This is a genomic window from Chryseobacterium sp. DT-167, from assembly GCF_058310155.1.
Genome location: NZ_JBZEEQ010000003.1, coordinates 230,566 through 345,908 on the forward strand (window position 1 = coordinate 230,566; position 115,343 = coordinate 345,908).

General features: G+C 34.5%; 113 protein-coding genes and 1 tRNA gene (2 of these 114 only partly in view). 62 read left to right on the forward strand and 52 right to left on the reverse strand.

Annotation, left to right across the window (positions count from 1 at the left end; translation table 11 throughout):
• The 6 genes from AC4FQ5_RS05820 to AC4FQ5_RS05845 form a co-directional block, all read left to right on the forward strand.
• A protein-coding gene (locus AC4FQ5_RS05820; RefSeq protein WP_491141545.1) for a pyridoxal phosphate-dependent aminotransferase crosses the window boundary here: on the forward strand, positions 1 to 975 show its 3' portion. 279 nt of this gene lie to the left of the window's left edge; only the last 975 of its 1,254 coding nucleotides appear in the window; its start codon lies off the left edge, out of view; it ends in the stop codon at positions 973 to 975.
• 78 nt (positions 976 to 1,053) lie between these two features.
• Entirely contained in the window at positions 1,054 to 2,379 is a 1,326-nt protein-coding gene (locus AC4FQ5_RS05825) for a S1 family peptidase (RefSeq protein WP_491141546.1), read from the forward strand.
• A 21-nt stretch (positions 2,380 to 2,400) separates the two neighbouring features.
• Positions 2,401 to 5,262: a DUF2135 domain-containing protein gene (locus AC4FQ5_RS05830; RefSeq protein WP_491141547.1), complete on the forward strand. Its 2,862-nt coding sequence runs from the start codon at positions 2,401 to 2,403 to the stop codon at positions 5,260 to 5,262.
• A gap of 222 nt (positions 5,263 to 5,484) precedes the next feature.
• Complete coding sequence (gene kdsB, locus AC4FQ5_RS05835) at positions 5,485 to 6,207, forward strand: 3-deoxy-manno-octulosonate cytidylyltransferase (RefSeq protein WP_491141548.1); 723 nt, start codon at positions 5,485 to 5,487, stop codon at positions 6,205 to 6,207.
• Between the two features lie 154 nt (positions 6,208 to 6,361).
• Positions 6,362 to 7,024, forward strand: coding sequence for a histidine kinase (locus AC4FQ5_RS05840; protein ID WP_491141549.1), 663 nt, complete (start codon positions 6,362 to 6,364; stop codon positions 7,022 to 7,024).
• Between the two features lie 56 nt (positions 7,025 to 7,080).
• A complete protein-coding gene (locus AC4FQ5_RS05845) occupies positions 7,081 to 7,659 on the forward strand; it encodes a glutathione peroxidase (RefSeq protein WP_491141550.1) in 579 nt (192 codons plus the stop codon).
• A gap of 87 nt (positions 7,660 to 7,746) precedes the next feature.
• On the opposite strand, the gene AC4FQ5_RS05850 is transcribed toward AC4FQ5_RS05845, so the two are convergent.
• A complete protein-coding gene (locus tag AC4FQ5_RS05850) occupies positions 7,747 to 8,403 on the reverse strand; it encodes an NAD(P)H-binding protein (RefSeq protein ID WP_491141551.1) in 657 nt (218 codons plus the stop codon).
• A 132-nt stretch (positions 8,404 to 8,535) separates the two neighbouring features.
• On the opposite strand from AC4FQ5_RS05850, the gene AC4FQ5_RS05855 reads away from it, so the two are divergent.
• From AC4FQ5_RS05855 to AC4FQ5_RS05865, 3 genes are all read left to right on the forward strand, one after another.
• On the forward strand, positions 8,536 to 8,889 hold the full coding sequence (locus tag AC4FQ5_RS05855) for an MmcQ/YjbR family DNA-binding protein (RefSeq protein ID WP_491141552.1): 354 nt from the start codon (positions 8,536 to 8,538) through the stop codon (positions 8,887 to 8,889).
• A gap of 223 nt (positions 8,890 to 9,112) precedes the next feature.
• Positions 9,113 to 9,313 carry a bacteriocin-like protein gene (locus AC4FQ5_RS05860; RefSeq protein WP_491141553.1) on the forward strand — a complete coding sequence of 67 codons (201 nt, stop codon included), beginning with the start codon at positions 9,113 to 9,115 and terminating at the stop codon, positions 9,311 to 9,313.
• Positions 9,314 to 9,379: 66 nt separating this feature from the next.
• Positions 9,380 to 10,243, forward strand: coding sequence for a GLPGLI family protein (locus AC4FQ5_RS05865; protein WP_491141554.1), 864 nt, complete (start codon positions 9,380 to 9,382; stop codon positions 10,241 to 10,243).
• Between the two features lie 33 nt (positions 10,244 to 10,276).
• Here AC4FQ5_RS05865 and AC4FQ5_RS05870 read toward each other — a convergent pair whose 3' ends face one another.
• Positions 10,277 to 11,197, reverse strand: coding sequence for a bifunctional riboflavin kinase/FAD synthetase (locus tag AC4FQ5_RS05870; protein WP_491141555.1), 921 nt, complete (start codon positions 11,195 to 11,197; stop codon positions 10,277 to 10,279).
• Positions 11,198 to 11,405: 208 nt separating this feature from the next.
• On the opposite strand from AC4FQ5_RS05870, the gene atpD reads away from it, so the two are divergent.
• From atpD to AC4FQ5_RS05885, 3 genes are all read left to right on the forward strand, one after another.
• Positions 11,406 to 12,914 (forward strand): F0F1 ATP synthase subunit beta, encoded by a 1,509-nt coding sequence (atpD, locus tag AC4FQ5_RS05875; protein WP_491141849.1) that lies wholly within the window; start codon positions 11,406 to 11,408, stop codon positions 12,912 to 12,914.
• An 89-nt stretch (positions 12,915 to 13,003) separates the two neighbouring features.
• Entirely contained in the window at positions 13,004 to 13,285 is a 282-nt protein-coding gene (locus AC4FQ5_RS05880; RefSeq protein WP_491141556.1) for a FoF1 ATP synthase subunit delta/epsilon, read from the forward strand.
• A gap of 79 nt (positions 13,286 to 13,364) precedes the next feature.
• Positions 13,365 to 14,195 (forward strand): hypothetical protein, encoded by an 831-nt coding sequence (locus AC4FQ5_RS05885; RefSeq protein ID WP_491141557.1) that lies wholly within the window; start codon positions 13,365 to 13,367, stop codon positions 14,193 to 14,195.
• 262 nt (positions 14,196 to 14,457) lie between these two features.
• Here the strand turns inward: AC4FQ5_RS05885 and AC4FQ5_RS05890 are convergent, their stop codons facing one another.
• The 3 genes from AC4FQ5_RS05890 to AC4FQ5_RS05900 all read right to left on the reverse strand — a co-directional run bounded on the left by AC4FQ5_RS05890 (position 14,458) and on the right by AC4FQ5_RS05900 (position 19,240).
• Complete coding sequence (locus AC4FQ5_RS05890) at positions 14,458 to 16,650, reverse strand: B12-binding domain-containing radical SAM protein (RefSeq protein ID WP_491141558.1); 2,193 nt, start codon at positions 16,648 to 16,650, stop codon at positions 14,458 to 14,460.
• Positions 16,651 to 16,866: 216 nt separating this feature from the next.
• Entirely contained in the window at positions 16,867 to 18,129 is a 1,263-nt protein-coding gene (locus AC4FQ5_RS05895; protein WP_491141559.1) for an aminotransferase class I/II-fold pyridoxal phosphate-dependent enzyme, read from the reverse strand.
• 73 nt (positions 18,130 to 18,202) lie between these two features.
• Positions 18,203 to 19,240: a PLP-dependent cysteine synthase family protein gene (locus AC4FQ5_RS05900; RefSeq protein WP_162089074.1), complete on the reverse strand. Its 1,038-nt coding sequence runs from the start codon at positions 19,238 to 19,240 to the stop codon at positions 18,203 to 18,205.
• Positions 19,241 to 19,463: 223 nt separating this feature from the next.
• Here AC4FQ5_RS05900 and AC4FQ5_RS05905 point away from each other — a divergent pair, with 223 nt between their 5' ends.
• From AC4FQ5_RS05905 to AC4FQ5_RS05930, 6 genes are all read left to right on the forward strand, one after another.
• A complete protein-coding gene (locus tag AC4FQ5_RS05905) occupies positions 19,464 to 22,949 on the forward strand; it encodes a glycosyltransferase family 117 protein (protein WP_491141560.1) in 3,486 nt (1,161 codons plus the stop codon).
• Between the two features lie 98 nt (positions 22,950 to 23,047).
• Entirely contained in the window at positions 23,048 to 24,538 is a 1,491-nt protein-coding gene (locus AC4FQ5_RS05910) for a DUF8728 domain-containing protein (protein WP_491141561.1), read from the forward strand.
• Between the two features lie 60 nt (positions 24,539 to 24,598).
• Positions 24,599 to 25,120 carry a DUF1697 domain-containing protein gene (locus AC4FQ5_RS05915; protein ID WP_491141562.1) on the forward strand — a complete coding sequence of 174 codons (522 nt, stop codon included), beginning with the start codon at positions 24,599 to 24,601 and terminating at the stop codon, positions 25,118 to 25,120.
• Positions 25,121 to 25,320: 200 nt separating this feature from the next.
• Positions 25,321 to 26,130, forward strand: a complete 810-nt coding sequence (gene kdsA, locus AC4FQ5_RS05920) for a 3-deoxy-8-phosphooctulonate synthase (RefSeq protein WP_491141563.1) — start codon at positions 25,321 to 25,323, stop codon at positions 26,128 to 26,130.
• A gap of 42 nt (positions 26,131 to 26,172) precedes the next feature.
• Positions 26,173 to 28,383 (forward strand): TonB-dependent receptor plug domain-containing protein, encoded by a 2,211-nt coding sequence (locus AC4FQ5_RS05925; protein WP_491141564.1) that lies wholly within the window; start codon positions 26,173 to 26,175, stop codon positions 28,381 to 28,383.
• A 58-nt stretch (positions 28,384 to 28,441) separates the two neighbouring features.
• Complete coding sequence (locus tag AC4FQ5_RS05930) at positions 28,442 to 28,915, forward strand: DUF3347 domain-containing protein (RefSeq protein WP_491141565.1); 474 nt, start codon at positions 28,442 to 28,444, stop codon at positions 28,913 to 28,915.
• A gap of 109 nt (positions 28,916 to 29,024) precedes the next feature.
• Here the strand turns inward: AC4FQ5_RS05930 and AC4FQ5_RS05935 are convergent, their stop codons facing one another.
• The 3 genes from AC4FQ5_RS05935 to AC4FQ5_RS05945 form a co-directional block, all read right to left on the reverse strand.
• Positions 29,025 to 29,612 (reverse strand): hypothetical protein, encoded by a 588-nt coding sequence (locus tag AC4FQ5_RS05935; protein ID WP_491141566.1) that lies wholly within the window; start codon positions 29,610 to 29,612, stop codon positions 29,025 to 29,027.
• Positions 29,613 to 29,760: 148 nt separating this feature from the next.
• On the reverse strand, positions 29,761 to 30,627 hold the full coding sequence (locus AC4FQ5_RS05940) for a sigma-70 family RNA polymerase sigma factor (RefSeq protein WP_027385416.1): 867 nt from the start codon (positions 30,625 to 30,627) through the stop codon (positions 29,761 to 29,763).
• Positions 30,628 to 30,959: 332 nt separating this feature from the next.
• A complete protein-coding gene (locus AC4FQ5_RS05945; protein ID WP_491141567.1) occupies positions 30,960 to 31,751 on the reverse strand; it encodes a S1/P1 nuclease in 792 nt (263 codons plus the stop codon).
• Between the two features lie 267 nt (positions 31,752 to 32,018).
• Between AC4FQ5_RS05945 and AC4FQ5_RS05950 the strand changes: the two genes are divergently transcribed.
• From AC4FQ5_RS05950 to AC4FQ5_RS05960, 3 genes are read left to right on the forward strand one after another with little or no spacing between them, the layout of a single operon-like run.
• Positions 32,019 to 32,960: a type VI secretion system baseplate subunit TssG gene (locus tag AC4FQ5_RS05950; protein ID WP_491141568.1), complete on the forward strand. Its 942-nt coding sequence runs from the start codon at positions 32,019 to 32,021 to the stop codon at positions 32,958 to 32,960.
• A gap of 53 nt (positions 32,961 to 33,013) precedes the next feature.
• Positions 33,014 to 33,925 (forward strand): TssN family type VI secretion system protein, encoded by a 912-nt coding sequence (locus tag AC4FQ5_RS05955; protein ID WP_491141569.1) that lies wholly within the window; start codon positions 33,014 to 33,016, stop codon positions 33,923 to 33,925.
• A gap of 12 nt (positions 33,926 to 33,937) precedes the next feature.
• Positions 33,938 to 35,083, forward strand: a complete 1,146-nt coding sequence (locus AC4FQ5_RS05960; protein WP_491141570.1) for a hypothetical protein — start codon at positions 33,938 to 33,940, stop codon at positions 35,081 to 35,083.
• A 77-nt stretch (positions 35,084 to 35,160) separates the two neighbouring features.
• Here the strand turns inward: AC4FQ5_RS05960 and AC4FQ5_RS05965 are convergent, their stop codons facing one another.
• On the reverse strand, positions 35,161 to 35,814 hold the full coding sequence (locus tag AC4FQ5_RS05965) for a metal-dependent transcriptional regulator (RefSeq protein WP_491141571.1): 654 nt from the start codon (positions 35,812 to 35,814) through the stop codon (positions 35,161 to 35,163).
• 85 nt (positions 35,815 to 35,899) lie between these two features.
• Here AC4FQ5_RS05965 and AC4FQ5_RS05970 point away from each other — a divergent pair, with 85 nt between their 5' ends.
• On the forward strand, positions 35,900 to 36,931 hold the full coding sequence (locus AC4FQ5_RS05970) for a threonine aldolase family protein (protein WP_491141572.1): 1,032 nt from the start codon (positions 35,900 to 35,902) through the stop codon (positions 36,929 to 36,931).
• 52 nt (positions 36,932 to 36,983) lie between these two features.
• On the opposite strand, the gene AC4FQ5_RS05975 is transcribed toward AC4FQ5_RS05970, so the two are convergent.
• From AC4FQ5_RS05975 to AC4FQ5_RS06000, 6 genes are all read right to left on the reverse strand, one after another.
• Positions 36,984 to 37,487: a hypothetical protein gene (locus AC4FQ5_RS05975; protein ID WP_491141573.1), complete on the reverse strand. Its 504-nt coding sequence runs from the start codon at positions 37,485 to 37,487 to the stop codon at positions 36,984 to 36,986.
• Positions 37,488 to 38,070: 583 nt separating this feature from the next.
• Positions 38,071 to 38,634, reverse strand: a complete 564-nt coding sequence (locus AC4FQ5_RS05980) for a 5'-methylthioadenosine/S-adenosylhomocysteine nucleosidase family protein (protein WP_491141574.1) — start codon at positions 38,632 to 38,634, stop codon at positions 38,071 to 38,073.
• 228 nt (positions 38,635 to 38,862) lie between these two features.
• Positions 38,863 to 39,759: a helix-turn-helix domain-containing protein gene (locus AC4FQ5_RS05985; RefSeq protein WP_491141575.1), complete on the reverse strand. Its 897-nt coding sequence runs from the start codon at positions 39,757 to 39,759 to the stop codon at positions 38,863 to 38,865.
• A 298-nt stretch (positions 39,760 to 40,057) separates the two neighbouring features.
• Positions 40,058 to 41,065, reverse strand: a complete 1,008-nt coding sequence (locus tag AC4FQ5_RS05990; RefSeq protein WP_491141576.1) for an aldo/keto reductase — start codon at positions 41,063 to 41,065, stop codon at positions 40,058 to 40,060.
• Between the two features lie 103 nt (positions 41,066 to 41,168).
• Complete coding sequence (locus AC4FQ5_RS05995; RefSeq protein WP_491141577.1) at positions 41,169 to 42,083, reverse strand: helix-turn-helix domain-containing protein; 915 nt, start codon at positions 42,081 to 42,083, stop codon at positions 41,169 to 41,171.
• A 45-nt stretch (positions 42,084 to 42,128) separates the two neighbouring features.
• A complete protein-coding gene (locus AC4FQ5_RS06000; protein WP_491141578.1) occupies positions 42,129 to 42,968 on the reverse strand; it encodes an SDR family NAD(P)-dependent oxidoreductase in 840 nt (279 codons plus the stop codon).
• 331 nt (positions 42,969 to 43,299) lie between these two features.
• On the opposite strand from AC4FQ5_RS06000, the gene AC4FQ5_RS06005 reads away from it, so the two are divergent.
• The 3 genes from AC4FQ5_RS06005 to AC4FQ5_RS06015 all read left to right on the forward strand — a co-directional run bounded on the left by AC4FQ5_RS06005 (position 43,300) and on the right by AC4FQ5_RS06015 (position 45,636).
• Positions 43,300 to 44,007: a DUF2071 domain-containing protein gene (locus AC4FQ5_RS06005; protein ID WP_491141579.1), complete on the forward strand. Its 708-nt coding sequence runs from the start codon at positions 43,300 to 43,302 to the stop codon at positions 44,005 to 44,007.
• Between the two features lie 29 nt (positions 44,008 to 44,036).
• Positions 44,037 to 44,423, forward strand: a complete 387-nt coding sequence (locus AC4FQ5_RS06010; RefSeq protein WP_491141580.1) for a 2-dehydro-3-deoxyphosphooctonate aldolase — start codon at positions 44,037 to 44,039, stop codon at positions 44,421 to 44,423.
• A gap of 214 nt (positions 44,424 to 44,637) precedes the next feature.
• Positions 44,638 to 45,636 carry an SDR family NAD(P)-dependent oxidoreductase gene (locus AC4FQ5_RS06015; protein WP_491141581.1) on the forward strand — a complete coding sequence of 333 codons (999 nt, stop codon included), beginning with the start codon at positions 44,638 to 44,640 and terminating at the stop codon, positions 45,634 to 45,636.
• A gap of 126 nt (positions 45,637 to 45,762) precedes the next feature.
• On the opposite strand, the gene AC4FQ5_RS06020 is transcribed toward AC4FQ5_RS06015, so the two are convergent.
• Positions 45,763 to 46,467 (reverse strand): DUF6261 family protein, encoded by a 705-nt coding sequence (locus AC4FQ5_RS06020; RefSeq protein ID WP_491141582.1) that lies wholly within the window; start codon positions 46,465 to 46,467, stop codon positions 45,763 to 45,765.
• A gap of 398 nt (positions 46,468 to 46,865) precedes the next feature.
• On the opposite strand from AC4FQ5_RS06020, the gene AC4FQ5_RS06025 reads away from it, so the two are divergent.
• Together AC4FQ5_RS06025 and AC4FQ5_RS06030 are read left to right on the forward strand one after the other, a co-directional pair.
• Positions 46,866 to 48,233, forward strand: a complete 1,368-nt coding sequence (locus tag AC4FQ5_RS06025; RefSeq protein WP_491141583.1) for an AAA family ATPase — start codon at positions 46,866 to 46,868, stop codon at positions 48,231 to 48,233.
• Position 48,234: 1 nt separating this feature from the next.
• Entirely contained in the window at positions 48,235 to 48,789 is a 555-nt protein-coding gene (locus tag AC4FQ5_RS06030) for a hypothetical protein (protein WP_491141584.1), read from the forward strand.
• Between the two features lie 75 nt (positions 48,790 to 48,864).
• Here the strand turns inward: AC4FQ5_RS06030 and AC4FQ5_RS06035 are convergent, their stop codons facing one another.
• Entirely contained in the window at positions 48,865 to 50,283 is a 1,419-nt protein-coding gene (locus AC4FQ5_RS06035; RefSeq protein ID WP_491141586.1) for a sugar MFS transporter, read from the reverse strand.
• A gap of 310 nt (positions 50,284 to 50,593) precedes the next feature.
• Between AC4FQ5_RS06035 and AC4FQ5_RS06040 the strand changes: the two genes are divergently transcribed.
• Positions 50,594 to 51,343, forward strand: coding sequence for an NUDIX hydrolase (locus tag AC4FQ5_RS06040; protein WP_491141588.1), 750 nt, complete (start codon positions 50,594 to 50,596; stop codon positions 51,341 to 51,343).
• 40 nt (positions 51,344 to 51,383) lie between these two features.
• Here the strand turns inward: AC4FQ5_RS06040 and AC4FQ5_RS06045 are convergent, their stop codons facing one another.
• Both AC4FQ5_RS06045 and AC4FQ5_RS06050 read right to left on the reverse strand, forming a co-directional pair.
• Entirely contained in the window at positions 51,384 to 52,010 is a 627-nt protein-coding gene (locus AC4FQ5_RS06045) for a CatA-like O-acetyltransferase (RefSeq protein ID WP_491141590.1), read from the reverse strand.
• 47 nt (positions 52,011 to 52,057) lie between these two features.
• On the reverse strand, positions 52,058 to 52,405 hold the full coding sequence (locus AC4FQ5_RS06050) for a winged helix-turn-helix transcriptional regulator (RefSeq protein ID WP_491141592.1): 348 nt from the start codon (positions 52,403 to 52,405) through the stop codon (positions 52,058 to 52,060).
• 134 nt (positions 52,406 to 52,539) lie between these two features.
• Between AC4FQ5_RS06050 and AC4FQ5_RS06055 the strand changes: the two genes are divergently transcribed.
• The 15 genes from AC4FQ5_RS06055 to pdeM all read left to right on the forward strand — a co-directional run bounded on the left by AC4FQ5_RS06055 (position 52,540) and on the right by pdeM (position 65,908).
• Positions 52,540 to 53,601 (forward strand): NADH:flavin oxidoreductase, encoded by a 1,062-nt coding sequence (locus AC4FQ5_RS06055; protein ID WP_491141593.1) that lies wholly within the window; start codon positions 52,540 to 52,542, stop codon positions 53,599 to 53,601.
• 311 nt (positions 53,602 to 53,912) lie between these two features.
• Positions 53,913 to 54,896, forward strand: coding sequence for an aldo/keto reductase (locus tag AC4FQ5_RS06060; RefSeq protein WP_491141595.1), 984 nt, complete (start codon positions 53,913 to 53,915; stop codon positions 54,894 to 54,896).
• A gap of 105 nt (positions 54,897 to 55,001) precedes the next feature.
• On the forward strand, positions 55,002 to 56,120 hold the full coding sequence (locus tag AC4FQ5_RS06065) for an aldo/keto reductase (RefSeq protein WP_491141596.1): 1,119 nt from the start codon (positions 55,002 to 55,004) through the stop codon (positions 56,118 to 56,120).
• Positions 56,121 to 56,236: 116 nt separating this feature from the next.
• Entirely contained in the window at positions 56,237 to 57,082 is an 846-nt protein-coding gene (locus tag AC4FQ5_RS06070) for an NAD(P)-dependent oxidoreductase (RefSeq protein ID WP_491141598.1), read from the forward strand.
• Positions 57,083 to 57,154: 72 nt separating this feature from the next.
• On the forward strand, positions 57,155 to 57,676 hold the full coding sequence (locus AC4FQ5_RS06075) for a cupin domain-containing protein (protein WP_491141600.1): 522 nt from the start codon (positions 57,155 to 57,157) through the stop codon (positions 57,674 to 57,676).
• A gap of 4 nt (positions 57,677 to 57,680) precedes the next feature.
• Positions 57,681 to 58,076 (forward strand): MauE/DoxX family redox-associated membrane protein, encoded by a 396-nt coding sequence (locus tag AC4FQ5_RS06080; RefSeq protein ID WP_491141601.1) that lies wholly within the window; start codon positions 57,681 to 57,683, stop codon positions 58,074 to 58,076.
• A 93-nt stretch (positions 58,077 to 58,169) separates the two neighbouring features.
• Entirely contained in the window at positions 58,170 to 58,760 is a 591-nt protein-coding gene (locus tag AC4FQ5_RS06085) for a TetR/AcrR family transcriptional regulator (protein WP_491141603.1), read from the forward strand.
• A 67-nt stretch (positions 58,761 to 58,827) separates the two neighbouring features.
• Positions 58,828 to 59,286: a hypothetical protein gene (locus AC4FQ5_RS06090; protein ID WP_491141605.1), complete on the forward strand. Its 459-nt coding sequence runs from the start codon at positions 58,828 to 58,830 to the stop codon at positions 59,284 to 59,286.
• Positions 59,287 to 59,288: 2 nt separating this feature from the next.
• The gene (locus AC4FQ5_RS06095) at positions 59,289 to 59,468 is read left to right on the forward strand and encodes a DUF3817 domain-containing protein (RefSeq protein WP_491141607.1); all 180 of its coding nucleotides are present in this window, start codon (positions 59,289 to 59,291) and stop codon (positions 59,466 to 59,468) included.
• Between the two features lie 10 nt (positions 59,469 to 59,478).
• Positions 59,479 to 59,592 (forward strand): DUF3817 domain-containing protein, encoded by a 114-nt coding sequence (locus AC4FQ5_RS06100; RefSeq protein ID WP_491141609.1) that lies wholly within the window; start codon positions 59,479 to 59,481, stop codon positions 59,590 to 59,592.
• Entirely contained in the window at positions 59,589 to 59,945 is a 357-nt protein-coding gene (locus AC4FQ5_RS06105) for a rhodanese-like domain-containing protein (RefSeq protein ID WP_491141611.1), read from the forward strand. The genes AC4FQ5_RS06100 and AC4FQ5_RS06105 overlap by 4 nt, the downstream gene beginning before the upstream one ends.
• Before the next feature lie 50 nt (positions 59,946 to 59,995).
• On the forward strand, positions 59,996 to 61,021 hold the full coding sequence (locus AC4FQ5_RS06110) for a ligase-associated DNA damage response exonuclease (RefSeq protein ID WP_491141613.1): 1,026 nt from the start codon (positions 59,996 to 59,998) through the stop codon (positions 61,019 to 61,021).
• Positions 61,018 to 62,598, forward strand: a complete 1,581-nt coding sequence (locus AC4FQ5_RS06115) for an ATP-dependent DNA ligase (protein WP_491141614.1) — start codon at positions 61,018 to 61,020, stop codon at positions 62,596 to 62,598. Before AC4FQ5_RS06110 ends, AC4FQ5_RS06115 begins: the two co-directional genes overlap by 4 nt.
• Before the next feature lie 145 nt (positions 62,599 to 62,743).
• Positions 62,744 to 65,152 carry a ligase-associated DNA damage response DEXH box helicase gene (locus AC4FQ5_RS06120; protein ID WP_491141851.1) on the forward strand — a complete coding sequence of 803 codons (2,409 nt, stop codon included), beginning with the start codon at positions 62,744 to 62,746 and terminating at the stop codon, positions 65,150 to 65,152.
• Positions 65,153 to 65,263: 111 nt separating this feature from the next.
• A complete protein-coding gene (gene pdeM / locus AC4FQ5_RS06125) occupies positions 65,264 to 65,908 on the forward strand; it encodes a ligase-associated DNA damage response endonuclease PdeM (RefSeq protein WP_491141616.1) in 645 nt (214 codons plus the stop codon).
• A 3-nt stretch (positions 65,909 to 65,911) separates the two neighbouring features.
• Here the strand turns inward: pdeM and AC4FQ5_RS06130 are convergent, their stop codons facing one another.
• The gene (locus AC4FQ5_RS06130) at positions 65,912 to 66,214 is read right to left on the reverse strand and encodes a helix-turn-helix transcriptional regulator (RefSeq protein WP_491141618.1); all 303 of its coding nucleotides are present in this window, start codon (positions 66,212 to 66,214) and stop codon (positions 65,912 to 65,914) included.
• Between the two features lie 341 nt (positions 66,215 to 66,555).
• Between AC4FQ5_RS06130 and AC4FQ5_RS06135 the strand changes: the two genes are divergently transcribed.
• A complete protein-coding gene (locus tag AC4FQ5_RS06135) occupies positions 66,556 to 67,149 on the forward strand; it encodes a Crp/Fnr family transcriptional regulator (protein ID WP_491141619.1) in 594 nt (197 codons plus the stop codon).
• A 37-nt stretch (positions 67,150 to 67,186) separates the two neighbouring features.
• Here the strand turns inward: AC4FQ5_RS06135 and AC4FQ5_RS06140 are convergent, their stop codons facing one another.
• Both AC4FQ5_RS06140 and AC4FQ5_RS06145 read right to left on the reverse strand, forming a co-directional pair.
• Positions 67,187 to 67,930, reverse strand: coding sequence for an SDR family oxidoreductase (locus tag AC4FQ5_RS06140; RefSeq protein WP_491141621.1), 744 nt, complete (start codon positions 67,928 to 67,930; stop codon positions 67,187 to 67,189).
• 48 nt (positions 67,931 to 67,978) lie between these two features.
• Positions 67,979 to 68,593 (reverse strand): Crp/Fnr family transcriptional regulator, encoded by a 615-nt coding sequence (locus AC4FQ5_RS06145; RefSeq protein WP_491141622.1) that lies wholly within the window; start codon positions 68,591 to 68,593, stop codon positions 67,979 to 67,981.
• A 356-nt stretch (positions 68,594 to 68,949) separates the two neighbouring features.
• Between AC4FQ5_RS06145 and AC4FQ5_RS06150 the strand changes: the two genes are divergently transcribed.
• Both AC4FQ5_RS06150 and AC4FQ5_RS06155 read left to right on the forward strand, forming a co-directional pair.
• Complete coding sequence (locus AC4FQ5_RS06150) at positions 68,950 to 69,456, forward strand: pyridoxamine 5'-phosphate oxidase family protein (protein WP_491141624.1); 507 nt, start codon at positions 68,950 to 68,952, stop codon at positions 69,454 to 69,456.
• A gap of 29 nt (positions 69,457 to 69,485) precedes the next feature.
• On the forward strand, positions 69,486 to 69,839 hold the full coding sequence (locus tag AC4FQ5_RS06155; protein ID WP_491141626.1) for a hypothetical protein: 354 nt from the start codon (positions 69,486 to 69,488) through the stop codon (positions 69,837 to 69,839).
• A 41-nt stretch (positions 69,840 to 69,880) separates the two neighbouring features.
• Here the strand turns inward: AC4FQ5_RS06155 and AC4FQ5_RS06160 are convergent, their stop codons facing one another.
• From AC4FQ5_RS06160 to AC4FQ5_RS06185, 6 genes are all read right to left on the reverse strand, one after another.
• Entirely contained in the window at positions 69,881 to 70,474 is a 594-nt protein-coding gene (locus AC4FQ5_RS06160) for a Crp/Fnr family transcriptional regulator (protein WP_263002013.1), read from the reverse strand.
• A complete protein-coding gene (gene ytxJ / locus AC4FQ5_RS06165; protein ID WP_491141628.1) occupies positions 70,471 to 70,854 on the reverse strand; it encodes a bacillithiol system redox-active protein YtxJ in 384 nt (127 codons plus the stop codon). The genes AC4FQ5_RS06160 and ytxJ overlap by 4 nt, the downstream gene beginning before the upstream one ends.
• Positions 70,851 to 71,312 carry a DUF1569 domain-containing protein gene (locus tag AC4FQ5_RS06170; protein ID WP_491141630.1) on the reverse strand — a complete coding sequence of 154 codons (462 nt, stop codon included), beginning with the start codon at positions 71,310 to 71,312 and terminating at the stop codon, positions 70,851 to 70,853. Before AC4FQ5_RS06170 ends, ytxJ begins: the two co-directional genes overlap by 4 nt.
• On the reverse strand, positions 71,306 to 71,842 hold the full coding sequence (locus AC4FQ5_RS06175; protein WP_491141631.1) for a YfiT family bacillithiol transferase: 537 nt from the start codon (positions 71,840 to 71,842) through the stop codon (positions 71,306 to 71,308). Before AC4FQ5_RS06175 ends, AC4FQ5_RS06170 begins: the two co-directional genes overlap by 7 nt.
• Complete coding sequence (locus AC4FQ5_RS06180; protein WP_491141633.1) at positions 71,829 to 72,422, reverse strand: hypothetical protein; 594 nt, start codon at positions 72,420 to 72,422, stop codon at positions 71,829 to 71,831. Before AC4FQ5_RS06180 ends, AC4FQ5_RS06175 begins: the two co-directional genes overlap by 14 nt.
• A gap of 145 nt (positions 72,423 to 72,567) precedes the next feature.
• Positions 72,568 to 73,710 carry a DEAD/DEAH box helicase gene (locus AC4FQ5_RS06185; RefSeq protein ID WP_491141635.1) on the reverse strand — a complete coding sequence of 381 codons (1,143 nt, stop codon included), beginning with the start codon at positions 73,708 to 73,710 and terminating at the stop codon, positions 72,568 to 72,570.
• Positions 73,711 to 74,082: 372 nt separating this feature from the next.
• Here AC4FQ5_RS06185 and pncA point away from each other — a divergent pair, with 372 nt between their 5' ends.
• Positions 74,083 to 74,688 (forward strand): bifunctional nicotinamidase/pyrazinamidase, encoded by a 606-nt coding sequence (gene pncA, locus AC4FQ5_RS06190; RefSeq protein ID WP_491141637.1) that lies wholly within the window; start codon positions 74,083 to 74,085, stop codon positions 74,686 to 74,688.
• 152 nt (positions 74,689 to 74,840) lie between these two features.
• Here the strand turns inward: pncA and AC4FQ5_RS06195 are convergent, their stop codons facing one another.
• Positions 74,841 to 75,800 carry a pseudouridine synthase gene (locus AC4FQ5_RS06195; protein WP_491141853.1) on the reverse strand — a complete coding sequence of 320 codons (960 nt, stop codon included), beginning with the start codon at positions 75,798 to 75,800 and terminating at the stop codon, positions 74,841 to 74,843.
• 397 nt (positions 75,801 to 76,197) lie between these two features.
• On the opposite strand from AC4FQ5_RS06195, the gene aroB reads away from it, so the two are divergent.
• Entirely contained in the window at positions 76,198 to 77,244 is a 1,047-nt protein-coding gene (gene aroB / locus AC4FQ5_RS06200) for a 3-dehydroquinate synthase (protein WP_491141639.1), read from the forward strand.
• Between the two features lie 254 nt (positions 77,245 to 77,498).
• Positions 77,499 to 78,140, forward strand: coding sequence for a porin family protein (locus AC4FQ5_RS06205; RefSeq protein ID WP_491141641.1), 642 nt, complete (start codon positions 77,499 to 77,501; stop codon positions 78,138 to 78,140).
• Between the two features lie 80 nt (positions 78,141 to 78,220).
• On the opposite strand, the gene purF is transcribed toward AC4FQ5_RS06205, so the two are convergent.
• The 5 genes from purF to AC4FQ5_RS06230 all read right to left on the reverse strand — a co-directional run bounded on the left by purF (position 78,221) and on the right by AC4FQ5_RS06230 (position 83,900).
• A complete protein-coding gene (purF, locus tag AC4FQ5_RS06210; protein ID WP_491141643.1) occupies positions 78,221 to 79,720 on the reverse strand; it encodes an amidophosphoribosyltransferase in 1,500 nt (499 codons plus the stop codon).
• A gap of 138 nt (positions 79,721 to 79,858) precedes the next feature.
• The gene (gene purC, locus AC4FQ5_RS06215) at positions 79,859 to 80,578 is read right to left on the reverse strand and encodes a phosphoribosylaminoimidazolesuccinocarboxamide synthase (RefSeq protein ID WP_225686466.1); all 720 of its coding nucleotides are present in this window, start codon (positions 80,576 to 80,578) and stop codon (positions 79,859 to 79,861) included.
• A 21-nt stretch (positions 80,579 to 80,599) separates the two neighbouring features.
• Positions 80,600 to 81,295 carry a DUF3307 domain-containing protein gene (locus AC4FQ5_RS06220; protein ID WP_491141645.1) on the reverse strand — a complete coding sequence of 232 codons (696 nt, stop codon included), beginning with the start codon at positions 81,293 to 81,295 and terminating at the stop codon, positions 80,600 to 80,602.
• Position 81,296: 1 nt separating this feature from the next.
• A complete protein-coding gene (locus AC4FQ5_RS06225) occupies positions 81,297 to 81,902 on the reverse strand; it encodes a SatD family protein (RefSeq protein WP_491141647.1) in 606 nt (201 codons plus the stop codon).
• Between the two features lie 135 nt (positions 81,903 to 82,037).
• Positions 82,038 to 83,900, reverse strand: a complete 1,863-nt coding sequence (locus AC4FQ5_RS06230) for an endonuclease (RefSeq protein ID WP_491141650.1) — start codon at positions 83,898 to 83,900, stop codon at positions 82,038 to 82,040.
• 190 nt (positions 83,901 to 84,090) lie between these two features.
• On the opposite strand from AC4FQ5_RS06230, the gene AC4FQ5_RS06235 reads away from it, so the two are divergent.
• From AC4FQ5_RS06235 to AC4FQ5_RS06290, 12 genes are all read left to right on the forward strand, one after another.
• Positions 84,091 to 85,230 carry an acyl-CoA dehydrogenase family protein gene (locus tag AC4FQ5_RS06235; RefSeq protein WP_047444047.1) on the forward strand — a complete coding sequence of 380 codons (1,140 nt, stop codon included), beginning with the start codon at positions 84,091 to 84,093 and terminating at the stop codon, positions 85,228 to 85,230.
• A gap of 212 nt (positions 85,231 to 85,442) precedes the next feature.
• Complete coding sequence (locus tag AC4FQ5_RS06240) at positions 85,443 to 88,373, forward strand: reprolysin-like metallopeptidase (RefSeq protein ID WP_491141652.1); 2,931 nt, start codon at positions 85,443 to 85,445, stop codon at positions 88,371 to 88,373.
• 143 nt (positions 88,374 to 88,516) lie between these two features.
• On the forward strand, positions 88,517 to 88,984 hold the full coding sequence (locus tag AC4FQ5_RS06245; RefSeq protein WP_491141654.1) for a pyrophosphohydrolase domain-containing protein: 468 nt from the start codon (positions 88,517 to 88,519) through the stop codon (positions 88,982 to 88,984).
• 9 nt (positions 88,985 to 88,993) lie between these two features.
• The gene (locus tag AC4FQ5_RS06250) at positions 88,994 to 89,566 is read left to right on the forward strand and encodes a TlpA family protein disulfide reductase (protein ID WP_491141656.1); all 573 of its coding nucleotides are present in this window, start codon (positions 88,994 to 88,996) and stop codon (positions 89,564 to 89,566) included.
• Positions 89,563 to 90,168, forward strand: a complete 606-nt coding sequence (locus tag AC4FQ5_RS06255) for a DUF4230 domain-containing protein (protein WP_491141658.1) — start codon at positions 89,563 to 89,565, stop codon at positions 90,166 to 90,168. The genes AC4FQ5_RS06250 and AC4FQ5_RS06255 overlap by 4 nt, the downstream gene beginning before the upstream one ends.
• 11 nt (positions 90,169 to 90,179) lie before the next feature.
• Positions 90,180 to 90,362, forward strand: a complete 183-nt coding sequence (locus tag AC4FQ5_RS06260) for a hypothetical protein (RefSeq protein ID WP_491141660.1) — start codon at positions 90,180 to 90,182, stop codon at positions 90,360 to 90,362.
• Positions 90,363 to 90,526: 164 nt separating this feature from the next.
• Complete coding sequence (thrS, locus tag AC4FQ5_RS06265) at positions 90,527 to 92,446, forward strand: threonine--tRNA ligase (protein ID WP_491141662.1); 1,920 nt, start codon at positions 90,527 to 90,529, stop codon at positions 92,444 to 92,446.
• Positions 92,447 to 92,623: 177 nt separating this feature from the next.
• Positions 92,624 to 93,124 carry a translation initiation factor IF-3 gene (gene infC, locus AC4FQ5_RS06270; protein WP_034676299.1) on the forward strand — a complete coding sequence of 167 codons (501 nt, stop codon included), beginning with the start codon at positions 92,624 to 92,626 and terminating at the stop codon, positions 93,122 to 93,124.
• 324 nt (positions 93,125 to 93,448) lie between these two features.
• On the forward strand, positions 93,449 to 93,646 hold the full coding sequence (gene rpmI, locus AC4FQ5_RS06275; protein ID WP_300345981.1) for a 50S ribosomal protein L35: 198 nt from the start codon (positions 93,449 to 93,451) through the stop codon (positions 93,644 to 93,646).
• 117 nt (positions 93,647 to 93,763) lie between these two features.
• The gene (gene rplT / locus AC4FQ5_RS06280; protein ID WP_491141665.1) at positions 93,764 to 94,108 is read left to right on the forward strand and encodes a 50S ribosomal protein L20; all 345 of its coding nucleotides are present in this window, start codon (positions 93,764 to 93,766) and stop codon (positions 94,106 to 94,108) included.
• 109 nt (positions 94,109 to 94,217) lie between these two features.
• The gene (locus AC4FQ5_RS06285) at positions 94,218 to 95,387 is read left to right on the forward strand and encodes a M28 family peptidase (protein WP_491141666.1); all 1,170 of its coding nucleotides are present in this window, start codon (positions 94,218 to 94,220) and stop codon (positions 95,385 to 95,387) included.
• Positions 95,388 to 95,466: 79 nt separating this feature from the next.
• Positions 95,467 to 96,648: a M28 family peptidase gene (locus tag AC4FQ5_RS06290; RefSeq protein ID WP_491141667.1), complete on the forward strand. Its 1,182-nt coding sequence runs from the start codon at positions 95,467 to 95,469 to the stop codon at positions 96,646 to 96,648.
• A 31-nt stretch (positions 96,649 to 96,679) separates the two neighbouring features.
• Here AC4FQ5_RS06290 and hisIE read toward each other — a convergent pair whose 3' ends face one another.
• The 14 genes from hisIE to AC4FQ5_RS06360 form a co-directional block, all read right to left on the reverse strand.
• Positions 96,680 to 97,264, reverse strand: a complete 585-nt coding sequence (gene hisIE, locus AC4FQ5_RS06295; RefSeq protein WP_491141670.1) for a bifunctional phosphoribosyl-AMP cyclohydrolase/phosphoribosyl-ATP diphosphatase HisIE — start codon at positions 97,262 to 97,264, stop codon at positions 96,680 to 96,682.
• Complete coding sequence (gene hisF, locus AC4FQ5_RS06300; protein ID WP_491141672.1) at positions 97,261 to 98,013, reverse strand: imidazole glycerol phosphate synthase subunit HisF; 753 nt, start codon at positions 98,011 to 98,013, stop codon at positions 97,261 to 97,263. The genes hisIE and hisF overlap by 4 nt, the downstream gene beginning before the upstream one ends.
• Positions 98,006 to 98,728: a 1-(5-phosphoribosyl)-5-[(5-phosphoribosylamino)methylideneamino]imidazole-4-carboxamide isomerase gene (hisA, locus tag AC4FQ5_RS06305; RefSeq protein ID WP_491141674.1), complete on the reverse strand. Its 723-nt coding sequence runs from the start codon at positions 98,726 to 98,728 to the stop codon at positions 98,006 to 98,008. The genes hisF and hisA overlap by 8 nt, the downstream gene beginning before the upstream one ends.
• Positions 98,729 to 98,730: 2 nt before the next feature.
• Positions 98,731 to 99,309, reverse strand: coding sequence for an imidazole glycerol phosphate synthase subunit HisH (gene hisH, locus AC4FQ5_RS06310; RefSeq protein WP_491141675.1), 579 nt, complete (start codon positions 99,307 to 99,309; stop codon positions 98,731 to 98,733).
• Entirely contained in the window at positions 99,310 to 100,404 is a 1,095-nt protein-coding gene (gene hisB / locus AC4FQ5_RS06315; protein WP_491141677.1) for a bifunctional histidinol-phosphatase/imidazoleglycerol-phosphate dehydratase HisB, read from the reverse strand. It abuts the gene before it with no gap.
• A gap of 1 nt (position 100,405) precedes the next feature.
• The gene (hisC, locus tag AC4FQ5_RS06320; protein ID WP_491141679.1) at positions 100,406 to 101,431 is read right to left on the reverse strand and encodes a histidinol-phosphate transaminase; all 1,026 of its coding nucleotides are present in this window, start codon (positions 101,429 to 101,431) and stop codon (positions 100,406 to 100,408) included.
• A 4-nt stretch (positions 101,432 to 101,435) separates the two neighbouring features.
• Positions 101,436 to 102,710 (reverse strand): histidinol dehydrogenase, encoded by a 1,275-nt coding sequence (gene hisD / locus AC4FQ5_RS06325; RefSeq protein WP_491141680.1) that lies wholly within the window; start codon positions 102,708 to 102,710, stop codon positions 101,436 to 101,438.
• Position 102,711: 1 nt separating this feature from the next.
• A complete protein-coding gene (gene hisG / locus AC4FQ5_RS06330) occupies positions 102,712 to 103,569 on the reverse strand; it encodes an ATP phosphoribosyltransferase (protein WP_491141681.1) in 858 nt (285 codons plus the stop codon).
• Between the two features lie 247 nt (positions 103,570 to 103,816).
• The gene (locus AC4FQ5_RS06335; protein WP_491141682.1) at positions 103,817 to 104,914 is read right to left on the reverse strand and encodes a glycosyltransferase family 4 protein; all 1,098 of its coding nucleotides are present in this window, start codon (positions 104,912 to 104,914) and stop codon (positions 103,817 to 103,819) included.
• Positions 104,911 to 105,687 (reverse strand): polysaccharide deacetylase family protein, encoded by a 777-nt coding sequence (locus AC4FQ5_RS06340; protein WP_491141684.1) that lies wholly within the window; start codon positions 105,685 to 105,687, stop codon positions 104,911 to 104,913. The genes AC4FQ5_RS06335 and AC4FQ5_RS06340 overlap by 4 nt, the downstream gene beginning before the upstream one ends.
• A gap of 2 nt (positions 105,688 to 105,689) precedes the next feature.
• Complete coding sequence (locus tag AC4FQ5_RS06345; RefSeq protein WP_491141685.1) at positions 105,690 to 106,619, reverse strand: glycosyltransferase family 2 protein; 930 nt, start codon at positions 106,617 to 106,619, stop codon at positions 105,690 to 105,692.
• Positions 106,620 to 106,625: 6 nt separating this feature from the next.
• Positions 106,626 to 107,792: a glycosyltransferase family 87 protein gene (locus AC4FQ5_RS06350; RefSeq protein ID WP_491141687.1), complete on the reverse strand. Its 1,167-nt coding sequence runs from the start codon at positions 107,790 to 107,792 to the stop codon at positions 106,626 to 106,628.
• 26 nt (positions 107,793 to 107,818) lie between these two features.
• A complete protein-coding gene (locus AC4FQ5_RS06355) occupies positions 107,819 to 108,631 on the reverse strand; it encodes a 2,3,4,5-tetrahydropyridine-2,6-dicarboxylate N-succinyltransferase (RefSeq protein WP_263001976.1) in 813 nt (270 codons plus the stop codon).
• Between the two features lie 133 nt (positions 108,632 to 108,764).
• Positions 108,765 to 109,334 (reverse strand): C40 family peptidase, encoded by a 570-nt coding sequence (locus tag AC4FQ5_RS06360; protein ID WP_491141689.1) that lies wholly within the window; start codon positions 109,332 to 109,334, stop codon positions 108,765 to 108,767.
• 151 nt (positions 109,335 to 109,485) lie between these two features.
• On the opposite strand from AC4FQ5_RS06360, the gene AC4FQ5_RS06365 reads away from it, so the two are divergent.
• Positions 109,486 to 110,136 (forward strand): hypothetical protein, encoded by a 651-nt coding sequence (locus AC4FQ5_RS06365; protein WP_491141691.1) that lies wholly within the window; start codon positions 109,486 to 109,488, stop codon positions 110,134 to 110,136.
• A 60-nt stretch (positions 110,137 to 110,196) separates the two neighbouring features.
• On the opposite strand, the gene AC4FQ5_RS06370 is transcribed toward AC4FQ5_RS06365, so the two are convergent.
• The 4 genes from AC4FQ5_RS06370 to AC4FQ5_RS06385 form a co-directional block, all read right to left on the reverse strand.
• A complete protein-coding gene (locus AC4FQ5_RS06370) occupies positions 110,197 to 110,568 on the reverse strand; it encodes a hypothetical protein (RefSeq protein WP_491141692.1) in 372 nt (123 codons plus the stop codon).
• A 24-nt stretch (positions 110,569 to 110,592) separates the two neighbouring features.
• Positions 110,593 to 110,666: transfer RNA gene (locus AC4FQ5_RS06375), tRNA-Ala, on the reverse strand.
• 199 nt (positions 110,667 to 110,865) lie between these two features.
• A complete protein-coding gene (locus AC4FQ5_RS06380) occupies positions 110,866 to 112,278 on the reverse strand; it encodes an efflux transporter outer membrane subunit (RefSeq protein ID WP_491141694.1) in 1,413 nt (470 codons plus the stop codon).
• A gap of 21 nt (positions 112,279 to 112,299) precedes the next feature.
• Positions 112,300 to 115,343: the 3' portion of an efflux RND transporter permease subunit gene (locus AC4FQ5_RS06385; protein ID WP_491141696.1), read on the reverse strand. Its footprint extends 103 nt past the window's final position; the window shows 3,044 of its 3,147 coding nt (coding positions 104-3,147); the start codon falls outside the window, past its right edge; it ends in the stop codon at positions 112,300 to 112,302.

A 115,343-nucleotide genomic window follows, 5' to 3' on the forward strand; every position in this document is an offset into this window, starting at 1 on the left:
AATGATATCTTGATCACAGCAGGTTCTAGACCATTGATTTACGCCGTGTACAAAGTAGTTGTTGATGAAGGTGATAAAGTAATTTACCCTACACCATCTTGGAACAACAACCATTACGCATATCTTACATCGGCAGATGCAATTGAAGTAAAAACAACTCCTGAAAATAACTTTTTGCCGACAGCAGCAGAACTTAAGCCACATCTAAGCGGAGCTGTTTTGTTAGCGCTTTGTTCTCCGTTGAATCCTACAGGAACAATGTTTACTGAAGAGCAGCTTTCAGAAATCTGTCAGCTTGTTTTAGAAGAAAACAAAAGGAGAGGAGCAGATGAAAAGCCATTGTATATAATGTATGATCAGATTTATTCAAATCTTACTTTTGGAGCAAAACATGTTGATCCCGTTTCACTTTTCCCTGAAATGAGAGAATTCACAATTTATATTGACGGTATTTCAAAATGTCTTGCTGCAACCGGAGTGCGTGTTGGGTGGGGATTTGGTCCTGCAAATATCATTGATAAAATGAAAGCACTTCTTACTCACGTTGGAGCTTGGGCACCAAAACCGGAACAGGAAGCTACTGCGAAATATTATCAAAACTCTGACAATGTGGATACTTTCGTTAATGAATTTAAAGGAAAGCTTGAAGCTAGTTTAAAAGTTCTTCACAATGGAATTCAGGATCTGAAAGGAAAAGGTCTTGCTGTAGAAAGCATTGAACCGATGGGAGCATTGTATCTGACAATTAAATTAGACTATATCGGAAAAATAAAACCAGACGGAACTGTGATTGAAAATTCTTCAGACCTGGTATTTTATTTAATCAATGAAGCAGGAGTAGCTTTAGTGCCTTTTTCAGCTTTCGGAGAGGCAAAATCTGAGCCTTGGTTCAGGGCTTCAGTGGGTGGTTTAGATATCACTGAAATTGAAGTAATGATGCCAAAATTGGAAAATGCTTTAAATAATTTGAAATAAATTAAATTTTTTTTTTTAATTTTATAAAATGTTGATTCTTTCATTAGAGTCAACATTTTTTTAACTTAATTAACACAAATGAACAACGAAAAAAATGATTCCAACAATGGGTTGGATTCTCAGCCCCACGGTGAAACCCCTCAGAATCAATATTATTTTTCCGAATCTGCACATTCTCTTGCGGAAAATTCTAAAATTGATTCTGAAGAAAAAATTCCTGTAACCGAAGGAACAAATCAGGTTTCTCAACCAATTGAAACTAAAAAGAAAAACCCCTACAAAATTGCATTTTATGCTTTAGGAAGTGTTATTATTCTCGGATCTGCATCTTTTTTTGGATATAAATATATGAAACAGAAGGAAATTCCTGTTGAAATAAACCAATGCCTCGATACAGATACCAAAGTTTATGATGCTTACAAAGATGCAGTGGTGCTGGTCAAACATCAATACGGCTATTTTGCGAAAATAAACGGAAAAGAATTTCAACTTACAGTTCCGGAAGCTATGGAAGAAACCATTTATGGAACAGGTTTTTTTATTGATAGAGAAGGTTCTCTTCTGACAAACACTCATGTTTTGCAACCATGGAGTTCCAATGACGCACAAAACGAAAAGATTCAAACCAACATTTCAAATATGAGGATGAAAATTGCATCAATCCTTACTACAGATGTTTCCGAAGACGATTACGAAAGTTTTATTCTCCGAAATTGGGAAAATGCAAGTGCAAATCAAGAAGAAGAAGGTGAGTATGTTGAAAATGACGAAGAAACAGAAAATAATTCCGGAGAAGAATTTGTAGCTTCTTCCGATTCTCAAATAGATTCTACAACTGCGGTGATGGATATTGCAGCTTCAATTCCTCAAAAAGAATATATTTCTGAAGAAAATATTGAAGTGTATATGAAAACAATTAATATTTCTGTAGCATTGCATGATTCCAATGAAGAATGGCTGAATTGTGATATTGTTAAAATCTCGGATGATGCAAATATTGATTTGGGAATATTACAGCTTCTTGACAAAAAAACTCCTGAAAGTGTTATTAATATTATTAATCTGGATAATATGATAATCGACGATAAGTCATTAAAGCCGGGTGAAAAGGCGATTATGATCGGTTATCCTCTCGGTGTAGATTTGGCGCAGACCAATTCGGGAATTAAAGTCCAGCTTTACAACGGACAAATAAGTAAAGAATCAGACGGAAATAAAATTCAGTACAGTATTACTTCCACACACGGGGCAAGCGGCGCGCCAGTTTTTAATAATTGCGGTCAATTGATTGCTGTTAATTTCAGTGGAGTAGATGAGATTCAGGGATTTAATTTCGGGATTGTTGCTAAACAAATTCACACTGTCTTTAAAACTCATGTTGCTGAAATAAAATCTAATAATTAAAATAAGAAACACATTTTTTATATGAATAAAATTTTAAACATCTGTGCATTAATGATTTTCAGTGCAGTTTTTTCACAGATTCCCACTTTGGAAATTGAAAATCAGAAAAAACATTCTGTCATTTTGCAGGAAGCAAAAATCGACACTAAAATTTTGGGAAATCTTGCAACAACAACCGCAACATACACTTTTTACAATCCAAGCAGCAGAATTTTAGAAGGGAAACTAACTTTTCCTCTTCCGGAAGGAGTTTCTGTGAGTGGATACGCTTTAGATATTAATGGAAAACTCAGAAACGCAGTTCCTGTTCCGAAAGAAAGAGCAAAAGAAGTTTTTGAAAGCGTTGAGAGACGAAATGTAGATCCCGGAATTATCGAGAAAGTGGAAGGAAATAATTTCAGAACGAGAATTTATCCGATTCCACAGAACGGAAGCAGAACAGTTCAGATTACTTATCATCAGGAACTGAAGAATTTAGTTTCTGATTATCAGTATTTTTTAAGCTTTGCCAACGCAACGACCATTCCGAAATTTAGTTTGAATGTTTTGATTCATGAGAATACTTCGGTTCCGAAAATTTTAGAAAATCCTGATGGGAATTTTTCTTTTCAGAAACAGGGAAATCAATGGATTGCAGAAATTCATAAAGACAATTTCACGCCTCATGAAAGTCTTAAAATAACAATTCCGAAGACGAACCAATCTGCGAATGTGCTATTTCAGAAAGCTTCGGATAACAAATCTTATTTTGCAGCAAGTATTGCAATGAATTTTCCTGTAAAAGAAAAACCAAAATCTCAAAAAATCGCCATTATTTGGGACAATTCTTTTAGCGGATCAAAAAGAAATCGAGATAAAGAACTTGATTTTCTAACTGCGTATTTTGCTGATAATAAAGATGTTTCGGTGTCTTTTGTTTTATTAAATAATACTTTAGAGAAGACAGAAGAATTTACAATAACATCAGGAAACTGGAGCGAACTGAAAAGAAAAATTCTGAATATAAAATACGATGGTGGAACTGATTTCGGAGCTTTAAAAGAAATTCTGAATGTTGAAGAATATCTTTTATTTTCTGACGGAATTTCAAATTTTGGAGATCTTTCAATAAAATTCAAAAGACCGATCAATAGTATTTCAAGTACACCGACTTCAGATTTCAATACTTTAAAACTTTTATCTTCACAATCTGGCGGAAATTTTATCAATTTAAATGAATTAGATATAGATTCAGCTTTAAAAACATACAAAAAACTTCCCGTAAAGTTTTTAGGATTTAAAGAAAATCTGGTGATTCAGGATGTATTTCCGACAATTGGTTCTGCGGTTAATGAGCCTGTCAATATTTTCGGAATTTCATTAGCAAATTTGGGAAAACTGACTGCTGTTTTTTCTATCGGAAATAATAAATATGAAGTTCCTGTAGATTTTAATGCAGGTTCTCAGGTTGAAAATTGGCAGATTGCTCAGTTTTGGGCTCAGAGAAAAATCAATGAACTGGAACTGAATTCTACCCAAAACAGAAATGAAATAAAAAATATCAGCGAACAATTTGGTGTAGTGAGTAAAAACACAAGTCTTATCGTCTTGGAAGATATTAATGATTATGTACGGTACAAAATCAGTCCGCCACAAGAATTGCAAGCTGAATATCAAAAAATTGTTTCTCAGAATAAAGGAAGAGTTTTAGAACAGCGAAGAAATCTATTGTCTAAAGCTTTTGACAAAACCAAAGAATTAAAAACTTGGTGGAATACAGAATTTAAACCTTCAGAAGAGAAAAAATATCCAAAAATTTCTAATCAATCGGTAAGAGATACTCAAATAGAAGATATTGTTGTTGTAGGATATAATAGTGTATCAAAAAACGCTGCTCCAATGGAAGAGGTTGCAGACGAAGCAATTGATGTTGTAAACTCTGGGAGAAAATTAGAAGCTGAATCAAAGCCAACAGGTAAAATCACCTTAGTTGATGTTGAAAGCAAGGAAGAATACATGAAAGATTTTCAAAATTTGCAATCTGCTGAAGTAATTTATCAAAAATATCTTGAAAACCGTTCAAAATACGAAAAGCAGGTTTCTTATTATTTTGATATTTCTAAATTGCTTTTCAAAAAGGGAGATAAAGCACTCTCATTGAAAGTTTTAAGTACATTGGCTGAGCTAGATTTAGAAAACGAAGAATTATATAAAACCATCTATTACCTTCTGAAACAGCGCGGTCATTATGATAAAGAACTTTGGATCACGCAGAAAATTCTGGAATGGAGACCTTTTGATTCTCAAAGTCACAGAGATTATGCCTTAGCTTTGGTTGATAATAGAAGACCACAAGAAGCTCTGAATGTTTATAAATCTTTATTGTATCAGGAATTTACTGATGAAATTTCGGTAAGAGACAACGGAATTGAAGAAATTCTGATCATGGAAATCAACAATATCTTGAAACAAAATAAAAATGTTGACGGAAGTAAGATTGATGATCGTCTGAAAGCTGATCTTCCGGTTGATATTCGTGTCGTAATCAATTGGAACAAAGACAATACAGACATTGATCTTTGGGTAACAGATCCTCGTGGAGAAGATTGTTCTTACGGTCACAAATCTACACAAATTGGCGGAAGATTGAGCAACGATTTTACACAAGGTTTTGGTCCGGAACAGTTTTTACTGAAAAAAGCAGTCAAAGGAAAGTATAAAATCAAAACCAATTTTTTTGGCGAAAGACAAAATATGCTTTCGGGACCTACAACCGTGATGGCAGAAGTTTATCTCTACTATTCAGACGGGAGACAGGAACGAAAAATTGCAGTTTTCCAGAGTCAGAAAGAAAATAAACGTGAAAGTGATAGCAAAATTCTCATAGGAGAATTTGAGTTTTAGAAAAAATCATATAAATTGCCGAAGATTTGTACTTCGGCATTTTTTATGGAAGTTTAAGGCAAAATTCATGAGCCGTTTTATTTTTATGGCAGCTTTGTCCGCCTTCCGCTCCCGCTTTTTTGCCTTCACTTCGTTACAGCAAAAAGAGCTCCGCTCAAGTCGGGCTGCAAACAATTCGTCTTTTGTACAAGTTAAGTTTTAATTAGAAAGTAAAGAAAATATATGAAAATTATTGCCGTCATTCCCGCACGTTATGAAGCAAGCCGTTTTCCCGGAAAACTGATGCAGATTCTAGGTGAAAAAACTGTGATTACGACCACTTATCAGAATGTAGTGGAAACTGGTTTGTTTGATGAAGTTTTTGTGGCAACTGATTCTGAAATTATTTTTGAAGAAATTGAAAATAATGGCGGAAAAGCAGTAATGACAGGTCAACATGAAACTGGAAGCGACCGAATCGCAGAAGCTGTTCAGAACATCGATTGCGATATCGTAATCAATGTACAGGGTGATGAACCTTTTCTTAAATTAGAACCGCTGAATCAACTGATTGAAGTTTTTAAGCAAGATGATAATCAGGAAATTTCGTTAGCATCTCTGAAAATACAACTGATTGAAAAAGAAGAGATTGAAAATCCGAATAACGTAAAAGTAATTACAGATAATAACGGTTTTGCTTTGTATTTCAGCCGTTCTGTGATTCCTTTTCACAGAGAAATTTCTTATGACATCAGTTATTTTAAACACATTGGAGTTTACGCTTTCAGAAAACATGCTTTACTTCAGTTCTCAAAACTGGAAATGAAACCTCTGGAAATTTCAGAAAAAATAGAATGCATCCGGTATCTTGAATATGGCATGAAAATCAAATTAATAGAAACCAGTTTTGTAGGAGTAGGAATCGACACTCCGGAAGATCTGGAAAAAGCAAGAAAGTTACTGTAAGAGCCAAGTGTAATGTTAAAAGTTTAATGTTTAAGGTAAAAGAATCCTGCAAAAACCAATATAGTACAAAATTGAACATTTTGTTGCACCCTTAGATTTTTACATTGTTACATTAGCAAAGAAAGGCTTATATTTGAATTTATAAATTGATTGAATGAAGAAATTACTCTTAGTACTCGTCCTGATATTTTCGCAACTTTCTTTTGCGCAGACAGCAAAAGAAATCATTGATAAAAACATAGAATTGTCCGGAGGATTAACAAGTTGGAAGCTTTTAAATTCAGTATTACTTCAAGGGAAAGTAATTTTAGGAGTGAAGGATGAATATCCTATTAAAATTTATCAACAGCGCCCGAATCTTACAAAAACGGTTCTTACAATCAATGGTAAAGAAACTGCTATTGAGGGTTATGATGGAGCAAAGGGGTATGCAATGAACTATGCAACCAATAAACTTCAGGTGTATGGAGAATATATTCCGGAAAGTTTTGATAATGATTTTATCGATTGGGAAAATAAAGGTTTTGCAGCAAAATATTTAGGAAAAGAAAAAGTAGGAGATATCTACTGTCATAAAGTAGAACTTACGAAAAATGTGAACAAAAATTTGTATTACTTCGATACCAAAACCTATATGCTTTTGAAGGAAGTGAAGAGAGAGGAAACACTGATATATTCTGATTATAAAAAGGTAGGAAATCTATTAATGCCTTTCAGAATCGAATCTTCAAGTGCTAAAAAAGACGGAGATTTTGTAATGCTTCTTAATAAAGTGGAAATTAACAAAGCTTTTCCTGCAAATGTTTTTAAGTTTTAAATCTAATTTTAGTATAATCAAATAACGCAGCAGAGCTGCAATTAAAAGTCTATAAAATGAAAAAAATCTTTTTAATACTACTTTCTTTCGTGGCATTTTTTAACAGTTGTGCTCAGAAGAAAAACAATGTATCTAAGGCTAAAAGTAAAGAACTTATGGGAAAAACAATTTACGATTACAAAGTTGACGCTTTGGAAGAAGGAAAAGAGATCAATTTTGCAGATTTCAAAGGAAAGAAAATTTTAATCGTAAACACCGCTTCAGAATGTGGTTTTACCCCTCAATATGCTGATCTTGAGAAGTTATCAAATGAGTATAAAGATAAATTGGTGGTTGTGGGTTTTCCGGCGAATAATTTTGGCGGACAGGAACCGGGAACCAACGTTGAAATCGGAGCTTTCTGTCAGAAAAATTATGGCGTTACATTTCCATTAGCAGCAAAAGTTTCTGTAAAAGGCGATGATACCGCACCAATCTTTAAATATTTAACAGAGAAAGAACTTAACGGAGTGAAAAATACAACCATTTTATGGAATTTTACAAAGTTCTTAATTGATGAAAACGGAAAATTAGTCGATACCTTTATCAGTACTACAAAACCGACTGATAAAGCGATTACTAAGTATTTGCAGTAGAAAATCTTTTGTAATAAATAAAAATCAACTCCGCTTAGAAATTTTCTGAGCGGAGTTATTTTTTCTATAAAAATTGATCATTACAAATCAGCTACTGCTTTTCTCAGCAAATCCAAAAATATTGCCCAATTTTATACTGGAGTAGCCATTGCTTTTTATTTTTGAAGAATTCACCATTGCTTTAGCCAAAACCTCTGTAGGAAGAGGTTTCTGACTTTCAAAAAGTCCGAGTTTATTAGCAAATTTTATGATTCTACTTCCTAAAACTTCCCCGGTTCGTTCAGAATCTTTTCTTTCCAACATTCCTGGTTTGAAAATAGTGATTTTATTAAAGTGGAGTTGTTTTACAGCCTCTTCTAGCTCACCTTTCATTTTAGAATAGAAAATTTTAGACTTAGGGCTGGCTCCGTAAGCTGAAACCAAAATGTAATCATCCACATTATTTTCTTTGGCAGCTTTTGCAAATTCATACTGATAATCAAAGTCGACTTTTTTCTGAGCTTCTTTACTTCCGGCGTCTTTGAGAGTTGTTCCCAGACAAGAGAAGGCAACATCACCTTTTACGAAAATTTTCCATTCTTCAGGTTTTTCAAAGTTGACAACATGCACTTTAAGTTTATCATTTTGAAGATTGAGAGGTTTTCTCACAAAAATATTTACTTCCTCAAAGTCTTTATCATTCAACAGTTGTTTTACCAAATCTTTCCCTGTAGCACCTGTAGCACCGATTACCAAAGCTTTCATAATAAATGTGATTTTTGTGTTGGTATTTTCCTTCTTAAATTTACTAAATTTGATAGAATTATGAAGATTAAAACATAAATAATTTAATCTTCTTAAAATTGATCATTACATACTACCAATTACTCATACTAAATGGATGCCAACCAAATTTTAGATTATTGCCTTTCAAAAAAAGGCGTTAAAGAAAGTTTTCCTTTTGATCAGGAAACACTTGTGATGAAAGTCGGAACAAAAATGTTTCTCTTAATGTCATTAGAAAGACAACCCCTAATCATCAATGTAAAAACCGATCCTGAATGGAGCGCCGAACTTCGGGAGCAATATCCGCAAATCAAAGGAGCTTTTCATATGAATAAAACACATTGGAATTCGGTAGCAGTCGACGGTTTAAGAAGAGAACTTATCTTAAAAATGATCGATCAGTCTTATGATCTGGTGTTTAAATCTTTAACAAAGAAAGCGAAAGAGGAAATTGAAAATTCTTAAAGTTATTTTTCATTCAATATAATCTGATTATTTTTATTCACTTGTGACTTGTATTTAAATATAACTCTCATATAATTAGTTATTTAACATAATAAATTTATCAATAAAAAGTGATAATTGCTATTGTGACTATCACTTTTATTTTTTTTCTTTGAAGCGTTAAACATGATGCGCAAAAAAGTTTAAACACAAATTTATTATTTAATTAAAAAATTTATTTACAATGAAAAATTTTAAAAAATTATCTCGAAATGAACTTAAAACAGTGAAGGCAGGAGAAAAAACAGTTTGGTTTGCAGAAACTTCTTGCGGAGTACAAGCTACTACAACACAAGATTGGGATATGGGACAAGCAAATGATTGGCTTGAAAAGCTTGAAGCATATTACTGTAAACCTGCTTCACAGAGTAATAGTCTTGCATAAATTAATCTTAATCTAAGCACTTATGGTTTAAATTAACATACTATAAGTGCTTTTATCAAACTATTTATGCATTATTATAAAAAACTATTCCAACTATTCGTTTTATTATATAGTATTTTATCTTTTGCTCAATCATATAAAAATGATACTTTGCGGGGTGAATTTACTTATCAGTTTAAAGGTAAATTCGACACAAGAACTGATAATAGGCACGAAGAACTTTTTTCATTACAAATATCTGATAATCGTGCGTTTTTTGTGAGTGCTATATCGCTGGAGGGTGATTCTGTAATGGCGAATTCTGGAACATCGACAAACAATTCCGATGGTAGTACAACTCTTGGTTGGAAAGAAGGAGTAGTAATTCCTAAAACAGATTTATCTTTTACCATAATACAATCGAATGAGAATGTACAATATTTTAGATTGGCAGGTATGTCACTACTTACCTATAAAGAGCCTACTAAGAAAAATTGGAAACTTATGGATGAAACAAAAGTAATCAATACCATCAATTGTAAAAAAGCAGAAATTACCTCTAAAGGAAGAAACTGGATTGCGTGGTATTCACCGGAAATCCCATTTCCTTATGGTCCATATAAATTTAGTGGATTACCAGGATTAATTGTAAAAATAACAGATGACAAAGGAGAATTTGATTTCGAATTGGTGAAATCTGTATCAGATTCAAAATTGAAAGGTAAATTAATTAATATTAAAAAAAACCGATTTACAGAAGCTGTAGAAACAACACAGCGGAAATTGAAACAAGCAGTCAGAAATGCTGATGCAAATGCCGCCGCCGTACTTGCAAGTTATGGAACTACAATTATACAAGGACAGGAAATGTTAAGACAAAGAGAAAAGGAGAGAGAAAAAGCAATTGAAGAAAACAAAAAATATGAAAATCCGATAGAATTAGAAGATTAAAAATAAGAAGGATTTGTAATTCTAATTTTATTTTTAAAACGCAAAATTCTCGGTTAATCTTTTATCTTCATCTAATCTTTCAACTAATTTTTCAAGACCTTCAAATTTAATTTCTTCATGAAGAAAATCTCTGAATTTCACAGTGATCTTTTTATCATAAATATCTTCGTTAAAATCAAGAATGTAAACTTCAACCGTTAATTTTTCACCGTTTACAGTCGGGTTTGTTCCGATGCTTAGCATTCCTTTATACTGTTGATCATTTACTTCAACTTCAACAATGTAAGCGCCTTTCTTAGGTAAAAGTTTGATTGATTCTGTTTCGATATTGGCAGTAGGATACCCGATAGTTCTGCCCAACTTCTTCCCATGAACAACCATTCCGGAAACAGAGTAGAAGTAACCCAGCATTTCATTGGCTTCCTTAATATTTCCATTCAAAAGAGCATTTCTCACTTTCGTAGAACTGATATTGTTTTCATGAATATTAATAGCTTCCATTTGTTCGACTTCAAAATCAAGTTCTTTTGATAATTTTTGAAGCAATTCAAAATTTCCGCTTTTATTTTTCCCGAAAGAATGGTCGTAGCCGATGATCAGATATTTTACATTTAATTGATCAATCAAAATTTGACGTACAAATTCTTCACCGGTAAGGTTTCTGAACTCATCATCAAACTCTTTTACAAATAAATTATTGATGGTATATTTTTCCATCAAAAATTTCTTTTCCTCAATTGTGTTGAGAAGTTTTAAATCTTCATTCGGATTAAAAACAAATCTCGGATGTGGCCAGAAAGTTAGAATTGCCGTTTCTAAATCGTTTTCAGAACCCACCTTTTTCAACTCGTCGATAATGTACTTATGACCAAGATGTACGCCGTCAAACATACCTAAAGACAATGCTAGAGGCTTTTCTGAGTGATAATCATTAAAATTTCTGAAGATATTCAAAACGGAAAAATTTTGACAGCAAATATAAGTATAATGTAACAATGTATCGATATGACAATTTGCCAATGTTTTTCAGCATCAAAATGACCGGTAATTTACTGCATTGGTATATTGCTAAATTGTTTAAAAAAGCATGATAAAAATCTTTTTTTTAGCAATTGCAGGTTTGTCAAGATTCATTATATTTGCACCAAGAAAAAATTTAGCAATGGCAAACCAAATTAAAGGAAAAATTTCTCAAATTATTGGTCCTGTAATCGATGTAGTTTTTAATAATGTGGAAGCAATTCCCAGTATTTATGATGCGTTGGAGATTACTAAAGGAAACGGTGAAAAAGTAGTCTTAGAAGTAGAGCAGCATATTGGTGAAGATACAGTAAGATGTATCGCAATGGATGCTACAGACGGTCTTCAAAGAGGGCAGGAAGTTATAGGATATGGTAATCCTATCATGATGCCTATCGGTGAAGCTGTAAACGGAAGACTATTCAACGTTGTTGGGGATGCTATCGACGGGCTTCAAAATATTTCTAAGGAAGGTGGTCTTCCAATTCACAGACCAGCTCCGAAATTTGATCAACTTTCAACTTCTGCAGAAGTTTTATTCACAGGTATTAAAGTAATCGACTTAGTTGAGCCTTACGCAAAGGGAGGTAAAATTGGATTGTTCGGTGGTGCCGGTGTTGGTAAAACAGTATTGATTCAGGAGTTGATTAATAATATTGCAAAAGGACACGGTGGTCTTTCTGTTTTTGCCGGAGTAGGTGAAAGAACGAGAGAAGGAAATGACCTTTTGAGAGAAATGCTGGAATCAGGTATTATTAAATACGGTGATGATTTCATGCACTCTATGGAAAACGGTGGTTGGGATCTTTCTAAAGTTGACCTTGAGGTTATGAAAGATTCAAAAGCTGCATTCGTTTTCGGACAAATGAATGAGCCACCAGGAGCAAGAGCAAGAGTAGCACTTTCTGGTCTTACATTAGCTGAGTACTACAGAGACGGTGGAGAAAGCGGACAAGGTAGAGACGTACTTTTCTTCGTAGACAACATCTTCCGTTTCACACAGGCTGGTTCTGAGGTATCTGCACTTCTTGGTCGTATGCCTTCTGCGGTAGGTTACCAACCAACATTGGCATCTGAAATGGGTGCGATGCAGGAAAGAATTACTTCAACTAAAAATGGTTCAATTACTTCAGTACAGGCGGTTTACGTACCTGCGGATGATTTAACTGACCCGGCTCCTGCTACAACGTTTGCTCACTTAGATGCAACAACTGTATTAGATAGAAAAATTGCTTCATTAGGTATTTATCCTGCTGTAGATCCATTGGCTTCAACGTCAAGAATCCTGGCTCCGGAAATCATCGGTGAAGAACATTATAACTGTGCCCAGAGAGTAAAAGAAATTCTTCAGAGATACAAAGCTCTTCAGGATATCATCGCAATCTTAGGGATGGAAGAACTTTCTGAAGAAGATAAATCAGTTGTTTACCGTGCTAGAAAAGTTCAGAGATTCTTATCTCAGCCTTTCCACGTAGCTGAACAGTTTACAGGTATTCCGGGATCATTGGTAGACATCAAAGATACCATCAAAGGATTTAACATGATTATGGATGGTGAGTTGGATCACTTACCAGAAGCTGCTTTCAACTTGAAAGGAACTATCGAAGAGGCTATCGAAGCAGGACAAAAAATGTTAGCGGACAACGCATAATAAATTAATTAGACACAAGATGTCAGATTCTAGACATGAGACTTTTATGTCTGAAATCTGAATTCTGAAATCTTCAAATCTAAATTAAAATGAATATAAAAATTTTAACACCAGAATACGTAGTTTTTGAGGGAGAAGTAAACTCTGTATTGCTGCCTGGAAAAAATGGTGAATTCCACATCATGAAAAACCACGCAGGAATCGTTTCTTCATTAGTCGGTGGTAAAGTGAAATTGTATACAAATTCTATCAACGAATCTTACGCAAAACACTTTACGAAAGAAAACGAAAAAGACTCTGTTTTTTCTTATTCTATAAAAAGCGGTGTAATAGAATTTAATCATGATAAAGGAATTATCCTTTGCGAATAATTAAATGTGAAAAGCTAAATATATTTTCAAGAAAGTGTAACTTTGTTACACTTTTTTTATGCCTTGTAAAATCCGATTCATGCAGAAAAGTTTAATTCTATTTTTTACAGTTCTGAGTTTTTTATTGAATGCCCAAATTATTAAAACAAAAAGAGGAATTATAAGTCTCGACGGAACTCATGTAGCCAAAATTTCCAATAAATCTAATGAATACACATTTATGGATTTAAAGGAAACCCCAATTTTTACTGTTGAATTTGTTGATAAAAGTGTTGTAGATTCAGTACGAGACAGTTATGTAAAAATTAACCGTGTTTACAACCGCGAGAAAACTTTAGATGTAGATTATATATCACCATCTGCATTTTCGGGTGATGAGAAATCTGCGGTATATACCTGTATAAAAGGTTTAAAAATTATTGATGAAAGAGGAATCAACATCAAAAATTTAGACGAACTTTTTAAAAATATGCCTAAACGAAAACTTGACTCTAAAACTAAGGAAGCTTACTCGACTCGGACAAAAATCGATAAATTAAATCTTGAAGTCAACAGCGTTGGTGAGATTTTAAGCAATGGAGTTCCTGTCGGATATTTTACTAATTTGCCTGTAAGTTTCGGTTCTGATGATCGTGTTACAGACAAAACTTTTATCGACATTGAAATTTATGATGCGAAAAGCAAATATATCGGAAAATATATCACGACGACAAAACAGATCAAAACTGCGGGCGGAAAAACTTTTACACTATACAGAGAAATGTCGGGAAGAGCATCGATTCTAAAATATCCAACATATAAAGCAATCGCAGAGCGCATGGCAATTTTAGATCCGAATTTTATAAAAATTCAGGAAAAAGTAATTGTGGGTGAGGTTGTGAAAGATGGAGTAGAAAAAGATAAGAAGTAAATTTTCTGAAACTGATATTGGGCTTTAGCCCATTTATCAAAAAAAAATTTAGCCAAAACATAAAAAAATCCTGAAAAATTATTTTCAGGATTTTTATTTTATATATATTTTATTAACAGTTAGTTTGTTATTCCGTAGGAATCTAAACTTATTTATTAGAAATAACTGCTGAGATTCCCACGGAATGACAAACATTATTTATAATTTTAAAAATTAAAAATTAAAAATTAAAAATTAAAAATTAAAAATTAAAACTAAAAAATCACAAATTCAAAATCACTCCATTTTCTTTAAGCTGCTGCATCGGTTTTGAAAACCAAAATAATTCAAAATCTTCAAAGCTATTTTCAAAATCTGTTTTCAATTGCTGTAAAGTAATCCGTTTCGGATTCTCAAAAGTATTTTCCTGCAAAACTTTGATTAGCCATTCTCCTTTTTCCTGTTCAAAATCTACAGAAACAATATTGGTTTTTAAATGGAACGTAATTCTCTTATACGACCAAGAGTTTTGTTTTTTTGTTTTTATGTAATTCTCAGCGATTACGTTTTTCTCCAGAAAAATAATTTTTGAATTTCCTTTGAATATGAAATTTTCCTCTTCCAAAAGTGAATCGTGAATATAATCCGGATGAATCGTCGTTTTTGGAATTTTAAAATCAAACCAGTTTTGCAACGGCAATTCAAAATTGATTCCGTGCATATAATTGAACAGAGATTTTTTTAAACCAAAACTAAATTTACTATGATCGATTCCGGTTTTGTCTGTAAAATCGATATCGTTGTTGGCGAATAAAATTTCCTGTTTGATCGGGGTGACTCCAAATTCTTCAGGATTTAATCCGACAGGTGAATGGGCAGTCATCGCAAACTGATGCCAAAAAGCACTTTGCAGAATTCCCATTTCAAAAAGCTGACGAACCATTTCCAGAGAATCCACCGTTTCCTGAATCGTCTGAGTCGGGTAGCCATACATCAGATACGCATGAATCATCACTCCGGCTTCCGTAAAATTTCTTGTTACCTGAGCAACCTGCTCTACGGAAATTCCTTTATCGATTAATTTTAACAATCGGTCACTTGCCACTTCCAATCCTCCGGAAACTGCAACACAACCGGAAAGTTTTAAGAGAAAACATAAATCTTTGGTAAAACTTTTTTCAAATCTAATATTCGTCCACCACGTTACCACGAGATTTCTACGTAAAATTTCTAAAGCAACTTGACGCATCAAAGCCGGTGGAGCCGCTTCATCCACAAAATGAAATCCTGTTTCGCCAGTTGTTACAATCAATTCTTCCATTCTATCAACCAGAACTTTGGCAGAAATAGGTTCGTAAGTTTTTATATAATCTAAAGAAATATCGCAAAAAGTACATTTTCCCCAATAGCAACCATGCGCCATAGTCAGTTTGTTCCATCTTCCGTCGCTCCATAAACTGTGCATCGGATTGGCAATTTCAATCACTGAAATATATTGATCTAACTGTAAATCAGTGTAGTCAGGTGTTCCGACTTGTGCCTGTTTGTAATCGTGTTTCGTTGAATTGTTTTTGTAAATAACTTTATCGTTTTCAAGTAAAAAAGTTCGTTTGGCTTCGACACGCTCAGCCAACGGATTAGTTATAGTTTTATACAGTAATTCAAGAGGAACTTCTCCATCATCCAAAGTAATAAAATCAAAAAATTCAAAAACTCTTTTGTCTTTCACCTCCCGCAATTCAGTATTTGGAAAACCTCCGCCCATCGCAATTTTAATATGTGGATAATTTTCCTTGATAAATTTTGCAGACCGAAAAGCAGAATATAAATTTCCGGGAAACGGAACTGAAAAACAGACCAATTTTGGCTGAACCAATTCCAGTTTTTCGTGAAGAATTTTTAAAGTGATGTCATCAATAAAGGTTTGATTTGAATTTAGTTTAGCATACAATTCGTCAAAAGAATTGGCAGATTTTCCTAATCTTTCTGCATATCTGCTAAAACCAAAATCAGAATCGACGTGTTCAACTATATAATCAGATAAATCTTCTAAATATAAAGTAGCCAGATGTTTAGCTTTATCTTGTAAACCCATATTTCCAAAAGCAAATTCCATATCATCCAGCTGATTGAAACGGGAAGCTTCGGGCAGAAAATTCATCGAACAAATTTGTCTCGCTAAAGTCGGGTTTCTATTTTGTAAAAAAAGAATAACCTGATCGATGGTTTTAATATACTCATCTCGTAAAGCAAAAATTCTCTGTGAGTTTTCAGATGTATTTTTTAAATCAATTTCTTTCGCAAAAATTTTTTGAATTCCTTCTTTTGAGAATAATTCCAAAATCACTTCAATCCCCAAATCGATCTGATAGCTTGATATATTTTTGGTATTCAGAAAACCTTTGATATAAGCTGTCGCCGGATAAGGAGTATTGAGTTGCGTGAAAGGTGGAGTAATAAGAAGAAGATCTTTCAAAAGTAATTTTTTGCAAATTTATGGGTTTAAATGGAAAAGGAAGAAAGTTTTTGAATGATTTAGAAAAAAATAAATATTGAAATTTAAATTTTAATATTTATTGCCACGAATGCACAAATTTATTTAGTGGTCGCAAAAAAGAAAATATTTGTATTCGTGGCATAAAAAAACCGCTAGAAATTCTAACGGTTCATATATATTTAATTGAAAATCAAATTACATTTGTTTGTACTCGATGTTCATTTGTTTTTCCATTTCTGCGTAAACTCCAGATTCTAATTTTTCTTTGATGCCTTCAAAAGCTGCCAAAGTTTCATTAATTTCTGAATCTGTATGTGAAGCGGTAGGAATTAATCTTAATAAAATCATTCCTTTTGGAATCACAGGATATACAACAACTGATGTGAATACTCCGTAATTTTCTCTTAAATCTTTTGCTAAAAGAGTTGCTTCAATCGTAGTTCCCTGAATAAAAACAGGTGTTACACAAGTGTTTGTATTTCCAAGATTAAATCCTCTTTCTTTTAATCCGTTTTGAAGTTTATTGACGTTTTCCCACAATTTAGCTTTAATTTCAGGACGTGTTCTTAAAAGTTCTAATCTTTTCAAACCTCCGATTACCATTGGCATTGTTAGAGATTTTGCAAAAATCTGAGAACGAAGATTGTATTTCAAGAATCTGATAATCGTTTCATCTCCTGCAAGGAATGCTCCGAAACCAGCCATTGATTTAGCAAAAGTTGAAAAATAGACATCAATCTGATCCTGACATCCTTGCTCTTCACCAGCTCCGGCTCCGGTTTTACCCAAAGTTCCGAAACCGTGTGCATCATCAACCAAAAGCCTGAAATTGAATTTAGATTTTAAATCACAGATTTCTTTCAGTTTTCCCTGCATTCCTCTCATTCCGAAAACACCTTCCGTAATCACTAAAATTCCGCCACCATTTTCTTCGGCAACTTTAGTTGCTCTTGCTAAGTTTTTTTCTAAACTCTCAATGTCATTATGTTTGAAAGTAAAACTTTTTCCCATATGAAGACGAACTCCATCAACGATACAAGCGTGAGAATCCGCATCATAAACAATCACGTCATGTCTTGTCACCAATGCATCGATACAAGAAACCATTCCCTGATAACCGAAATTCAAAAGATAGGCAGCATCTTTTTGAGTAAACTCTGCCAATTCTTTTTCCAATTGCTGGTGCTGTTGAGTTTCACCTGACATTGCTCTTGCCCCCATCGGATAAAACATTCCGAATTCGGCAGCTGCTTTTGCATCGGCTTCTAAAACTTCAGGATGATTACACAATCCTAAATAATCATTGGCACTCCAGAAAATTACATCTTTACCCTGAAATTTCATTCTCGGACCAATCGGACCTTCCAGTTTTGGGAATACAAAATATCCTTCTGCATAATCTGCAAACTGACCTAACGGACCAGGATTTTGTTTTATTCTTTCAAAAATATCTACCATTGTATGAGTATGTTTTATGTAAAAAAGCCTTTTGTAATGTACTAAAGGCTTGATTTATATTAATTTATTTTTCTTATTTGATGAATTCTGTTTTGAAAACTTCATCGTAATTGTGAAAGCAGTTGTTGATGAATCCTTGCTCTTCCATCCATTTGTCGCTGTACACTTTTGTAATGTAACGTGAACCGTGATCAGGATAAATCATGACAACGAAATCATTTTCAGTCAGTTCATGAGACTGTGCATATTGAATCAATCCCTGAGTAACGGCTCCTGTTGTGTAACCTCCCATGATCGCTTCTTTCAAAGCAATTTCACGGGTTCTGTACGCAGACATTTCATCATTTACTCTCACAAATTCATCCACTTTATCAAAAAGAAGGGCAGAAGGAATCAAATTTTTCCCCATACCTTCAATCTGGTAAGGATGCACGTCTTCTTTATGAATTTCTCCGGTTTCGTGATAACTTTTCAATATAGATCCGTCAGCATCTACACCGATGATTTTAATATTTGGATTTTTCTCTTTCAAGAATTTTGCAGAGCCGGATAATGTTCCGCCAGTTCCTGTACATGCAAAAAGATGGGTAATTTTCCCTTCTGTCTGTTCCCAAATCTCAGGACCGGTAGTCTGATAATGGGCATCAACATTCAATTCATTAAAATACTGATTGATATAAACAGAATTTGGGGTTTCGGCAGCAATTCTCTTTGCTACTTCATAATATGATCTCGGGTCATTCGCAGGTACATTCGCAGGACATATATATACTGTAGCGCCAAGAGCTTTCAGATAAGCTATTTTTTCAGCTTTTGTTTTGTCACTTACGGCAAGAATACATTTGTACCCTTTGATGATACAAACCATGGCAAGCGAAAAACCTGTATTTCCGGAAGTCGTTTCTACAACTACAGAATCTTCCTTTAATAAACCTTTTTTCTCAGCGTTTTCAATAATATGAAGTGCGATTCTATCTTTTGTGGAATGTCCAGGATTATATGATTCTAACTTGGCATAAACTTTAGCAGGAATCTCTTTAGTTACTGTATTAAGTTTCACTAAAGGGGTGTTCCCAATCAAGCCAAGAATATTATCGTAAACATTACTCATTATTTGTTATTTTTCAAATAAAAATCTGACCGCAAAAATACAAAAAAATAAATAATTTTTAAACTTTTCAGAAATTATAAGTGCTGAAAGTAAAATTATCTCTTTTAAGTACATTATAACAGCCCCGAAACGCTCACAAAAAGTACGCCAGTTTTTTAAATTTTGTTAAAATCTATATAAAATGAAGTAAAAACCTTATTTTCGCACTAATTGATTTTATACTATGAAAAACTGGACTTTTAGGCAATGGAACACCCTTCTCGGATGGGTGATTTTCGTCATTGCATTTTTCACGTACTTGTCAACGATAGAACCCAACTTCAGTTTTTGGGATTGCGGTGAGTACATTTCTTCAGCCGTAAAATTAGAAGTGACACACGCACCGGGAGCAGCTTTGTTCCAGATTGTGGGAGCCGTTGCTGCTATTTTTGCATTTGGAAAAGGTGAAAATTATTCTGTGGTAATCAATGCAATGTCTGCATTATTCAGCGCATTTACAATCTTGTTTTTGTTCTGGACGATTACCCATTTCGTAAGAAGACTTCTCAACAAAGATTTCGAGGAAGTTACCAAACATCAGGAAATCGCTATTCTTTTTGCCGGAGTGATTGGCTCTCTCTGTTTTACATGGTCAGATACTTTCTGGTTTTCGGCGGTAGAAGGAGAAGTTTACTCGATGGCTTCTTTGTTTATTGCCATTCTGGTCTGGCTGATCACAAAGTGGGAAAATGAATATAAAGAATCTGACAATGAGCGTTGGATTATTTTAATTTTCTTTATTGTTGGACTTTCTGTGGGCGTTCACATGATGTGTATGTTGGCAATTCCGGCAGTTTGCTTAGTATATTATGCAAGAAATTATGAATTTACGTGGAAGAATTTCCTTTGGGCAAATGCAATTACTTTAGGAATTTTAATTATTGTTTTTAAGATTATTTTCCCTGTAATCATGTCATTATTCGGAAAGCTTGAAATATTCTTTGTGAATGGGGTGGGTCTTCCTTTCCACTCCGGAACGATCGCAGGTTTCGTTATTTTGGTTGCGATATGTTATTTCATTCTAAAATATGCGAGACAGGCAAAGAAAAATATTTATCAGACGATTGCTTTGTCAGTGGTCTATATGATGATTGGTTTCTCTTGTTGGATGGTAATTCCGATCAGAGCAAATGCAAATCCGCCAATGAACTTAAATGATCCCGATACTGCTATTGGTATGCTTGATTATTATAACAGAGAGCAATACGGTGACTGGCCGACAATTTACGGACAAAACTACACCGCTTTTCTTGACAACAGCGGAATTGAAAAAAATGAGGACGGAAGTTTTAAAACAAATAAAACAGGAGAGATCTACGAAAAAGATGAGAAATTAGGAACCTACAGAAAAACAGGCGACCGTTTCAATTATGTTTTCAATCCTGCACATGTGAGTTTGATGCCGAGAATGTTCAGCGAAGATAAAGATGTGATGGCAAATTACATTTCGATGTATGGAGCACCCGATTTTCAGTTTAATTATGCTAATGAAGAGATTGCAGATGATCCTCAGGCTAAAGAAATTTTTGACGAATTAAGAGGGAAATATGAAGACGGAAGTATAACGGCATCAGATTATTTAAAGGTAAAACCATATGAACTGATTACCGTTCAGCGACCTTCTTTTGCTCAGAATATGGATTATTTTATCACGTTCCAAAACGGATATTATTTTATAAGATATCTATTGTGGAATTTCTCAGGAAGACAAAATGATCTTGAAGGAAACAGCGAAAACACAAGAGGAAACTGGATTTCAGGAATTCCTGCTATTGACAATACCTTATTGGGAAGTCAGGATGCAATGCCAGCAAAATTCAAAAATGAAAGCACTGTAGCATTCTTCTTTTTACCGTTATTATTAGGAATTATCGGATGTTACTTCCAGTTTATGAGAGATTTTGGAAGATTTTATGCACTTCTTTCATTATTCGTATTAACAAGTGTCGGAATTGTTTTCTACACAGGAATGAAACCTTTTGAGCCAAGGGAAAGAGATTACGCAGTTGTCGGTTCCTTCTATGCCTTTGCAATTTGGATAGGTCTCGGAGCAGGAGCGATTCTCTGGTATTTGCAGTCTAAAGTAAAATCAAATGCTGCAAACATTGGTTTTGGTGTTGTTTTATTGGGAATTCCTTTGATGATGGGCTTCCAGAATTATAATGTACATGACAGAAGCGGAAGATATACTGCATATGATTATTCATACTCAATGTTAAAATCTTTACCTAAAGAAGACATTCTTTTTGTATATGGTGATAACGATACCTATCCGGTTTGGGCAATGCAGGAAACCGAAAGATTCCGTGATGATGTGAAAGTAGTGAACTTTACCCTTCTCTCAACGCCTTGGAATATTGATCAGGTAAAGAGAAAAACCTACAATGCCAATCCTATCCCAAGTCAACTTACACATGAAGATTACAGAGACGGTGTGAATGACCAGATCTACCTGATGAAAAAAGAAGATTGGGAGGGAGTTTTAAGCAATCTTAAAGAATCCGGAGCACCGGAGCAAATGCTTAAACCATTTGAGAAATACCTTGTACAGGATTCTATGACATTGAAAGATGCTGTAAATTTCCTTAAAGTTAAATCTCCGGAAAAAGATGAAGTTTTAAAAATGATTTTTGGTGAAGCACGTTATGAGAAATATAATTTCCTGCCTGTAAACAAATTTATTTTACCTGTAAATAAACAAAATGCAGTAAAATCAGGAATCATCAATCCTTCTGATGTTCCAAATGCGGTTGATCAGATTATGATTACCTACAAGTCAGGAACGTTATATAAAAATAACCTGATGATGTTTGATATTTTAGCAAATTTTGACTGGAAACGTCCAATTAATTTTTCTTCAGGCGGAGTTTATGACAGTGAAAATATTTTCTTCTTGGATGAATATCTTCAGTTTGATGGTTTCAGCTACAGATTGGTTCCTATTAAAACACCGAGAAGCAGCGATGGTGAAATGGGTAGAGTAGATGCAAATTCCTTATATAATGTCGTTAAAAATTTCAAATGGGGGAATTTCAAAGATCTGAACGTTCATTTTGATGAAACAGCAACTTCAAATATTGTAAGCTACAGAAGTTCTGCGAGTAGAGCGGCGGCAGCTTTAGCATTATCAGGACAAAAAGGAAAAGCATTAGAAATCTTAGATTTAGCTTCAAAAGAAATACCTGCAGAAAAATATAATGATCCACGTTCTTTAAGCTCAATGGTTTATGGTTATATCGTTGCCGGTCAGGAGCAAAAAGCATTAAAGCTGGCTGAGATTCTTAAAAAAGGAATTTTCGAGGAGTATGATTACTATTTAACCCTAAGCAAAGCTGATCAGAGATTTGTAAGGAGACAGATGGGATCAAAACCAATGGAATATTCTCTTGTAGTTTCTTCAGTAACAGATGCTTACAAAAAGATCGGTCAGGATCAGAAAGCTTATGCTTATTTGGTGAAATCTATTGAGCCAATTGATAAGAAATTCAATGTTTTCATAAAAGATCTTCAGCAGATGGGTAAAGAAAAGGCGATGAAAGAATCTGAAAATGTACAGAAAATCACTCCTTTTTATCAGTATTTATTTGATGTGATGGAACCTTTTGATTCTACCTATTCGAAAGAAAAAGAAGATCAGATTACCAATTCGATCATTAAAGCAACACAGTAAATTTTATTTTCAAATACTTTAAAACGGGACTTCGGTTCCGTTTTTTTATGTTGATATTCAAGAATAATAGGATTATATTTGTACCTCAAAAAAACGCAATGTCCGGGAACATAAACAAGAATCTACCATTATATGCTGTAATATTTGCAGTAATTGCCAAACTTTATTTTCTCCTGACGCATCATATTCAGGAAGATGCTTTTATCACTTGGCGTGTTGCCCAGAATTTATTGGATTACGGAGTGATTGGTTTCAACGGTGATACCAAAATTTCAGCTTCTACAACACATTTGTATGTTTTTGTTTCTTATTTCTTTAATTTAATTTTCGGAAAAGAGAACTTCATTGAACCACTTTTGGTTTTGAATACCATTCTTTTCACCATCGGAAGTTTATTTCTTTCTCATTTGTTATTAAAAAATCCTTGGCATAAAGCAATTTTCATCTTTCTGTTTGGGCTTTTACCACCTTCCATCAAAATTTCAATACTCGGAATGGAGTATGGAATTCTGTTTTTTCTCGAAATGGCTTTGCTTTATTATGGTTTTAAAAAAGAGAAAAAATGGGCATTGATTGTGCTTACTGTTTTAATTTTATTTACAAGAATTGATACCGTAATTTTCTTGGGAATCGTATTCCTGGTCGATGTTTTCTGGAATAAAAAAATAAATTGGAGCTATATTTTAGGTGGAATTTTAGGCGTTTCCGCAGCATTAGCGTTCAATTGGTTTTACTTTGGTGAATTGGTAAATAATACAATTGTTGCTAAAAAATTGGCTTACGACAGAGTTTATACTTTAAGTCAGGATTTTGAATATTTCAGATTAAATTACGGCAACTTTTGGGGAATGCTGAAGCTTCCGGGTGACTTCAATCCGTTTACAATTATTATCGCAGTTTTTGAATTGCTGTGCTTTATATTCCTGATCAGACAAAGAGAAAAAAGAAATTATTTCCTTTGGATTATTTTCCTATTTGCATGGATAAAACAAATCATTTTTCTTTCACAGAAAAGTCTTTTTGACTGGTATTATTGGGTTCCGCAAATTTTACTTTTCGTTCCGGTTTTGATATTTGTTATAGAACAAAAAGTAAAAAGAAACTGGTGGCTTTCAGCATTAATTATTTTTTATATTGTACCGATGTTGGCTTTCCAGACCATACATTCTATAGCAACCGGAAACGGAGAATGGAATTACAGACGATCAATCGGAATATTTCTAAATAATTACGAGAAAGACAAAAAACAATGGATTTTGCTCGAACCAGCTGGTTATATTCCTTATTTTTCAGGTTTAAAAGCAATCGATGAAGTTGGATTGGTTGACAAACAAATTCAGGAAGAAATCAAAAAAGATAAACCCAATTATTGGCTGAATACTGTCAAAAAAAGAAAACCAAAATATCTCTTATCTTACAACAGTTTATTTGAAGGAAAAGACAGTCTTTATTACAAAACTCATTACAAACTGTTGAATGAATTCAGAATAAAAAATCATTTACAAAGCGATAATAAAATTCTGGAGAAAATCTATAAACTTAAACCTTCCGGAACTGATTATAATTTGTACGAAAAGATTAAAGATTAAAGATTAAAGATTAAAGATTAAAGATTAAATTCTACTCTAAAACTCTAAAACTCTAAAACTATGAAATACTGTGCTTTCCTCCGCGGTGTCAACGTAAAAGGAACCAACATGAAAATGGCGGAAGTCTGCGAGGTTTTTAAAAATGCAGGAATGAAAGATGTTGTTTCGGTTCTGGCTTCCGGTAATATTATTTTTTCGTCTGATAAAAATTCTGAAGAATTAAAAGCAATTCTTGAAAAAGCAATGTCCGAACATTTCAGTTATGAAGCTTTTTTATTTGTAAAATCTCAGGAAGAAATTGAAAACTTCTGGAATTCAAATCCATTTGAGAAAAACGAAGACTTACATATCTATGCTTTTGTCGGTCACAATGAAGTTGAAAAAGTTTTAATGAAAGAATTTGAAAATGCCACAAAAACAGAAAATGAAGATGGAAAGATTGTCAATGATATTTTTTACTGGCAAGTTCCGAAGGGAAATACGTTAGATTCTACATTCGGGAAAATTTTAGGCAGAAAAAATATGAAAGATCAGTTTACAAGTAGAAATATCAACACTTTTGAGAAGATTTTGAAAAAATAGCAACGAATTCACCAAATTTGATTGTTCATTTTTTTCTTAAAATTATTTCTTTTTCTACCACATAAGATTTATAAATTTTTGAATTCGTGGCAAAAAAATTCGCTAGAATCAGTTTAAATAGTATAAATATTACTGGAATAAATAATTTCCAATTCTGAAACTTTATAAGTATTTTTACTGAACTTTTTAATTCAAATAAAATGATTCAGTATTTAGACAACATACAACACAAAGATTCAAAAAACTTTTTTTTAATTGCAGGACCATGCATCATCGAAGGTGAAGATATGGCTTTGAGAATTGCCGAAAAAGTAATTGAACTGACCAATAAATACAATATTCCATATATTTTTAAAGGAAGTTTTAAAAAAGCCAATAGAAGCAGAGTAGACTCTTTCACAACAATTGGCGAAGAAAAATCTTTGGAAATTCTTAAAAAGGTTGGAGAGACGTTCAACATTCCGACCACGACAGATATTCACGAAAATGAACATGCTGCTTTGGCGGCGCAATATGTAGATGTTTTACAAATCCCTGCATTTTTGGTTCGTCAAACCGACTTACTGATTGCTGCTGCAAAAACAGGAAAATGTGTCTCATTGAAAAAAGGACAGTTTCTTTCTCCGGAATCGATGAAATTTGCCGTACAGAAAGTGACAGATTCTGGTAATGAAAAAGTGGCAATCATTGAGAGAGGAAATTCCTTCGGATATACCGATTTGATCGTTGATTACAGAGGGATTCCTACAATGAGAGCTTACGCTCCGGTAATTTTGGATGTGACTCATTCTTTACAACAGCCCAATCAAAGTTCAGGAGTTACTGGAGGAAGACCCGATTTAATAGAAACCGTTGCCAAAGCCGGAATTGCGGTTGGCGCAGACGGAATTTTCATTGAAACGCATCCTACACCTGAAACCGCTTTATCTGATGGTGCAAATATGCTTCGATTGGATTTATTAGAAGATTTGTTACAAAAACTGACAAGAGTTAGAGAATCCATTTTGTAATTGTTAAAAAATCATTAATTTTAGAATTCTAAAACATTTCTTTTGAAAAAACTAGTTTTACCACTGAGCCTTATGGTTCCCATGTTAGTATTCTCCCAAGCTAAAAAGCGAGATACAGCAAAAACAAGAACAACAGATATTGAAGAGGTCGTTTTCCAGAAAAAAGCAGTTGGAAGTACGAATGACATTACAACAGTAAAAATATCTGCCAAAGATGCTCAGAATGTTGCAAGCGTTTCCGGGGGTATCGAAGCAATTATCAAAACTTTACCTTCTGTAAACTCAAATACGGAGCTGTCTTCGCAATACATGGTGCGTGGTGGAAACTATGACGAAAACCTTATTTATATCAATGATATTGAGATCTACAGACCTTTTCTGATCAGAAATTCTCAGCAGGAAGGTTTAAGCATCATCAATCCGGATATGGTTTCTACGGTGAATTTTTCTGCAGGAGGTTTTGAGCCGAGATATGGTGATAAAATGTCTTCAGCATTAAATATTTATTACCGCGAACCGGAAAAATTTGAACTTTCCGGTGAAGCAAGTTTGATCGGTGGAAGACTGACAACAGGTTTAGCATCAAAAAAGAAAAAATTAACGGCTTTATTTTCAGGAAGATATAGAAATACCAATCTGGTTTTGAATACGCTGAATGAAGATACAGATTTTAACCCGAAATACTTTGATTTTCAGACGTATCTGAATTACCATGTGAGTGATAAATTTACGATGTCATTTATTGGTTATTATTCAAAGAATGACTACGAAATGTTTCCTAAGGAACGATCTGTAGACTTTGGATCTTTACAAAGACCAATCAATCTTTCTGTTTTTTATAATGGTAAAGAAAATGATCAGTACAAAAATATGATGGGAACATTCTCGATGAACTATAAACCGTCTGATAAATGGAGATTTACTTTAGACAGTTTTGCGTATCAGAACAGAGAAAGAGAATATTACACGATTGCTTCAAGCTATATTTTACAGACTTTTGATCCGATCACAGGAAATCCGGTTACGTCTTATGATGTTGGCGGACAAATAGAACACGCGAGAAATGATCTTTTTGTAAGAACATACGGAACGCAGTTCAGAACCCGTTTTTCACCGAATGTCAATACCGATATTGAGGTAGGATTTAAATTTGAAAAAGAAAACCTTAGTGATTTAACCAATGAATATAAATTAGTTGACTCTTCCGGTTATAGTATTCCGCATCCCATTGATGATCCAAGATTTCCTGATGCTTCAGAACTGGATCTTTTTTACAGCATTCAAGGAAATAATCACATCGAACCTACAAGATTATCAGCATATGTACAATATTCTCAGAAGTTTTTCTGGGGATCAAGTAAAGTTTTAGTCAACGGAGGAGCGAGAGTGGCGCATTGGAGTTTTAATGATGAAACGATATTCTCACCGAGAGCACAATTTGCAATAAAACCAGATTGGGATAACGAAATGTGGTTTAGACTTTCCGGAGGTGTTTATTATCAGGCACCTTTTTATAAAGAAATTAAGGATTTGAATGGGAATTTTAATCCAAATATTAAATCTCAACGTTCTATTCAGGCAATTTTAGCCAATGAATATGAATTTGAATTTGAGGACAGACCTTTCAAACTGACGACAGAATTGTACTATAAAAAAATGGATAATCTGATTCCATATTACATGGATAATGTGAGAATCCGTTATTCAGGAAAAAATAATGCTTCAGGATATGCTTACGGAATTGATACAAGATTGTTTGGTGAGTTTGTTCCCGGTGTAGATTCTTGGTTATCTGCAAGTTATGCAAGAGTTTATGAGAACATTGATGGGAGAGGAGATATTCCAAGACCGACTGACCAAAGATTCAGATTTGCAATGTTTTATCAGGATTATATGCCAAGATTTCCACAAATGCGTGTAAATCTTACTTTAACTTACGCAATGGGATTGCCAAACGGAGCGCCTGTTTTTACAGATCCTTATCAATATCAAAAGACTTTACCTTCTTACAAAAGGGTAGATTTAGGACTTTCCTATGCATTTGTTGATGCTAAGGAAAAGAAACAAACTTATGGTTTTCTAAGTAATTTTGATGAGCTGACCTTAGGAGTACAGGTTTTCAATGCATTTAATATCAACAATACCGTTTCCAACCAATGGATTACTGATGCGAATACAAACTTAATGTATCCGGTTCCGGTACGTTTGACGGGCAGATTCTTTAATGTGAAACTTGAGTTTAAAATAAAATAACATAAACGAGATTTACAGAAATCTCTGAAAATCTATTAGAAATTCTAAATTTAAAAAAATGAAAAAACATATTTTTATATTTCTGTTGACAATAATAGCTTTTGTTTCGGCAAATGCACAGTCAAAATCGAGCCCGCAACTGGCGAAGCTTTACCAAAATTATATTTCTGTAAAATCAGCTTTAGCTTCAGATGATGTAAAAAAAACATCAATGGCTGCAGGAGAATTTTTAAAAACTGCAAAAACCGTTAATTCTAAAACGATTGCAGAAAAGCAATTAACTTTATTAAAAGCTGATGCAACAACAATAGCTCAAGGAAAAAATATTGAAACTCAAAGAAAAGCATTTTACAATTTATCAGATGTCATGATTGGTTTGGCTAAAGAAAATAAGCTTTCTGATAAAACTATTTTCGTACAATATTGTCCGATGGCAAAAGGAAGCTGGCTGAGTAACGAAAAGCAAATCGTCAATCCTTATTACGGAAAATCGATGCTTGACTGTGGTTCGGTAAAGTCTGAAATTAAATAAAATTTTGAAATCATATAAAAATGAAAAAAGAAACTCAATTTGGGTTTCTTTTTTCATTTTAAGATTTTTTGGTCATTATGATAGCTCCTATTATTAAGATGAAATTCATTTATTTTAAATTTTTCAACTCAATTAATAATTGATTTTGTTTTTTGATGAAATTATTTAAACTGTCAGTTTTTAAAGGATGTGCTTTTTGATATTTTTCAATTTCGGGAAGTGTTTTTCTGATTTTAAAAACATTGTAGAAATCGGTTATTCTCTCAGTATTTTTATTTAATTGAGAAATAAGATTTTTTACATTTTTTATTTTTAAATCATATTTATCCGAACTAGTTTTAATTTGATTTTCAACTTGATGTTTTAAAAGCGAATCGGTTATTGCGTTAGCTTGATAATTTGCATCACGATAATAAGATTCTGATTTACTAAGAATATTTTCGTAATGCTCAAGAGCTTTTGTTGAATTTTCATATGTTTTTAAAATCTTATCATCAAAAGCCGATAATTTTTTATCATTTTTAATTAATTCAGAATAAATTTTATCAATTACATTCTCACTATTACCTCTACCAAACGAACCTTTTAATGAAGAATCTGTATTATCAACAGCATTTTCTATAAGAGGATTCTCAGACTTATTTTCTCCACAAGAAAAAAGTAATATTAATGATGTAGTTAAAAGTATTTTTTTCATAATTTATTTTAATTTCTATTCTTCAGAATGACAAAGATTGTGATTATTCTGAAAGTTTATTAATTAGTTGAAGATACTGCCAAAATTGTTACAAAAAAGCGAAGTCTGAAAAATCAAACTCCGCTTAATAAATTATTTAAACTAAAAATTATTTACCCAAATAAGACTTCAAAATCTTACTTCTGGTATTGTGTTTTAGTCTTTTGATCGCTTTTTCTTTGATCTGACGAACTCTTTCTCTCGTAAGGTCGAAAGTTTCACCGATTTCTTCTAAAGTCATTGGATGTTTACCATTCAGTCCGAAATATAATCTTACCAAATCTGCCTCTCTCGGAGTCAGAGTATTCAATGCTCTTTCAATTTCAATCTGAAGAGATTCAAGCATCAGATCTTTATCCGGGCTCGGAGACTCTCCTGAACGCAATACGTCATACAGGTTAGAATCTTCACCTTCTACCAAAGGTGCATCCATCGACAAGTGTCTTCCGGAGTTTTTCATTGATTCCTTGATGTCTTCTTCACTCATGTCAAGAACTTCAGCCAATTCTTCCGGAGAAGGAGGTCTTTCATTTTCCTGCTCAAGGTGAGCGTATGCTTTATTGATTTTGTTGATCGAACCAATTTTGTTAAGCGGTAATCTTACAATTCTTGACTGCTCAGCCAAAGCCTGTAAAATCGACTGACGAATCCACCAAACGGCGTAAGAGATAAATTTAAAACCTCTTGTTTCGTCATATCTTTTTGCAGCTTTCATCAATCCTAAATTCCCTTCATTGATCAAATCGGGAAGAGAAAGACCCTGATTTTGGTATTGTTTTGATACTGAAACCACGAAACGAAGGTTGGCTTTAATTAATTTTTCCAATGCGGCTCTGTCGCCGGCGCGGATTCTCTGTGCCAAATCTACCTCTTCGTCTGCGGTAATCAATTCTACTTTACCGATTTCCTGCAAATACTTGTCTAGTGAAGCGGTTTCCCTGTTGGTAACCTGCTTGGTTATTTTTAATTGTCTCATTTATTTTATTCTCAAAAAATAGAGTTACTATTCTATTATACGTTTCAAATAGTAAAAAGGTTACAAATGTTTTAATAATTTTTTATTTAATTAAAACTAAGTTGGTTTTTTAGTTGTAAATTATCGCTCTTGTTTCGTAAAATAATGATTTTAATTTGAAGATTATTTAATTACACTAGAACCTTTCAGAATGGCAAACTTTATGGAAATCATAATTATTCAAAAAAATATTACTGTAATTATTGATAAAATAAAAAAGTGAAACCGAAGCTTCACTTTATATATTGAATTTAAAAAAGTTGACTTTAAAATTCATTCATTCAATATTCTCATTAAAAAAGATCATTCAAAACTTTAGCTAATCTCAAGCCTCCGTAAAGAAGCTGTCTTTCCATTGTATCATTGAACTTGTACTGATAATCGTACCCTAATTTTGAACCGTCAGGAGTCTGTGCATAGATTTTATTGGCAATCTGATGAGAATCATACAGCCAGTTTTCTAATGTTCCCGACTGAATTTTTGTGACTTCGTCATCGGATTTTATATCAAGAAGTTTTGCATATTCTGTGTAGCTGTATTTTTGAGAGTCTACCAATTTCCCGTCCCAAACTGAGTGCAAATTTGTTTTTTCTCCAAAATAGGTGACATTAATTTTATTTCCTCCTAAATCTTCAGACCTTCCTGTGTGCATTGGCTGAGAAAGATCTCCCATCATATGAATCAGGAAAATTAAAGCAATCTTTCTGTCTTTTTCAGAGGTTTTTTCGTCTTTAATCTGTGCAGATAAAGTTTTGATCTGAGAGTACAGACTTGGTCCGGACTGTGCTTTTAAATTTTTTTCAAATGCTGTAAAATCTGTTTGCGGATCAATGTTTACATAATGCCACACTGAGGTCTGCTTCCAGACTCCGGTCGTATCAGATTTAATAAAATCCGGCCAGTTTGCCCAATATGCAAGACGTTCCTGTCCCATCATTTTTTTTATTTCTCTTCTTGCTTTACCAGATAAGTGGTTTTCTGCAATTTCTGCGATAATACGATGCCCGGTCAATCCCCATGCATAAGAATATACAGAGCTGGAGATCATCAATAAAAGCAGCATTTTAGAATAAATACTTTTCATTTTTAAGTAATAAATTTAGATTCGCAAAGATAGGTCAGACTTTTCAAAATCAGGATAAATTAAAGTTATTTTCTTATGACTTTTATGGTTTGTTAAAAAAAATTAATCTTAACTTATTTTTATAAAAATTTTAATTTTATAGTTACCAATTCACAAATTTTATTGCTAAATTGGATTGGTAAAATATTTTAAATTAAAAAAAATAATTTTTCAAAATTTAGAGATATATTATCTTTACCAGACAACCACAATCACAGAATTAAGAGTATGTACGACAATAGCATTGTAGATATGCATTATAATAAGCTGCAGACAGACTTCAGAGCTGAAGCAGTTGCAGTAAATCTCCTGAAATACCATCGGGCGGTCAGCAATATTTTTATCGACAGAATAGGAATTAATGACCGGGCTTACCTGAAAGATATCAAAAGTATCTCCAGCCAATATCTTGGTTTTGATGAAGAGGTTCTCAACATAAAAACCTATAGAGAAGGTATTTACGACTATTTACCTGAAGGGCTTTTTCATCCGCCATCACTCAATACTTCAAGAAAAAATGTTGAAAATGTAGTCAATGAGATCAGAAAGCAAAAAAGGGTAGAAGACGATGCAAGAAAATTTTTCAGACCTTTTGAGCTTGAGATTTTCTTTACAGAAATCAGTGCATTGCTTAAAGAATATGACTTTGATCTCGCAAGTGATACAGATTCTCTTCTGAAAGTTTTCTCAGAACTTTGGCCGGTTGTAAAAATGCTTGATAAGAAAAATGCCTATATTTTTATTCATATTTTACCGTTTTTTCATCAGATACGAGGAGATAAAAAGTGGTTTGAGCGTTGTATGACCTCATTTTTACAGGTTCCTGTGGAAATTACTTTTACTCCCAACATTATCGACAGAATAGAAGAAGAGGACGATTCTATGCTTCTTGGAAACTCAAGATTAGGTGTCACTTATATTCCAAGCGGAAAACATATGGACGGCGAAAGAAACTGGATTGTCAATATTGGTCCGATTCCTTATAATGAAATGAAAAAGTACATTCCCGGAAATCCTTTCAGAAAAGTGCTTCAGGCTTTGTACGATTATTGCCTTCCTGTAAGTGTCGATATTGAAGAAAATTTTATTACCGAAAAGAAAGAGTATTCATTCATCCTGGAAGATGACGGAAGAAATTCCAACAGGCTTGGTTTCTCTACTTTTCTGTAAAATTTTTTATTATATTTACAATCATCAATCACAATCAATATTAATAGAACTCAATGGAATTTTCATCAGTAAAAGGTGTATTTTTAAGGTATATTTTAGTGCCGTTGCTGGCGGTAATTATGATGGGCATCATGGCAACCATCAGAAGAAATCAGCCGGCAATAAAGATTAAAGTAATCATCATTTATGTATTGCTTTGCAGTTTGTGTTTAGCAATTCCCGGTTTTTTAGGGTTTTCAGGAAATCTTTTTAATCCTTATTATTATCTTATATCTCAACTCATTTATTTATTGCTTGGCATTTTTCATGTCAATTTGATGCACAGATTCTTCAGGAAACATATACAGTCATTTGGATTAAGTGTTTTATTTGAATCTGTATTATCATTCACATGTGTTCTTTTGGGAGCTTATTTATTCGTTATGATTTTTACATGGGTAAGCAAAGGTCAGGGATTTCCGGTGATGTCTGCAACAAGTGCGCTGATTTTCTTTGTACCGATGGCATTTCATTATTGCTATATTCAGTTTATCAGTATTCCCGTTGATATTTATAAAACATGGAGATATTCTCCGGACCAGAAACCGCCGGATTTTGAAGGAGCAGACTTTGACCGTTTAATGGTTTTAAATGTTGAGCTGAGTAAAAATCTTGAAGATGCCAACAGATTCAGAATTAAAGCCAAAACATTACCGACCGGAGTTACTTTCGGAGACTGGTTTTTCCGTGTAGTAGACGATTACAATCATAAAAATCCCAAATCTGTTATTCATCTCTCAGATGAAGGAAAAGAACCTTATTATTGGATATTTTATACCAAAAAATCTTTTTTCAGCTTCAGAAAATATATTGATTTTGATCAGGATATCAGCACCAACAATATCTCTGAAAACGAAGTGGTAGTCTGTAAAAGGGTTATCCAGCACGAAGAGGAAGGAAAAAGATCATCACAATCACAAATTTAAAAAAGTATTACTATGATACAGCCAATCAAACATTTTGCAATCAACTGGGTCGATGGGATGAAAGTTTCTCAGAGACACCTCAATGATCAGGATAATTTTTTAATAGATACAATCAGAGATGCCAATTCTTTGGCGATCACAACATATAATTTCGGTTTGTTGCCGATTCCGAATGAATTTACGGATAAAACTATTTTTGATGTTCATAATACGGCAACCAATGACGTACAGCTTGTTATCAAACATTGCAGCGCAGTAACATTGGCGGGTTACAGAATTGAACTGAGAGACAGGAGAGTGAGCGTAAAATCTCTTGCCAAATCAATGAATCTGGATGAAAATCAGATCGATGGAGAATATTATATTTTAATTTCTGTCAATCCTTTTGATAAAGTACCTTTCGGAGACATTGATCCGGAAGAGATTCCGCCGCGTCATCCGAATGCTCATGCCAATTATCATATCGAATTGTTAGCAGTTTCATCTTTGAACAGCAGCTATTCGGGAGGGAATTATCTTGTGGTCGGAAAGGTTGATTTTAAAGGAAATATTGCTCAGGTCAACACAACCTTTATTCCACCATGTACATCTGTACAAAGTCATCCGGCTTTGATCGATTATTATAACGGATATGCAAAATCAATCGGCAATCTACAGCAGTACGCATTCAAAATTATTCAGAAGGCTTCGCATAAAAATCAGAATACAGCTTTAGCATTGAATGTAAAATCGTTGTGTACGGTTTTGGTTAATACTTTCGGAGATATGTATTTTCAGTTTAGAAATGTGATTCCTTATCAACCGCCCGTTTTTCTGATCGAAACTTTTGCTAAGCTGGCTTTAAGACTTTACAATGCAACACAGGTTTTGGTTCCGGCAGAGTTGGAAGAAATGCTGAATTATAGTTTAGAATGGAGTGAAATAGCACCTCATACTTTACTCAATCAGTTATCAACCGTTGCAGAAACCAATTATGATCATCATAATTGTGGCGAACCGCTTTTACACATTCAGCAGATGTTGAGAAGTTTGGAGATTATTTTCTCTAAATTGAGTGAGCTTGATTACATCGGACAAAGAAAAGAAAATATCATTGTCAACGAACAGGAAGTTTCTTCTAATACCAATCCGAAAAGAGGCTGGAGCGTTTTGGACTAATCATTTACTTTAAAAATAAAAGATCCCGGACTTTTTACAGTTCGGGTTTTTTATGTCATGTTGCAGATTCTTAAATTCTATTTTTTAACTAAAATTTTCTCGGTTGCTTTTTTACTTAAAACTTCCTGTTTTCCATCTATTTCTATAGTTGCAGATCTGTCAAAATCTTCAATCTTGATAATTCTGATTTTCGTATTTAAAAGAAGTTTTCTTTCTGTAAGATAATTTAGAAAAGCATCATCAGAAAGTGTTACAGAAGCAAAAATCACATTTTCACCGACTTTACAATCGCTTAATTTTTGCAAATCCTGAGAAATAATATTTCCGTCTTTGTCTGGAATCGGTTCTCCGTGAGGGTCGAATTTAGGATGATCAAGAATCTCATCCATTTTATCAAAAAATATTTTTGAATGTACGTGTTCGAGCTGCTCAGCAATTTCATGTACGTTTTCCCAGCCAAAATTCATTTTTTTGACAAGAAACATTTCTGTTAATCGATGTTTTCTAACGACCAGTGCTGCTTCACGTCTTCCTTTTTCGGTAACTTTCAGCGGCTTATAAGTTTCGTAAACCACCCATTTTTTCTCTGAAAACTTTTTCATCATGTTATTAACGCTCGGCATTTTGACATTCAAAAATTTGCTGAGCTCGTTAATCGTCACTTTACCTTCATTGTCAACTAAGTGAAACAAAGCTTTCAGATAATTTTCTTCTGTTAATGTTGTTTTCAAATTGTTAGATGATTTTCATTACAAATCTAACAAAATAATATTTAAAACTAAGTCTTGTTATTTTAAGTTTTTTTAATTTTACTGAATGAAATTTTCATTTAAGAACGACTATTCCGAAGGATGCCATCCACGGATCTTGGAATCACTTTTGTGTCACAATACTGATCAGCAGGCAGGTTATGGAGAAGATGAATATTCTTTAAAAGCTAAAAATTTAATTAAGGAAATAATTGATAATAAGGATGCTCAGGTTTACTTTGTTTCAGGTGGAACTCAGGCAAATCTGATCGTTATTTCTTCCGTTTTAAAACCTTATCAATGTGTAATTTCTGCTTCTACAGGACATATTTTAAATAACGAAACCGGCGCAATCGAAGCGACCGGACATAAAGTTTTAAGCATAGAAACTGAGGACGGAAAGCTGAAACCTTCAGATATTCAGCCGGTTTTAGACAGTCATAAAAATATTCCGCATCAGGTGATGCCGAAGTTGGTTTATATTTCAAATTCTACGGAACTTGGAACAATTTACAAAAAGGAAGAACTTGAACATCTTTCAAAGTTTTGTCGTGAGAATAATCTGTATCTATTCATGGACGGTGCTAGATTGGGACATGCAATTACTTCAGAAATAAGTGACTTATCTTTAAAAGACATTACGAAATTAACCGATGTTTTCTATTTGGGGGGAACAAAAAATGGAGCTCTAATAGGAGAAGCAGTCATCATCAATAATCAGTTATTACAAGAAGATTTTGCTTTCAATATTAAGCAGAAAGGCGCTTTATTAGCAAAAGGAAGATTGTTGGGAATCCAGTTTTTAGAGTTGATGAAGGATGATCTTTACTTTGATTTGGCAAAGCATGCCAATCAACAGGCGATGAAAATTAAGAAAGCTTTATCAGAAAAGGGGATTTCGTTTCTTTCAGATACTTTTACCAATCAGATTTTTCCGATTTTACATCATCATCTTATTGATGTTTTATCCGAAAAATTTGAATTTTATGTCTGGAAAAATGTTGATGAAAATTCATCAGCAGTCCGCTTGATTACCTCATGGAATACAAGTGGTGAAGCAGTTGAAGATTTTATTAAAATTATAAATGACCATGTATAAATAAAAAATGCAACCGAATAGAGTTGCATTTTTTATGTTTTATAAGATTAAACTATTTTAAAGCTTTTGAAACTACTGTACAATCTGCGGTTTCAAGTTTTTGTCCGTCTTTGTAAGCGACTTTTGCTTCGTCGGCATATTTCATCTGACCGTTGTCATCTTTTTGATTTCCAATTCCTTCAAGCAAATTTCCGTCTTTTTGAAGAAAGAAAATATCTCTTTTGCTGGTTGTACCTTCAGATGCAAATTCGTAAGTCAGTTTCAGCGTATCTCCGGATTTAAAACCGGTAAGATCACCTTTTGAACTGTCTTTTTCGCTGTTTTTATAAGCCATTTTTCCCGTCACTGTGCCCAAATTATCATCAATGCTTACAAAAACACTGTCTTTTCCGGTTACTCCAAAATAACAGTAAGATTTTGCGCCTAAGGTATCAATTACAGCTTCAGTAGTATCTGTAAGAGAATCTTCATTTGCAGTTGGTGCAGTAGTTTCAACTTTTTTATTACAGTTGATCAGAAATAAAGATAATGAACCTAAAAGAATGTACTTTTTCATGACTTTTATATTATGTTAAATTGATTTGTATTGCTAAAATAATGATTGTAATCTGAATGGCATGTAAATTATAAGAAAATTAAATCTCAAAACATTTTATATATTTTTTATTGTTTGAAAATTTAAAAGTGTATGATTACATCATTCAACAAAAAATCTTCCAAACTTATAATTTCTAATCGCTGAGAATCGTCTAAAAATATTTTTCTGGAATGATATTCGAAATTTCGTGAAAGTAAATATTATAAAATTACATTTAAATTTAATTTGCGATTACTGAGAATTTGAGTAGATATTTTTGGGTGGAACTTAGAAATTTAGAGTAAGCTGAAATTAAATGTATTGGTAAACAAGAGTTGTTGTTTCTATCATTTTTAAACAGAATTCTCTTTGATAAACTACTCTACACTCAGTTTTCAAAAGGTCCTATAATTTATATTATGTTAAATAGAATATTTTTCATTTTTTGAAATATTTGATTTTTATGCTGGAAATCAAACGATTACGATTTGTCTTTCAAGATGATAAATAGATAACGACTAAAGATATTTCCGATATAAATCTGATGATTATCAATCTGAATTTAATCATTCAGCAAAATTTTCCCAAAAGCTTCAGAAGCCAGGTGTACCTGTACAGACCAGTCGTCTGCAGCATCACTTCCTGCATCATCAGAAATATATTTAAGACACAGAAACGGAATATTTTCCTGTCTCGCAATAAAAGCAATCGCATAAGCTTCCATATCGATCACATTATATTCTGTGTTGATATGATTCATTTCAAAGCTGTCACCACTTCCGCAGATTCCTTCTTTCAGATCATCCATATTTAAACCGTTTTTTAATATGACAGGAATACCCGATAAAGGGGTCTCAAATTTTTTAAAACCTAAACCGGTAGCATCCATATCACGTTGGATGAATTGAGTACAACAGATAATTTCACCTTTATGAAAGCCAATTCCACCAGCTGAACCAAGATTAACGATTAATTTGGGCTTATTCTTTTGGATTGCTTTCGTAAGATGAATTGCTGCATTTATTTTTCCAATTCCTGTAATAAGTTTAGTGGTATAATCAAATCTGTTTCCGGCTTCGGCATCCAGGGCAAAAACAAAAAGGGTCTCTTCAATTTGAAAAGACATTTCACTGTTAATTTTTATCATAATTTAGCTAAAATAGGATTTTTAATTATTGCAACCTTATTAAATATTTTATCTGTAGTTAGTTTGTCAGAGAGCAATGCCGGATCAGCTGAAAACTCTTCCACTCTACTCCCACTTCATTTTTTAAAGGGAAGTTTTCCAGAGCATTTCAAAATTAAATAACAAAAATGGGACAGATCACATCTAATCAGATCTCTATTTTCATTATTAATTAAATGACTGTCTGAACTCCAACGGCGACATTTTTGTTTTCTTTTTAAAAAGTGTGCTGAATGACTGTGAATGTTCAAATCCCAGTTCATAAGCGATCTCACTCACAGATAATTCTGTTGTCGAAAGTTTTTCTTTCGCTTTGCTGATGAGCTTTTCGTGGATATGCTGTTGTGTGTTTTGCCCTGTATGGACACGCAGAAGATCACTCAGATAATTCGGTGAAAGATTCATGGCTTCGGCGATCTGATGAACAGTCAGAAGACCTTTTTCTGAAGACACTTTATCAAAATAATTATTCAGGTAGGTCTCAAATTTTGTTAAAAGCTGATGATTTCCGCTTTTTCTGGTAATAAACTGCCGCTCGTAAAAACGCTTTGAATAATTCAGCAGCAGTTCAATCTGGGATAGAATGATTTCCTGAGTATGCTGGTCGATGTGCTGACATTCTTTATCGATTTTATTCAGGATTTCCAGTAAATCATTTTCCTCATCTTCAGACAGATGCAATGCTTCATTCACAGCATAGGAGAAAAATCCGTAAGACGAAATTGTACTGGCCAACGGTTGTTTCAGCAGAAAATCTTCGTGAAAGATCAGCAGATATCCTGTATTTTCGCAATCCATTGTCTTCAAATCAAGATACTGAACCTGATTGGGTGCCGTAAAACTCAAAACGCCTTTGTCGTAGTCGTAATGTTGCTGTCCGTATTTTATTTTCCCGGTGGCATTCCTTTTTAGGGCAACACAATAATATCTGCTAACAAAACCCTTCCAGACTTCATCTTCAATGAAAATACTTTCAGAAAGATTAATAACGCTTACCATCGGATGTTTCGGTTCCGGAAGTGACAGTAATCTGTGAAAAGCTGAGATAGATTTTATCGTGTTCATAATTTTGAGATTCTAAATATTTAAAATAATAATTTTTGGGAAATAATTATGCCACGAATGCACAAATATGCTGATATATATTTTGCTTATTATAAATAGTAATAATCATATTTTGCAGAAATACTTAGATTATACTTACATCAAGAGAATTCATTCGATGAAAATCATTTATTTATACAAATAATCCAAGTCTTTACAAATAATAATAATCATATTTTGCAGAAATACTTAGATTGTTACATCAAGGAAATTCATTCAATAAAAAATTCGTGCATTCGTGGCATTGGCAACAAAAAAATTAATAATCCAAAAGTCCCATTCCAAATTCATCATAAGTTGCGCCAGTATCAGTTCCCAAAGGTACAATACTTTCCAACTTTTGAATATCGGAATCGCTCAGTACAATTTTACCAGCTTCAATATTTTGTTCAAGATATTTTCTGCGTTTCGTTCCCGGAATCGGCAAAATTCCTTTGCTGATAATCCATGCTAAAGCGAGTTGAGAAGAAGTGATTTCTTTTTCTTTTGCCAGATTTTCAATGGCTTCCACCAATTCGATATTTTTATGAAAATGTTCTCCCTGAAAACGAGGAATTCCTCTTCGGAAATCATTTTGCGGTAAATCGTCAATCGACCGGATTTGTCCAGACAAAAATCCTCTTCCCAGTGGAGAATACGCCACAAAACCAATTCCCAACATATTCAGCGTTTCTATCACACCTTTTTCTTCCACCGTTCTTTCAAACAGAGAATATTCACTTTGAACTGCCGTGATTGGATGAACTTCGTGCGCTCTTTTTACAGTTTCAGAAGAAACTTCCGATAGACCGATATAACCGATTTTTCCTTCTTTTACCAAATCGCTCATTGCACCTACTGTTTCTTCGACAGGTGTGTTTTTATCAAGACGATGCATATAATAAAGGTCAATGTAATCTGTTTTCAGATTTTTTAGAGAACGCTCGACCGATTTTTTTACATAATCTTTCTTCCCGTTGATTTTCCAGGTTACCTGCTCATTGTCATCGATTTCCCAACCAAATTTAGTTGCGATGATGTATTTGTCACGATTTCCTTCTATGGCTTTTGCAATAAGCTGTTCGTTTTTAAAAGGTCCGTACAAATCTGCTGTGTCAAGAAAATTCCCTCCTAATTCAAGAGAGCGATGAATGGTTGCAATAGCTTCCTGCTCATCGGTTGCGCCATACATATCTGCATCACCAAAACCTGTCATTCCCATACATCCCAAACCGATATTCGGAACGACTAAACCCTGACTTCCTAAATTGACCTGATTCAATTTCATATTGTTAATTTTTATATTGTTTAAATTTTATATTACAAAATTGGGGAGAAATTAAGAACCGGATGTATGCAAAATGATGATTGTCGTATGCAAATTACGGATGTCAATTAAATGATTTTCTGAATTCCAAAGGTGAAATCTCCGTTTTAGCTTTAAACAATTTACTGAAAGACTGCGAATGTTCAAATCCTAGTTCATAAGCAATTTCACTCACGGAAAGATCGGTTGTTGAAAGCTTTTCTTTGGCTTTTTCAATGAGTTTTTCGTGGATATGTTGCTGCGTAGTTTGTCCGGTGAGCGATTTTAATAAACTGCCTAAGTAATTGGTTGAAATATTTAATTGTTCGGCAATATAATTCGCGGTTGGCAAGCCTTTATCAATAACGTTATCTTTAAAATAATTTTCCAGAATGGCTTCCAGTTTGTCAAGAACCTGATGGTTTGTTTTTTTTCTGGTAATGAACTGTCGCTGGTAGAATCTTTCACAGTAATTTAAAATAACCTCAATCTGCGAAATGATAATATTCTGTGTAAACTGATCAATCCCCGACTGATATTCTTTTTCAATCCCTTTGAAAAGTCCGATTAAAGTCTCCTCTTCTTTTTCAGAAAGAAACAATGCTTCATTCACTTCATAACCAAAAAATTTATAGTTATGAATTGTTTTTGCCAAAGGTGTATTCCATATAAAATCGGGATGAAAAGCCAGTAAATATCCGGACGGCTTGGTGTCGTATTTGCTGATAATCATTTTCACCACCTGTCTTGGCGCAATAAAGCACATCAGACCTTCATCAAAATCATACTGGCTCTGTCCGTAATGCAGCTTTCCCTGAAGATCTCTTTTGAAACCCATAAAATACAGATCCTGAACCCAGCTGATCTCAGATTCTTCAATCTGATACTCCACCAGACTGTAATCTACCAGGCTGATGAGAGGATGTTGTGGCTTAGGCAATCCGGAGATCCTGTGCAACTCCGCAATGCTATCTATTGTGTATAATTTCCTGTTGTTCATAATGTTAAAAAAAGGCAACAGCAGAAAACCGTTGCCTTTACAAATTTAATAATCTGTGGATTCACTTAATGTTTTAAAATCGGAAATTTCACTTTGAAGCGCATTTAATTTGTTTCCGGCAATTTGGAATGCGTCTGAGCCTAAAACCAAATGTACCGGCGGATTTTCCATTGCTGCCAATTCTATCAAAGCCAGAGCTGCTTTTTCCGGGTCTCCCGGCTGATTTCCGTTGATGTCCTTTTCGTGTGCTATTTGAAGCTGTCTTGCCAGAGTATAAGAATCAATTTCACTTTTCGGAGTTCTGAGCGAGCCGCCAGTCAGGAAATCAGTTCTGAAATATCCGGGATAAACCACTGTTGCATTCACTCCGAATTCTTTTACTTCCGCCGCTAAAGCTTCCGTAAATCCAACAACTGCAAACTTGGTGGCACAGTAAATCCCCCAACCTGCAAACTCGCCCGTCAATCCGCCAATTGAAGCGATATTGATGATGAAACCGCTTTTCTGATCTCTTAAATAAGGCATCGTTTTTCTGATAATATTTAGCGATCCGAAAACATTCGTGTCAAAATTCTGACGGCTTTCTTCGTCGGTAAGCTCTTCCAGTGTTCCCAGTTGTCCGTATCCCGCATTGTTCACCACGACGTCCAACTGCCCGAATTTTTCTAATGATTTTGAAACTGCCTCCGCAACAGAATTTTCATTTATCAAATCAACTTCAAGCGGAAGAAATGAATTGTTTTCTTCACTGATCGCTTTCTGAAGGTCAGCAATATTTCTGGAAGTTGCTGCTACAGAATAACCTTCTGCCAATAGTCTTTTTACTAAAGTTAATCCTAATCCTTTAGAAGCTCCTGTCACGAACCATACTTTTTTTGTGTCCATTTTTGATTGTTTTAATTGATTAATTTTTACATTACAAAGTTGGTCAGAATCTAAAATCCGGATGTAGCTAAATCAATGCTTGTTGTAGCTGAAACACAGATCTGAATTTACGAGTAATTTATTTTATTATTTTAATTTTTCAATGAAGAAAACTAAAATTAAGATAATATAAGCATAATGAAATTTAAATTGCAAAAAATCGCAGATCAGTAATATATGAAATATTCTCACAAGGAAAATAATAATGCAGTGCTTGATTTCATCAGAAAAGGCAGGACTATTAAAGTAAAGAAACAGATTCATACGTCTTTCTTATTAAACATTCCTGCTTATGAAAATTCCCACCATTCACGGATATATTGACCGGCGGATCTTAATTAATTTTACTGCTGATCCCAAAGTGGTTGAAAAAATAATTCCTTATCCTTTTCGTCCTGAGATTTATAAGGACAAAGCAATCGTAGGAATATGTTTAATCAGGCTAAAGCATATAAAACCCAAAGGTCTCCCAGATTTTTTAGGAATAAATTCAGAAAACGGTGCTCACAGAATTGCTGTGGAATGGGATGAAGGTAATGTATCGAAGTCTGGAGTTTATATTCCGAGAAGAGATACTTCCCTATTGCTGAACAGCTTTGTTGGCGGAAGAATATTTCCAGGAAAGCATTATTTAGCAAAATTTAATGTAGAAGAACAGAAAGAAAATTATCATATTAATTTTAAAAGCTCAGATGATACTGAAATTTCTATTGATGCCATAGAAGCAAAAAATTTCAATAAAAATTCCATCTTTGAAAATCTGGAAAATGCATCCGATTTTTTTAAGAAAGGAGATTTGGGATTTTCTCCGAATAAAAATAAATTTGAGGGATTAAGATTAAATGCTTACAAATGGGAAGTACAACCACTAGATGTTTCAAATGTAAAATCGAGTTTTTTTGAAGATGAAAATATCTTTCCGAAAGGCTCTGTGAAATTTGACAATGCCTTACTGATGAAAAACATCGAACATGAATGGATAAGTGAAAAAAACAAATAAAAAACAATAATAACTTTTAAAAAAATACCATGAAAAAACTTCTTTTAAGCACTGTGGCAGTCATAGCAATATCATCGTGCAAAACAACTAAAACTATAGCAAATACAAACAACTCTTCTACAGATTCTACTTATGGTTTTACGGAGAAAAATCCCGTTAAAGTCGGCGGTGTAGGAAATGGTCCTCTTAACGAAAGAAATTATCTGAATTCTCTTACCGGATCCAACGGAGAAAAAGTTTCTTATGAAAGATATGGTAGCTGTTGTGAGTTTAAATCGAAAAACAGTCCGTTTGGTATGGGATTGCTTGACAAATATACCATCACATATGAGGGTAAAAAAGACACCGTCACCATTTATCTTAATATGTATGATAAAGCAAAAACAATGGCTCCGGTAGGATTTAAAATAAAATAAGCCAGGATATACATCTCCCCAATTTCAATAAAATTAAGTAACAGTTTTTAAATTTTAGCCAAACTATCTTAAAGAATATTTACGAAAAAAGTATTCTGTCAAAATTTATTTTCAAAACCTTACCTTTTCTTTAAAATAAATATGATTTTATAACGCTTTGGTGCAAAAATAGATAGATTAAAGTATAAACTTATCTATTCAAAATCACCAAAATATGAAATCAGAAAATAACTTAGAAAAAAGAAGTCTGCAAGGAAAAACGGTAGTTGTAACGGGCGGAAGCAGCGGAGTCGGAAGAGCCACCGTAGAAGCTTTTGCTTTGGAAGGCTGTAATATCGTCATCGCAGCCCGCGGACAGGAAGCTCTGGATGAAACCTTGAACCTCTGCAAGGAACTCGAGGTAAAAGCAATTGCCGTTCCTACCGATGTTTCTAAAGCGGAAGAAGTCGATAATTTAGTTAAAAGAGCTATTCTTGAATTCGGACGAATCGATATCTGGGTAAACAATGCCGGAGTTATGGCAAGCGGAAAATTTGAAGAAATCCCGATGTCGCTTCACGAGCAGGTCATTAAAACCAATCTTTTCGGATATATGCACGGAGCGTATAGCGTACTCCCGATTTTTAAGGAACAGAATGAGGGAATTCTCATCAACAATGTATCGATTGGCGGATTTATGCCTGCTCCGTACAGCGCTGTGTATTCCGCTACAAAATTTGGCATCCGTGGAATGATGGAATGTCTGCAGGGTGAAATTTCAGATTTTAAAGATATTCACATTGCCAACCTGTATCCTCAGATTCAGCGTTCTACAGGAAATGCACATTCGGCAAAGTATTCCGGACTAGATTTTAAAGTTCCGCCGTTTGCAGCCGATCCGCGTGATACGGCTGAAAAAATAGTTCAGCTTGCGAAAGAACCCAAAAAAGATTTATTCCCGGATTTTACATCAAGACTTTTAGTCAATGTGTACGGAATGTTCCCGAAAGCCATCATCAACACCGCATCTGCCGGAATGAGAATGATGATGAAACTGAAAAACGGAGAACCCACCTCAGGAAATGTCTTGGAATCATCACCCGAACCTCATCAGATCTACGGAGAAACCTCTCTCCCGGTTCCAAGTAAGAAAACAAAATTGGCAATGGCAGCTGGAGTTACGTTAGGTTTAGCGTATATGTTTTTTACTTCCAGAAGTTCTAAAAATAACTGAGATTTAGAAGTTTAATCAAAACGAATTTATTTAAATAATAGCAATAAACCCCGATCGAAAGTCGGGGTTTATTTTGTTTTAGATGGTAATTATTTATTCAAAAAGTTCTGTAATTCAAGAAAAGATTTAAGGATTATTCTCTCCTTTAATTTCTCCACTTTGTTTAGATTGTTTCGCTGCTTTTACCAGTTCATTGATATCTGAATACAAAAGTTTCCAGTCTGTGATGTCTTTCATGGCAGTGATGAGGTTGAGGAAAGACTTTAAAATTTTTTCTAAATCTCTGCGGATTGCGGATGCACTTTTCATCTGTCGAAGAGTTGCATTTGCATTTACCTGTTCTGAAAATATCTGTTCGAAAACTTGTTGCTTAGACTTCATTTCATTAAAAGCGGGAAGTAATAAAAGCGCATTGAGTTTTTGAGTGTTCTCAGGTTTTTCAAGTTCTTCGATAAGTTTTTTCATCTGCGCGGTTTGGGTAGAATAGCTTTCTTTATCCATATCTATTCCGTAAACTTTAAAAATCTGATAGATGTCTTCTGCAAACTGAAAATTATTTAAGGTGGTCATTTTTCGATAACCGTTTAGGAAATTTTTCAGGACTCTAAAAGCGTTGTCTCGCTGTCTGTCTGCTTCTGCAACATTTACTCCTTTACCGCTATAGATTTGTTTTGTATACACCTCATCATAGTCTGCATACATCGTTTTAAATTCTGTAAGCAAAGGATGATTGCTGATGACAGCGAAATTTCCTGATTCTGCAGAATTGATAATTCTTTGAGAAAGAGTAGCCAAATCTTTGGTACTCAATTTTGATAATGTAATTTTCATACAAAATGTGTTTTTACTTGTTTTTAATTCACTAATTATAGGTTTTAAATGTAAATAAATTATTGATTGGTTCCAAGTATTTTGTGGGAAACAAAACAATTTTGTGTTTTGTTTCAACCGAACTGTGGTACACTTCCTCCAATTGTGTTTTGTTACAAAACAGTTGTTTTGAAACAAAAGTAAAAGTTGTTTGGTTGCAAAACGGTCGTTTTGTGATCTCTGGCGAAGTTGTTAGGTTTGGAAATGGGTGCTTTTTTTATGGTTTGAATTTCAGTGGAAATACTGAGGGATTAGAATTGGGAATGGTTTATTTTTGAGATTACGGAAAGCCGTAAGGTTTATAGCATTGGTTTGTATATATTTGGTAACTTTTAGTTTTAAAAAACAAATAAATCATCATGATAACTAAGATTGAAGTAAATGGTTTCAAATCTCTAAACAATTTTTCCTTAGAATTGAATCAGGGATTAAATATATTAGTTGGTCCAAATGGTTCTGGTAAAACTAATATAATATTATTTTTCGAGTTTCTATCCTTGATTTGCACCGAGCATATAGGAAATGCAATAAGTAAAGTTGGTGGCGCAGGATCAATTTTTAAGAAGATTTCATTTGATGAATATGAAAAAGAAATATCTTTTAAGGTTCAAGGATCTAGAAAATTATCTGTAGATAATAGTAAAAGGTATATAACATATGAATTTTCGGCAGTAATAAGTAATTCATTTGATTTGGATAATATATATTATTCATACCAATCATTTAAAGTTAAAACTACTTCAAAATTTGAGTCAACTGAATCAGAGATAAAAAATTGGGATTTAGAAATTGATTTAAGAGTTGAAGAAAATAATGATTTTAAGATTGAAAATTTTAGAATTGAAAAAGATAAATTTAAAAATTCTTATTTTCTTAGAGAGACCTCTTCTGGAAGAAAAAGTAAGAAAGAATTAGACAAAAGTTTTATTTCGAAATATTTAGAAAGAGGTGATGTCAGTCATAATAGTATTTTACAATTTTTATTTTCTGTCTTAGAAACTAAAGTTATTAGTGTTATAAGAGATTTAAAAGGTGGAGAAACATTTAATATAGTGCCAAGTAAAGTAAAGGAAGCTGAGGATGCAGCAAATCCTCCAGGAATTAAAAAAGATGGATCAGGTCTAGCTGCAACTTTATACGCAATTAAAAATGAGAGAATAAAAGAAAGCTTTACTGATTTTCCTTTTGTAATTTTTTCAAGAAATATAGAAAATAAATATAAAAAAGAGAATCTCGAGAGTATTGTTGGTTACTTAAAATTGGCAAATAAAACCATTGATAGTATGGATGTTATAAATGATCCATTTGATAATCGCTTAGTGGTTAAAATAAATATAAATGCCAATGATTATAACTCTGTCCTCCCCCTATCTGCGATGTCTGATGGAACAATAAAATGGATAACATTAATCACAGCAATCTTAACATCTAATTCAATATTTTCAATTGAAGAACCAGAAAACTTTTTACACCCTTGGATGCAAGCCGAAATCGTCAAAATAATGAGAAACCATATTGAGAATAATAGTGATGAGTCATGTGTCATTATGACTACTCATAGTGAATCACTGCTTAATTACTCAGAGCCTAGTGAACTTATTTTTATTGAACTTATTGATGGTGCTACCCAAGCAATTAGAATAGAAGATATTAATTTAATAAAGAACGAAATTTCAAACTCGGGATTAGGTTTGGGGCATTTCTATTTTTCAAATTCATTATTTTAATATGAAACAAAACCCCGCATTTATAGTAGACGGTTTTACAGAAAAAAATATTATTGATAAAATTTGTCCAAATCGTCCAGTGAGAAGAACTGATTTGAATGGAAAAGATGTAAGTTTAGATGCAATTGCTGATAGATTAGCTTCGTATATAAGATTATTTAATAATAAATATTATCCAATAATAATTATTATTGATAAAGAACAGCGATCTCAAAGCTGTAAAGACATTGCCAATTACCTAAATGAAAAATTAGTTGTCTTGGGATTTCAAGACCAAGATATTAGAATAAGTATTGCAGATAGAATGATTGAGAATTGGCTGTTAGCAGATTTAAGATTATTTTCAGAAAAAATTCCTCCACCAGTTTGTATAGATGGAATTAATGGAAATGCACAATTAAAGAAGATTTTCGGTTCATACAGTAAATCAACAGATTGTTTGAAGGTTTTGAAAGATTTCTGTCCTGAAATAGCATACAAGAATTCAATTTCTTTTAAAAATTTCGTAGATAGTGTTGAAAATATAGGTTGTGATTTTACAAATTTTGACAAATAATCAAAGTCAAAATAGTAAATTGCAAAAACAAAAAAACCTGCTCAAAGCAGGTTTTTCCTATATAAAATTCAAATCTTAATGTCCCGATTTCGCATCAACATCTTGTTTTACGTGACCCAGATATTTAGTGCAATATGCCCCGAAAATCAGGATAATCAAGTAACAAAACACAGGAATAATAAATGAGTGCTGAACTCCGAAAATATCAGCTAAATATCCCTGAACGATAGGAACAATCGCACCTCCCAAAATCGCCATTACGACTAAAGAAGAACCTTGACTCGTATATTTTCCTAATCCTGAAATTGCCAGTGTGTAGATATTTGAGAACATAATCGAATTGAAAATCCCGATTCCCAAAATGCTGTACATTGCCATTTCGCCATGATTCAACATTGCTGAAATCAATAATACAACATTGATTCCTGCAAAGATGGAAAGTGTTCTTGCCGGAGCCGATTTCCCGATGAAGAATGCCACAAAATTCAAAGCAATAAATACCAAGAAGAAACTGATCTGTGCAAAAGTGAGATCAACAATACTGAAGATCACCAGGAAAACAGCAATTGCTGCACCCAACATATAGATGGCTTTTTTGCTCTGGCTTAATGACTGATTGAGTGAGATCGCACCCAGGAAACGCCCGATCATTGCGCCTCCCCAATACAGTGACAGGTAGTTTTTGCTTACCACCTCAGTAAGATTCATTACTTGCGGCTGCTCAAGGAAACTGATGATAAAGCTTCCTACTGCTACTTCCCCACCGACATAGCAGAACATCGCAAAGACTCCGAATAAAAGATGCGTATACTCTAATGCTCCCAAACCTTTTACAATTTCCTCTTCATTTGTCTGAAAAGAAGGAAGCTTCACTCTTGAAATCAATAAAGCCACCAGAAGCAAAATTCCTGCAAAGATGAGGTATGGGATTCTTGTTGCAACTGCAGAGAAAGATCCGTCAGCTGAAGAGAAGAATTCGAAAATTAAATGACCGCCCAAAACCGGGGCAATAGTAGTTCCGAATGCATTGAAAGCCTGTGTCATATTCAGACGGCTTGATGCCGATTCTTCGGAGCCTAAAAGTGACACATAAGCATTTGCGGTGATCTGTAAAACGGTAAATCCTAATCCCAGTACAAATAAAGCTCCTAAGAAAAGTCCGTAAGAAGAAAATGTAGCTGCAGGATAAAACAGTATACAGCCAAAAGCCGCAAGGAAAATTCCGAAAAGAATTCCTTTTTTGTATCCTACTTTGTTGACAGGGTCGCCACCAATCATTGAGATAAGAAAATAAATCAGCGAACCTATAAAATAAGCACCGAAGAAACAGAACTGTACCAGCATCGATTCGAAAAAGGTCAGATTAAACAGCTGTTTCAGGTAAGGAATCAGGATGTCATTCATGCAAGTGATGAATCCCCACATAAAAAATAGCAGTGTGATAGTGATCAAAGGAATAGTGTAATTCCTTTTTGATTGTACGTCGTTCGTCATAATCATTCAGTTTATTAAGTAAAAAAGGCTAAAGATAACCTCTTTTGCTGGTAATTTCTTATTTTGAGACAATAATTTTTAAAAAAAATTATCTGACAGCTTTGCCAATGAAAATCATGTTTTAATGCTATATCCTATTGTCAACATACGAATCTCTTCCAGTTTTTGATCATCTGTTTTTGTCACATCTTGATATGCAGATATTATAATTTCAATTTCAAAAACGCTTTAAAATTTGTAGACGGCATGATTTTTAATAAATAATTAATTTTTAATATTAAATTTGTAACCTTAGGTATTTTTAAAATATATGGATTCACAAAAACAGTTTTTACAAAAATCTGAAGAAGCAAAAGATCTTTTTCTTCCACATCTTTCGACTGACCCTGTCGTTTTTGGTTTTGATAAAAGTGAGCTAAAAGTTCTTCTCCTTCAAATGACCTATCGCAAACAGTGGCTTTTGCCGGGAGGATATGTAAAAAAAGATGAAGATCTGGACGACGCTGCCAAAAGAGTTTTGAAAGAAAGAGCAGGTATTTCTGATGTTTATCTGGAAGAATTTGCAGTTTTTGGTAAGAAAAAAAGAAGTGAATTTTATTTTGAAGACTTTGATGATTCTCTGTGGCACAAGCAGCGGTTTGTCTCAATAGGATATTATGCGTTGTATAATCCGGATAATGCCAATCTGATCATTGATGAATTCAGTGATAAATGTGAATGGATTTATTTAAGCCAGCTTCCGGAAATTGATCTGGCGATGGATCATCGTGAAATTATTGAGAAAGCTTTATTAACTTTAAGAGAAAGAATTTCTTATAAACCGATTGGCTACAATCTTTTGCCGGAGAAATTTACGCTTTCTGAATTACAGAAATTATATGAAACTATTTTAGGAAAAGAGCTTAACAGAGGAAATTTCTACAGAAAAATCAAAAATTTAGGAATTCTTAGAAAGCTAGACGAGCAGCGTCGTGGTGGCGCTCATAAATCTCCTGATCTATATTCTTTTGACGAAGAAAATTATAAAAAAGCTTTAGAAAACGGTTTGAATAATTGGTAGAATCTTATCAATCGGAAAGTCTCAATTTCTGCTTACGATCTTACAGATCAAGCTGTCTCTGAAATTCCTCAAGATATTTTGAAAGATGAAGCCCATCTGCCAAACCGTGATGTGCTTCGATAGAAACCGGCAGATATCTTTTACCATCTCTTAAATTAAATTTCCCAAAAGCTATTTTAGGAATACATTCTTTGGGATCAAAATTAGTAGGATGCAGCAATGCGCTGAAAGAATTCCAGGGAATTGTAGTGTGTCTTATGTGATTGATTGGCAAAGCATCATTACTGATTCCTAATCCGACAGAATTCTGAACGGCTTTTATCTGATCCTGTAAACTTTTGTTAAAGATTTGAAAGTCTTCTGAATAATGAAAAAAAGAGAATCCGAAAGTTCCGTCTGCTCTTCCGATGGTACTTCCTACGTGCACTTCGTCATATAAAATTACCTGATCATCTACAATTCTCATCTTAAGTGCATCTACAGAATTTATTGCAACCATCGATTTATATAGATAGTATGCAAAGAACGAGTAATTTTTTTCCTTTGCTCTGTCATAGGCTTTTGTACAGTCAACTTCTGTAGTGAAACCGAAATATGGACTTGTCATTTTAGAGAAAAATTCAAAATGCTCTTTTCTATTCCATTTTTCGAAGTCTATGATTTTCATTTGTTTCCTGTATATTGTTAGTAGTTTTTTAATGTATTTGAATGTAATTAAACCGGAATTTCAATTTTTTTTTCTGGTGTGTCAAATTGTTGCTCCCATTCTTCAAGTAAATTAAGAATCGGTAATAATGCCAACCCTTTTTCAGTAAGCCTATACTCTACTCTTGGCGGCAATTCTTTAAATTCTTCTCTGATGATAAGGTTGTCTTCTTCCATCTCCCTTAACTGATCTGTCAGAACTTTTCGGGAAATGACTGAAATTCTTGCGGCAATTTCGCCAAATCTTAAAATACGGTCTTTAATGACCATAACAATGACGGGTTTCCATTTACTGCCCAAAGCCGACATGGCTTTTCCGAGCGGACAGCTGCAGTGTTTAATTTTTTCTTGTCTCATGGTTTGGTTACTGATTGGTTACTAATATAGGTTACAGCAAAGTTACCTGTTTTTTTTTACTCTTAAGATACAAAACCGAACTATTATTAGTTACTTTGTGTAACAATAAAATAGAACATTTAAATTTAATTAAAATGAGTATAAATACATTATTTACACCTTTCACTTATAAAAATCTTACCTTAAACAACCGTCTGGTAATGGCACCGATGACCAGAGCGCAATCAGATAATGGAGTTCCTACCAAAGAAATTGAAGAGTACTATGCAAGACGTGCTGCTTCTCATGTAGGTTTAATTTTATCTGAAGGAACGGTAATCAACAGACCTGCATCAAAAAATATGCAAAACATTCCCGACTTTTACGGAACGGAAGCATTACAGGGCTGGAAGAATGTGATTGATGCCGTACACAGGAATGGCGGAAAAATGGGTCCTCAAATCTGGCACGTCGGTGATACGAGGAGTTCACCTGACTATCCGGCTGTAGATATGGAAAAAGCTTCTGCAATGTCTTTAGAAGATATTCAGGATACGATTGCACAGTTTGCAGCTTCGGCAAAATCTGCCAAAGATCTGGGTTTTGATTGTTTAGAAATTCATGGTGCTCACGGTTATCTGATTGATCAGTTTTTCTGGGAAGTAACCAATACAAGAACTGATGAATACGGCGGGAAAACATTAAAAGAAAGAAGTAAGTTTGCAGTAGACGTAATCAAAGCGATGAGAGCTGCGGTAGGTGAAGATTTTACGATCATCATTCGCCTTTCTCAATGGAAACAGCAGGATTACAAAACCAGATTGGCAGCTACCCCATCTGAAATGGAAGATTGGCTTCTACCGATGAAAGAAGCGGGAGTTGATATTTTCCACTGTTCACAACGTCGTTTTTGGGAACCTGAGTTTGAAAGTTCTGACTTAAATTTTGCAGGTTGGGCGAAAAAAGTTACAGGTCAGCCGACAATTACTGTAGGATCTGTTGGTTTAAAAGGTGATTTCATGAGTGCATTTGCTGGCGAAGGAAGTGAAAAAGCTGATCTCACCGAATTAACTCGCAGGCTTGATCGTCAGGATTTTGATCTGGTTGCAGTAGGCCGTGCATTACTGACAGATCATCAGTGGGTACAAAAAATAAAAGAAGGAAGAACCGAGGAAATTTCAGATTTTTCTGCTGAAAGTCTTGGCATATTATATTAATTTGATTTAATAGTTAGTAAAAGCAGTTTCGTTATGAGGCTGCTTTTTTTGATTTAAAATTCTCTCAAAATCAGTTTCTTTTTTAAAGATTAAGAATAAAGTAAGATTTATTGAGATCAATAAAACAAAACTTGGTCGATTTTTTGATGTTTTGTAGGCTGATAAACAATTCTAGAATTAGAAATGGATAATTCTTATAAGAGTTTGTAAAAACATCAAGTGAATACAAGCTACAAGTTGGATTCTTAATATCGTAACATATCCACCATCAAAATACAGATAAATATTACTCATACTCATAAAAAATTAAAATGGAATACAGAAAATTAGGAAACAGTGATTTAAAAATATCAACAATTACTTTCGGAGCTTGGGCTGCAGGAGGCTGGATGTGGGGAAGTACAGATAGAAACGATGCTATCGAAGCCATAAAAGCGTCTTATGAAGCGGGCGTAACATCAATCGACACTGCACCAATTTACGGACAGGGAACCAGCGAAGAAATTGTAGGTGAGGCGATCAAAGGAATTTCGAGAGATAAAGTTCAGATCCTGACAAAATTCGGAATGCGATGGGATCTTGCAAAAGGAGATTTTGGGTTTAACAGCTTCAAAAATAATGGTGATGCGATCGATATCTACAAATATGCCGGAAAAGAAAGTATCGTGTATGAATGTGAACAAAGTTTAAAAAGATTAGGAACAGATTATATCGATTTGTACCAAATCCACTGGCCAGATTCTACGACTCCGATTGATGAGACTTTTGAAGCCGTTTCAAGATTGATTGAGCAGGGAAAAGTACGTTTTGCAGGAGTCTGTAATTATAATGCGGAGCAGATGGCTGAAGCTGAGAAAACGCTGAGTTTGGTTTCAAATCAGATTCCGTTCAGCATGGTGAATCGTGAAATTGAAAAGGAAACTGTTCCCTACTGTATTGAAAATAACAAATCTATTTTGGCGTACAGTCCGTTGGAAAGAGGTTTGCTGACAGGGAAGATCACACCAGATTACAAATTTCAGGATGGTGACCATAGAGCAAATCATCCACATTTCCAGCCAGATTTCATTAAAAAGACCAATCAGCTTTTAGACAAAATAAAACCTATTGCAGAGCAACATCATGCTTCTTTAGGACAACTTGTCTTGAGATGGACAATTGAAAGACCTGGAATTACAGTCGCTTTAGCAGGAGCAAGAAATGCTGAGCAGGCTGTGCAAAATGCAAAATCAGTTAATATTAATTTAACCAAAGAAGAGTTAAAAACAATTGATGATTTAGTAAATACTTTTTAGTTCAGCCAAGGTTGTTTAAGAAAAATCATTTATGTCGGTCTGAAACCAAAAACAATCTGATAAAGAATATTTATTAATCACAACATCATAAACAAAATATTAGAAATGGAAAGAAGAACATTTATCAAAAACAGCGGACTTGCAGCAGCGGGATTAATGGCTTCATCTGCAGTTCCGGCATTCGCATCAGATTTATTTAAAGAAGACAATATGGAAAAATTTGAAAACTCAGGTTATAAAAGATTCAGACCCAAAAACAAATCAGGTTTCGGCGGTGTTGCACTAGGAAACGGTTTCAATGTCAATCCCGACATAGAATGTCTACAATCCATAGATGCTGCCTGGAATGCGGGTGTCCGTTATTTCGATACATCACCTTGGTACGGTTTGGGAATCAGTGAACACAGAATGGGAATGTTCCTTAAAGATAAAAAACGGGATGAGTTTACCCTTTCTACCAAAATAGGAAGAATACTGAAGCCTCATGATGATTTCAAATTAGACGGTCTATGGAAAGGAAAGCTTAATTTCTCTTATGAATATGATTATTCGGCTGGAGGAGCAAGAAAAAGTGTAGAAGACAGTCTGCAGAGATTGGGAATAGCATCACTGGACATCGTTTTCATTCACGATTTGTCACCTGATAATAAAGATATGAAAGGCGACTGGATAAAATATTTTGATATTGCGGCAAAAGGAGCAATGCCGGAGCTGATCAAGATGCGTGAAGAAGGTTTAATCAAAGGTTGGGGATTTGGTGTCAATACCATTGAACCTATTTTGAAAGCAATCGAAGTCTCAGATCCGGATATTTTCCTTTCTGCATGTCAATATTCTTTGATTCATCATCAGGATGACTTGAATAAAGTGTTCCCGAAAGCTGCTGAAAAAGATATATCGATTGTGGTGGGAGCACCTTTATGTGCCGGTTTCCTTTCAGGAAAAGACAGGTACTTATACAATGGAGATTTTCCAACTGGTGTCAAAGAAAAATTAGCAGCATTACAAAGAGTTGCCAATAATCATAAAGTAGATCTCAGAACTGCCGCATTACAGTTTGCAGCAGCTCCGGATATAGTTTCAGGTGTAATTCCCGGAGCGCACACCGTAAAACAGGCGCAGGAAAATGCAGCATCTTTTCTCGCAAAAATTCCCGCAGATTTCTGGGCTGAACTTAAAAAGGAGAAACTAATTGAAGCCGCTGCTCCGATACCCAAAGGATAAATAGCGAAATATAAATATCTTTAGAGACTAACAGAAGCATCAGTTTTTGAAAGACTGAATCGTACGATTTCAGATTCCAAGAGAAAATTAAAGAGTTATTAATTTAAAAAAGTAAAATGAATTCAGAAAAAATAGGTTTCATAGGTTTAGGAAATATGGGACATCCGATGGCAAAAAACCTTGAAAAAGCAGGAATTCCATTATCAGTTTTTAACAGAACAATTGAAAAAGCAGATGATTTTAAAGAAAAATCAAAAGTCTGCAAAAGTGTAACCGAGCTTGTGGAAAACAGTGATATCATCTTTACAATGCTGACTAATGATGACGCTTTGAAAGCAGTGTATGAAGAAGTTTTAAAACTCAATATTATCGGGAAATTATTCGTGGACATGAGCACCGTTTCTCCCGAAGCCTCAACCGAAATCGGAAATGCTCTAAAAATAAAAGAAGCCTCATTCATTGACGCACCTGTCGCTGGGAGTACAAAACCTGCTGCTGAAGGAACTTTGATCATTATGATCGGAGGTGAAGAAAAAGACGTACGGCGCGCAGATCCATATTTACAAAAGCTAGGAAAAAGCATTAAGCATCTTGGCAAAAATGGAAAAGGTTTGGCAGCAAAGCTTTCCGTGAATTATTTTATTTCTGCATTGTACCAGGGTTTGGCAGAGACAGTTTTATTTTCAGATTCATTGGGTATTGACCGGAAAGACATGTTGGAAATCATTAATGAAAGTGCCAGCGGAAGCGGTGCTACCAAGGTGAAAACTCCTCTGTTAATTGATGAGAATTTTGTACCGGCTTTTGCTTTGGATTTAATGCTTAAAGATATTTTACTTGCCAGAAATGCAGGAGCAGACTATCCGTTATCGAAAACCTTGGCAGAAACTTACCAGGCAGCCCATGATGCGGGTTTCGGTAAAGATGATGTCATTGGAATTATCAATTATCTCAAAAAATAAATAAACGCATCAGTAATAATTATCATAATGTCATTAGAAAACCTATAATAATTATCTGTAAAACTTTTTGCTGTGTTAAATTTAGAGACAAGCCCCGAACAATACTTTTTTACTGATGACGGAATAATTCCAAACAGTAAATATCCACTTTTAATCTATCGGAATGCCTTTACAGACCGGGGTATAAAAGGAGCAGAATGGCTTGAGGAAAAGTTTAAACAAAACAAATGGTATAATTCATGGCGATGGGGAATTTATACCTTTCATCATTATCACAGCAATACGCATGAAGTTTTGGGCGTTTTTCAGGGGTTTGCGGAAGTTCTGATAGGTGGTTTGAAGGGAAAGAATATGAAAATTTCTGCCGGTGACATTATTGTTATTCCTGCCGGAGTAGCTCATAAATGTCTGAGTTATTCTGAAGATTTCACGGTCGTAGGAGCGTATCCTGATGGCAAAGAACCCGATCTTGTAAAAGAAAGCGAAACCGGAAAACGTAATTCTGCCTTGAAAAATATAGCTGAGGTTGAGACTCCTTCTCAAGATCCTCTGATAGGTAATAAAGGCTTAGTTGACATATGGAAAAAAATATAGGACCATGAAAGATTTTAAAACAGTTTTCTTTTTTTTGAGACTTCCCGTAGCTATTTCGCTCGCAGGACACGGCTTGGTAAGAGTACCAAAATTACAGATCTTCGCAGAAGGAATGGTAAAATCAATGGAAAAATCAGTTATTCCTGAAGCTTTGATTACTCCTTTCGGATATATTTTACCATTCTTAGAAACGATTACAGGACTTTCTTTATTGATTGGTTTTAGACCTAAATTGACAATCTATGCTGCAATTTCCTTAATGAGCATTCTCATTTTTGGAAGCAGCTCAGTCGAAAACTGGTCAGCTATTGAGGCACAACTACTCCATGCTTTATACCTTTTTGTGCTTTTATGGTTTTATTTAAGATACGATATTGAAGAAAATAAACCAATAATATAATATTCCATAACAAAACAAATTTATGATTTATAAAAATAGTTTGTTTAGAACCGGAAATTTTATTCCTTTGCAAAACAAACCAGTTAGTATTTCATGAAAAAATCTCAGGAAACCCGTTTAAATATTCTTCAAAAAGCATTTGATCTTATCTATGCCAAAGGTTACCAGACAACGAGTGTTGATGAGATCATAGCGACAACTCAGGTTACAAAAGGGGCGTTTTATTATCATTTTAAAACAAAAGACGAGATGGGTCTTGCAATTCTGAACGAGCTTCTGAAACCGTCATTTACTTCAACTTTTATTGAGCCTTTGCAAAATTCAGAGAATGCACTAAAAACCATTTATGATGTAATGTATCATATCTTAATGGAAAATGAAGTTCTGAAAGTTGAGTACGGTTGTCCTGCTTCTAATTTTACTCAGGAAATGGCTCCCTGGAATATTGATTTTACAACAACCTTAAATAAACTTTCAAAGCAATGGGAAAATGAAATGATCAATGCTATTGAAAAAAGTAAAGAAAATGGAGTGATTAAAAATGAAGTCAGTGCAAAAGAAATTGCTGTATTTGTAATGTCAGGTTACTGGGGGGTGCGGAATTTAGGGAAATTGGAAAACTCAAAGTCAGTTTATCTTATTTATTTAAAAGGACTTAAAGCATATTTCGAAAGTCTGCAATAATTTTTTTATTTAAAAACATACTAATTGGTATGTTTTAATTATCTTTGATGCATCGAAATTTCAAATAATGTATCAGACACTTACATTTCTACACTCCACCTTTCGATGGTTGGTTTTATTGAGTTTAATATACTCTATATTCAGAGCTTATAAAGGGTATTTTTTCAATAAAAAATTTTCAGAAACTGATAATTCTGTTAGGCATTGGACGGCGACCATTGCCCATATTCAGCTGATTTTGGGAGTTACTCTATATTCTCAAAGTCCGATCATCAAATACTTCTGGAAGAATTTTGATGAAGCAAAAGAGTCTTTCGATTTATTTTTTTTCGGATTGATTCATATCTTTCTGATGCTGTTTTCAATTATTTTAATTACAATGGGTTCGGCAATTTCAAAAAGAAAAACTGTAGACAGAGAAAAGTTTAAAATAATGCTGATTTATTTTACCATTGCTTTGCTCATCATTTTCATCGCTATTCCCTGGCCATTTTCTCCGTTTGCTAACAGACCTTATTTCAGATAATTATGATCAATTTATTTAAAACCAAAATCGGACGTTTAAGAATCATCGCCATTCTTGAAGGAATTTCTTTATTAACTTTAGTATTCATCGCTGTTCCGTTGAAATACGGCTTTGATAATCCTGCTTTGGTAAAAATGATGGGACCAATTCACGGCTCATTATTTCTGCTTTTCCTTTTTTAATACTTTAAGTGTGGGAATTGAACAACACTGGAAATTCAGAGAAACAACCTGGAAAGTGCTTTTGGCTTGTATCATTCCATTTGGAACATTTTATATTGATAAAAAAATACTAAGCAAACTATGAAGAATATTTTGATTTTCTGCGGAGTAATTCTATTGATGTATGTTGCTTATCGGGTATATAAATTCCAGACGCTGGACAATGGTTTGGATACCTTAGTTAAAAACGGAGCTGTCATTCTCGATGTGCGGACTGAAAAGGAGTTTTCAACCGGGCATATCAAAGGTTCAACAAACATTTCTTTAGGAACCATAAGAGAAAGATACATTGAACTTAACCCAAATAAAACGTATATCACAGTTTGTTCTCATGGTTTGAGAAGTGTAAAAGTTGAACATATTTTAAAGGAAAAAGGCTTCAAAAAAGTTTACAACGGCGGAGCGTGGAGTGATTTGCAGAAAAGTATTAAAAAATAAAAATTTGGTTAGGTTTTTGAATATTCAGAAAGTACACTAATCATCGTACTTTGAAACTAATTACATTCACAAACAAAGGAATTTACTGTCCGCAGGGTAAATTTTATATTGATCCGTGGCGGCCTGTAGATTTCGCAGTCATTACGCACGGACACGCCGACCACGCCCGTTGGGGAATGAAAAAATACCTTTGCCATCATTTCACAAAACCGATTTTACACCAAAGAATTTCACCGGATATCGAGTGTCAGACTTTGCAATACGGTGAGGTTTTAGACATCAATGGCGTGAAACTTTCGCTTCATCCGGCTGGTCACATTATTGGTTCAGCACAGATTCGTTTAGAGTACAAAGGCTATGTGAGTGTAGTTTCAGGAGATTACAAAGTTCAGGATGATGGCTTGAGTACGCCGTTTGAATTGGTAAGATGCAATGAATTTGTTAGTGAAAGTACATTCGGACTTCCGATTTACAACTGGCTCGAAGTTCCGGATTTAAATAAAAGACTTCAGAACTGGGTTTTAAGGAATCAGGAAAATCAGAAGACTTCAGTTTTCATCGGCTATTCTTTAGGCAAAGCACAGCGAATTATGAAAGCCGTTGAAGGAATGGGGAAAATCCACGTCCACTACTCTATTGGTAAGCTCAATAAAGCCTTTGAAGAAGTCGGAATTGTCCTTCCGGAATATGAAGTTCCCGATTTCAGGGAAAGTATCAAACACGTTGCAGGTGACATTGTGATTGTACCACCGGCTTTGCTGGACAGCAATGTTATCAAAAAAATTCCTGATGCTGCCACAGCAATTTGTTCAGGCTGGATGCAGGTTCGGGGTGCCAGAAGATGGCGAAGTGCCGATGCAGGTTTTCCGATGAGCGACCACGCTGACTGGAAAGGTCTATTACAAGCCATCAAGGCTACTGAGGCTGAAATTGTTCACGTCACACACGGACAAACCGAAGTTTTCTCCAAATATTTAAATGAAATCGGCATTAAATCTGATGTCGTGGAAACCTTGTACGGAGACGATGATGAAGAAATAGTTGAAAAAGAAACCACCGAAAATCCTGTGTTATGAGACATTTCGCAGAACTTATCAATGCCCTTGAAAGCACCAATAAAACGAATGCTAAAATCGATGCCATTATCGATTATCTCGAACGTGCGCCGGATGGTGATAAATTGTGGTTTATTGCCCTGTTTACAGGCAAAAGACCTAAACGCAATGTCAACACCAATTATATGAAAGAATGGGCGCTGGAAATTACACAGCTTCCCTTTTGGCTCTTTCAGGAAAGTTATTCTTCGGTAGGAGATTTGGGCGAAACTTTATCGCTGATTCTTCCGCCACCAAAGGAAAAAATTGAAAAAACCCTGTCTGAATGGATGAACGAAATTATCGGATTAAAAACTAAATCAGATTCAGAAAAAAAAGAATTTGTTCTCAATTCCTGGAATGGTTTGGATTATACAGAACGATTGATTTTCAATAAATTATTGGGAGGAAGTTTCAGAATTGGTGTTTCATCCAAAACTCTGATTAATTCTTTAACCAAATTTTCCGGACAGGAAGCAAGCACTTTGATGCACAGTCTGATGGGAAAATGGCAGCCGGACGAAGTTTCATTTCAGGAATTGATTTCGGCAGAAAATATCAATCCAGATAATTCAAAACCCTACCCTTTCTGTCTCGCTTACCCTTTGGAGAAAGAGTTGGAAGATTTGGGAAAACCTGATGAATGGCTTATCGAATATAAATGGGACGGAATTCGTGGACAAATCATTCGAAGAAATGACGAAGTCTTCATCTGGTCTCGTGGCGAAGAATTGGTCACGGAACAGTTTCCCGAAATTGCCGAAACCGTGAAATCAATGAAAGGCAACTTTGTAATCGATGGAGAAATACTTGCGGTAAATGAAGGTAACGTTTTAAATTTTAATGAATTACAAAAAAGGTTGAACCGTAAAACTTTAACTAAAAAAATGCTTTCAGAAATTCCGATTGAAGTTTTTGCTTATGATATTCTGGAACTTGAAGGAACTGATTTAAGGGAAAAACCGATTTCTGCCCGTAGAGCAATGTTGGAAGAATTATTATTAAACGAAGAACCAGAAAACATCAAAATTTCTCAGACAATCGATTTTGAAGACTGGGGCAAATTAGATTTAATACGAGAAAATTCAAGGGAAATCAATAGTGAAGGTTTGATGCTGAAACAGAAAAATTCCCACTATCATTCCGGACGAAAAAAAGGAGACTGGTGGAAATGGAAAATCAGTCCTTTAACGATTGATGCAGTCTTGATTTACGCTCAAAAAGGAAGCGGAAGACGAAGCGCCTATTACACCGACTACAGTTTTGCTGTAAAAAGTGGCGATAAACTGGTGACGATTGCCAAAGCTTATTCCGGATTGACCGACAAGGAAATAATGGAAGTCAGCAAGTTTGTAAATAAAAATGCGATTGAAAAATTTGGTCCGGTTCGAACCGTGAAAGCCGAGTTGGTATTTGAAATTGCATTTGAAGGAATTGGTTTCAGTAACCGCCACAAAAGCGGTGTTGCATTGCGTTTCCCAAGAATTTTAAGATGGCGGAAAGACAAAACCGTGAATGATATTGATGATATTGAAGAGATTAAAAAACTGATACAGTAGCGCTTCGACTCCGCTCAACGTGACAATTCTAATACTAAATGTTTTGGAGCTGTCAGTCTGAGCGGAGTCGAAGAATTTTAAAAGTAAGCAAATACAATTGAGCAACTACGAAAATACCGAAGGCTTTAAAATCATTCAAAACTGGATGATGGAGAAAGGCAATTCCCCATTTAAATTTCAGGTCGATACTTGGAAGAAATTTGGCAGTGGCTATAGCGGAATGGTCGTTGCTCCAACAGGTTTCGGGAAAACTTTTTCGGTATTTTTAGCTTTAATTTCAGATTTCCTGACTTATCCTGATAAGTATAAAAAAGGTTTGAAAATGATCTGGATTACACCACTCCGTTCTCTCTCCAAAGACATCGCCAAAGCAATGCAGGAAGCGATTGATGAGATTGGTCTGGATTGGACTGTTGGTGTAAGAAATGGCGACACAGACCCGAAAGTTCGTCAGCAACAAGTCAAGAATATGCCTGAAATTCTGGTTGTAACCCCTGAAAGTTTACACCTGCTTTTAGCTCAGAAAAATCATCAACGGTTTTTTACCAATATGCATTGTGTTGCCGTTGATGAATGGCACGAATTGCTGGGTTCAAAGCGTGGTGTGATGGTGGAATTGGGAATTTCACAACTTTTTCATTATGTTCCGAAACTAAAAATTTGGGGAATCACTGCAACCATCGGAAACCTCGATGAGGCGCAAGATGTTTTGATTCCTTATGATATAAAAAAAACAAAAATTACTGCAAAAGAACTCAAGAAAATTGATATTATTTCAGTTTTTCCGGATGAAGTTGAACTTTTACCTTGGGCAGGGCATCTCGGACAGAAATTAGCAGATAAGGTGGTTCCGATTATTCTGGAATCCAAATCAACCATCGTTTTTACAAACACCCGAAGTCAGAGTGAAATGTGGTACCAGCTTTTGCTGAATGCCTATCCAGATTTTGCCGGCCAAATCGCTATTCATCACAGTTCGATTGATGCGCATCTGAGAATCTGGATTGAAGAAAATTTAAGTTCAGGAAAACTGAAAGCCGTTGTTTCTACATCATCTTTGGATTTGGGAATTGACTTTAAGCCTGTGGATACCGTGATTCAGATAGGTTCTGCAAAAGGTGTTGCGAGATTCCTACAACGTGCCGGACGAAGTGGTCACTCCCCTTTTGAAACTTCAAAAATATTCTGCGTTCCAACCCATTCATTGGAATTGATTGAAGTTGCTGCTTTAAAAGAAGCTGTAAAACAGAAAGTTATCGAACCTCGTGAACCGGTGGTTCTGTGTTTTGATGTTTTGGTTCAGTTCCTAATGACTTTGGCAGTCGGTGATGGATTTTTTCCGGATGAAGTTTATGAAAGAATTAAAAAAGTCTATACTTTTCAGGAAATCCGGGATGAAGAATGGAAAGCAATGATTGATTTTCTCACAATTGGCGGAAGTGCGCTAAAAAGTTACGAGGAATATCACAAGGTTGTGGTGATGGAAGACGGTTTACACAAAGTGACTTCCCGGAAAATCGCAATGCTTCACCGAATGAATATGGGAGCGATTGTGAGTGATGCAATGCTGAAAGTGAAATTTATATCCGGTGGTTATATCGGAATGGTTGAGGAGTATTTTATTTCGAGACTGAAAAAAGAAGAAAAATTTATTTTGGCGGGACGTGTTTTGGAAGTGGCGATGGTGAAAGATATGACGGTTTTTGTCAGATTATCAAAAGGTAAAGCTATGGCTCCAAGTTATCTGGGCGGAAGATTACCTTTGAGTTCCAATCTTGGTCATTTTTTAAGAGAGAAACTATCCGGAGCGTTGAATCCGAAAGCTTCCGAAAAAGAATTGAAATTTCTGTATCCGCTTTTATCCAATCAGGAAGAGCGTTCGCATATTCCAAAAGAAGATGAATTTTTGGTTGAATTGATTAAAAACCGTGAAGGTTATCATTTGTTTATGTACCCTTTTGAAGGACGTTTGGTGCACGAAGTGATGGCTGCTTTGATTGCTTACCGAATTTCAAAATTAGCGCCTATTTCCTTTTCGATGGCGATGAATGATTATGGTTTTGAATTGTTTAGTGATAAAGAAATTCCGCTGAATGAGGATAATTTAGAGAAAATTCTGACCAGAGATAATCTGATGGTTGATGTGATTTCTAGTATCAATTCTGCGGAAATGGCAAGACGGAAATTTAGAGACATTGCGGTAATTTCCGGAATGGTAGTTCAGAATTTCCCCGGACAGCAACGTTCCAACAAAGCTTTACAGAGTTCAGCTGGATTAATTTTTAAAGTTTTGGAAGATTACGACCCTAATCATTTTCTTGTAAGACAGGCTTATACAGAGGTTTTTAATATGCAATTGCAGGAGCAGAGATTGGTGGAAGCTTTTAAAAGAATAGAAAAATCGAAGTTTATTTTAAAATATTCCAATAAATTTACGCCTTTAAGTTTCCCGATAAAAGTTGACAGCCTGAGACAGACGTTGACGAGTGAAAATCTTGATGCAAGAATTCAGAAATTGATAAAACAGTCCGGGAAAAATATCAAAGACGAATAACTAAAAAAGTGTTCGTGGAGTTTTTCATTCTGTAGGAATCTCTACAGTCGAAAATAAGACTATACTTAGATTCCTGCGGAATGACAAACAGAGTGCAAATAAGATATTAAAATGAACATCGCTACAAAAAACATAACAATACAAAACGAAATTTTCACTTTAACCAATCAGCGCGCTTTGTTCTGGGAAAATGAAAAAGCTCTTATTTTTTCGGACCTGCATATTGGTAAAACAGCACATTTTCGCAAAAACGGAATTGCCCTTGCCAATCATATTATGAAAAATGATCTGGAACGTTTATCTGTTCTGATTGAATATTTTCAGCCGGATAAATTTATTATTGTAGGAGATCTGCTGCACGCCGGGAACAATTCTGATGTTGACGAATTTTGCAGCTGGCAAAAACAATATCCTGATATAAAATTCTGTCTCGTAGAAGGCAATCATGATAAAATTTCAAAAACTTTGGAAAGAAAATTATGTTTAGATTCCAGGAGTAATTCTTTAGAGATCAAAGATATTGTTTTTGTTCACGACTTTGACCGGTCAAATCCCAAATTTCAGATCACAGGACATATACATCCCGGATTTGTGATCAATTCTCCCGTAAAAAGAATAAAACTGCCTTGTTTTGCTCAGACCTCAAAGCAACTTTTATTACCGGCTTTTAGTGAGTTCACAGGTCTGGATACCAAAAACATCCCTAAAAAAGGAATGTATTTTGTTTTTACGGATTTGGAAATTTATGAGATCTGAAACTTAAAAATGTTCGTCAAACCACTTGTAAATATCTACAGAAGAAGCTATGTTTAGCTTTTTTCTGATTCTGTTTTTTCTGTTTTGAACTGCTTTAGGTGTTACAAATGTATAAGTGGCAATTTCTTTTGTGCTTAAGTGCAACTTCAGGTAAATGCAGAAAACAAGCTCCGAATTTTGAAGATTAGGCTGTATCTCTGCTAATTTTTCAAAAAAAGCAGGATGCAACATTTTAAATTTACTCAAAAGACGCGGAGAATTTTCTTTCGCCAATCTTATCATATCATCTTCTGCTAAATTTTTCATAAAATATTCCGTACATTAAATTATTCTCTTTTAATTCACAATCAGACATATTTTCAAAAATCATATAATTCACGATGAATTCAAGGTTTATAGAATGAAAGTCTTCCAGGTCTGTATTGATTCACATCAAATATATTAGATTTTACCACCGACTTTTTATGATTGAAATCACTAAAGAATAAATTAGCAGTACATATACTATTCTTGTCATGTGGTATCTGTGTGGTACCATATTAATTCATCATTAATTAAAATTCTGTTTTCTTTACATCTTGATAAAAAACAACCCTGTTAAAAGCATTTTTGGGTATAGAAATGCATGCTTTATTTAAATATTATCTATGATTATTGAAGATCTCCTACTTTCTTACGGTGCAGATTATAAAAACTTTGAAACCAACGATATTCTATTTTCTGAAGGAGACAAACCATCTTATTATTTTCAAATTCTGCAGGGAAAGATTAAAATAAATAATTATAATGATCAGGGAAAAGAATTTATTCATGGTATTGTTTCTCCGGGAGGGAGTCCTGTTGTAAGCGCTCTTTTTACTGAAAGATCTTATCCTGTAAATGCCGTTGCCTTCGAAGAATGCAGAGTAATCAGATTGCCAAAGCAGAATTATCTTGATTTACTGAAAGAAAAACCTGAGCTGTACGAGAATATCCTGCGCTGTGTTTCAGAAAATATGTATTATAAATACATGATGATGCAGACCATGTCTTTTCAAAACCCTGAAAATAAGCTTAAGACACTGATGAATTATCTTAAAGAAAACTTTGAAAATAAATCTCAGTACTCATATCAAATACCGTTTACAAGACAGCAATTGGCTTCACTTACAGGATTAAGCGTTGAAACTGTCATCCGGGTAATAAAAAGTATGGAGAAAAATAAAATTCTTAAAATAAAAAACAGGAAAATATTCTATTGAAAATAATTTCCTGCCTTGTTTTGAAATATATAAAAATTTATCCGTTTACAATGATGCCTCCGTTGGGATGCAGAACCTGCCCGGTAATTTGTGCAGCCTGTTGTGACGCCAGAAACAGATAGCTTGGCGCAATCTCCTCTTCTGTGGCATTTCTTTCAAATGGTGGTTTTGAGGTATCTTCTTTTTCTTCGCCAAAAGTTTCCTCGGTAAGAGGTGTTGCAACCGGTCCCGGAGCAACAGCGTTTACTCTTATTCCTTTTGGTTTTCCCTGCAGTGCGAGAGATCTTGTAAATGATACGATTGCACCTTTGGTTGCCGAATAATCCAGCAACTCTGGATGTCCCTGATAAGCCGTTGCGGATGTTGTATTGATTACAGAACTTCCTTCTTTCAAGTATGGGAAAGCCTCTTTTGTAAGCAAAATCATTCCGATGATATTAGAGTTGAATGTTTTCCGGATGTTTTCTTCATCAAGATCTTCAATTTTTTTTGCAGGAAATTGTGTTCCCGCATTATTGATGAGAACATCTAGCTTCCCAAATTCTGCAACGGTCTTGTGTACAGATTTTTTGCAGAACTCAGAATCGTTCACATCTCCCTGTAGAATAATAGATTTTCTTCCCATAGAAATAATTTCCTTCATCACTTTTGCAGCGCCTTCTTCATCACTGTGATAAATAATTGCGATGTCGGCTCCTTCTTTCGCAAAAAGCAATGCTACTGCCTTACCTATCCCACTGTCTGCTCCTGTTATGAGTACTGATTTGTTTTTTAATTGCATTGTTTTTTGGTTAATTTATTATTGTAATTGTATTGAAAGCTTAGTGTTTTAATAGAAAATCTTTCTTTTGTCGATTTTCACAGTGCTTTCTTTTTCCATTTTTTTTATCGTTCTGATGACTGTCTCTACACGAAGTCCCGTAAGATTCGCAATCTGCTGTCTGGTAAGCTGTACCTGAAATGACTGTGGAATATCGTCACTATGAAAACTTTTAAGGTACTCTAATAAGCCTGTGAGTCTGATAACAGGGTCGTTGGAAGCCAAATTCTGCATCATGAGAAATTGATAATGCATTCTTTGTGACATACATGAATTTATCTGTACAGAAACTTCGGGATGTTTTTCAATCATATTCAAAAAGTTGGGTTTTGACAGTCTGATCACCCTACATCCTGTGATGGCTTCTGCATTGATAGGATATCTCTTATCAATAAATAACATCGAGTCACCGAAGCTTTGACCCTCACCCAAAATATTATGAATAAATTCACGACCTTCTTTGTCATGATTATTTTCCTTCACTTTTCCTTCTACAATCTGATAGTAATACAGGGGAATATCACCCTGTTCAAAAATTTTTTCACCTTCTTTAAAGGGTTTTATTTCACCCCCAAAAGATCTTAAAAGATCTTCATCTAACTTGGCACAGCTAATAGTTTTCATATCATCAGAGATTAATTTTTTTTAATTTATTTGACATATTTTATGCCAAAAATCTACTTTACACAAAGAGTTTCCGCTATTTTAGTATTGTATTGCAATTTATTTTATATTTTAACCGAAAAATAATTTGATGTTACTAATTTAATGATATTTTATTTATGATTTCACGCATATTTAAATCATATTGTTAGATATTTTTAAACGATATAAAGTATTTTTAGAATATTTGTGAAATTTTAAAGATTTTTAAATTTTTGGTTAGATTTTTGAAGTTGAAAATTCAGAATCACTCAGATTCTACCCAACAGAGAAATTATACTTCTCTTTTTTTAATTAAATCACTTAAATATTATATTATGTCAAAAGAAAATCTTACCAACACAGACGCTGTTAAAAAAATCAAAGAACTCTCAGAAAAAGCAAAATTTTGTATGTTTGCTACCGATCTTGAAAGTCTTCCTATTACTTCAAGACCAATGGGGCTACAGGAAACTGACGATTCAGGAAATCTCTGGTTCATCAGCAGCGATGCAAGTAACAAAAATTTTGAGATCAAAGAAGACAAAAGGGTTCAGCTTTTTTTCATGAATAACAGTGATTCTGAGTATCTTTCTGTATTCGGTGAAGCCACAATTTATAAAGACAGATTTACAATTGAAGAAAAATGGTCTGCAATGGCAAATGCATGGTTTGACGGTAAAGAAGATCCCAACGTATCAATCATTCGTGTAGAGCCTAAAGAAAGCTATTACTGGGATACAAAAGCAGGGAAACTGGTCAGTATGCTAAGCTTTGTCGCAGCAGCAGTTTCGGGAAGTAAAACCGATAATTCTGACGGCGTTGAAGGAAACGCAACCATCTAAAGCAATTATTTAAAAAAACCTGATTAATCATGATTTTCGAAGATAAACCGCATACCATTTTGCAAGAGAAAAACAGTATGCCTCAGGAAAACTATAAGTTTATTACCAATATTATCACATTTAATGGTGACAAGTCTTTTATTTTGAGTTCTTTACAAAAAATAAAGAGTAACACATTGTGCAAAATTAAAAGGAAAACTATTGATAAATTTATTAAAGAGTATGCAACGATTCATTTTGACGGATACGTTGAAAATGACAGTCATATTCTGCATTCTGAAGAATACCAAATGACTCCTGCGTATGCTAAACGATCTTACGAAAAAGTTCTCAAAGAGCAGGAATATCTTAACAGGCTCATCACAACACTGAATATTGATTAATATTCAGTGTTGTGATTTTCACTAAAAGCTCATTAAACAAATTATTTATCAGTGATGAAATTTTTTCTTGCCAATTCCTTTCTTACCCTGCTTAAGCTTTCAGGAGTAATTCCCAGGTAAGAAGCAATCATCCATTGAGGAACTCTTAGAAGAAGATCAGGATACATTTTGATGAACTTTAGATATCTTTCCTCGGCAGTTTCGCCCAATAGAGAATTGATTCTGTCTTGCAAACTCTTAACGTGTTTTTGAAGAACGAGATCATTTTTTTCGATGCTGTTTGGAAATTCACTTAAAAGCTTATTAAAAAAATCACGTGGTAAAACCGAAATTTCAGATTCTTCAATAGCTTCAATAAAATAATTTGATTTTTCACTAAAGTACAGACTGCTTCGGTCACCAATCAGCCAGTTTTCGGGAGCAAACTGTATGATGTGTTCTTTACCGTTCTTATCGATTGAAAACATTCTCAAAAGTCCTGATTCTACAAAATAAGTATTACGGCAAATTTCTCCTTGCTGTAATAAAATTTCTCCTTTCTGCACTTTCTTTATTTCGTACTGCATACTGCAAAGACTCAATCTTTCTGCCGGAACTTCGAGTACTTTTGCTAAATAAGTGGTCATATTGCTCATATGGTGATCTGGCTTAAGGTGATATCCTGATGTGAAGCGTTGTTGATGGCTTTACCGTTTTCTATGACAATCAATTGCGGACTTTCGTGTCTGATTGCGAAATCTTCAGCAATTTTGTTAGAAAGACTTCTGTAAGCTAAGAGATCAAGAAAGTAAAGAGTAACTTTCTGCTCTTCTGCTGCCTCAATTTCTTTTTCAAAATTTCTCAAAACTGTTTTGCTGATAAAACAGCTTGTAGAATGTTTAAAGATGGCGATTTTTCCTTCAAAAGATTTTTTAATTGCCTGTTCCAGATCTTGCTCAGATTCTATGGCATTCCAGAAAGATTTTGATTGGTTTTCTTCCGGTTTCCCGCCAAATATTTTATCAAAAAAACTCATACATTAAATTGTTTAAGGTGATGATCGAGGTGCTTGTATTCTAAAAATCCCCAGTCTTTTTCTTTCATAGCTCCGAAAAGCGCGTGATCTCGTGCCAAGTCCCCTTTTTTGTAAGCTTCCCAATACTCGTTGAGAGTTTTTACAAGGCATAGTTTTGATTCTTCAAAATCACATTCAAAATTAACGATTACTTTTTGAAAACTCGGCATATTGTGCGGAATTCCGTTATTGAAAATCTGTATCTCTTTTTTAGTGAAAATTCCTACCGCTCTAAAAAGAAGGTTAATCTTAGGAAGTTCGATCTTTTTTAATGCTATTTGAAGAATAAGATCACAGTGACAAAGCATTTGGGCGACATTCATTTTCCCCCATTTTCTTTGAGAATGTTCCGAAAGATGAGAAATTCTTTCAATTATTTCATCGAAATCTTTTTTGTTATGAAGACTTTTTTTTACCAACCTTTCTCGTTCTTTAGATTTTCAATATGGGCAAAATGATGATTGCAATGCCAAGAGTAAACTGCTAAATAATACCTTAAATTATGATCGTCATTTTTTTCAGGATGGCGGAAAGTTCTTTCAAACTGTTTGTTGGTCAATGTTTTCAACAAAAAATACCATCTTTGGTGGATTCCCTTCAACATTCTCATTGCGGGTTTTACAGGAATATTAATGCTGTCCTGAAGTTCTGCCCATTTTGCTTCGTCGTAAGGTTTTATAGTCGGATTATCCTCGGTAAGAGCCAATTTAAAACGGATAAAACTGTTTGCATGACTGTCTGCCAAATGATTTACTAGTTGTCTGACCGTCCAACCGCCGTTTCTGTAAGGAGTATCAAGCTGCTCGTCGGAAAAATCTTCAATTAATTTTTTTAATTTTTCAGGGAAATTTTTGATGACTTTGATGTGACTTTCCAATTCGATGTCGCAACTGATGTTCCCTTCCTGAAAATCTCCTATTGGGAATCTTTTGATGTCAATATTGTCCATTGTTTTTTATAATCGTTAAAAGTTTTGATAAAATTACGGCATTTTCATCTTTTAAATAGTACAGCATTTTATTCTGATATTCGTCCTGATTAGAATAGATTACATAATGATGTTTGTATTTGCTGATTTCAAGATCTTTAAATAATAATTCTTTATTGTTAAATTTTATTTTGTCAGTCAAAACCTCAACTCCACAAAGTTCAAAATGCTCTCCATGATTGACTTTGTTTAAATTGTATTGTAAAAGATCATCAAGATAATTATCCCACAATTCATCGACAAGATCACAGAATAACTGATGTTTTTCCTGTAATTTTCTGCCGTAAAAAAGTTTAAAATTGATTTTGATTTCCTGATTCGAAATCGTTTTGATATAAATTAAATATTCTCTTCCGATGTAGAAACTGTAGCCATTTATAAATTGAATCCCATATCTGATTCCTGTAATATCTTCTTTGTTAATGACTGTGAATAAATCTCCTTTCCGATCTTTATTCTCAAATTTAATGAAGTTTTTGTCTAAAATCAATTGCCGTTTCCGGTTGTCAAATAATCCACGAACAATGGTAAATTCTTTCATAAATATTGTTTTCTGTGGCAATTGGCTTCAGATAGTTCTTTAAATTTTAACCCGCGTAAATTTATCAAAAATTTTGAGAATTCTAAGCATAAAAAAAGCTTCAAATTCTACTGAGATTGAAGCTTTGATTCATTGAAATTTCTCACTAGTAACCATGCAAATCGATACCTTCGGTTCTTTGCAAAGTCACCTTCTTCCCCATCTTCTTTTGAATCACTCTGAAATGCTGTAATTCATCATCAGTAAGAATATTAATGGCAGTTCCTTTTTCTCCTGCACGTCCTGTTCTCCCAATTCTGTGAACGTAATCTAATGGAGAACGCGGTAATTCGTAATTGATAACACATGGTAAAGATTCGATGTGAATTCCTCGACCAATCAGGTCTGTTGCAACCAAAATCTGCGCACCGTTAACTTTAAATTCTTCCAGATTATTTCTACGGGCACCCTGCGATTTCTGACTGTGGATAGCGACAGCTTTTATTTTGTTTTTCTTTAATTTTTCAACCAGATTATCTGCGGATTTTGTGGACGAAACAAAAATCAAGGCCTTCTCCACTTTCTTTTCTTTAATTAAATACCGCAAAAATGGACCTTTATTTTCCGGTGAAACGTGATATGCCAATTGCTCGATATGATCAATTTCAACTTCCTCTTTTTTTATTTCAATTAAAACGGGGTTCATTGAAAGACGTTTCTTCATTTCGGAAACTTTATCATCCAAAGTTGCAGAAAATAAGGTTGTTTGTTTCATGACAGGCATTAATCCAAAAAGCTTATCCATCTCTTCTCCAAAACCTAACTGAAACATTTTGTCTGCCTCATCAATGACCAGATGCTTAACTCCTGAGATACTCAACGCATTATGATCAATTAAATCCAATAAACGACCGGGAGTTGCAATCAGAACTTCCACACCAAACATTCCTTTCATCTGAGGATTGATAGAAACCCCACCGTAAACCGCCATTGTACGAATTTCACGCTTCAGATTTACGGTAAAAGCTCTGAAAACTTCATCAATCTGAATCGCTAATTCTCGTGTAGGAACCAATATTAAAACCTGAACGTTACGGTCTTTTTTAACTTCTGTATTTTGTAATTTTTCTAAAATTGGCATCACAAAACAAGCCGTTTTTCCCGATCCGGTCTGTGCAATTCCCATCAGGTCTTTTCCCTGCAAAATAATAGGAATTGCCTGCTCCTGAATTGGAAATGGTTTAAGATAACCCAACTTTTTAACAGAATGAATAATATTGCTTGATAATCCTAACGACTCAAATGACATAAAATACTTATTTCTGCAAAGATAAGCTATTGGTAATTGTTTATGCTCCGAAAGTAAAATACTGATTGTAATAATTTTAATAAATAATTACTTTTACTTTTTAATCTTTTAATTTACATAAAGTTTGTCATTCGGGAGGAATCTAAATAGTTGAAAGTTAAAATCTTTGTAGAGATTTCTGCGGAATGATAAACTTTGCGTTCATTTATAGGCATTAATAACTTTTTCAATCTAAATGCCGTTTTGTCTGATATTTAAAATTTGGATAATTTTTTGAATATTAGATTTTAATAAATTATAATTTCAATCATAAAAAAAAATATGAAATCGCGAAGATTCCATATGTCCTTTAAAAATAATAAATACTTGCATATGAAAAAAGCATTAATAATAGTCGATGTACAGAATGATTTTTGTGAAGGCGGAGCATTGGCTGTTCCCGGAGCAAATGAAATAATTCCTTACATTAATTCTCTGATGGAAGAAAATGAATATGATCAGATTGTGCTGACTCAGGATTGGCACCCTGCCAATCACAAAAGTTTTGCCAGCAATAATGGCAGAAATGTTGGTGAAAGCATCATTTTAAACGGAGTTCCGCAGTTTATGTGGCCGGATCATTGTGTGGAAGGGACTTTCGGCGCAGAATTTCATCAGGATTTAAACAGAGATAAGGTGACTCATATCATCCAGAAAGGTAAGAATCCTGAGATCGACAGTTACAGCGGTTTTCAGGATAACAATCATTTTATGAAAACAGGTTTGGATGATTTCTTAAAATATCATGATATTCAATTGGTTGAAATTGTAGGTTTAGCAATGGATTACTGTGTAAAATTTACCGCAACAGATGCCGTTGCAAACGGATATATTACCTGTCTTCACTTCAACGGAACCAAAGCTGTTAATGTAAAACCTGATAACGCCAAAGACGCCATTTTTGAGATGATTCAGAAAGGGGTGACCGTTTTGGGATAATCTATTAAATGTAAACTTTGTCATTCCGGAGGAATCTAAACAATGTTTTTTCTGCGTTTAGATTTTACGGAATGACAAACAGAAAGAAGTAGGCGAAACAAAAAGACGCAGAATTAATTTCTGCGTCTTTTTTATTTTAAACGTAAAAGCTTTTAAAGCATTTTCAAAGTATTCACTTCCAAATCTGTAAGGATTCTCCAGTGACCTCTTTTGATGTTTTTCTTTGTCATTCCTGCGAACATTACTCTGTCAAGAGCTTCCACTTCGTATCCTAATCTTTGGAAAATTCTTCTGATCACACGGTTCCAACCGATGTGGATTTCCATTCCGATCTCATTTCTCGGTTTCCCTTCAATGAATGAAATTTGATCTACAACTGCAATGCCTTCCTCAAGACGGATGCCTTCAACAATCAGTTTCATGTCCTCATTGGTTAATTTCTTATCCAAAGTTACATGATAGATTTTTTTCGCATCAAAAGATGGGTGAGTCAGTTTTTTGGTCATGTGTCCGTCATTCGTTAAAAGAATAACTCCTGTTGTAGAACGGTCTAATCTTCCTACCGGGAACAGACGGTAAGGTGACGCATTGGCAACAAGATCCATCACGGTTTTTCTTGCTTTGTCATCTTTTGTAGTAGAAATGTAGCCTTTAGGTTTATTCAGAAGAACATAAACCGGTTTTTCCGGTGTAATACCCTGCCCGTCGAAAACTACTTTGTCTGTTTTCTGAACCTGATAACCCATTTCAGTAACGACCTGTCCGTTAACTTCTACCAAACCCTGAACGATAAGATCATCTGCTTCTCTCCTGCTGCAAATTCCTGAATTGGCGATGTATTTGTTAAGACGGATCGTATCTTTATGAACGTCTTTTTCAACTTTCTTAAATCTTCTTTTTTGTACAAAAGATCTTGCTCTGTCGTCATCTCTGTCGGTTTCGCTTCCTGGTTTTCTTCCGTATTTCAGGCTTCCTCTTTCATATTTACTTCTTGTATCAAAGTTTTTTCCGTCACCACCTCTTTTGAAGCTGGTTTTCTTGAAAGATGCTCTTTCTTCACTTTGATTGGATACAAAGGGTTCTTTTTCAATTTTTGAGTACTTCTTTTCCATTCGACTCTCATAGCTGGTATCAGATCTTCTGGAATCGGGTTTTGCAAAAGGTTTAGAGCGGTCAGTATCTGTATCTCTATCGCTTCTGCTGAAGGGCTTTTTCTCAAATCTTGATGAGCCGTTTTCGTTTTTATCTTTGGGGTCAAAACTTCTTCCGCCACTTTTAGAAAATGGTTTTTTGAAAGATTTCGATTCTGAAGAATTTCCAGATTTAGGAGCGCGCGGACCGTCCGAATTTCTTGTTGAAGATCTAGGTTTTTTAGGTCTTCCTGAATTATTATTGTCTCTGCTCATTCTAAATATTTTTGCAAAGATAGTAATTTAGTTATGAGTTGAAAATTAAGAATCATAACTTTGTACAATTGTTCCTTATTAATATAATCAGAAAGTACAAAAAATGATCACTTTATCAGACCATAGTTTTTCACAATTAAACGATTTTCTTAGCAAAAAAACATTCAGCAAAATATTTATTCTCGTAGATGAAAACACTCATGAATATTGTCTTCCGCTGCTTTTGGGAAATTTAGAAACAGAAACAGGTTTTGAGATTTTAGAAGTTGAGCCGGGCGAAGAAATGAAAAATATTCAGACGGTCACTCAATTGTGGGAGATTTTGACAGAAATGAAGGCAGATCGGAAAGCTCTGATCATCAATTTGGGTGGCGGAGTAATTACCGATATGGGTGGTTTTGTAGCTTCTACTTATAAAAGAGGAATTCAGTTTATCAATATCCCGACTACCCTTTTATCAATGTGTGACGCTTCTATTGGCGGAAAAACGGGTATTGATCTGTTGCATTATAAAAATATGGTGGGAACTTTCAGTTTTCCGGAACATATCTTTGTTTATCCGAAGTTTTTGGAAACACTTCCCAACAAAGAATTACGCAGTGGTTTTGCAGAAATGTTGAAACATGGGCTGATTGCGGACAAAACTCATTGGGAAAATCTGATCCGGATTCAGAACATTGATACGGAAGGCGTGGTTCCACACATTCAGACATCGATGAATATCAAACAGGAAGTCGTTGAAAAAGATTTCCATGAAAAAAATATAAGAAAAACTTTGAACTTTGGTCATACCATCGGTCATGCCATAGAAAGTTTATGTTTGGAAAAAGAAAGTCCTATTCTCCACGGTGAAGCAGTAGCACTCGGCATGATCTGTGAAACCCATCTTTCCTACTTGGAAGGTTTAATTACAAAAGAAGATTCAGAAACTATTATAGAGAACATTCAAAAGTATTATTCATTCATTGATCTGGGTGATTTTAAACAAGAAGACATTTTCCATCTTTTATTGAATGACAAGAAGAATACCGAGAGCAAAATCAATTTTTCCTTACTTTCAGAGATCGGATCTTGTGTATTTGATTATGAATGTAAGGCAGAAAACATCAAAAAATCATTGGACTTTTATAAAAAACTCAGCGGTTTTTAAAATCTTTATGTCATTTTTTGACATAAATTGATAAATTTTTCTATTAATTTAAACACTTGTTTTATTTTAATTAACTATCTTTAAAACAGTTGATTATGTCTGAATATGGTTGCTTGTTTGCTTTACAGAAGGCTGATTTTTATCATATTTTTAATGTTTGGCAAACAATTTGAAAGATACCACTCGTCAAACTCAAAAAAGTTTGTCAGTAAAATTTAAAATTAGGAAATAGTAAATATTAAAAATTTAAAGTTATGAAAAAGTTAATTTTAGGACTAGCGGTTACAGCAGGTTCATTAGCATTCGCTCAGACAACTACAACGACTACCACATCTTCATCAGATGTAAGATTTGGTATTAAAGCAGGTATGAACGTTTCTTCATTATCAAATGACGAAACTTTAGAAGATCAAGGGTCTAAAATTGGTTTTAATGCAGGTGTATTTGCAAATATTCCTATAGCAGAATCATTCAGTATTCAACCAGAGGTTTTGTATTCCCAATATGGTGATAAATATGATTACGTGGTTGCAGGAAACAGATATTCTTATGCAAACCATTTTGATTATATTACAGTTCCGGTAATGTTCCAATACAATTTTATTCCAAACCTTTATGTAGAGGCAGGTCCAGAATTTGGTTTTATGGTAAGCGCAAAAAATAAATCTAAGAACGAAACTAATAATGATGTTTTAGCAGAATCTGATAACTATAAAGATAACTTCAATACATTTAATGTTGGAATTGGTCTAGGAGCAGGTTACTATTTTACAGATAATATTGGTTTAACTGCAAGATATGTTGCAGGTGTTACTGATATTGCAAAAGATAGACCTTCAGGAAGAGATGCAGTTAGAAATAATGTTTTCCAAGTTGGTTTAGCATTTAAATTCTAAGAATTTTAAACAAATTTTATTTCAATAAAAAATGTCAGACTTAATTTCTAAGTCTGACATTTTATTTTTATAATTTATTTTTAGTTGAATAATTCTATTTCCTCTCCTTTTGCAACAGGATATTCTTCTGTGAAACATCCGAAGCAATGGTTAGACGAACCTAAAATTACTTTTAAATTCTCAGTACTTAAAAATTCTAAAGAATCTACTCCCAAATAATCTCTGAGTTGCTCAGTGGTCATATTTGCAGAAATCAAATCGTCTTTTGAAGGAGTATCAATTCCCAGGTAACATGGGGCAATAATTGGCGGGGAAACACTTCTGAAGTGAATTTCCTTTACTCCTGCTTCTTTTAAAATCTTAACCAGTCTTTTTGAAGTTGTACCACGAACGATAGAATCATCAATGATGACTACCCTTTTACCTTTGATTTCAGAAATGATAGGATTTAATTTTAAATTGACAACCCTTTCTCTCATTTCCTGTGTGGGAACGATAAAACTTCTTCCGATGTATCTGTTTTTGATTAAAACCGGACGGAAAGGAATTCCAGAAGCTTTAGAAAAACCGATTGCAGCAGGAACTCCCGAATCAGGAACTCCAATCACAATATCAGCTTCTACAGGAGCCTGTTCCCAGATTTTCTCACCAGATTTTTCTCTGATTTCGTAAACGTTGATATTCTCTAAAGTTGAATCAGGTCTTGCAAAATAAATATATTCAAACGAACAGATTCTCTGCTTGCCTTTCTCTTCATTTACCATGTAAGAATTGAGCTTACCGGGTTCATTTTCATTTGTATAAATGATTTCTCCCGGTAAAATATCACGTACGTACTGAGCTCCAACCGCATCTAATGCTACAGATTCTGAAGCTACAACATAAGTTTTCTCATCAACAGCACCTAAAACCAAAGGTCTGATCCCGTTGAAATCTCTGAATGCAAAAAATTTATTTCTCGTCATTCCTACTACAGAATAAGCCCCTTCTATTTTCTCCATGGTTGCTTTAATGGCTCCACGAAGACCTAAATCAAGATTTTTCTGAATTAATCGTAAAATCACCTCAGAATCTGAGGTTGCCCTGAAAACTACACCTTCAGCTTCCAACTCTGCTTTCAGCTCTTTAGCATTGGTCAGATTACCGTTGTGTGCGATGGAAAGGATAATCTGGTCATATTCGTTTTTGGCAAAAAATGGCTGGAAATTATACTTCTTTTTATCTCCTGCAGTCGTGTAACGGGTGTGACCGATTGCAGAATTTCCCATAAAAGTTTCCGGATCCTGGATCTCTTTATAAACATCTAAAACCAATCCTTCATCTTTCATATTGGTGATTTTTCCGTCCTTAAGAACAGAGATACCACAAGCTTCCTGACCTCTGTGCTGCAAAGCAAAAAGCCCGAATTGGGAAAGAGAAAACGTATCCAAATCATTATCAGAATACATTCCGAAGATACCGCACTCCTCATTCGGAGCATCCAGTCTTTCTTCTTCCTGCGTTCTGAAGAGATTTCTTCCGTAGGTTTGAGTTTCAAATTGTTTTAAATATTCACTTTTATGAATGTCTAAACTTTTCATTTCTATTTTTTCTATTATAGATAGTAGAAGTCAGATATCAGATTCTAGACTAACATCCGACTTTAAATTTAATTTTGTTGAATAACAAATCATTTTCAGAGCTAATAATCTAGCATCTGATGTCTCAAATCTGAAATTTTACTTACCAAGTAAAGTTTTCAATCTGTTGTAGATTTCTACATAAGCCTCAGTAACTTCTCCTAAGTCTCTTCTGAATCTGTCTTTATCTAATTTCTTCATCGTGTCTTTGTCCCACAGTCTGCAAGTATCAGGAGAGATTTCGTCTGCCAAGATGATTTCACCATCAGAAGTTTTTCCTAATTCGATTTTGAAATCAACTAAGATAATATTCATTTTATCAAAAAGATCGATCAGAATTTCGTTGATATCAGAAGTTAATTCATACATTTCATCAAGCTCTTCGTACGTTGCAGCACCTAAGAAAACAGCATGGTGATCGTTGATCAACGGATCTCCCAATTCGTCTTTTTTGTAGCAGATATCGAAGATGGTAACCGGAGATTTAATTCCTTCCTCCACTCCTAATCTTTGAGCCATGCTTCCTGCGGAATAGTTTCTTACCACCATTTCCAAAGGAATAATAGATACTTTTCTCACCAATTGCTCTCTTTCGTTCAATTGTTTAATGAAATGAGTCTTAATCCCTTTTTCGTTTAAATATTCAAAAATAAGAGTGGTGATGGCATTATTCATCTCCCCTTTTAAATCAACAGATCCTCTTTTTTGAGCATTAAACGCCGTAGCATCGTCTTTAAAACGAACTACAACTTGGTCAGGATTATCGGTAGCAAATACCTGTTTTGCCTTACCTTCGTACAACATTTCTTTCTTTTCCATTTCTTACTAGATTTATTTTTATTATTTAATTAAAATTCCTGTTAAAACTGCCATTCCAAAACTCAGAAGTGTACCAATTAATACATATTCTGTCAATTTTCTCTGTTTTGCCTGTGCAAGATCGCTGAATCTGAAAACAGATTTTGCTGCTACCATAAAACCAACGCCTTCCCAATGATTGACCATGATAAAGGTAAAAACAAGTAAACGTTCTAAAATCCCGATATATTTTCCGGCACTTGATAAAGATTCGGTCTGTATGTTATTATGCGTCTCCGGAACGGGTGTCCATGAAGACAACAAAGTTTTGATAAAAACTGAAGCAGGTGTTGTTAAAAACAAAGCTGCCATCAATATTTTTAAAATCTCCTGATCTTTTAAAACTTCAAAACTGAATTCATTAAAATAAAAAGAAGCTCCCGCAATCACCGAAATATGAAGAGCCTGATCAATAAAAAACCAGCTTTTTTTAGTCTTTACATTCTGAAAACTAAGTTTAGAAGCATCGATAATCAAATGTGTAAATCCCACCAAAAGAGCAACCCACCAAAGTTCCGTGTTCCAAAGAAAAATAAAACTTAAAACCGTGTGAATCAGAATATGAAGATACAAATATTTACTTTTCAGTTTTTTATTTTCTTTATCCGAAACCCAAGAGTTTGGCTGGAGAACAAAATCTCCGAGTAAATGTGCCAATATGAGTTGAGTAAAGATCATACTATAATTCTGAAATTTTCTTTCTAAAATATTGATTGGTTTCCACGATCAGATCGTAGTTTGCACGTTTCAGTCGCTGGCTGACAGACGATTGTGAGATGGTGAATTTTTTAGCTAAATCTTCCTGCGTGATGTCGTCATTCATGATCATTTCGTGAATGATCTCTGCGGTGGCCATCGTCCAGTTATCAAAGTCTTTTGAAGACCATTTCAGGAGAATATTAAGATCACGATCTACATTATCATTGGATGTTTTGATGGCAACTGTATGACCATCATTTTTAATATCATTCAATAATCTTCCGGAATTTACATAGGCAGTCCCATTGGATTCTGTAATTTTTTCCGATGAAAAATTTTCCTCTCCGATACCGATGGCAATTCTCACATCTAAATTTTCCTGGCTTTTTATAAGAGATTTTATGGCTAAGAAACGCCAGAAAACGTCATCGATATTACACTTAAGTTGAAATTCGTCGCCTCTGTAAATTTCCCATGTTTGTGGAGCACTTCCCCAGCTTTCAAGAAGATTTTTCAGTCTGGTTATCCAAACTTGAGTGTCTGCATGTTGCGAATTTATAATATCACCGGTGATGACCGCTATCATTCTGCAAATATAAGCATAAATACTTATATATAAAAAATATAAGCAGATGCACTTATAGATAATGATTATTAGTGAATCTGCTTATATCGATGATGTTGTAAATGATTGATTTTTATATTTCTACTGACTTAGATCTTATTTTTTAATAAACTGATGAATTTTATCATCTAATTTTAATAAGTAATTTCCGGTTGTCAATTTTTGAACAGATATATTTTTTTTGTTTTTAAATGGATTTTTCTCAGAATAAATCAATTTTCCTGACATATCAAGAATCTCAGCGGTTTTTATATTGTTAATATTGCCTTTAACAAAAACGCTCTCATTGACAGGATTTGGGTAAATTTTAAATTCTTTATCTGCTGAAGTAATATCAGATGTAGAAAGTGTTCCCAGATTTTGGCAATAATCATTTGCGTAAGAATCCCATTCTGAGATACTGAAAGTTGTCGTAGGTTGGTTAATCGTATTTTTTCTGTATAAAGACACGTTTGATAACGTAGAGCTATTCGATTGTGAACTGATACCTATTCCGTCCACGCTGGTAGATTTGTACCTCAATTCTATATAATTACTTCCGCTAAAAGTCATTTGCGGAGCTGCCGTTACAAATTTTGCCTGATTTATTGTATAACAGGAAAAATTTGCGGAAGGATTTAAAACTACAAAAGCTTCATTATTCTGAACCGTTCCCTCCAGCTCATAGGGATCTACAAAATAATAGTTTGTACCGCTGTAAAACTGAATTGATAACCTGTAATCGCTCAAATTAACAGGGTGTCCCGTTCTATTGGTTATTTCTAAAGCTTTATTGTTTGCTGTTCCTTCCAGATATTTTGAAACAAATAAATCTTTGGCATAAATATCTGTTGCTAAAGTGGTTATAGAAACGATATTACTGTCAGGAGAAAATAAATATCCGTTATCATAAGCTTTAACAGTAAACTGATAAGCTGTAGAAGGCGTTAAGTGATCGATAGTTACGGAAGTTCCTTTTGTAGAAGCAATCAAAGTTCCGTTTTGATAGATTTTATATCCGATAACATCCGTACTTGTGCTTGGAGACCAAGTTAGATTTGTAAAATATGCACTATTTTGAGTTACCGTTAGATTGGCTGGGGCTTGTGGCGGAGTTGCATCAGGAGTTTGTCCCCAAATTGCATTTACCCAGGAAGGATTATCAATAAAAGGATTTCTGTTTTTTTGAATAGCATAAACAGCGTTGTTTCTGTCTATTTCTCTTTGAGAAACAGGATCTTGAGTGTGCCACTGCAAAAGCATTGCCAGGTAAGCAGGATCAAAGGATCTCTCCTCTGTACCATCTAAAGGATTGGTGTCTGAAGCGGGATTTGTATTGTTATTAAAATTAAAAGTTCCTAATTTCCCTTCATATCTTACCGCAAAATACAGTAAACTTCTTGCTACATCACCTTTAAACTCATTGATGGGTTCGTAGACACGTCCTGTGTACGACCAGCCTGGGATGGCACTATTCGCAATTTTGGAAGTATTAGTAAATGTATGATGAATGGTCGAATTTGAAATTCCATACGGATAATTGCTTCTTAGCTGATTGATTCTGGCATCAGTAGGAACCACAAAAAACAAATCAGAATACATCGGGTAATTACTGTAGAACGTGCTTTGCGGCATCATGTGTTCTCTGTTCCAGCCCTGTCCTTCTGCTGAAGCACTACCGATAATATTTGCAGTGGTGTATTCATAAACATCCGGACCAGCCGGAATTTCGGAATACATATCCAGTAAAATTGTGGTGTTTGCAGCACCGTGATCATAGTATTTATCAAGATCTGTCTGGTTATAGTAATTGGTAAGATCACCGTAATGCCAATTGATGTTTTTTTCAGAAATAATATCATGCACTTTTGATTTCAGTGCATAACCGCTAAGTCCCGCAGTTCCGTTATAATATCCTGAAGGAATCTGAGAAAAAGCATATGACGAAATCAATAAAACAGGAAGTAAAAATTTTTTCATTCTTTAAAAATTGGTTGGCTAAATTATGAAATTATTGTAATCTTCGTTAAATATCTTCATTAATGTTATGTTAAATTTGAAAATGTAAAAAATTGATAAATAAAACTTTAGCGGTATTTTTTATACGTAATCAAATTTTTTTTCGTATTTCGGCAATTTAAGTATCTTTGGGCACTAACTATTATCTAATATGAATACAGAAACTATCAACAACATTAAAATGATAGCTGAGACAGCAAAAGAATTTGCTGAGAAAAATATCAGACCCAACATCATGGAATGGGACGAAAGCCAGACTTTTCCTAAAGAATTATTTCATCAATTAGGTGATATGGGTTTTATGGGGATTGTAATTCCAGAGCAATATGGCGGTTCTGGTCTGGGTTATCATGAGTATGTTACCATTTTGGATGAGATTTCTCAGGTAGACCCTTCTATCGGACTTTCTGTAGCAGCTCACAATTCATTGTGTACCAATCATATTTATGAGTTCGGAAACGAAGAGCAGAGAAACAAATGGCTTCCTCAGTTAGCTACCGGGAAAGTAATCGGAGCTTGGGGATTAACAGAACACAATACAGGATCAGATTCTGGTGGAATGTCTACAACAGCTGTAAAAGATGGTGATGAATGGGTAATCAATGGCGCTAAGAACTTTATTACTCACGCCATTTCAGGAGATATTGCTGTTGTGATGACAAGAACTGGTGAAATTGGTGCTAAAAACAATTCAACCGCTTTCGTTCTTGAAAAAGGAATGGCAGGTTTCACTTCTGGTAAAAAAGAAAACAAATTAGGAATGCGTGCTTCAGAAACTGCTGAGCTTATCTTCGATAACGTTCGTGTGCCGGATTCTCACCGTTTGGGAGAAGTTGGTGAAGGTTTCAAACAAGCGATGAAAATATTAGACGGTGGCAGAATTTCAATTGCTGCACTGAGTTTAGGAACTGCAAGAGGGGCATACAAAGCTGCTTTAAAATATGCACAGGAGAGAAAACAATTTGGAAAAGCAATCTCTGAATTTCAGGCAATCAACTTTATGTTGGCTGATATGGCAACGGAAATCGATGCTGCAGAATTATTGATACAAAGAGCATCAACATTGAAAAATGCTAAGCAAAAAATGACGAAAGAAGGTGCAATGGCAAAATTGTACGCTTCTGAAGCTTGTGTAAGAATATCAAACAATGCTGTTCAGGTTTTTGGAGGTTACGGATATACAAAAGACTTTCCTGCTGAGAAATTCTACAGAGATTCTAAACTTTGTACGATTGGAGAAGGAACTTCTGAGATTCAAAGATTGGTTATAGGCAGAGAAATTACAAAGTAATTTTTGTTTTGAGATAAATTTCAAACTATATTTTAATAAATAGCATATGCATTCCGCATATGCTATTTTCATTTTGGTAAGGGAAGATTTACGGTGTATTTAATGTATCGCATAATAATTTAAATGTATTATCTAAAAAAATCTTAAAAAATTTTGTTTTTCGTAAAGAATTTTTTATTAGCTTTGGTAATCCACAATCAAATGTTATATATATGAAAAAACAACTATTGGTGATTGGAGTGCTTTTTGTGTCAGGCATTTCTTTCGCTCAGACCGATAGACTATGGTCTGAAGGTTCTTTAAAAACAAATTCTGAAGTTTTAGAAAACAAAACAAACATTGTCAACCCCAAAATTTATCAGCTTGATATTAACGGGCTGAAAAATATTCTTTCAAAAGTTCCTAAAAGATTAGCAATAAGGGAAAAATCTGAGATTATTATTTCATTTCCAAATTCTGATGGCAAACTTGAAAATTTCAAAGTAAGAGAAAACTCAAATTTTGATCCGCTACTTTCCGCCAAATATCCGGATATCAAATCTTATGTCGGGGAAGGTCTTGACGATCCAAACTCGACGGTATATTTCAGTATTTCACCTTTAGGATTATCTTCAATGGAAATTTATGGTGATAAGTCGGCTGTTTTCATTGAGCCTTATACAAAAGATCTTTCTTCTTATGTGGTTTACAAAAAATCTGATAAAAAAGATAACCTGAGTACTTTCGAATGTACAGTTATAGACGTTGCTCAAAAAGGAATCAGTACAACTACTCTTGCAGCAAGACCCAATGCGGATGATGCTAAATTAAGAACGTTCAGACTTGCATTATCTTCAACCGGCGAATACACGGCTTATTTCGGAGGGACAAAAGCACTTGCTTTAGCAGCAATGAATAATACGATGACCCGCGTAAATGGTGTTTTCGAAAAAGACTTTGCAGCCAGAATGGTTTTAATTGCCAATAATGACGCTGTAATTTACACAAGTGCGTCTACAGATCCTTATTCTGCGGCTTCACAAATGAGCAATTGGAATTCTCAGCTTCAGTCAACTTTAACGTCTGTAATCGGTGAAGCAAATTATGATGTAGGACATTTATTCGGAGCTTCCGGAGGTGGTGGAAATGCAGGCTGCATCGGTTGTGTCTGTGTAAACGGTTCAAAAGGCAGCGGTTATACTTCTCCTGCAGACGGAATTCCATCTGGTGATAATTTTGACATCGATTATGTAGCCCACGAATTAGGTCATCAATTCGGAGGAAACCATACATTTTCAATGAGTAATGAAGGAACGGGTGTTAATATGGAACCTGGCTCCGGCTCAACAATTATGGGTTACGCAGGAATTACAAGTCAGGACATTCAGCCACACTCAGATTCTTTTTTTCATGCGATCAGTATTCAGCAGGTCACCAATAATATTAAAGCTAAAACCTGTCCGGTAAGCACTTCAACTGGAAATTCAATTCCAACTGCAGATGCTGGTTTAGATTATACCATTCCGAAAAGTACACCATTTATGCTTACAGGAACCGGAACTGATGCAAACGGAGATTCTTTAACCTATATTTGGGAACAAGTTGATAATGCATCGTCTTCCCAAACAGGAGCAAGTTCGGCAGCTAGCGCAACAAAAGCTACCGGACCAACATTCAGATCCTGGACTCCGGCAACTACACCTGTAAGATATTTCCCGAGAATGGCATCCGTTTTAGCTGGGGCAACAACAACTGCAGGTTCAGAAATCACAGTTGAGGCACTTTCTTCAGTTGCTAGAAGTTTAAATTTCAGATTTACGGTTCGTGATAACAGAGCGGGAGGTTCAGGAAACAATTCTGACGACACTAAAGTTACAGTAAATGCTACAGCAGGACCTTTTGTCATTACTTCTCAAGGTACAGCAACAACTTATCCTGGAGGAAGCTCTCAAAATGTAACGTGGAATGTAGCCGGAACAACAGCCAACGGTGTAAACGCTGCTAATGTAGATATTCTTTGGTCAACAAATTCCGGGACAACCTGGACAACTTTACTGGCAGGGACTCCAAATGACGGTTCTCAGGCAGTAACAATTCCGAATGTAACTACGACTACAGGAAGAATTATGGTAAAAGGAAGCAATCACATTTTCTTTGATGTGAATAATGCTAATATTTCTGTAAATGCAGGTTCAGGAAGTACAGATACGGTTGCTCCTACAGCTCCTACTCTTTCGGCTTCAGGAACAACTTCTACAAGCACCAATCTTTCATGGAGCGGCGCAACAGATGCAGTAGGTGTTACAGGTTATGACGTTTACCAAGGAGCTTCACTTGTAGGTGCTACTGCCTCTACAACGTATACGGTTACAGGTTTAACGCCTTCTACAACTTACAGCTTTACAGTGAAAGCAAAAGATGCAGCAGGAAATATTTCCACAGCAAGTAATACAGCAAGCGTAACGACTCTTGCAGGAACTTCAGTTACATATTGTACAGCAACAGCCACAAATACTGCAGATGAAAGAATTGGAAATGTGACATTTGGCAGCATTAATAACACTTCTACAGGAACTGCGGGCTATGAAAACTTTACTTCTGTTTCAACCAATGTAACCAGAGGAACGGCGAATACAATTTCCATTACACCGGTTTGGACATCCACAAAATACAATGAAGCATATGCAGTTTACATCGATTATAATAAAGATGGTGATTTTGCAGACAGCGGAGAATTAGCATGGACAAAAACGGGATCACAAACAACTCCTGTGACAGGATCAATCACGATTCCTTCAACAGCTACTCTTGGAAGTACAAGAATGAGAGTGATGATGCAGTACAATTCTGTTCCGTCAACATCTTGCGGATCTTATACTTACGGGCAGGTTGAAGATTATACTTTAAATATTCTTTCATCTGGAAGAGAAAATGATTTTGGTGTCGAGAATTTAATGACCGATATTAAATTATATCCGAATCCGGTAAGAGATATTTTAAATATTTCAAATACAACGACAGAAGATTATAAAATCTTTGACATGGGTGGAAAACTAATAAACGCAGGAAAACTCGAAAGAGGCACAGTGAATGTAAGCAATCTTACTACGGGAGCTTACACGATCCAGATTGGAGAAATCTCAAAAAGATTTATCAAAAAATAACCATTAAAAAATTAAACTTGAAAGGCTGCCAGAAATGGCAGTCTTTTCTATGGTAATGAGTAGCAAGTAATTTTAAAACTAAAAACCAACAACCAGCAACAATTTCTCAAAATCACTATATTTGCTCTAAATTTAAAAATTTCATGGATAAAATTGACAGCCTGAATCAGGTAGCAGAATTTCACACCACTTTCAAAGCACCTATTTTAAAAACTCCGCAAATTCCTTCTCAGGAAAGATGTAATCTGAGAGTTGAGCTTTTACAGGAAGAACTAAATGAACTGAAACAGGCGATAGAAGATAAAAATTTAGTAGAAATTGCCGATGCATTATGCGATTTGCAGTATGTTTTAAGTGGTGCTGTTTTAGAATTCGGGTTGGGTGATAAATTTGTAGAATTATTCAACGAAGTTCAGCGATCAAATATGTCTAAAGCTTGCGACAATGAAGAACAAGCAAGCGAAACAGTAGAGTTTTACAAAGAAAAACAAGTTGAATCTTTCTACGAAAAGTCAGGAGAAAAATTCAATGTATACAGAAAAGTAGATCATAAAGTTCTGAAAAACAAATACTACTCTCCTGCTGATTTAAAAACAATTATCGAAAATTAAGATATTAAGATGAAAAAAATTATTACCAAAATACTTGTTGTATCATCCTTAGCATTGGCAACTCAACAATTGAGTGCTCAGAAAGTTGTGGTCAATCGAGAAGTTGAAACTACCAATGACGGGAAAATGCTTTTGGGACACCAGCTGAAAGACCAGTTTTTAAAAGAACCCTATTCTGAATGGTATATAAAAGAGTTTAATGAATATGCTTTAGATCAGAAAGCTGTCGGAGAATTAAAGAAAAACAAAATCAATTCTTACAATCTGATTGTTTTCATGGGAACGTGGTGTGAAGACAGCCACAGAGATTTCCCAAGACTGATGAAGATTTTGCAAGAAGTAAAGTTTTCAGACAGCAGATTAACGATCATTGCAGTAAATCGTAAAAAAGAATCTCCTACCGGCGATGAATCAAAATATAACATCCAGAAAGTACCGACCATCATCGTAGAAAAATATGGCAAGGAAATTGGAAGGATTATCGAGATGCCAACTACAGGATATATCGAAAGAGATCTTGTTGAAATCTTAAAGAAAGATGACCAGTCGGTAATCAAAGAAATATTTAAAAAAGAAAATTGAGAAATCTAAAACTTTTCATTCCTTTTGTCGCAGGAATTTTGCTGATGTTGATTCTGTTTTTCAGCTTCAGATCTTGTTTCAGTGTAAGCGAGAAAACCGAGAAATCTGATTATTATATTCTGACCAATCAGATCTCAAAAATGAATAAGATGGTTGTGCTGGAACAGGATATTTCATCTATGCAGAAAACCAAAATGGGCTATGAATTTTTTGGAAAAGAAATGACGAGCAATACCATTATCACCTATACAAAGACAAATGCGCAGGTTTCTTACGATCTCAATAAAATGAAAATGGAAGTTGATTCTGTTAATAAAAAACTGGTGATCACAGAGTTACCAGATCCGGATATCAGAATCACACCAAGCGTAGAGATACAGTCAATGGATGATTCTTTTATCAATAGAATTTCTGAAAAAGACATCAGAAATGTTCAGCAAAAAGCTAAACAGACAGCTATAAAATCCGTTGATCAAGACAGACTTAAAAGCGAAGGGAAGCAACAATTAATGGAAAATCTGAACAATATTTTCGTTTTGGCAAAGGCTTTGAATTACAGTATAGAAGATAAGACCGGACAGCTCGGTATTCTTAAACTTTAAAATTCAAAATCATGCATTCAGAAGACAACGATAAGCCAAAAGAATCTGCAAATTCTGCAGAAACTAAAAAACAGAACGAAGATTTTCAAAATATTCCTGCTTCTTCAAAAAAACAGAATCCACCTGATGTAGACAAAGAAGACGTGAAAAAATCTTCAGAAAACAAATCAGGTAAAACAGATAATACTAAGTGAAAGCTTAGTATTTTTTTATTTAAAGTATTAAGAAAATCATTAGTTGAAATTTTCATTAACGTCAAAATTTAAAATAAATTGTATTTTTTGTGAATTATCATGCTGTGATTTCATAAAGAAGTAAAAAATGCGTATTTTTGCAACTTAAAATTTCGTACTAAACAATGATAAAAATTACACTTCCAGACAATAGCGTCAGAGAATTTGACGGAGAAGTCACTCCGTTGGATGTGGCAAAATCGATAAGCGAGGGATTGGCTAGAAATACCATTTCCGCAGTTGTAAACGGCACACAAGTCGAAGTTACCACGCCTATCACCACAGATTCTACGGTACAGCTTTTGACATGGAATGATGATCTTGGTAAGAAAGCATTTTGGCATTCTTCTGCCCACCTTTTGGCGCAGGCAATCCTTGAATTTTATCCTAATGCTCAATTAACTATCGGTCCGGCAATCGAAAACGGATTCTATTACGATGTAGATTTCGGTGACGAAGTTTTATCTGAAAAAGATTTTGACAAAATTGAGAAGAAAGTTTTAGAAAATGCTAAAAAAGCTTCTACATTCTCACTATACCCTGTTTCTAAAGCTGAAGCTTTAAAAACTTATGCAGACAATCCTTATAAAGTGGAATTGATTTCTAATCTTAATGATGGCGAAATCACATTTGTAACACATGATAATTTTACAGATCTTTGTCGTGGCGGTCACATTCCGAATACAGGAATCGTGAAAGCGGTGAAGATTTTGAATGCTGCGGGAGCTTACTGGAGAGGAAATGAGAAGAATCCTCAGTTGACAAGAGTTTACGGTATTTCTTTCCCAAAACAGAAAGAACTGACTGAATATCTTGAGCTATTGGAAGAAGCAAAAAGAAGAGATCATAGAAAATTGGGTAAGGAATTAGGAATTTTTGCTTTCTCTGAAAAAGTAGGTGCAGGTTTACCACTCTGGTTGCCAAAAGGTACTGCATTGAGAAAAAAGCTTGAAAATTTCCTTTCTGATGCTCAGAAAAAAGGAGGATACGAATTTGTAATGACGCCACATATCGGTGCAAAAGAATTGTATGTAACTTCCGGACACTGGGATAAATATGGTGCAGACAGTTTCCAGCCGATCAAAACTCCGAATGAAGGAGAAGAATTTATGCTGAAACCGATGAACTGTCCTCACCACTGTGAAATCTACAAAACTTCGCAATGGAGCTACAGAGATTTACCAAAAAGATATGCAGAATTCGGAACGGTTTACAGATATGAGCAAAGCGGAGAACTTCACGGCTTGACAAGAGTTCGTGGATTTACTCAGGATGATGCTCACCTTTTCTGTACTCCGGATCAGTTGATGGATGAGTTTAAGAAAACAATCGATTTGGTTCTGTATGTTTTCGGTTCACTTGGATTTGCAGATTTCACCGCTCAGATTTCATTAAGAGATCCTGATAATAAAGAAAAGTATATAGGTTCTGATGAAAACTGGGAAAAAGCAGAAAACGCAATCGTTACTGCAGCTAAAGAAAAAGGATTAAACACAGTTACAGAATACGGAGAGGCTGCATTCTACGGTCCTAAATTAGATTTCATGGTGAAAGATGCTTTAGGAAGAAAATGGCAGTTGGGAACTATTCAGGTAGACTACAACTTACCAGAAAGATTTGACCTTACTTATATCGGAAGTGATAATGAAAAACACAGACCGATCATGATTCACAGAGCGCCATTTGGTTCTATGGAGCGTTTTATTGCGATCTTATTAGAAAATACTGCCGGAGATTTCCCATTGTGGTTGAGTCCGGATCAGTTTACCATATTGCCAATTAGTGAAAAATATGTAGATTATGCTAAAAAAGTTTCAGGATTTTTAGAAAATCACGATATTAGCGGATTGATTGACGAGCGAAACGAAAAAACGGGTAAGAAAATCCGTGATGCCGAATTGAAAAAGATTCCTTTCATGCTTGTAGTAGGAGAAAATGAAGAAAGAGATGGCACAGTTTCTGTACGCAGACGTGGAGAAGGAGATCTTGGAGTGATGAGTATGGATGAGTTTGTAGCGCACTTCAAAAAAGAAGCAACAGTATAAAAGGATTAAACAATCAAAGGATTAAGAATTCAAAATTATTGAATAGTGAATCATTTTTTATTTTTAATCATTGAATGTTTTAATTAAATAGTTATTAACCAATAAAATTATAAAGCGATAGCACAAAGATTTAACAACAGAGGCCCACAGAGACGTCCACCACAGGAGGACTTACACATGATAAACGATAAGATTCGCGTAAGAGAACTTCGTTTAGTGGGCGACAACGTAGAACCGGGAATTTTCCCGATTGACAAAGCGAGACAAATTGCCAAAGAACAGGAGCTAGATTTGGTCGTGATTTCAGACAAAGCTGAACCTTTCATTGCGAGAATATTAGACTACAAAAAGTTTTTATACGAGCAGAAGAAAAAACAAAAAGAACTTAAAGCAAAACAAATCAAAGTGGTTGTGAAAGAGATCCGTTTCGGACCTCAGACTGACGAGCACGATTATGATTTTAAGAAAAAACATGCTGAAAAGTTTTTGGAAGAAGGTTCAAAATTGAAAACCTACGTATTTTTCAAAGGACGTTCAATTATCTTTAAAGATCAGGGCGAAATTCTACTTCTTAAGTTGGCACAGGAGCTTGAGCATGTTGGGAAAGTAGATCAGCTTCCTAAACTTGAAGGAAAAAGAATGATTATGATGATGAGTCCTAAAAAACCAGCTAAATAATTTGACAACGTGATGATGGGTTTCCTACTCATTGTCTTAAGGAAATATACAAAAAGAGATTTTCTAATGAAAGTCTCTTTTTGTATGATAATTTTTCGTAATTTTGCAAACCAATTATCTGCGTGAAGGATAGTAATGGAAAGCCCACAGCAGGAGCCGGCAAAAGCGGCAGAGCGAGGACTTGAAATGAATAGCCTGACCCCGAATGAGTGAATGGAGCGTAGCGGAATGAACGAGTGAGGGACACGCCCAAAAAAAGCTAATAGCCAAAAGCTTTTAGCCGATAGCTAAAGTATTGATAACAAAAACATAAAAAAGCAAACAATGCCAAAATTAAAAACGAAATCAGGTGCTAAGAAGCGTTTTAAACTTACCGGAACTGGTAAGATTAAAAGAAAAAATGCTTTCAAAAGCCACATCTTAACTAAAAAAGAAACTAAGCAGAAGAGAAATCTTACTACTACTTCTTATGTTGCGAAAGTGGACGAAAAAAGCGTTAAACGTCAATTAGCAATCAAGTAGTTTTTATAAATCATTTTTCGGTTTATAAGAATAACAATTCAACATTTTAACCCTGAAACGGTGCAGATAAGTGTAATGAAACAGTTTACCGCCCTTTTCAAAAAAACAATTTAAATTATGCCAAGATCAGTAAATGCCGTAGCTTCCAGAGCTCGCAGAAAAAAATTAATGAAACAAGCTAAAGGTTTTTTCGGTAGAAGAAAGAACGTTTGGACTGTTGCTAAAAACGCGGTACATAAAGCAATGCAATATGCTTACCGTGGTAGAAAAGAGAAAAAGAGAAACTTCAGATCACTTTGGATCATGCGTATCAACGCAGGTGCAAGAGAGCACGGAATGTCTTACTCTCAGTTTATGGGAGCTCTTAAAAAGAACAACATTGAATTAAACAGAAAAGTTTTAGCTGACTTAGCTATGAACTATCCTGAAGTATTCAAAGCTGTTGTAGATCAAGTAAAATAATGTAAAATTTTTTGTTATCAATATAAAATCCTGAGTTTTTTGCTCAGGATTTTTTTATTTTATTTACATTTGCTTAAAATTACTTCAAAGTATAAAATTGACGTTTAAAGTGAAAAAATTATCTACTCTCCTTCTTATTTCATTAGCTTCATACAGTGCAAATGCCCAAAATTTCATTCAGGCTTATCAGAACAGAGCTGATTTGGTAACACAAACTAATATTACTTCGATTCTTCAGGAATTTTCAGCATTAGGTGTGAAAACTACGGGTTCTGTAGCGAATACAAATACTTTAAATTGGCTTAAAGCTAAATATCAGTCATACGGCTATACAGCCAGCCAGATTACGGAAGATACTTTTACGTCCGGAAGTGTAACTTCGAAAAATTTGATTATTACGAAAACCGGTACAGTTTATCCAAATATCTATGTAATTATCTGTGGGCATTATGACACTATCGCAGGAGCGGGTGTAAGCGATAACGGAAGCGGGACATCAATTTTACTTGAAGCTGCGAGAATTTTAAAAGATGTTCCAACTGAATATTCTGTGAAATTTATTCATTTTTCGGGTGAAGAACAAGGTCTAGTAGGAAGTACCCACTATGTTAACAATGTTGTTTTTCAGAATAATGTACGTCAATTAAATTTAAGAGTTGTTTTTAATATAGATCAGGTTGGCGGACAATTGGGAAACACAAATACCGCCATCAAGTGTGAAAGCGACCAAAGCGGACAAACTGCGAATAATGCTCAGTCTTTAGCGTTTACGCAGCAACTTGCAACGTGCACCACACTTTATTCTCCGCTTCAATCTGTAATGTCGAATGCGTATGCTTCAGATTATATTCCTTTTGAAAATAAGGGTGACATTATTACAGGTTTCTATGAAAATGTAAGAAGCTTTAACGAACATACTGTAAATGATACTTTTGCTAATGTAGATCCTGTTTACGTTTACAATGCAGGAAAAGCAGCAGTAGGTGCTCTTCAGCATTTTGCGGTTGCAACAGCCACTTTAGCCGTGAATGAAACTCAAAACAATGAATTGGAATCTGTTAAAATATATCCAAATCCTGCAAAAAATATTGTTAAACTAGAATTACCTCCTCATATCAAAGATTTCAAGGTTGAAGTTTCCGATATGAGCGGAAAATTGGTTTTGAAAACAGAAAATGAAACAGAAATCAACATTTCAGATTTACAAAATGGTGTTTACCTTTTCTTAATAAAAGCAAATGAGGAGAATGTGACGCGGAAAATTGTTGTAAAAAAATAAAACATTATTCTTTATCAAAGTAATGGTTCCTTAAATATCTGGAACCATTTTATTTATCAATGCTAAAAAAATCAAATTAATGAAGAAAATTTTAAGTCTTATTGTATTGTCTTTCGGATCACAAAATTTCTACTCTCAAAGTTTTATTCAGGCTTATCAAAACAGAGCAAACCAGGTTTCTCAGACCAATATTACAACAAATTTACAGGAATTTTCAAATTTCGGAATCAAAACTACAGGTTCTGCAAATAACGTCAATGCGTTTAACTGGATCAAAAATAAATATCTTTCTTACGGCTATTTGGCAAGTCAGATTGCCGAAGATCCGTTTTCTTACACTTCCGGAAGCAATACCATTAATTCTAAAAATTTAGTAATTACAAAAATCGGAACGGTTTATCCTGATAAATTTGTGATTATTTGCGGGCATTTTGATAGCATCAACGGACCGGGAGTCAATGACAACGGAAGCGGAACTTCTATTATTTTGGAAGCGGCGAGAATTTTAAAAGATATTCCTACAGAATATTCTATTAAGTTTATCCATTTTTCAGGAGAAGAACAAGGCTTGAAAGGTAGTCTTCATTATGCCAATAATGTTGCTTATCAGGGTACCAACCGTGTATTGGATATTAAACTGGTTTTTAATCTCGATCAGGTGGGAGGAAAAATGGGGAACAATAACAATACGATTTATTGTGACGAAGATATGGGAGGTAATCCTAATAATACTGCAGCTTCTGTTGCGGCTACACAACAACTGGTAACTCTTACAGGTCTTTATTCACCGCTTTTAACAGATATTGATGAAGCTGAAGACACAGATTATATTCCATTTGAGCTGAAAGGTGAAGTGATTACGGGCTATTTTGAGAGGTTAAGAAGCAATTATCCTCATACCGCAAACGATACATTTGCCAATACAGATCCAGTTTATATTTATAATGTAGGAAAAGCTTCAGTGGGTGCACTTCAACATTTTGCAGTAGCCACCACTTCAATTTTAAGTACTGATGAAAATTCCACAAACGAATGGGAACAGACAACGATTTATCCTAATCCTGCAAAGGAATTTCTGAATATCAAACTGCCAAAAAATGCAAAAAATTTCTCATTTGAATTGATCGATTTGCTTGGACATTCGTTCTTAAAAACAGAAAATCAGACTAAAATCAACATTTCGGGTATTACAAAAGGTGTTTATTTGGGAAAGATTATCACCGATAATCACACAGTCGTAAGAAAAGTTGTGATTGAATAATATACTTAAAACCTGCAAAATGCAGGTTTTTTTATTGATTACGATCCAAAAGAATTTTTTCAATTTCCTGCAAGGAAAAGTTTTTGGCTTTCAGTAAAATCAGGAAATGATAAAGAAGATCTGCGGCTTCATTTTTAAATAAATCAGCATCATTATCTTTAGCTTCAATGACTAATTCTACAGCTTCCTCTCCTACTTTTTGTGAGATTTTATTGATTCCTTTCTGAAAAAGCGAATAAGTGTATGAATCTTCAACTTTGTTATCAATTCTCTGAGCAATTTTTTCTTCTAATTCATATAAAAAACCTTTCGTTTCTTTATCTCCGAAACAACTGAAACTTCCGGTGTGACAAACGATATTTTCAGGAATTACTTTTATTAAAATTGTATCCTGATCGCAATCTATTGATACATTTTTTACTTTTAAAAAATTCCCTGATTCCTCACCTTTTGTCCATAGTCTGTTTTTTGAGCGACTGAAAAAAGTAACAACTCCTTCTTTTTTTGTTTTTTCTAAAGCCTCTTTGTTCATATAACCCAACATCAAAACCTGCAAAGTTCTGTCATCCTGAATAATGACAGGAACCAAACCATTTGTTTTATTAAAATCTATCATCTTATTGCCATTTTTTTTAATTTTAATTCTTCTTTTAATTCATTGATACCGATTTCGCCAAAATGGAAAATGCTTGCAGCCAAAGCTCCCGTTGCTTTTGTCTGATTAAATACATTTTCAAAATCTTCTATTTTTCCCGCTCCTCCGGAAGCAATCACAGGAATATTGATACTTTCTGAAATTAATTTTGTCATTTTCAGATCAAAACCATTTTTAGTTCCGTCACCATCCATTGAGGTTAAAAGAATTTCACCTGCACCCAATTCTTCTGATCTTTTCGCCCAATCTGAAGTTTGTAAAGAAGTCTGCTCTCTCCCACCTTTTATGAATACCCAATCAGAATCATTGATAAATTTTGTATCGATTGCAACTACAATACATTGACTTCCAAATTCTTTTGACAAATCAGATATTAGTTTCGGATTTTTAACCGCCGAGGAATTGATACTGATTTTATCGGCTCCGGCTTCAAGCAACTTCCTTACATCTTCCACCGTAGAAATTCCTCCACCTACTGTAAACGGAATGCTCAATTCTTTTGCAATATCTTTTACCAATTTTACAAAAGTTTTTCGCTCTTCAATCGTTGCCGTAATGTCAAGGAAAACCAATTCGTCTGCGCCTTCATTTTCATATTTTTTAGCAAGTTCGATAGGATTTCCGGCATTGATCAAACCTTCAAAATTAATTCCTTTCACCGTTGTTCCGTCTTTGATATCCAGACAGGGAATGATTCTTTTTTTAAGCATTTTCAATAAAATTTTGAAGCTGATTGAGTGATATTTTATTTTCATAAATTGCTTTCCCGATAATCGTTCCGGAACAGCCAATTTCTTTCATTTTGAAAACGTCTTCGATACACGAAATTCCTCCACTTGCGATGAGATTTATATCAGCTTTTGCTAAAATTTCCTGATACAATTCTGTCGAAGCTCCTTCCAGCATTCCGTCTTTTGAAATATCCGTACAGATCACATTTTTTATATTTTTTCCTTGATATTGCAGAATAAAATCAATGATATCTCTGTCACTTTCTTCAAGCCAGCCAGAAGTTTTTATTTTTCGGTTTTCACAATCAGCTCCGAGAATTATTTTTCCAGAACCGTATTTTTCAATAATTTCATAACAAAATTCAGGATTATGGACGGCAATACTGCCAATTGTAATCTGCTTTGCTCCCGAATTAAAGGCAATTTCAATATCTCTTTCTGTTTTCAGTCCACCTCCGAAATCGATGTGCAATGAAGTTTCATTGGCAATCTTTTCCAACACTTTTTGATTGACAATATGTTTGGATTTTGCTCCGTCTAAATCTACCAAATGAAGAAACTGTATTCCGAAGCTCTCAAATTTTTTTGCAACTTCTACAGGATTCTCATTATATATTTTTTTTGTGCTGTAATCACCTTTTGAAAGTCTCACACATTTTCCGTCGATGATATCTATGGCTGGAATTATTTTCATCATTAAATTTTTAAAAAGTTCTTCAATAATTGATTCCCAAATTCCCCTGATTTTTCAGGATGAAACTGTGTTGCAAAGAAATTATCTTTCTGCAAGGTTGCGCTGAATGGCAAAATATAATCACAGACAGAAGTTGTAAAATCTGATAATTCACAAAAATAACTGTGAACAAAATAAAAATCATTTTCTTCCGAAATCTCAGAAAACAATGGTGATTTCAAATCTGAAACTGTATTCCAACCCATGTGCGGAACGATATTTTCTGATGGAAATTTTTTAACATTTATATCAAAAATCCCCATTCCCATTGTGTTTCCTTCTTCATTGTTTCCACACATCAACTGCATTCCGAGACAGATTCCGAGAACTGGCTGAGTCAATTTTGGAATTAACTGATCCAAACCTTTTTCTTTCAACAATTTCATCGTTGAAGAAGCTTCACCAACTCCAGGGAAAATCACTTTATCGGCATTTTGTATCAAATCAAAATCATCCGTGATTATCGATTTTTTGCCTAATCTGTTTAATGCATTTTGAACCGAATTCACGTTTCCGCCATTGTATTTTATAATTGCAATCATTTATAAACTTCCTTTTGTTGATGGTAAATTAAAATTCTGATCTGTCTGATTTACAGCCATTTTTATCGATTTTGCAAAAGCTTTAAAAACAGATTCAATCTTGTGATGCTCATTATTTCCTTCCGATTTTATATTTAAATTTGATTTGGAAGAATCTGTGAATGATTTAAAAAAGTGAAAAAACATTTCTGCAGGTACATCACCAATTTTTTCTCTATTAAATTCAACATCCCAAACCAACCACGGTCTTCCTCCAAAATCGATCGCAACCTGAGACAGACAATCATCCATCGGAAGCAAAAAGCCATATCTTTCAATTCCTTTTTTTTTGCCTAAAGCATGTAAAATCGCTTCTCCCAAAACAATTGCTGTGTCCTCAATCGTGTGATGCTCATCAACTTGCAAATCGCCGCTTACTTTTATTTTTAAATCTAAATTTCCGTGTTTTGAGATCTGTTCTAGCATGTGATCGAAAAAATGAAGTCCTGTAGAAATCTCAGAATTTCCGCTTCCGTCAAGATTTACTTCGATTTCAATTTCTGTTTCATTGGTTTTTCTGTATACTTTAGCTTTTCGTGGAATCTGCTTTAAAAACTGATAGATTTCGCTCCAGTTTTTCGTAGTCAATTCGGCTTCTTCATTTGCATCTTCGCTGATAAAAATAGCTTTTGTTCCTAAGTTTTTTGCTAATTCAATATCAGTCAATCGATCACCGATTACATAAGAATTTTCGAGATCATAATTTCCGTGAATATATTTTCCTAGCATCCCGGTTTGGGGTTTTCTTGTATTTAAATTTTCGTACTCAAAACTTTTATCAATGAAAACATCTGTGAAGAATATTCCTTCATTTTCAAATGCTTTCATCATTTTTTCCTGTGGTTTTATAAAATCATCATAAGGAAAACTTTCTGTTCCCAAACCGTCCTGATTGGTTACCATTACCAATTCATAGTCTAGTTCTTTTGCGATTTTTGACAGGTTTTGAAAAACGCCGGGATAAAATTCAAGCTTTTCCAGAGAATCAACCTGAAAATCTATTGGTGGCTCAATAATTAATGTTCCGTCGCGATCGATGAATAATACTTTTTTCATTTTAAATATTTTTTAAAGTATTAATTAATTGGATATTTTCTTCTCTGTTTCCAACATTTATTCTAATGCAGTCCGGAATTTGAGGAAATCTTTTGCTTGTAAGAATTTCGTTTTCTAACAATTTGTGATACACAGTTTCGACATCCTTAAATTTGATAAGAAAAAAATTGGCATCAGTTGGGAAAACTTTTTCGATACATTTTATTTCATCAAATTCCTTCTCTAGCCAAGACCTTTCTTCAATAATCTGTTCCAAATTATTCTGAAATTTACTTACGTTTTCAAGGTTCTCAGAAACTAAATTCAGACTTAAAGAATTGACATTGTAAGGAGCTTTTACGGTGTAAATAAGTTGAGTAATTTCTTCGGAAGAATAAGCGACTCCGACTCTCGCTCCTGCCATTCCCCAAGCTTTTGAAAACGTTTGAAGCACTATTAGATTGGGATATTTTTCTATCAATTCAATCGCTGATCTTTTGTCTGAAAACTCAATGTAAGCTTCATCTACAACTACAATTCCGTTGAAATTTTCGATATAAAATTCAATGTCACTGATTGAATTTCCGGTTGGATTGTTGGGCGAACATAAGAAGAAAATTTTCGGTTGATTTTCTTTAATTATTTTTAAAAATTCTTCTTTCTGAATTTCAAAATTTTCGTCTAACTGAAGTTTTAAAACTGAATTTTCATTGATTGATGCATAAAAACCATACATCGCAAACGAAGGATTTAACATTAAAATGGAATCTTTTTTTGGTTCGCAGAAGATTTTGATGATCAAATCGATCAATTCATCACTTCCGTTTCCGACTGAAATTTGATTGGGTGAAATGTTTTTGAGCTGAGAAATTTGATTCCTGATTTTTTGATGAGTAGAATCCGGATAACGATTGAATTCACCAAACGGACTTTCGTTAGCATCCATCAAAACAGGATTGGCAAATTCATTTTGATCTCTGAAACTGATATAAGGTTGAAGTTCTAAAATGTTTTTTCGAACCAACCGAGTGATATTTATTGTTGTCATTTTATTATTTTAATCTGATTGAAACGGCGTTTTTATGAGCAATTAAACCTTCTGTTTCTGCCATGAGTTCTATGGTTTTGCCTAAATTATGAAGTCCGTCTTTTGATAAATTCTGAAAGGTAATTTTCTTTACAAAACTGTCTAAGGAAACTCCACTATAATTTTTTGCGAAACCATTTGTCGGTAATGTGTGATTGGTTCCGCTTGCATAATCTCCTGCACTTTCACAGGAGTAATTTCCAAGGAAAACCGAACCAGCATTTTGGATTAAAGGAATATAATTCTCAAAATTTTTAATTGCTAAAATTAAATGTTCTGGAGCGTATAAATTGCTGAATTCTAGGGCTTCTTCAATAGTTTTAACTAAAATAAAATGGCTATTGTCTAAGGATTGTTGAGCAAATTCATTTCTTGGGAGACTTTTAAGCTGCTTTTTAATTTCATCAACGGTTTCATTTAAAATTTTAAGATCAGTCGAAATAAAAATCACCTGACTATCACTTCCGTGTTCTGCCTGTGAAAGAAGATCTGCCGCACAGAACTCAGGAACTGCGTTTTCATCTGCAGTAATTAAAACTTCGCTTGGTCCTGCAGGCATATCGATTGCAACACCAAAATTCTGAGCCAATTCTTTTGCTGCAACGACAAACTGATTTCCGGGACCAAAAATTTTATAAACATTAGGAATCGTTTCTGTACCGAAAGTCATCGCCGCAATTGCCTGAGCTCCACCGATTTTGAAGATTTTAGTGATTCCGCAAAGTTGTGCAGTGTAGATAATCGCAGGATTTATTTCTCCGTTTTTGTCTGGTGGTGTGCAAAGAATAATTTCTTTACAACCAGCCAATTGTGCAGGAATTGCAAGCATTAAAACTGTAGAAAACAATGGCGCAGTTCCTCCAGGAATATAAATTCCGACTTTTTCGATGGCTCTGTTTTCTCTCCAGCACGTTACTCCTTTTGTTGTTTCAATTTTCTGAATCTCAGTTTCTTGAGACTTGTGAAATTTTGTAATATTTTCTTTTGCTCGTTGAATAGCATTTTTTAATTCTTCTGAGATTAAGTTTGAAGAATTTTCTATTTCATTTGTCGAAGCAGAAAGATTTTCTAGTTCAACAGAATCAAACTTTTTATTGAATTCAAATAATGCTTTATCTCCAAATTTTTGTACTTCATCGAAAATACCTGAAACGATTTCGGAAATTTCTGCTCTTTTAAAAACAGGTCGTTTTATAAGTTCGTTCCAGTTGTTTTTACTGGGAAATTGGTGTATATTCATCTTAAATAACCATTTTATCGATTGGAATTATTAAAATATCTTGAGCTCCGTTTTCTCTTAGTTCATCAATGACTTCCCAGAAACGTTCTTCATCAATTACGGAGTGAATGCTACTCCAACCTACTTCTGCCAAAGGAATTACAGTCGGACTTTTCAATACAGGAAGCACATTTGAAATATCAGCGATTTTTTCGTTAGGAACATTCATCAGAATATATTTTGAGTTTTTAGCCTTTAAAACAGCTTTGATTCTGAATAAAAGTCTCTCAAGAATATTTTCTTTTTCAGAACTGAGTTGAGAAGTTTTAGCTAAAACAGCTTCAGATTTCAGAATGGTAAGCGTTTCTCTTAAGCCATTTTTAAATAAAGTGCTTCCGGAACTTACGATATCACAGATTCCGTCTGCCAAACCAATGTTGGGAGCAATTTCTACCGAACCTGAAATTACGTGAATATCTGCTTCAATATTATTTCTCTTTAAAAATTGTTTTAGTGTATTCGGATAAGAAGTGGCAATTTTTTTCCCTTGAAAATACTGAAGACTATCTGTTTCGACATCTTTTGGAACGGCCAGAGAAACGCGACATTTTGAGAAACCTAATTTATGAACGGTTGTAATTGCCTTATTTTTTTCAGCTAAAAGATTTTCGCCAACGATCGCTATATCAACTACTCCATCTTCAAGATATTGAGGAATGTCTGAGTTTCTGAGATACATAATTTCCATCGGAAAGTTTTCTACCGAAACTTTTAGCTGGTCTTTGCCGTTGTTTACAGAAATTCCGCAATCTTTGAGAAGCTGCAGAGATTCTTCGTAAAGACGACCGCTTTTTTGGATTGCAATTTTTAATTTACTCATTTCAATTTTCTTATGTCTGAGTAAATGGAAAGTAATTATTGAGATTTTTCTGAGGAGAATTCAGGAAACAAAAAAACCGTCTATAGACTCAGACGGTTTAAATTATAATTATATTTTTTAACACAAATATCAATCAATTCCGTCTTAGCAGAGATGATGATAATGATGTACTGTTAAAAAATTGGGTTTCATTGTTGAATATTTATGGGTACAAATGTAGAACTAATTTTTAACTGACAAAGAATTTTTAAAGAATTTTTTGATAAAGATTCATTAATTCGTTTGCAATGGGTTCGTCATTAAACTTCTGAACAAACTCAAAACCCTTTTCAGCTCGGCGTTTTCTCTCAGATTCATTCGCCCACAGAAATTTTATTTTAGATTGAATATCTAAATAATTTTTTGGATCAATATAAGCAGAATCCTTTCCGCCAGCTTCGGGAAGACAACTTGTATTGCTGGTAATCGTTACCGTTTTTGAAAATAATGCTTCAATTATCGGAATTCCAAAGCCTTCAAAAAAGCTTGGGTAAACAAAAATATCGGACAATTTATAAATCACAGCCAGCTCATCCATTGTAACTCCTTCCAAAAAATTAATCTGTTTTTCTAATTTATTTTTCTTGATGTACTGCTCTATTTTAGCGAAATATTTTGTTTTTCTACCCACAACGACCAAAGGAATTTCAGTTTTGTCGATTGCTTTTACAATGTTTAAAAGATTTTTTCTTTCTTCAATGGTTCCGACATTTAAGATAAATCTTTCAGGAAGATTGAATTTTTCTTTCGTTTTCTGAATAAATTCTTCAGACTGATTTTCTTTAAAAGCCTGATGACAGCCTTGATAAATAACCTCAATTTTATCTTCCGGAACTTTTAAATATTGAATAATATCTCGTTTCGTCTGCTCTGAAATTGCTATGATTTTATCAGCCATTTGAGCCGATCTTTTGAACTTCCAGAAGTGAATTTTTCTGTCAAAAAAAGAATAATATTGAGGGTATCTCATGAAAATAAGATCATGAATGGTAACTACTTTTTTGATCGGAGTTTTGCCCCATTTTAAAGGCAATTCACCAGAAAGTCCATGGAAAATATCGGCGTTTTGTTTTTGTGCATCTTTACCCATTTTAAGCTGTCGCGAAAAGTTTCCTTTTGATGTTTCAACAAAATTAACATTAGGATTTTCTAAAATAGAATTTCCTCTTTCTGATTTGTTTTTATTTAACAGAAGATATTGATTTTCAGGAAAATATTTAGAAAGTATTCTTAGCAGATCTCTGGAATAATTTCCCAAACCGGAAGTGTTGTGAAAGAAACGTTTTGCATCGTAAGCTATCTTCATGATTCTATCTGCTTTTGAAATTCCTGAAAAGTTCCGAATTTATAATTCTTATTTTTTAACCAGCCTACGAAGTTATCAAATCTTTCAACCATTTCATTTCCTGACCTTTTAACTGTAAATCCTGGAAGTTTAAATTCCGGATTTTTAATTTCAGCAAATTCCCAAGGATGAAAATAAATGTTGAGATAATTATCTTTTTTCAAAGTATCAGAAGCTAATTTTTTGTAAAAACTTAATGGAAAATTATGAAAACTCAGCCAAAACAAAGGTATTCTAAAATTGGGAGAAACCGAAGCCGGAATTTGTGTGACACTTTCCTCTTTAAAATAGGTTCGTGAAACTTTTAAGTTGTTATATCTTCCGGGAAGAAAAGTAGGATTTATAGATGAATTGTACAAGTATCCGGCTTTTTCAACTTCTTTTTTATCAACAGGCATCATTCTGGGCATTCTTAATCCTGTAACATTTGTCGAAAATAATTCCTGTAATTTTTCTCTTGACTCTTTTAAATGTTTTACTTCAAATTCAGAATGAAACCATGTATGAGAAGCCAGCTCGTGGCCTTCACTGAGTAATCTTTCGATAAGAGATTTGCTGTTTTCTGCGAAAACTACGGTCGAGAAAAAAGTAGCTTTTGCATGATGTTTTTTAAGAATATTCAAAATTCTTTCTAAGCCAATTTGAGAAATTGAAATCTGCTCTTCAAAGGAAATTTTTCCCTGATATTCGAATGGCATATCAAATTCTTCGATGTCAAAACTTAACAATACCATTTTTAGAAGTTTTTGTTTTTAATAATATAATTGGGTCTGGCTTTGACCTGTTTGAAAATTTTACCTAAATAAATTCCGATAATTCCCAGGATAATCAGTTGTAGACCTCCAAAAAAAACGATCGTCATAATTAATGATGCCCAACCTGAAATTTCTGTTTTTGTTACGAAAGAATGGATGACATACGCTGCGTAACCAATCACGGAAAACCCGGAAAATAAAAAACCTAAATACGCTGCAATGTAAAGAGGTTTTACACTGAATGCGGTGATTCCTGTAAACGCAAAAGTGATCATCTTTTTGAGATTGTAACTGCTTTCTCCTGAAATGCGTTCTGATGCTGTGAAGTCTAATCCGATCTGTTTAAAGCCCATCCAGCTTGTCAATCCGCGTAAAAAAAGATCATCTTCATTGAATTTTCTCATGACTTCAACAACATTCGCATCCATCAGTCTGAAATCTGACCCGCCTCCTTTTGTAAGATTTACATCAGATAAACCGGATAGAATTTTATAGAAAAAATCTGAAGTTTTTCTCTTGAACAAAGAAATTTCTTTGGGATATTTTCTTATCGTTAAAACCACATCATATCCTTCTTCCCATTTCTGAATCATTTTGGGAATCAGTTCAGGTGGATGCTGAAGATCGCCATCCATTGAAATCACGGCATTTCCCAAAGCACTGTCCATTCCGGCTTTTACTGCAGGTTGATGTCCAAAATTTCTGGAAAATTCTATAAACTTAACTTCATTATATATATTCGATAAATCTTCAAGAGCTTTCTGAGTCTGATCTCTGCTTCCGTCGTTCACGAAAATGATTTCAAAATCATAATTTTCTAATTTTGAAAAAATCTCTTTGATTTTCTGATGAATCAACGCAACATTTCCTTCTTCGTTATAGGCGGGAATTACAATAGATATTTTTTTCATTTTACATTATTGTAGGCTATAATCTTTTTCAAAATCTCGGGTCATCAATTCATAAATTATTCTGAACCAAACGACAATGCAAGGTACTGCTTTTAAAGAATATTTAACAATATAATTAACTTTGATGGACTTAGGAAACAAATCTGAAGGTGAAAAACTTGTCAGAATAATTACGAAAACAAGCATGGCAATAACCCATGGTGATCTTTCTTTCTGTAAAAAAAACCAGATCATCACTCCTGCAACTGCAATAATGTAAGTAGGTGATTCTGAACCTGAACTGAATAGTACCAGAAACAATAATGTAGATGCCAAAATCATTAACTGAAAAGCGTAATTTTTATACTGTTTGATTCTGATGTATGGCAAGGCAAATAACGGTAAACCAAATGCTAAAAAAGCAAAATTGGAGATCGAAGCATCTCCCAAAATTCTTCTCACAAAACCCATCAGAGAAATATCCTGATAACTGTTTAAGCTTTGATTCTGAGCATTTTTTTCAGCTAAAGAAACCGACCAGTCTTTGTAACTCTGAATTACAAATTCCGGACTTGAATAAATCATCGGAAAAACAAAGAACAATAATGCAATCACAATTCCGGCGATGATAAATTTCGTTTTGTTTTTAATGAAGAAAAACTGTGATAAACCTACGACTCCATAGATTTTTACGAAAACTCCAACCATGAGTGAGGTTGCTGATTTTACTTCTTTTCTTTCGTAAATATAAGTTGCTGACAACATCAACAATCCGACAAGAGCGATATTAAATTGCAAGCTTAAAGCAGCTGTTATAAATTCCTGTAAGCAAAATAATGCAAATAATGCTTTTTTACCATCAGAAAAGGGAAGTTTGTGAATAGCATAAATAAAGATGAAAGTATTGGCAACATTCCACAGTGAAATTCCGAGCCAATCGGGCATTAAAGCAAATGGAGCAATCAATGCACTAAAGAAAATCCCATAATGATTGGAATCCTGAAAATACTCTGGATATTGTAAATAGAGATTTTTCTCAAGAAGAGTATTGAAATACGTGTATTTAAAAATGAGGTAATTATTGATTGCATTACCTCTAAAGTATTTTGAAATAGCCGTAACGATTGCTATAATAAGATAAACCCCAAATATATACTTGGGGTTTAAAATAAACTTTAAAAATTTTTCTTTCAAGGTTTTTAGTTTTAGGTTAAATATAATTAAACCGCAACATTATTTTCTCTCAAAGCGTCATTCAGTGACGTTTTTTTATCTGTAGATTCCTTTCTTGTACCGATGATCAAAGCACATGGAACCTGATATTCTCCTGCAGGATATTGTCTTGTGTAACTTCCGGGAATCACCACTGAACGTGCAGGAACTCTCCCTTTAATTTCAATTGGCTCAGGACCTGTAACGTCAATAATTTTGGTTGAAGCTGTCAAAACAACATTTGCTCCCAAAACAGCTTCTCTTTCAACATGAACTCCCTCAACAACAATACATCTTGAACCGATAAAGCAGTCATCTTCAATGATTACAGGTGCAGCCTGAAGCGGTTCTAAAACACCACCAATTCCAACACCACCACTTAAATGAACATTCTTACCGATCTGTGCGCAACTTCCAACCGTTGCCCAAGTATCAACCATCGTTCCTGAGTCTACATAAGCTCCGATGTTTACATAAGATGGCATCAAAATTACACCTGAAGCAATGAAGGCACCTTCTCTTGCAACTGCATGAGGTACGACTCTTACTCCTTTTTCAGCATAATTTCTTTTCAACGGCATTTTATCGTGAAACTCAAACGGACCTACTTCAATAGTCTCCATTGTCTGGATCGGGAAATACATTACCACTGCTTTTTTTACCCATTCATTTACCTGCCATCCGTTTTCTGTAGGTTCAGCAACACGAAGTTTTCCTGAATCTAAAAGAGAAATAACTTCTCTGATCGTGGCTTTACTGTCTTCGTTTTGTAATAAATCTCTATTGTCCCAGATGTTTTCGATAGTTTGTTGTAATGACATGTTATAAATTTAATCAGTTTAATAAATATGCCGCCAAAGATACAAAAAAGTTGTGCAAAACGCTTCTAAACTTGCTTACCCGAAAAGGCTTTTATTAAAGAAACTATCAAATCTGAATCTGAATATTCTCAAATTATAAAATTCTCTGTGCATGAAGATAAGCCTTATTCCAATACTTTTCGTTGAGTGATGAAATGATAACGCCTTTCGAAGTAGATGCATGAATAAATTTTATCTCGCCGTCATTTTCTATAGTATGTACAATTCCTACATGAGAAACTCTGCTTCCACCCGCTGTTGCAAAAAACAACAGATCACCCGGTTTCACATCTTCCACATCAATATTTTTTCCGGTATTTGCCTGATCTGCAGATCTTCTTGGTAATTTCAAACCATTATCGTCGAAAACTTTTGTAGTCAATCCCGAACAGTCAAAACCCGAAGATGTGTTACCAGCAAATTTATATGGACTTCCTAAATATTTTTCAGCATCTTTTATAATGTCTTTTGCAGAGCCTGATATTTTACCGTCAAATCTAGAATTCAGTTTTCTTAAATTTTCTGATTTCCCAACTGTATGACTCGAAGATTTTTTAGATTTTGAAATATTTTTTGAACTACCACACGATAAGATTGCAAAAGCAATCAGTAAGACAGCCATGCATTTTAGGGCTATTGTATAGTGTGTTTTTCTGAAGTTCATAATTGACTGATTTTATGTGACAAATTTGATGAAACAAATATAATAATTTAAATTTAATTATACTATAACTATACTACAACTATATTACAATTATACTTTAAAATTATAAAAATAATAAATAATCTGTATATTTGAATTTTGATTACAACACATGGCAACATATGAAAGCTTGATAAAACTCAATGGATCTTTAGGAGATCTTGTTTTCTATAATCTGAATGGTAAAAATGTCGTCCGGAAGAAAAGCGGTTTTAATAAAAATGCATTTAATAAAAGTGCTTCCTATGAAAAAGTACGTCAGAACAGTTCTGAGTTTGGTCATTGTTCAAAGATTGGTAAGATCATCAGACAATGTCTCGCAATTTATATCAAACAATCAGATGATGCCCTACTCTATCAGAGGTTTGCCAAGCTAATGACAGAAATTAAAGATTATGATAGTATTTCACGAAAAGGTAAAAGATGTGTTAAAAAAGGTCTTGAAACAGAACCCGGAATTCAATTACTGAAGAATTTTCGGTTTGGCAGTATTGAAAACCTTACGCATTCAGCATCAGTTTCAGCAGGTTTATGGGATAAGAGCTTAATTTTAGAAAAGGGTATAAGCTACGATGAGATTATTGTAGAAACCGTTCTCATTGACTTTGAAAATTATCAGTCAGAAAATTTTAAACAGATGATACCAGTCGAAAAACAGTTAAACGAATATATTTTTGAAAAACATTTTGAGGATGAAGAATTATTGCTTCATTTTGTGGTTTTAAAGAAAGAAGAAAAAATTACTCACATGGGATTTGTGTAAAGTACATAAAAAAAGCCTGTAAGGAAGATACTTACAGGCTTTATTCTTATAATTGAAAAATTATTTATTCTTTTCGCCGGTCCATGCACCGCTTCTTGTTGGTGTCGGTACAGCATTCGTCCAGTTTCCGTTTCCTTTCTTATCAAGATCCAGCGTTCCTACGAACTGTCCGTCTGCAGGCAGTCCTAATTCTGCCGTTAATTGACCTGAAGCATCCAAATGACCGGAAATATTGTAGTTTTCATTATTGGTTTCAGAATGCATTGTTCCTGTAATGTCACCATCGCTTGCAACTACAAAATTCCATACACCTTTATCACTTCCTGTGTAAGTACCGGACCACGTTCCTATGTAATCATAGATCGTTTCGTCATCTGCAGTACATCCAATTAATAAAAAAGTAGTCACTAAAAGTAAAAAAAATTTCTTCATAGCCTTGATAAAGTTTTGTTTAAGTGGAGAATACGGGGATCGAACCCGTCACCTTTAGACTGCCAGTCTAACGCTCTAGCCAGATGAGCTAATTCCCCTTTGTTTCTGTGCTTTTCACACGAAGCGGTACAAAAGTAAGTAATTAAACCATATTTGCAAATATTTTGTTAAATTTTATTTAAGAAGTTGTTTAAATAACTACAAAATAATCATCTATTCAAGAATATCATCGGAAAAAACGTAAAAAACGTACGCTGAAAACAGCATACGTTTTAATAGAATTATATTAATTTTAATTTACTTCCAGCCGCCACCTAGAGCTTTGTACAAATCTACTGCAGCTTTCATTTTGCTGTATTGTGCATTAGAAATATTAAGCTCTGCATTTAAAGAATTTACGTTGGCATTTAAAACTTCGAGGTAGTTTGCCATACCGTAGTTCACTAATTCCTGAGAATATTCTACAGAATTTTTATAAGCATTTAATTCTTTCGTTTTCAGATCAATAAAAGAATCCTGTACCGAAAAAACTCTGATTGCATCAGAAACCTCTTTTCCTGCCGTAAGAACTGTTTTTCTAAAGTTCAGATATGCTGTTTCTTTATTTGCCAAGCTTACTTCATAGTTGGTTCTGATCTGGCGTCTGTTTAAGATGGGCTGCGCAAATCCTCCGACTAAACTGGCAAAAAGCGAATTGACACTAAACAAATGATCAATATCAACTGACTGTAATCCGCCGCTTCCTGTGAGTCGTAAGGTAGGATAAAACTGAGCCTTTGCTGAGTTTGTCAGTTCAAATGCATTCATCAGGTTAAATTCTGCTTGCATTACATCCGGACGGTTTGACAGTAAATTTGCAGGATAACCCAGAGCAAAGTTTTCTGGCAGCTTTTGACTTTCCAGAGTAGATCTTTCAATCGCTGTTGAAGGCTCACCCATCAAAAGACTCATTGTGTTTTCCAATTGCTGAATCTGCGTATCGATATCAATTAACAAAGACTGAGCATTGTAAACCAAAGCCTGGCTTTGCTGCACAGCAACTTCAGTTAAGGTACCTGCAACTTTCAGGGCTTTTGTTGTTTCTAGATTATTTTCACGAATTTTTATAGTTTCCTGGATAATCTTCTTCTGATCATCCAGAGTAAGCAATTGATAATAGCTTGATGCAATTGAAGAAACCAAGTCACTTTTCACAGCCTTATGAGCAGCAATATTTCCTAAATATGTTGCCAGTTGGGCTTTTTCCTGAGCTTTTAATTTTCCCCACAAATCTGCTTCCCAGGCAATACTTCCGGTAATGTCAAATTGATTGACATACCTTCTCTCGCCGATGATCTGCCCAAACTGAGTGTTCAGCGACTGAGTCTGAAAGGTGTAGCCCGGTCCTACCGTCAATGTCGGTTGATAAGCTGCTTTGCTTTGTCTCAAATATGCTTCTGCGGATGTAATATTCTGTAGTGCGATCCTGATGTCTAAATTATTTTCTAAAGCTTTTGAAATATGCTTCTGAAGAATAGGATCTGTAAATATCTCTTTCCAGGAAATATTGGCAACACTTGTACTGTCCTGTGGAAGCATATCGGTACGGAAGAGTTTTTCATCGACAACCGCAGGTCTCTCATACTCTTTTCTTACATGGCATGAAGTAATGACGATTGCGGTAAGCACTGAAAAAGCGGTTCCTTTTATAATTATTGATAAATTTTTCATTATTTAAATCTTAAAGATTTCTTATTCAGCTAAATTGATGTCTTCTTGTTTGATTGGTTTTATTTTTTCCTGCAAAGTCTGGAAAACCACATATAATACAGGAATTACAAATACTCCTAAAATAGTCCCTATCAACAATCCTATCGCTGCACCTGTTGCAATAGATCTGTTACCAACCGCACCGATTCCGCTTGCTAAAACCAACGGTAGCAAACCAAAGATAAATGCCAGTGAGGTCATTAAAATAGGTCTCAATCTTGCCTTCGCAGCATTAATTGCAGAATCTACAATCGACTCGCCGTGATGTCTTCTTTGGACAGCAAACTCAATGATCAAAATTGCATTTTTGGCAAGTAATCCTACAAGCATGATCAAAGCAATCTGAAAATAAATATTGTTTTCCAGTCCCATGATTTTTTGTCCGAAATAAGCTCCCATTACACCTAAAGGCAGTGAAATCACAACCACAAAAGGTAAAATATAACTTTCGTACTGAGCAGACAGAATGAAATAAACAAATACAAGACTCAAAGCAAAAATCAATAAAGTCTGCGATCCGGAATTTAATTCTTCTCTTGTAAGACCCGTAAATTCAACATCATAATTCTGATCAAGTGTTTCTTTAGCAACTTCCTGCACTGCGGTAATCGCATCACCTGAACTGAAGCCTGCTTTGTTTGCACCGGTAATTTTTACGGAAGTAAATAAGTTGTAACGACCTACAGACTGAGGACCGTATGTTTTGGTCAACGTTACAAACTGTGAAATCGGTGACATCTCGCCGGAACTTGTCTTAACGTAATACTGATTAAGGTTTTCAGCATTTTCTCTGTTCTCGGGAAGAGCCTGAATCATTACCCTGAACTGCTTGCCGTATTTGGTAAAGTCAGCACCGTAGATTCCACCGATATAACCCTGCATTGTTGCCAAAATATCGTTCACAGAAACACCTTTTTGTTTCGCCAGAGGAACATTGATTTCCATCATATACTGCGGATATTTTGTATTGAATGAGGTCTGTGCAAATTCAATTTCCGGTCTTTGCATCAGGTTTCCGATAAACTCATTTGTTTTGGCATCCAATTCAGCAAAATCACCACCGGATTTATCCAAAAGAACCATCTCAAAACCTGCACTGTTACCAAATCCGGGTACACTTGGAGGCTGGAAGAATACTACCTTTGCATCAGGAACTTTACCTGCTAAACCAAATAATCTTTTAGAAATTTCTTCTGAAGATAGGCCATCTCCTTTTCTGTCGTCAAATGGTTTTAGCTTAATGAAAGCAAGTCCGTTGTTGCTTCCGTTTCCTGAAAGCAATCCACGACCTGTAGAAATGGTTACATTCTGAATTCCCGGAATCTGCAATGCGTTTTTCTGCAACGTTTTCAAAACATTATACGTTCTTTCCATAGATGCTCCGGGAGGAAGCTGTACGTCTGTAAAGATAATTCCTCGGTCTTCTGTAGGTACAAAACCTTTTTTCATGCTGCCATTTGCCCAATAAATAATTCCACATGTAACAACAAGAATTACTAAAGTCACCCACTTATGCTTGATAAGGAAATTAAATCCTCTTCCGTAACGCTCTGTGGCAGTTTTGAACCCTATGTTAAATTTATAAAAGAATTTCTGGATGAAATTTTTATTCTTATAATCTTCGTGATGATCTTCATGTGGCTTTAGGAATAATGAACATAAAACCGGACTCAACGTCAATGCATTGACTGCTGAAATGATGATTGCAATAATCAGCGTGATTCCAAACTGCTGATAAAATACACCTGTAGGACCTGTAATAAAGGTTACCGGAATAAATACCGCCGCCATTACCAAAGTGATTGAGATAATCGCTCCGGTGATCTCATCCATTGCCTCAACGGTTGCTTTCTTAGCATTCGAAATACCGTTTTCCATCTTGGCGTGTACAGCCTCGACGACGACAATCGCATCATCGACCACAATACCGATTGCCAATACTAATGCGAAAAGCGTCAGTAAGTTTAATGAATACCCAAATAAATTAAGGAAAAAGAAAGTACCCACAATAGAAACCGGAACAGCAATCGCAGGAATCAAGGTTGATCTGAAATCCTGCAGGAAAATGTATACTACAATAAATACGAGGATGAATGCCTCAATCAAAGTATGAATTACTTTTTCAATAGATGCATCCAAAAACTCGTTGGTATCAAAGTTAAAGGTATATTTTACACCTTCAGGATAAGAACTTTCATTTTCTTTAAGCTGTTTTTTGATGTTTTCAATAATTTCCTGGGCGTTTGATCCCGGAGTTTGGAATACCCCCATACTGATTGACGGATTATCTCCGTTTTCACCCACTCCGGAATAAGAAAGACCTCCTAATTCTACTTTTGCAACATCTTTCAGCATTAAATTCTGCCCATCCGGAAGAGATTTTATGATAATATCATCGTACTGTTCCTTTTCACTGAACTTTCCTACATACTTAATGATATATTCAAAAGAACTTCCGCTGTTTTGTCCTAAAGAACCAGCTGCAGCTTCCCTGCTTTGATCGTTAATAGCAGTTGTAACTTCTGTTGGTGTTATTCCGTAAGCTGCCAATTTTGCAGGATCAAGCCAGATTCTCATTGAGTAGTTTTTTCCACCAAAAACGTTGGCTTCACCTACTCCGTTAATCCTCTGAAGATTTGGAATAACGTTGATATTCAAAAAGTTTTGAAGATAAACGTCATCAATATTTTTATTTTCAGAATAAAAAGAAAGATACATCAATGCACTGGTCTGCTGTTTCTGGGTTACCACACCTGCTCTCGTCACTTCGCTCGGAAGCAACGGTGATGCTCTCGCAACGCGGTTTTGTACGTTTACCGCAGCAATATCTGCATCAACTCCTTGTTTAAAAAATACCTGAATCTGAGCTGAACCGTCATTTCCTGCTGTGGAAGTGATATAATCCATTCCTTCAACACCATTGATCTGCTCCTCCAAAGGAACAACCACACTCTTCATTACGGTTTCAGCATTAGCTCCGGTATAGTTTGCTCGTACACTCACCGTTGCCGGTGCGATGTCTGGAT

Coding starts and splice junctions, on each gene's coding strand:
- AC4FQ5_RS05825 (WP_491141546.1), top strand. CDS start 1,054: ATGAACAACGAAAAAAATGATTCCAACAATGGGTTGGATTCTCAGCCC.
- AC4FQ5_RS05830 (WP_491141547.1), top strand. CDS start 2,401: ATGAATAAAATTTTAAACATCTGTGCATTAATGATTTTCAGTGCAGTT.
- kdsB (WP_491141548.1), top strand. CDS start 5,485: ATGAAAATTATTGCCGTCATTCCCGCACGTTATGAAGCAAGCCGTTTT.
- AC4FQ5_RS05840 (WP_491141549.1), top strand. CDS start 6,362: ATGAAGAAATTACTCTTAGTACTCGTCCTGATATTTTCGCAACTTTCT.
- AC4FQ5_RS05845 (WP_491141550.1), top strand. CDS start 7,081: ATGAAAAAAATCTTTTTAATACTACTTTCTTTCGTGGCATTTTTTAAC.
- AC4FQ5_RS05850 (WP_491141551.1), bottom strand. CDS start 8,403: ATGAAAGCTTTGGTAATCGGTGCTACAGGTGCTACAGGGAAAGATTTG.
- AC4FQ5_RS05855 (WP_491141552.1), top strand. CDS start 8,536: ATGGATGCCAACCAAATTTTAGATTATTGCCTTTCAAAAAAAGGCGTT.
- AC4FQ5_RS05860 (WP_491141553.1), top strand. CDS start 9,113: ATGAAAAATTTTAAAAAATTATCTCGAAATGAACTTAAAACAGTGAAG.
- AC4FQ5_RS05865 (WP_491141554.1), top strand. CDS start 9,380: ATGCATTATTATAAAAAACTATTCCAACTATTCGTTTTATTATATAGT.
- atpD (WP_491141849.1), top strand. CDS start 11,406: ATGGCAAACCAAATTAAAGGAAAAATTTCTCAAATTATTGGTCCTGTA.
- AC4FQ5_RS05880 (WP_491141556.1), top strand. CDS start 13,004: ATGAATATAAAAATTTTAACACCAGAATACGTAGTTTTTGAGGGAGAA.
- AC4FQ5_RS05885 (WP_491141557.1), top strand. CDS start 13,365: ATGCAGAAAAGTTTAATTCTATTTTTTACAGTTCTGAGTTTTTTATTG.
- AC4FQ5_RS05895 (WP_491141559.1), bottom strand. CDS start 18,129: ATGGTAGATATTTTTGAAAGAATAAAACAAAATCCTGGTCCGTTAGGT.
- AC4FQ5_RS05900 (WP_162089074.1), bottom strand. CDS start 19,240: ATGAGTAATGTTTACGATAATATTCTTGGCTTGATTGGGAACACCCCT.
- AC4FQ5_RS05905 (WP_491141560.1), top strand. CDS start 19,464: ATGAAAAACTGGACTTTTAGGCAATGGAACACCCTTCTCGGATGGGTG.
- AC4FQ5_RS05910 (WP_491141561.1), top strand. CDS start 23,048: ATGTCCGGGAACATAAACAAGAATCTACCATTATATGCTGTAATATTT.
- AC4FQ5_RS05915 (WP_491141562.1), top strand. CDS start 24,599: ATGAAATACTGTGCTTTCCTCCGCGGTGTCAACGTAAAAGGAACCAAC.
- kdsA (WP_491141563.1), top strand. CDS start 25,321: ATGATTCAGTATTTAGACAACATACAACACAAAGATTCAAAAAACTTT.
- AC4FQ5_RS05930 (WP_491141565.1), top strand. CDS start 28,442: ATGAAAAAACATATTTTTATATTTCTGTTGACAATAATAGCTTTTGTT.
- AC4FQ5_RS05935 (WP_491141566.1), bottom strand. CDS start 29,612: ATGAAAAAAATACTTTTAACTACATCATTAATATTACTTTTTTCTTGT.
- AC4FQ5_RS05940 (WP_027385416.1), bottom strand. CDS start 30,627: ATGAGACAATTAAAAATAACCAAGCAGGTTACCAACAGGGAAACCGCT.
- AC4FQ5_RS05945 (WP_491141567.1), bottom strand. CDS start 31,751: ATGAAAAGTATTTATTCTAAAATGCTGCTTTTATTGATGATCTCCAGC.
- AC4FQ5_RS05950 (WP_491141568.1), top strand. CDS start 32,019: ATGTACGACAATAGCATTGTAGATATGCATTATAATAAGCTGCAGACA.
- AC4FQ5_RS05955 (WP_491141569.1), top strand. CDS start 33,014: ATGGAATTTTCATCAGTAAAAGGTGTATTTTTAAGGTATATTTTAGTG.
- AC4FQ5_RS05960 (WP_491141570.1), top strand. CDS start 33,938: ATGATACAGCCAATCAAACATTTTGCAATCAACTGGGTCGATGGGATG.
- AC4FQ5_RS05970 (WP_491141572.1), top strand. CDS start 35,900: ATGAAATTTTCATTTAAGAACGACTATTCCGAAGGATGCCATCCACGG.
- AC4FQ5_RS05975 (WP_491141573.1), bottom strand. CDS start 37,487: ATGAAAAAGTACATTCTTTTAGGTTCATTATCTTTATTTCTGATCAAC.
- AC4FQ5_RS05980 (WP_491141574.1), bottom strand. CDS start 38,634: ATGTCTTTTCAAATTGAAGAGACCCTTTTTGTTTTTGCCCTGGATGCC.
- AC4FQ5_RS05985 (WP_491141575.1), bottom strand. CDS start 39,759: ATGAACACGATAAAATCTATCTCAGCTTTTCACAGATTACTGTCACTT.
- AC4FQ5_RS05990 (WP_491141576.1), bottom strand. CDS start 41,065: ATGAAATTGAATCAGGTCAATTTAGGAAGTCAGGGTTTAGTCGTTCCG.
- AC4FQ5_RS05995 (WP_491141577.1), bottom strand. CDS start 42,083: ATGAACAACAGGAAATTATACACAATAGATAGCATTGCGGAGTTGCAC.
- AC4FQ5_RS06000 (WP_491141578.1), bottom strand. CDS start 42,968: ATGGACACAAAAAAAGTATGGTTCGTGACAGGAGCTTCTAAAGGATTA.
- AC4FQ5_RS06005 (WP_491141579.1), top strand. CDS start 43,300: ATGAAAATTCCCACCATTCACGGATATATTGACCGGCGGATCTTAATT.
- AC4FQ5_RS06010 (WP_491141580.1), top strand. CDS start 44,037: ATGAAAAAACTTCTTTTAAGCACTGTGGCAGTCATAGCAATATCATCG.
- AC4FQ5_RS06015 (WP_491141581.1), top strand. CDS start 44,638: ATGAAATCAGAAAATAACTTAGAAAAAAGAAGTCTGCAAGGAAAAACG.
- AC4FQ5_RS06020 (WP_491141582.1), bottom strand. CDS start 46,467: ATGAAAATTACATTATCAAAATTGAGTACCAAAGATTTGGCTACTCTT.
- AC4FQ5_RS06025 (WP_491141583.1), top strand. CDS start 46,866: ATGATAACTAAGATTGAAGTAAATGGTTTCAAATCTCTAAACAATTTT.
- AC4FQ5_RS06030 (WP_491141584.1), top strand. CDS start 48,235: ATGAAACAAAACCCCGCATTTATAGTAGACGGTTTTACAGAAAAAAAT.
- AC4FQ5_RS06035 (WP_491141586.1), bottom strand. CDS start 50,283: ATGACGAACGACGTACAATCAAAAAGGAATTACACTATTCCTTTGATC.
- AC4FQ5_RS06040 (WP_491141588.1), top strand. CDS start 50,594: ATGGATTCACAAAAACAGTTTTTACAAAAATCTGAAGAAGCAAAAGAT.
- AC4FQ5_RS06045 (WP_491141590.1), bottom strand. CDS start 52,010: ATGAAAATCATAGACTTCGAAAAATGGAATAGAAAAGAGCATTTTGAA.
- AC4FQ5_RS06050 (WP_491141592.1), bottom strand. CDS start 52,405: ATGAGACAAGAAAAAATTAAACACTGCAGCTGTCCGCTCGGAAAAGCC.
- AC4FQ5_RS06055 (WP_491141593.1), top strand. CDS start 52,540: ATGAGTATAAATACATTATTTACACCTTTCACTTATAAAAATCTTACC.
- AC4FQ5_RS06060 (WP_491141595.1), top strand. CDS start 53,913: ATGGAATACAGAAAATTAGGAAACAGTGATTTAAAAATATCAACAATT.
- AC4FQ5_RS06065 (WP_491141596.1), top strand. CDS start 55,002: ATGGAAAGAAGAACATTTATCAAAAACAGCGGACTTGCAGCAGCGGGA.
- AC4FQ5_RS06070 (WP_491141598.1), top strand. CDS start 56,237: ATGAATTCAGAAAAAATAGGTTTCATAGGTTTAGGAAATATGGGACAT.
- AC4FQ5_RS06080 (WP_491141601.1), top strand. CDS start 57,681: ATGAAAGATTTTAAAACAGTTTTCTTTTTTTTGAGACTTCCCGTAGCT.
- AC4FQ5_RS06085 (WP_491141603.1), top strand. CDS start 58,170: ATGAAAAAATCTCAGGAAACCCGTTTAAATATTCTTCAAAAAGCATTT.
- AC4FQ5_RS06090 (WP_491141605.1), top strand. CDS start 58,828: ATGTATCAGACACTTACATTTCTACACTCCACCTTTCGATGGTTGGTT.
- AC4FQ5_RS06095 (WP_491141607.1), top strand. CDS start 59,289: ATGATCAATTTATTTAAAACCAAAATCGGACGTTTAAGAATCATCGCC.
- AC4FQ5_RS06105 (WP_491141611.1), top strand. CDS start 59,589: ATGAAGAATATTTTGATTTTCTGCGGAGTAATTCTATTGATGTATGTT.
- AC4FQ5_RS06115 (WP_491141614.1), top strand. CDS start 61,018: ATGAGACATTTCGCAGAACTTATCAATGCCCTTGAAAGCACCAATAAA.
- AC4FQ5_RS06120 (WP_491141851.1), top strand. CDS start 62,744: ATGATGGAGAAAGGCAATTCCCCATTTAAATTTCAGGTCGATACTTGG.
- pdeM (WP_491141616.1), top strand. CDS start 65,264: ATGAACATCGCTACAAAAAACATAACAATACAAAACGAAATTTTCACT.
- AC4FQ5_RS06130 (WP_491141618.1), bottom strand. CDS start 66,214: ATGAAAAATTTAGCAGAAGATGATATGATAAGATTGGCGAAAGAAAAT.
- AC4FQ5_RS06135 (WP_491141619.1), top strand. CDS start 66,556: ATGATTATTGAAGATCTCCTACTTTCTTACGGTGCAGATTATAAAAAC.
- AC4FQ5_RS06140 (WP_491141621.1), bottom strand. CDS start 67,930: ATGCAATTAAAAAACAAATCAGTACTCATAACAGGAGCAGACAGTGGG.
- AC4FQ5_RS06145 (WP_491141622.1), bottom strand. CDS start 68,593: ATGAAAACTATTAGCTGTGCCAAGTTAGATGAAGATCTTTTAAGATCT.
- AC4FQ5_RS06150 (WP_491141624.1), top strand. CDS start 68,950: ATGTCAAAAGAAAATCTTACCAACACAGACGCTGTTAAAAAAATCAAA.
- AC4FQ5_RS06155 (WP_491141626.1), top strand. CDS start 69,486: ATGATTTTCGAAGATAAACCGCATACCATTTTGCAAGAGAAAAACAGT.
- AC4FQ5_RS06160 (WP_263002013.1), bottom strand. CDS start 70,474: ATGAGCAATATGACCACTTATTTAGCAAAAGTACTCGAAGTTCCGGCA.
- ytxJ (WP_491141628.1), bottom strand. CDS start 70,854: ATGAGTTTTTTTGATAAAATATTTGGCGGGAAACCGGAAGAAAACCAA.
- AC4FQ5_RS06175 (WP_491141631.1), bottom strand. CDS start 71,842: ATGGACAATATTGACATCAAAAGATTCCCAATAGGAGATTTTCAGGAA.
- AC4FQ5_RS06180 (WP_491141633.1), bottom strand. CDS start 72,422: ATGAAAGAATTTACCATTGTTCGTGGATTATTTGACAACCGGAAACGG.
- AC4FQ5_RS06185 (WP_491141635.1), bottom strand. CDS start 73,710: ATGTCATTTGAGTCGTTAGGATTATCAAGCAATATTATTCATTCTGTT.
- pncA (WP_491141637.1), top strand. CDS start 74,083: ATGAAAAAAGCATTAATAATAGTCGATGTACAGAATGATTTTTGTGAA.
- AC4FQ5_RS06195 (WP_491141853.1), bottom strand. CDS start 75,800: ATGGAAAAGAAGTACTCAAAAATTGAAAAAGAACCCTTTGTATCCAAT.
- aroB (WP_491141639.1), top strand. CDS start 76,198: ATGATCACTTTATCAGACCATAGTTTTTCACAATTAAACGATTTTCTT.
- AC4FQ5_RS06205 (WP_491141641.1), top strand. CDS start 77,499: ATGAAAAAGTTAATTTTAGGACTAGCGGTTACAGCAGGTTCATTAGCA.
- purF (WP_491141643.1), bottom strand. CDS start 79,720: ATGAAAAGTTTAGACATTCATAAAAGTGAATATTTAAAACAATTTGAA.
- purC (WP_225686466.1), bottom strand. CDS start 80,578: ATGGAAAAGAAAGAAATGTTGTACGAAGGTAAGGCAAAACAGGTATTT.
- AC4FQ5_RS06220 (WP_491141645.1), bottom strand. CDS start 81,295: ATGATCTTTACTCAACTCATATTGGCACATTTACTCGGAGATTTTGTT.
- AC4FQ5_RS06225 (WP_491141647.1), bottom strand. CDS start 81,902: ATGATAGCGGTCATCACCGGTGATATTATAAATTCGCAACATGCAGAC.
- AC4FQ5_RS06230 (WP_491141650.1), bottom strand. CDS start 83,900: ATGAAAAAATTTTTACTTCCTGTTTTATTGATTTCGTCATATGCTTTT.
- AC4FQ5_RS06235 (WP_047444047.1), top strand. CDS start 84,091: ATGAATACAGAAACTATCAACAACATTAAAATGATAGCTGAGACAGCA.
- AC4FQ5_RS06240 (WP_491141652.1), top strand. CDS start 85,443: ATGAAAAAACAACTATTGGTGATTGGAGTGCTTTTTGTGTCAGGCATT.
- AC4FQ5_RS06245 (WP_491141654.1), top strand. CDS start 88,517: ATGGATAAAATTGACAGCCTGAATCAGGTAGCAGAATTTCACACCACT.
- AC4FQ5_RS06250 (WP_491141656.1), top strand. CDS start 88,994: ATGAAAAAAATTATTACCAAAATACTTGTTGTATCATCCTTAGCATTG.
- AC4FQ5_RS06260 (WP_491141660.1), top strand. CDS start 90,180: ATGCATTCAGAAGACAACGATAAGCCAAAAGAATCTGCAAATTCTGCA.
- thrS (WP_491141662.1), top strand. CDS start 90,527: ATGATAAAAATTACACTTCCAGACAATAGCGTCAGAGAATTTGACGGA.
- infC (WP_034676299.1), top strand. CDS start 92,624: ATGATAAACGATAAGATTCGCGTAAGAGAACTTCGTTTAGTGGGCGAC.
- rpmI (WP_300345981.1), top strand. CDS start 93,449: ATGCCAAAATTAAAAACGAAATCAGGTGCTAAGAAGCGTTTTAAACTT.
- rplT (WP_491141665.1), top strand. CDS start 93,764: ATGCCAAGATCAGTAAATGCCGTAGCTTCCAGAGCTCGCAGAAAAAAA.
- AC4FQ5_RS06290 (WP_491141667.1), top strand. CDS start 95,467: ATGAAGAAAATTTTAAGTCTTATTGTATTGTCTTTCGGATCACAAAAT.
- hisIE (WP_491141670.1), bottom strand. CDS start 97,264: ATGATAGATTTTAATAAAACAAATGGTTTGGTTCCTGTCATTATTCAG.
- hisF (WP_491141672.1), bottom strand. CDS start 98,013: ATGCTTAAAAAAAGAATCATTCCCTGTCTGGATATCAAAGACGGAACA.
- hisA (WP_491141674.1), bottom strand. CDS start 98,728: ATGAAAATAATTCCAGCCATAGATATCATCGACGGAAAATGTGTGAGA.
- hisH (WP_491141675.1), bottom strand. CDS start 99,309: ATGATTGCAATTATAAAATACAATGGCGGAAACGTGAATTCGGTTCAA.
- hisB (WP_491141677.1), bottom strand. CDS start 100,404: ATGAAAAAAGTATTATTCATCGATCGCGACGGAACATTAATTATTGAG.
- hisC (WP_491141679.1), bottom strand. CDS start 101,431: ATGACAACAATAAATATCACTCGGTTGGTTCGAAAAAACATTTTAGAA.
- hisD (WP_491141680.1), bottom strand. CDS start 102,710: ATGAATATACACCAATTTCCCAGTAAAAACAACTGGAACGAACTTATA.
- hisG (WP_491141681.1), bottom strand. CDS start 103,569: ATGAGTAAATTAAAAATTGCAATCCAAAAAAGCGGTCGTCTTTACGAA.
- AC4FQ5_RS06335 (WP_491141682.1), bottom strand. CDS start 104,914: ATGAAGATAGCTTACGATGCAAAACGTTTCTTTCACAACACTTCCGGT.
- AC4FQ5_RS06340 (WP_491141684.1), bottom strand. CDS start 105,687: ATGGTATTGTTAAGTTTTGACATCGAAGAATTTGATATGCCATTCGAA.
- AC4FQ5_RS06345 (WP_491141685.1), bottom strand. CDS start 106,619: ATGAAAAAAATATCTATTGTAATTCCCGCCTATAACGAAGAAGGAAAT.
- AC4FQ5_RS06355 (WP_263001976.1), bottom strand. CDS start 108,631: ATGTCATTACAACAAACTATCGAAAACATCTGGGACAATAGAGATTTA.
- AC4FQ5_RS06360 (WP_491141689.1), bottom strand. CDS start 109,334: ATGAACTTCAGAAAAACACACTATACAATAGCCCTAAAATGCATGGCT.
- AC4FQ5_RS06365 (WP_491141691.1), top strand. CDS start 109,486: ATGGCAACATATGAAAGCTTGATAAAACTCAATGGATCTTTAGGAGAT.
- AC4FQ5_RS06370 (WP_491141692.1), bottom strand. CDS start 110,568: ATGAAGAAATTTTTTTTACTTTTAGTGACTACTTTTTTATTAATTGGA.
- AC4FQ5_RS06380 (WP_491141694.1), bottom strand. CDS start 112,278: ATGAAAAATTTATCAATAATTATAAAAGGAACCGCTTTTTCAGTGCTT.